The sequence below is a fragment of the uncultured Roseovarius sp. genome, assembly GCF_947489715.1.
In the GTDB taxonomy this organism is placed as follows: Bacteria; Pseudomonadota; Alphaproteobacteria; order Rhodobacterales; family Rhodobacteraceae; genus Roseovarius.
In genome coordinates, this window is the sequence record NZ_CANLER010000001.1 from 453,862 (window position 1) to 561,723 (window position 107,862).

The window sequence follows — 107,862 nt, forward strand, 5'->3', positions numbered from 1 at the left end:
CAGTGGTTGTTTTCACCCCCTTGCAGCAGGAAATAGATGCAGGTGCCCGCCGGGCGGCCGGGTCCGTCGGCCACCCAGGTTTCGCGGTAATGCCCGCCTTCGGGATGCGGGGCGAGCGCGAGCTTGTCGATGATCTCTTGTGCGGTCATGACGAAAGGCTATCGTGCGCATAAGCGGAGGGGAAGGGCACATGATCAGAGAAAGAGTGATCGTTGTTGGCGCAGGGGTGATCGGGGCCTCGGTGGCGTACCGGGTCGCGCAGCAGGGGGCAAAGGTCACGGTGATCGACGCGGGGCAACCGGCCTGCGGGGCCTCGGGGCATTCCTTTGGATGGATCAACGCCAGCTTTTTTGCGGATGAGACGCATCATCACCTGCGTGTCGCGGGGATTGAGGCATATCACCGGTTGCTGGCGGATCTGCCGGGCCTGTCTGTCACCTGGCCCGGATGCCTGTGGTGGGAGGAACAGGGTGAAGGGTTGGCCCGGATGGAGGCGCAGTTGCGCGATCTGGGCTATCCTGTCGAACGGATCGGCGGCAAGGATTTCGCAGCCGCCGCCCCGGCGATTGGCCAGGCCCCGGATGAAGCGCTGGTATTTCCCGGCGAAGGGGTGGGCGCGGCCGAACGGATGGCAGCGCAATTGCTGGACGGCGCCCGCGAGGCCGGGGCGACCGTGATCCTTGGCTGCAGGGCGGAGAGGATCGAGGTGCAGGCGGGCAAGGTTACCGGTCTGCGCTGCACTCATGGTATGTTGCCGGCGGACCGGGTCTTGGTGGCCGCAGGTAATGGCTGTGCTGATCTGATGACCGCGGTCGATGTGCCGCTGCCGATGTTGCAGCGGCCTGGCGCATTGGTGCGCACGCGGCCCCTGCCGCCACTTCTGAAAAAGGTGATGGTCAGCCCCGAGCTGGAATTTCGTCAGGACGCTTTGGGCCGGATCATCGCGCCCAGTTCCGCCGCGCATCAGGCAGATGATCGCGAGGTGCTGCCTGATACGCCCGATGGTCTGGCCTTAGACACGTTGCGCCGCCTTCGGGCCTTGCTGCCGGGGGTGGATCTGGTGCTGGATCAGACCGCTGTAGCGATGCGCCCCGTGCCGGGCGATGGCCTGCCGGCGGTGGGGCATTGCGGACCCGAAGGGCTTTACCTGGCGGTGATGCATAGCGGGGTGACGCTGGCGGCGCTGATGGGTGAATTGATCGCGCAGGAATTGCTGGATGGGGCGAAATCGCACCTCCTTACCCCGTACCGGCCCGGACGTTTCGCGTTTCCCTGATCAAGCGTGAAGGCATAAACTTGCCGCTCTCTACCCCCGGAATACGCAGGATTTGGCCGGAAAATAAGCGGTTTGCTGCCGGTCGTTCCCTTTGCCGCCCACCGATCCTTTCTAGGGCGTCTGTATACCTGAAAGAGGATATGAGTGATGATGAACTGGAAATTTATGGTCGGTGGCGCCGCGATGCTGGCGCTGATCGGGTGCGAAAACATGACCCAGGAGGGCCGTGTCGTGGCCGGTGCCGCTGGCGGGGCCGCGGCCGGACTGATCGCTGCCGAAGCGTTCGATGCCGATGATGACTGGCGCCTGATTTCGGCGCTTGGCGGTGCGGCGGCCGGGACGGTTGTTGCCCAGAACCGGAACCGCAAGGTTTGTGCCTATGCGCGCGGAAACGGCACCTATTACGAAGCGCCGTGCCCGTAAGACATGTTGCCCCGGCAACACCCCGAATGACGTGAGGTTTGTGGGCTTTACATAAAATCAGGGCGCGCTTTGCTCGGCGCGCCCTTTGGATGTTTTTTGGGTGTTGTCACAACGTATCAGATGGCCGGTGTGCAGTTGGCCATCGAGGCATCGACATCAAGAACCGGATCCTCGGGGCCGCATTCCTCGCCCGAAATCGGATAGGTCTTGGGGTCTGTACAGGCCGAAAGCGCGAGGGCTGCGGCGAGTACCAAAATCAATTTTGAAACCGAAGACATACTGGTTTTCTCCTTTTGAATCGTGGGCGATGCGCCCTTTGCAAAAGGAGGAGTAGTGCCGTCAGTTCTACCGTGCGTTGATCGGGATCAAGTCCAATGATTTACGTCGGGGCATTCAGCGCAAGATTGAACGCCCTGCATATTCGGCGGTTTCGCCAAGGGCCTCTTCGATGCGGATCAACTGGTTGTATTTTGCCAGCCGGTCCGAGCGCGCGAGGCTGCCGGTTTTGATCTGGCCGCAATTGGTAGCAACCGCAAGGTCGGCGATGGTCGCGTCCTCGGTTTCGCCCGAGCGGTGCGACATCACGTTGGTCATGCGCGCACGGTGGGCCATATCCACGGCCTTGAGCGTTTCAGTCAAAGTGCCGATCTGGTTGACCTTGACCAGCATCGAGTTGGCGGCACCGCGTTCGATCCCTTCGGCCAGACGGGTCGGGTTGGTGACGAAAAGGTCGTCGCCCACAAGCTGCACCTTGTTGCCAAGTTCAGATGTCAGGTCGACCCAGCCGTCCCAGTCATCCTCGCTCATGCCGTCTTCGATCGAGATGATCGGATAGTCGTTGACCAGCGCGCTGAGATAGGCGACGTTTTCATCCGATGAAAGGGATTTCCCTTCTCCGGCAAAGACATATTTGCCGTCCTTGAAGTATTCGGTCGCAGCGCAATCAAGCGCCAGGTAGATATCCTCACCGGCCTTGTAGCCTGCCTTGTCGATGGATTTCAGGATGAAATCGAGCGCTTCGCGGGTCGAGGCAATGTTCGGAGCAAAACCGCCTTCGTCGCCGATACCGGTTGAGAGTCCTGCTGCAGAAAGCTCTTTCTTGAGTGTGTGGAACACCTCGGAGCCCATGCGCACCGCGTCGCGGATATTACCGGCGCTGACCGGCATGATCATGAATTCCTGAATGTCGATCGGGTTGTCGGCATGTTCGCCGCCATTGATGATGTTCATCATCGGCACCGGCAGAATCCGGGCCGAAGTGCCGCCGACATAGCGGAAAAGCGGTTGGCCGGAATAATCCGCCGCAGCCTTGGCGCAGGCCATGCTGACGCCCAGGACGGCGTTGGCACCCAGGCGGGCTTTGTTTGGGGTGCCGTCCAGTTCGATCATTGTCATGTCGATGGCGACCTGTTCGGTGGCGTCCATCTCGATCAACTCTTCGGCAATCTCGCCGTTCACGGCGGTCACCGCTTCCAGAACGCCCTTGCCCATGTAGCGGGACTTGTCGCCGTCACGCTTTTCCACCGCCTCGTGCGCGCCGGTGGAGGCACCCGATGGCACTGCGGCGCGCCCCATGGTGCCGTCTTCCAGAACCACATCCACCTCGACCGTCGGGTTGCCCCGGCTGTCCAGAATTTCGCGCGCGTGAATGTCGATAATGGTGCTCATGGTCGGTCCCTCGGATGGCAGTCAGTTTTGCGGCTGTCATAGCAGGTGTTTCGGGAATGTAAATGCGGTCTGATAGCGCTAACGTAAATCTGGAATCACGCGATGTCGCGCACCAGGCGACGTTCGCGCAGGATCGAGTATAGCCCGCTGCCAATGATCAGGGCCGCACCTGTATAGGTCAGCCAGTCGGGGCGTTCGCCAAAGATCGAAATCCCGATGATCAGCGAGAAAACCAGGCGCGAGTAGCGGAAGGGTGTAACCGAGGAAACGTCCCCGATCCGCATCGCCGCAACGATGGCATAATAGCCGACCACGCTGAAGAAAATCATGCAGCCAAGCTGTATCCAGTTCGTGGGCGAAGGTTGTACCGCGCCGCCATCGATGGCCAGCAAAGCCAGCCCGATAAAGGTGACCATCAGGAAGGCATAGCCTGATAATTGCATCGACGAAACGCTTGCCGGGATCGCTCGGGTCGACAGGTCGCGCAGGGCCAGCCCGGCAACGCCGATCACCGCGAAAAGCGATGCAGGCTGGAAACTTTCCATGCCCGGACGGATGATCAGCAGAACGCCTAGAAATCCCACGAAAATCGCACTCCACCGCCGCCAGCCGACCTGTTCGCCCATGAAAAGCGCGGCCCCGAGTGTCACGCAGAGCGGCGTGGCCTGAATGATGGCGGCGACTGATGACAGCGGGATAAGGGTCAGCGCGGTGATATAACCGAAGGCGGCGATCATTTCCCCCAGATTTCGCAGCAGCACCGGCGTTTTGAGGAAATCGCTTGAAAACAGCCGGTCGCGTTTCAGCAGGCTGATCGTGCCAAAGATCAGCGAGCCGCCGATGCCCATGAAAAGAAGGATTTGACCGACGGGCAGATCAGCGGACAGAAACTTGATAAATGTGTCTTCAAGCGCGAACCCGGCCATCGCCAGAACCATCAATGCGCTGCCGCGAATGTTTTCCATCACTGCCTCGGGGATAAAATCTGTGGTCAGACCTACGCGCCGGGCAGACGATTGGCAAGCTGCGGTCGCTCAGCCTTTTTTCAGCGGAATGCCGTAGAGTTCAAGCTTGTGATCCCTGAGCTGATACCCCAGTCGCTTGGCGATCTTTTCCTGTAGCGCCTCGATCTCGGGATCGACGAATTCGATCACCTCGCCTGTGTGCATGTCGATCAGGTGATCGTGATGCGCGCGCTCGGCATCCTCATAGCGAGCACGGCCATCGCCGAAATCCAGCCGGTCGAGGATACCTGCCTCTTCGAACAGCTTCACCGTGTGATAGACCGTGGCGACGGTGATCCCGGGATCGCGGGCGGCGGCGCGTTGGTGCAGTTCTTCGACATCGGGATGGTCAGCGGAGACCTGCATGACCTCGGCGATGATCTGGCGTTGCGCCGTCATCTGCAGGCCCTTGTTGTGGCAGCGGCTGGTGATGGTATCGCTCATAGCTTCTGTCGTCTCCCGTGTCGGCGGGAGGGATAGCGGTAATACGCAACGTTTTCCAGCCGATTTGAAACACTTGGTTGACTTTGCGGCGCGAACCCACCATGTAGCCTCCAACCGACATTTCCTGCCGCGTGAGCAGTGACGCCCCCGCAAGAGGTGGCCGCAGAGAAATAGAAATGTCGTCGATATGATCCCAAAATCACGCGTGGGGCCAGCCGTCTGACCGGCCATGGCGCAATGTTGCGTTTGGTGAGGGTCAAGGCGGAACCACGAAGATGACCCTGAATGTCGTTTGGGCATGGGGTCCATGAATATTGCCGTGACAGCATCTGGCTGGACGCGGCCCGAAAGGAACGAAGTGAATTTATTTGCAGAAATGGGGCTTCCGGCCCCGCTGGTCAAAAAACTTGTGGCCATGGGCATTGACGAGCCGACCCCAATCCAGACCCATGCGATCCCGTATGCGCTGGATGGCAATGATGTGATGGGTCTGGCGCAGACCGGTACCGGCAAGACGGCCGCCTTTGGTTTGCCGCTTCTGGCGCAGCTGATGGAGATGCACGGCAAGCCCGAACCGAAAACCGTGCGCAGCCTGATCCTCGCGCCGACCCGCGAATTGGCGGGCCAGATCCGCGATGCGCTGATGCCGCTGGTCAAGGACACGCCGATCAAGATCGGTGTGGTCGTGGGCGGTGCGTCGATCAATGCGCAGATCAAGCGGCTTGAACGGGGGACGGATGTGCTGGTGGCGACGCCGGGACGCCTGCTGGACCTGCTGGACCGCCGTGCGCTGCGTTTGGATGCGGCACGTTTTCTGGTGCTGGACGAGGCCGATCAGATGCTTGATCTGGGCTTTATCCACGCGCTGCGCAAAATCGCGGGCCTGCTGCCTGCTGAGCGGCAGACGATGCTGTTCTCGGCGACGATGCCAAAACAGATGGAAGAGATCGCCGCCAGCTACCTGACCCATCCAAAGCGGGTGCAGGTCAGCCCTCCGGGTAAAGCTGTCGACAAGATCGAACAATCGATCCATTTCATTGCCAAGGCCGAAAAGCCCAACCTGCTGATCGAGCTTCTGGGTAAACACCGCGATGAACTGGCACTGGTCTTTGGACGTACAAAACATGGTTCAGACAAGCTGGCGAAAAAGCTTGAAGCGGTTGGCTTCTCGGTTGCGGCGATTCACGGCAACAAGAGCCAGGGTCAGCGCGAACGGGCATTGAAAGCTTTCCGCGATGGTCAGGTCAAGGTGCTGGTGGCCACGGATGTGGCCGCGCGCGGCCTTGATATTCCGGACGTAAAGCACGTCTATAACTTTGATCTGCCCAACGTTCCCGAGAACTATGTTCACCGGATCGGTCGCACCGCGCGTGCCGGGCGTGACGGGATGGCCGTGGCCTTCTGTGCCCCCGATGAGATGGGTGAGTTGAAAGACATCCAGAAGGTGATGGGCATTTCGATCCCCGTCGCCTCGGGCCGCCCGTGGGAACGGATGGAAGAACCGAGCAAGCCCAAGGGTCGTGGCGGTCCGCGTCGTCGGTCCGGTGGCAAGCCGGGCAATCCCGCCAATGCAGAGAACAAGCCCGGTGGCGGACGTCCGAACCGGCGCCGCCGCAACAAATCACCGCGCAAGGCGGCATAAAAAAAGCCCGCGGCGGGAGGTTCCGACCGCGGGCAATTTTCAGCTTGGGCGTTCAGGAATAGATGCGCTGCGCCCCAAGCTGATCGTGAATCTGGTTGGCGGCTTCGGGGGACACACCCATTGCCGTGGCCAGTTGGTGGAGGTATTTCGCCTCGTTCTGGTTATCCAGATCAATACCCATGATCGACATGGCATAGACCTGCTGTTCCAACCCGCGCGGCACGTCGCGGGCCAGTTCATCAACGTCGATGCGGCGCTGCATTTCACCTTGCACAAACGTACGTTCCTCGGGCGAGACATCGCCCAGACGGTCCATCAGTTTTGCCTGTTCGGCCTGATCAATCTCACCATCGGATTTCATCGCCTGGATCATGGCGCGCAGCATCAGCGCGGCGGCGGCTTCCTGATCCTGCGACGGTTGGACCTCGGGCTCGTCCTGACGGGCAATCGCCTGATTGAGCAGATCGCCAAAGCCGCCTTGCGACGATCCCGCCTGCGATGCGCCGGCGCCCAGTAGTCCGCCAAGCAGGCCACCCAGGCCGCCCGAACCGCCTCCTTGTTGTGCAGCCCCGGCCAGTCCGCCCAGCAGGTCATTCAGCCCACCGCTGGATCCTGCGCTGCTGCGTGCCTGACCCGCACCGCCCAATTGTTCCAGAAGGCCGCCCAGACCACCCGCAGCGCCACCCCGGCTGGCACCACCGGATTGGCCGCCCAGGATCGAGCCAAGCATGTCCTCTAGCCCGCCACCGGTTTGCGCCTGTGCTTGTCGACCCGGCGAATGTGTGCCGCCGAAAAGGCCGCCGTCCCCAGAACTGCCGCGGGTCGATGCGCCGCGCTTCATCATGCTGCTGGCCCCTTTGGCCATAGCGATACCGATGGCCACCTTGGCCAGTGTTTTCATCATGCTCATGGATGTCCTCCCAGATTAATCCCGAGGACAGATTGGCACATTTTTTCCCTGCTGCGTGAGGGGAATAGTCCAACTTTCAACTCATCAATGGAAATAGACCGTAATTTTGCGGTCAAACCAGGTCGGGTTCGCGCCCCAATCGGTTGGCCAACTTGCCCACGGTCAGCCCCTGAACGACGATGGAAAAGATCACGATCAGGTAGGTGGCTGTCAGGATCAGCGGCTTCCATTCGCCATCGGGCAGTGACAGGGCGAGGGCGACGGATATGCCGCCCTTGAGGCCACCCCAGGTCATGATCGGGATCACGCCGGGCGAGAAACTTCGGAAGGGCCTGAGAAGCAGCACAGGGATGGCAACGGCGGCCAACCGTCCGAACAGCGCCAGCGCAAGGGACATTATGGCGGCACTGAGGAACGCCATCTCGAAGGCGATGGCGAAGACCTCGAACCCGATCAACAGGAAGAGGACCGCATTCAGGATTTCGTCGATCAGCTTCCAGAAGCCGTCGACATAGCGGCGGGTCTCCTCGCTCATCCCATATTTGGTGCCGACATCGCCGATCAGCAGCCCTGCGCAGACTGCCATGATCGGGGCCGAGACATGCAGATAAACCGCCAGTTCGTAACCGCCAAAGGCCAGCCCCAAGGTCAGCAGAACTTCGAGCGAATAGTCATCAATCCGGCGCATGACCCGGAAGGTGAGCCAGCCCAGAACAATCCCCAAGACAGCGCCGCCGACCGCCTCTTGCAGGAACAGTTTGGCGGCGTCTGCCATGCCGCTGCCGTGGCTGTCGCCGCTTGGAAAGGCCATGCCGACAAGAACCAGAAAAACGACATATCCGACCCCGTCATTAAAGAGGCTCTCGCCCGCGATCTTGGTTTCAAGAGATTTGGGCAGGTTGGCCTCGCGCAGCACACCCAGAACGGCTACCGGATCGGTTGGCGATATCAGCGCACCAAAGACCAGTGCGAGCAATAGCGGCATGCCCGTGATCCAGCTGAAGCCAAATCCGACAACCACGGTAGACAGGCCCACGCCGATGGTCGCCATCAGGAATACCAGCCGCCACTGTTCCCGCAGATCAGCGATTTTCACATGCAGCGCGCCGGCAAAGAGCAAAAGGCCCAGCATCCCCTCCAGCAAGGCATCCGAAAAGTCGATGCCTGTCACCACGCTGCGGACCTGATCTGCCATACCAAGACTGGGCAGCACCAGATCCAGGATCAATACACCGAAAGAGGCCAGTAGCGCGACCACCAGGATGCCGATGGACGATGGAAGCTTGAGAAACAGGTAGTTGATCGCGCCAAACACCCCGGCCAATACAATAAGCAACGAGGTGATCTGGAGAATATTCATTACGGTCCTGCCTGTTTCCGGGTTTCAGCGCGAACTATCACGCGGCATTGTGCGACACCAGTCTTGGGACGGCAGTGCGCCAAATAGACGGGGCCGGCGATCATTCTGATCTGGGGTAAAAGACCGATGCCAATCTGATCTGGCAGGTTAGAGGTTGCAATTCCGGGCGCTGATGCTCTCATGTCGCTTTGATTTTTGTTCGAAATGAAAGGAAAAACGCGCGGTGTTTTCGGATCAGGCATTGCTGGCGCGGATGATTTGGGGCGCGCTTGCGCTGACCGCTCTTGTGGCAATGGGGCAGGCCCGCTGGTCACTTGCTTTTGTGGCAATGGCGACGCTGAGCCTGTCTCTGGTGCCGGTGCTGATCGCTCGTTGGGCCGATGTCAAAGTGCCGCCCGGGTTCATTGCGGCGGTGGTGGTTTTCGTCGCAGCGACACTGTTTCTGGGCGAGGTTTTTGACTTTTACGAGAGGTTCTGGTGGTGGGACATCGTTCTGCACATAGGATCGGCGATCGGGTTTGGTCTGGTTGGTTTCGTGCTGGTTTTCATGATGTTTCAGGGCGACAGGTTTGCCGCACCCCATTTTGCCATCGCTTTTTTCGCCTTCTGTTTCGCGGTGACCATTGGCGTTGTCTGGGAAGTGTTTGAGTTCATGATGGATCAGCTTTTCGGCCTGAACATGCAGAAATCTGGTCTGCTCGACACGATGGGCGACCTGATCGTGGATATGGTCGGTGCGGCCTTGGGGGCGACGTCGGGTTATGCCTATCTCAAAGGGCTGCAATATGGTGGTTTGACCGGTATCATTGACGAGTTTGTTCGCCGTAACCCACGGTTTTTCAAACGTAAACGCAAATAGAGCGACGTGCTGTCAGGTGCCGCAAAAGGTTTCCTGAACAACCTCAGAGGGTTCCGGCGGACGTTGCAGATCAGCGGCGTCGGGCTGATCCTCATAAGGGGTGGCGAGCACGTCAAGCAGCCGGTTGAAAGGGGCAAAATCCCCCTCAACAGCCGCCTGAATCATCTGCTCGATCCGGTGGTTGCGAGGGATGAAAGCAGGATTGACCGCGCGCATCAGCGCGTCGGGCGCATCTTCGGCCTCCAAGCGCTTTCGCCATGTGCCTTCCCAGGTGTCAAAGCTGGTAGGGTCAGTGAATTGATCGCGCGCGTTGCTTTTCGATAAAGCCCTGAATGTATTGGTGAAATCGGCGCGTTCATTGGCCATTCGGGTCAGAAGGTCCGTGATCAGCGTCTCGTCTTCCGGGGTGGCTTGTGCAAGGCCGATCTTCTGCCCGAAGATCGCCAGCCAGTGCCGGTGGATAGTCTCGGGCATGGCATGCACGGCCTCGGTGAATTCCGCGATCGCCTTTTCGGTGTCGGGCATCAACGGGACCAGTGCGGTTGCCAGCTGCGCCATGTTCCAGACGATGATATTTGTTTGATTATCATAGGCATAGCGGCCATGCGCGTCGATCGAGCTGAACACGGTCTGCGGGTGAAAAACGTCGATGAAAGCACAGGGACCATAGTCGATCGTCTCGCCCGATATGGCGGTGTTGTCGGTGTTCATCACACCGTGGATGAAGCCCACGGACATCCATTGCGCGACCAGTTTGGCTTGTCGCTCGATGACCGCATTGAGCAGCTCCGTCGGGGTCTGCGCCTGTGGAAAATGTCTGTCGGTAACATGTCGGTATAACGTCTGTATCGCGTCGGTATCCTGGCGAGCGGCGAAATACTGAAATGTGCCGACGCGGATATGGCTGGCGGCCACGCGGGTCAGCACGGCACCGGGCAGGGCGCCGGATTCGCGGTAGATTTTTTCACCGGTTGCCACGGCGGCCAGGGCGCGGCTGGTAGGAATGCCAAGGGCGTGCATCGCCTCGGAGACCACGTATTCGCGCAGGACCGGGCCCAACCAGGCGCGACCGTCGCCCATGCGGGACCAAGGCGTCGGGCCGGAACCCTTGAGTTGGATATCACGTCGGGTGCCCTTGATGTCGATAACCTCGCCCAGAAGATTGGCGCGACCATCGCCTAGCTGAGGAGAGAAACCGCCAAACTGATGCCCGGCATAAGCCTGCGCCAAAGGTTCGGCCCCTTGGGGGACCAGATTGCCAGCAAAGATCTGGGCCTGTTCCTCGGGGGTGCCAGGGGTAAGGCCCAGTTCAGCGGCCAGTTCGGTGTTGAAACGAATGAGATGGGGTGCCTTGACAGGCATCGGGTCAAGGCGCGCGTAGAACTTGCTAGGCAGGCGCACATAACTGTTATCGAATGGAATATGCAGCGACATGTTTCCCTATATTTTACGGGACATTAGCATATAGTTCTCGCGCGGTTCAAACCGCAGGCGGGTGTAAAGGTTCTGGGCGCGATCATTGTCATGTGCGACCTCCAGATGCAGGGCCTTCAAGCCTGCCGCCCCAAGCGCTTTGGGCAACTGCCGGAGTACTTCTGACCCGATCCCGCGTCCTCGCACGCCAGGGCGAATGAAAAACTCGTCTATGAACCCGTCCATACCGGCAAATTCGATCGACCAGCCGAAACAGACGACGATGTAGCCGATGGGCGCGCGGCCCGGGCCGATCAGGTAGATGGCACCGTGGGGCGACCCTTCGAGCAGCGGCATAAGAGCGTTACGCCGGGTCTCGGCGTCCATGCTGATGCCTTCCTCGTTGTGGTAGGCGGCAACCAGCGGGATCAGCCGGTCGAAATCCTCGGGTTTGGCAAGATTGAGGGCGGTCACAGGCGGGCCAATCTTTCTGTCAGGAGGTCAAAAAACCCTTGGGAATCGACGCCTCCGATGAATGTGGCGTTCGCTTTGCGATCCGTCACGCCCCACCAGTCAGCCACGGTCATGCCCATGGTCAGCTCGGATGTGGTCTCGATCTCGACGTTGATATGCCGTCCAGAAAAGAGGTCGGGCTGGATCAGGTAGGCGATCACGCAGGGATCGTGCAATGGCGCGCCTTCGGAGCCGTATTTCTCGCGGTCGTATCTTTCAAAGAAATCGGTCATTTGCGCAACGGCGGTGCCAACGGGCGTGGCGAGGGCGCGCAAAGCTTTATTCCGGGGTTTGGTCACCAGCACCTGATGGGTCACGTCCAGCGGCATCGCCACGATAGGCACACCGGAGGTAAAGACGATATCAGCGGCCTGTGGGTCGACATAGATGTTGAATTCAGCCGTGGGCGTGACATTGCCAACCTCAAAATATGCACCGCCCATCAGGACGATTTCATGAACCTTTTCAACGATATCAGGTGCCTTGTTGAACGCTGTCGCGATGTTGGTAAGCGGGCCAATGGGGCAGAGCGTGACCGACCCCGCAGGCTGGGTGCGCAATGTGTCGATGATAAAGTCGACAGCGTGCCCGTCACTCAGCGGCATCTGCGGGTCTGGCAGGTCAGGACCATCAAGGCCAGTGCGCCCGTGAACATGCTCGGCCGTGACCAGTTCGCGGCCCATCGGACGATCGCACCCGGCATAGACGGGCACATCAGTTTTACCTGCCAACTCACAGATAATACGTGCATTTTTAGATGTCAGCTCCAGTGGAACATTGCCTGCAACGCAGGTGATGCCTAGCAGATCGATCTCTTGCGGGCTGGCCAGCGCCAGCAGGATGGCAACGGCGTCATCCTGACCGGGATCGGTGTCGATGATGATTTTGCGTGGGGACATTTGGAGCGCTTCTGGTTGTTTGATCGGACCATGACGGGGCGGCCCCGAAATGTCCACCACGCAGGTTTTGAGCGGCTGATTTCTGCGGGTTTTCCGGTGGCGAATATGTGCGCAGATCGTGTGAGATTAGCCCCAAATTTTTCGACGGTCACCCTTGGCGCTGCGTGCATAGGTTTACTTGGATGATCAAAACCAAAGAAACGCAGGATTAGCGCTGTTTCGTCAACAGACGCCGGGGATTTCCGTGATTTGTTTCGAGTGGCGCGACAAAGAAGGGCACGATGCCCATTTGTCAAAAATGTTAATCAAAATCTAAGAACGTTGCGTTTCGAAATCAGCGGCTTATCAGAGGCTGCTCGATGCTGTAGCCATGCCGGATGTATTTTTCCGAGTCCCACACCGCCATATCCGGGGCACGCACGCCGACTTGGCTGTTGCTGCTTCCCGCAATTTGCGCTGCAACGCTGATCCTGATTGCTGCCGTGCAGCCCTGGATCACGCTGACGCAGGCGTTCCGTGATGTGCAGGCCGTTGTCTACAAGATCGAGAACCGTGATCTGATCCCGCTGGCGGGGTTCCTGTCGAATTTCGGGATCATGGCCTGGGTTGCGACCTTTGCGATCTCTGGGTTTTCGGCGCTAATGATCCGGTCAAAACGGCAAACCGTCTTGTTGGGGTCGCTTTCGATTCTGACGCTGGTGCTGGCGCTGGATGATTTTTTCATCATTCACGAGCGGGTCGGACCGAAAAATCTGGGCATTCCTGAAAAGCTGTTTTTCCTGACCTATGGTCTGTCGGCGATTGCGATTGTCATCGCCTTCTTCAAAGATATTCGCGACATGGCAGGCGATCTGTTGCTGATTGCCTTCATTTGCTTTTTCACCAGTGTGACGGTTGACGCTTTCTATATTCTGGACGGTGTGCCGCATCGGTTGTTGGAAGATGGAGCCAAGCTGGTGGGTATCGCCTATTGGTGTGCCTTTTGCAGCCGTCTTGCCTGGTGCAGTCTTGAGGCTGACAGGCGCTGACGCGCTGCTTCTCTGGGCAAGCGGGTCAATGGCATTTCCTTAAGAGGCGTTTTACGGCACTCTGGAGGCGAAAGTCCGGAACTGTCGGAGGGGCGGGTGCATGACCAATATCTTTGACCAACTGGCGCAATTTCCGATTGCCCCGTTTCTGACGGGTCCGACCGCGCTGGAGCGTCTGGATCGCCTATCGGATCATCTGGGTGTCGATCTGTGGATCAAGCGGGATGATCTGACCGGTCTTGGCGGCGGCGGCAACAAGATCCGGCAATTGCAGTATTATCTGGGCGCGGCGCAGGCTGAAGGTGCCGATACGGTGCTGATCACAGGGGCGGTACAGTCGAACTATGTGCGTTCGGCTGCGGCGGCGGCGGCAAAATGCGGCATGAAAGCGGTCTTGCAGCTTGAAGATCGCGTGCCGGGCAAGGGAGCGATCTACCGAACTTCGGGCAATGTTTTGTTGGGGCAGCTTCTGGGGGCCGAGCATATCCACTATCCCGAGGGCGAAGACGAGGCGGGGGCCGATCAGGCTTTGCGCGATCACGCCGATGCGCTGCGGGCGCAGGGCAGGGTGCCTTATGTCATTCCGCTGGGGCTCAAGAACAAACCTTTGGGTGCGCTTGGGTACATGGATGCGGCGCGCGAGGCGCTGGTGCAGAAAGGCGATTTCGAGGTGGTCGTGATCCCATCGGGCAGCGGGGCCACGCATATGGGATTTCTAGCTGGTCTGCGGGCGCTTGGATCGCAGGTGCCGGTGCATGGCATCTGTGTGCGCCGCGACGCGGAGGCACAAACAGCGCGATTGCAGGAGGTTGCAGATCGGCTGGCAGCCTTGTTGGGGGCTGAGGGTTGGATCACGAGAGCGGACATTCAGGTCTATGATGGCGCGTTAGCCCCGGGATATGGCCGTGTTGGCCCCAAGACCCGTGACGCGATACGGCTGATGGCCGAGCAGGAGGGGTTGTTCCTGGATCCGGTCTATTCGGGCAAATGCTTCGCCGGGCTGGTTGACCTTGTGCAGAATGGCTCGATCGCCAGTGGTGCACGGGTTCTCTTTGTCCACACCGGTGGTTTCCCGGCACTTTTTGCCTATCAGGATGATGTGCTGAACCTGTGATTCATCTGGCCCTTATGAGCGGGGCGATGGATAAGGGTTTGTTTGCGGCCAAACCGTCAAGTCGCAGCGTTTTCTTCCTTTCTGAACCCTTTCTCATCCTATGCCGAAAGGGACCGCGCTTAGGGTGCAGGATGAACACCTTCTGCAAACTGGTCGCGCAGCCAGTTCTCAAAAAGTTCGACCTCTGGGCGCGGTGCGCGTTTGGATGGACGGCGCATCAGGTAGTGCGCATCGGGAAAGGGTATCGGCGCTCCCACTGATAAAACGCCCGGTGCGGTGCTGCTTTGCCCTTCGACTAGGCGGGCCATCACCATGGCATAGCCGCCACCATTGGCAACCAGTTGCATGGCTGAAATCGTGGTATCCACGAAATACTGCGGCACATCGGAAAGCATGGTGCAGTTGTTGGCACCAAAGTAGCGTTCCCAATTGCTTTCATGTCCCAGGATGTGGATTAGTGGACCTTGCAGAAAATCCGTGGCCTCTCTGACCGTTTCTTTCTTGTTTGCGGCGCATATAGGTACGATAAATTCATCTGACAGTTTTTCTGACTGCGCATCTGTCCAGTTTCCGCGACCAAGGCGCAGTTCGACATCAACCCCTTCCAAATTTGTCGTTTCTGACCAAGTATGCGTCAGCAGGCGCAGATCAATCTCCGGAAAATCCCGTTTGAAACGCGGTAGATGTGGCGCCAGCCAGTGTGTTGCGGTCGAAATCGGCGCTTTGACCGTGATCATCCTTGTCGTTATCGGTCCGAACAGGGTGGCCGAAGCCAGGTCGATATCCGCCATCGCCTGCCGCACGGTCGTCACATAGGCCTGTCCGATTTCCGTAAGGGTCAAGTGGCGGGCGCGCCGGATAAAAAGCTTGCTTCCAAGCCTTTCTTCAAGTGACCGGATATGGAGGCTTACCGCCGTCTGGGTCAGGCCCAGTTCGGTACTGGCTTCGGTGAAGTTGAGGTGCCGGGCTGCGGCCTCGAAACTGCGCAGCCAGGTCAGGTTTATTTGCTGTTTCGCCATGATCTATCACCAATTTATTTATGTGATAAACCAGTTTATTTATCATTTTTATTTTCCGCGCAAGTAAGTGATGCTGGCCGATAACGCAGTTCTTAGCTTTGGATGCAGGAGCATTTTTCATGCCAGCTCTCTCGCCCGACCGGATTGGTGATCGCGTCGCCAACTTGACAGAAAAACCCGCCGTACTAGGCGCCGGTTTCGTCGTCGATCTTGCAGATGAACCGGTGGAAGGCGGGTTTGATCCCACCTTTGGCAATGTCACATGGCAAACCCTGATTTCAGGCGACAAAACGGACTCGAATGGTCTGATCCTCGGGGTCGCCACTTTTCCGCCTGAGGGGCTTTTGCACCCGCACCGACACACAACGCCTGAGTTTTACTTCTGCACCGCCGGATCCGGTATCGTGGCGATGGATGGCGTTGATTACCCGATTGAACCCGGATCAGCCGTATTTATCCCCTCGGATGTCGAACACGGTGTTGTGGCAGGGCCGGAGGGTTTGAAATTTGTCTACGGCTTCGGTGAGGACGCTTTTTCGGCGATCGAGTACAGGTTTTGCGCCTGATCTGTGTTGCTGTTTGTGCTGCCGCCCAAAAACAGAAAAGGAAAGCAAAATGAAAGTTGGATTTATTGGTCTTGGTAATGTCGGGGGCAAACTGTCAGGCAGTCTGCTGCGCAATGGCATTGATCTGACGGTGCTTGATCTGAACCGCGATTTGGTCGATGCGGCGGTGGCCAAAGGCGCCAAGACCGTTGCGACCCCCGCCGAGTTGATGCGCACCTGCGATGCGGTGATCACCTGCCTGCCATCCCCTGCCGCCTCGGATGCAGTGATGCAGGAAATGCTGCCAGAAGTGAAAGAGGGCAAGATATGGCTTGAGATGTCGACCACCGATCAGGCCGAGGCCGAACGTCTTGGGAGTATCGTGATTGAGGCAGGCGGTGCGGCTGTGGATTGCCCCGTCTCGGGCGGGTGTCACCGCGCTGATACTGGCAATATCTCGATCTTTGCGGGCTGCGATCGCGCAACCTTTGAACGTATTCTGCCGCTGCTCAAGACAATGGGGCGGCGTATCCTGCATACCGGCGAACTTGGTTCGGCCTCGATGCTGAAGGTGCTGACGAATTACCTGGCGACGGTCCACCTTGCGGCCAATGCCGAGGCCCTGGTGACCGCGAAAGCCGCCGGTATGGACCTGAACACGGCCTATGAGGCGATCAAGATTTCCTCGGGCAACAGTTTCTCTCATGTCACCGAAAGCCAGGTCATTCTGAACGGTTCACGTGATATTTCCTTTACCATGGACCTGGTGAAAAAGGACGTAGGCCTGTTCCAGAGCATTGCCGAGCGGAACAATGTGCCGTTGGAAATCTCGCCTTTGATCTGTCAGATTTTCGAAGATGGCATCGCGCGCTATGGGGACAGGGAATTGTCGCCCAACATTATACGGCGGCTCGAAGATGCGACGGGTCTGTCGATCCTTGCCCCCGGCTTTCCGTCCCAGATGGCGGATGATGAGCCTGAAGAGGCCGGGTATGAAGTTATCCCACAAGGTTCGCCCCGTGCTCAGGCAGCAGAGTAACCAGTTGCACCAGAAAGGGTTTGGGGGATCGTGCGGTGCTTTGTCCGTCGCGGCCTGTGCTGGACCCTCGGTACCCGGTTACTGAGGTCAAGACTGTGTTTCTGGGTGCTATGCCATGACAAATCGAACGGAATGCTGCCATGCGAAACCTCACCAAATTCTATGTGGACGGCGCTTGGGTCACCCCAGAATCTGACCGATCCTTTCCGGTTCTCAACCCGGCAAACGAGGCGCAGATTGGCGAAATTATACTGGCCAATGAGGCGGATGTGGACCGCGCCGTGGCCGCCGCCAAGACGGCGTTCGAGGGATTTTCGCAGACCGGAAAGCAAGAGCGTATCGACCTGCTTGAACGGTTGCTTGACGTGTCAACAAGGCGTCTCGGCGATCTGGCCCGGGCCATGAGCGAAGAGATGGGTGCGCCCATGACAATGGCCCGCGAAGCTCAGGCGGCCTCGGGCCTCGGTCATCTGGAAGGGTTCATTGCTGTACTAAAAGCACAGGACGATCGCGAGGATCTGGGAAACGGTGACATCCTGGTGCGCGAGCCCGTTGGCGTTTGCGGGTTGATCACCCCCTGGAACTGGCCAATCAACCAGATCGCGCTCAAGGTCGTGCCCGCACTGGCAACCGGGTGCACCTGCGTGCTCAAGCCTTCGGAACATACTCCGGTTTCGGCAATGGTATATGCCGAGATTATTCACGAAGCCGGGTATCCGGCAGGGGTCTTCAACCTCATTCATGGCGACGGTACCGTGGCAGGGGCGGCGATGTCAGGCCACCCGGATATCCAGATGATGTCCTTTACCGGATCGACCCGCGCGGGCATCGCCATCACCAAGAATGCCGCCGACACGGTCAAGCGCGTGACACTGGAACTTGGCGGTAAATCTCCCAACATCGTTTTTGCCGATTGCGATCTTGATGCGCGGGTTGCGGGATCGGTTCTCGAATGCATGTTCAATACCGGTCAGTCTTGCGATGCCCCGACCCGTCTGCTGGTCGAGCGTGATGTCTATGACCGCGCGCTGGAGATCGCAAAGACCACGGCCGAAAGCATCAAGCTGGGCGACCCCGCCGAAGAGGGCGATCATCTGGGTCCGATGTTCGACCGGATGCAATATGACCGTGTTCAGACCATGATCGATGTCGGGTTAGACGAAGGTGCCCGGCTGTTGACGGGTGGCCTTGGCAAACCCAATGGTTTCGAGGTGGGCTGGTACGTCAAGCCCACGATCTTTGCCGATGTGCGCAACGAGATGCGTGTGGCACAGGAAGAAATCTTTGGCCCGGTCTTGGTCATCACGCCGTTTGACAATGAGGATGAGGCGGTCCGGATGGCGAATGACACGCCCTACGGATTGGCGGCCTATTTGCAGACCAAAGACATGGACCGTGCCGAACGTGTGGCCGCCCGTTTGCGGGCCGGTGCCATTCATATCAATGGCGGTGTGTTCAACTATGGCTCACCCTTCGGGGGATATAAACAATCAGGCAATGGTCGCGAGGGTGGCCTGCTGGGGTTGGAAGATTATCAGGAAATCAAAACTCTGCATTTCGGCTGAAGAAAGCTGGGTAGAAAAGGGTTTTTCGCGGAACCGTGGCCAAAATAGCGATGAGCCACGCACACTTGCTTTATATTCCGTGCAGCTTGATAGGGCGATGCCTCACCAGATTGCGATTGAGCGCCGTTGCAATCGCCTTTCAGGTTCGTCGCCGCCCTTTTAATGTTTCAGTTTCGCAAGGGGATCGGTTCCAATTCTCCTTGCTGTTGATGGGCGTGCTTGAACCGCCGAAGATTTACTCTGGCCGGGTGTGGATCTTGTCGGGGTTAAGCTTATAGCTCCACGGTAGCCCTGAGTTTTTCCAGCCGTTTTTCAGCCGCCATGGCCCGTTCGGATGATCCTTGACGGCGCTGCCCTCAAACCCATCGACGACCACATAAACCTGTTCCAGCCCGAGGGATTCCAGCGCAATGGCCGAGGGCGCACCGCGCGTGCCGCCGGATCGGCACATCAGGATCACCGGAGTCGTGGCATCAAGCCCCCGGTCCGCAAGCGCCTTGGCGATGCCGCTGGTGAAATCAGGGTTGGGTTCCATCGCAAAAACGGGCTTGTTGGCGTTCCATTTGGCAGGGTTGACCAGAAGGTAAGGCACGTTCACGTCGATCACGTCCGTATAGCCCGTGAACATGATCTCGACCGGTTCGCGTACATCAACGAAAAGCACGGCGTTGCCGCGCTCCTGTTTCATTTCATAGGCCTCGCTGGCGGTCAGGTAGAGCCCCCAGGCGGTCCGCTTGGCCGGATCTTTGGGTTCAGAGGCGGCATGGGCCGACGTTGCGGCCAAGCCGATGGCCAGCGCCATGAACGGTAAGAAGAGGTAGTGGCGTAACATGGGTTTCCTCCGGGATCAGAAGGACAGGATGCGGGTGTGTTCACCCAGAAGACGGCTCGCCATTGCCGGGGGCTTGGCAACGGTCACGCCGTCGATCAGGCTGCTGGCGTCGGTGCCTTTGTTGGGCAGGTAGATCGCGCAGACCTCAACCGTGCCACCGCTGGCGATAATCTTCTGCATCAAGCCTTGTGGACTCATCCCCTTGGATTTTTGCGGCGCTGTCGCGGCCTCGGGCGCATCTTTCAGCGCCAGATCACCTCCCGGGCCACATAACAGGACATAGGTGCTTGCGCCCTGTTTTAAGGCCTGCATGGTCAACACCATGCTCATCAGCTGGGTTTGCGGCTCTTCGCTGGTCAGGACGGTGACAAGGTCGGCCTGATCGCTTGCTTGTGCTGGCAGGCTGCATAGCGAGGCGGCGGCGATGGTGGCGGCTGACAGAAGTTTGCGCATGGGGTTCTCCGATTTAACCTGAATTTGTGGGTCACGTTTCAAGCGGAGATATGCGCCCACCCAGACGCAAAGACATTGATCTGCGTCAAACAAATTCAAAAAACAGAATATGATTTACTCTAGCGGCGCAGAACCAGCGTGCCATTGGTGATTTCGACGCTGGAATAACGTTGCAGATAACTCATTCCAAGAAGCGACTGATCCAGCTCACCGCCATTGACCACGGCCCTGATATCCGTGTCGCGGATCGGGCCGATTTCCACGGTCTCAAGGCGCACCGGGGCGGTTGCAACCACTCCGTTCGCGGTCAGGGCGGTGCCGGAATAGGCCAGGTCGTCGGGATTGAGACCCGCGTTGCGCGCATCTTCCCGGGTCAGGACGATATCGGTCGCACCGGTGTCGACGACAAATTCGATTGCTTCGCCATTTACCGTTGCGGTCAGGTAATAATGCCCGTCAGGGTGGCGGGGCAGTTCGATACGGCCCGCGCCCGATACGCTTTGACTGGGCAGGACCGTGCTGCGGATATCGTCCCAAAGGCCGATGGCCGCGATCACGCCGATAAAGATCAACCCCCAGATCAACGCTTGCTGCACAACAGTGCCGAGTTTGTCCCGGTTGGAGGCGACAAACCAGAATACGACGGCGCAGCCGAGCATGATCAGGTAGATCAGATGTGCGGTATCGAATTCGTCCATAAGCGCCTCGGGGTTGTCAGCGGGTCAGATATAGGGGCGCAACACCGGGCGTGCCAGATCAGCCGCCAAAGCCGAAGCCCTTTATGCCGTCCAACACGAATTGTACCGCCAATGCGGCCAGCAGCATGCCCAGGATACGGGTCAGGACGACGATGCCGGTCTTGCCCAGAAGACGCTCAAAGAACGATGCGGCCAGAAAGCAGAGATAGACCATCAGCAAAACGCTGAGCATGACGCCGACGACGGCGCCGAAACCGGCCCAGCCGGGCTGCTGTCCGGCCAGCAGAATGACCGAGGCTATGGCACCCGGTCCGGCGATCAACGGAATGGCGAGGGGGAAGATCGACGGGTCTTCGTGATCGTCCTCTTCCGCGCGATCCTCACGGCGCTTGCTGCGGCGTTCGAAGAGCATGTCGAGCGCTGTCAAGAACAACAGCAGGCCGCCAGCGATCCGGAAAGCGTGCATCGAGATGCCGATCACGCCCAGAAGCTTCTCGCCAAAGGCGGCAAAGGCAATCAACAGGCCTGCGCCAGTCAGGCACGCCCTGAGGGCGATGGCCCGGCGACGTTCCTGGCTCATACCCTGGGTGAGCGCCAGGAACATTGGCGTCAGGCCCGGCGGGTCGACGATCACGAAAAACGTGACAAAAGCAGTGATGAGAAAGGCGGTGTCCATTGAGGCCAATATTTTTGGGTACTGGTCCTCTTTCATCATGGATGGGGCAGATTGCCAAGTATGATCTTGGGATTTGCCGAACAGGTAGAGGTTGCTAGGGTGCGGATCATGAGGCGCAAGGAGTATTCTTGATGACGAAATTGATCTGGCTTTCCGATCTGCATTTTGTGGCGGAAGGCCTGGTGCAGGGCCATGATCCGCAGCAACGGCTGGATATGGCTGTTGCGCATGTAAATGCTCAGCATCTGGACGCGGCGTGTTGCGTGGTGTCCGGTGATCTGGTGGATCGGGCCACGGCTGCCGATTATCGCGCGGTTCGGGCCGGGCTGGACAAGCTGGCGATGCCTTGGTTGCCAATGGTGGGCAATCATGACGACCGTGCGCTGGTTCGAGCGTTGCTGCCGGTGCCAACGGGTGGAATGTCAGATTTCGTGCAATATGCGATGACCACTGATGTGGGTTTGATCGTCTGTCTGGATACACTTACGCCGGGGGCTGATGGCGGGTCTTTCTGTGCGGCGCGGCAGGCATGGCTGCATGATTGTCTGGCGCGGAATGTCGGGATGCCTGCGTTGATTTTCATGCACCATCCACCGATGGCGCTTGGGTTGCCGATGCAGGATTCCGACCGGCTGGCCGAAGGCGAAGCGCTGCTGGATTTGCTGGCAGAACATCCCAATGTGCGTCAGTTGTGCATTGGTCATGTGCACCGTCCGATTACCGGCAATATACGGGGAATGCCTTTTGCCACCATGCGTGCGGTGCTCTATCAAGCCCCGCCGCCGGTACCCGCCTGGGACTGGGACAGTTTCGCGCCCGCCCGAGAAGCCCCCGCTTTGGGGGTGATCCATATGAAGGATGGGGGTGTATTATTGCAATATGAGCAATTTTGCGACGCCGAGGAGGGGGTCAGATGACACTACAATGTTTCCCTCCTGTCAGCCGCCCGGGCCGGGGTAGAACTGCCATCGCCTGAAGAATATGGGTTAAAGTCAGTGTCAGGCAGCCCACACCTGTGACCCACACGCGATGCGTGCAGATGTCCGGCTGATGCGCGCCAGTGGCGTTATTGCAAGCGGTCGATCACCGTCTGGGTGATGTTGATCCGTTCACCGACCATCATGACCACGCCCGATTGCTGGTTCAGGATCAGGTCATAGTCAAACTCTTCCTGGATCGCAGCAAAGACCGGTTCGAACTGTTTTTCGATTTCCTGCAGCCCTTCCGACTGGATCTTCTGAGCCTCTCGGGCCTTGTCATCGCGGAAACGGCGCAATTGCAGGCTGGCGTCTTCAAACTGCTTTTGCAGGTTCAAAAGCTGCGCCTGATCTTCGCTGTTCACACCGTCCGAGACCTTCTGGCGCAATTCCTGAATGCGTTTTTGCTGCTCTTCGACCTGACCTTGGGCTTCTTGCTGAAACGCTTTCAGTTTTTCGTTCAGGGCAGAGCCGGCGGCGGATTGGGCGATCACCTGATCCATGTTTACCACGGCGATCTTGATCGGCTCTTCCTGGGCGAGGGCCGTTTGCGGGGCGACGGTACTGCCGAGCAAAGAGACGGCAAGCACGCTGGCAAGGGCGAGGGATCGGGGGGTCATGGAAAGCTCCAGTCAGATTTTGGGGCGCGCGAACGCGGGTTTCGGCCAACGTAGCGGCTTAAATCTTGGATTCAACCTGTTCCAGCTTTTCCAGCGCCTTCATCCACAGCGCTTCGGCACGATCCAGCGCATCCATGACCTCGCTGTATTTTTTCTGCCATTTCGTCGCCTCGACAACGTTGTCTTCATCATACATGCGCGGGTTGGCCAGTTTTTCGGCCACGCGGTCGCGCATTTCGTTCAGTTTCTCAACCCGCTCCTCGCATTTGCGGACCTCCTGTCGCCGGGCCATGACGGCCTCGCGCGTGGGGCGCTTGACGGGTTTGGCCTTGGCGTTGGGTTTGGCGGGTTTGTCGTTGCCCAGAAGCATGTTGCGATAGGTTTGCAGATCGCCGTCATAGGGATTGACCGCACCGTCCTTGACCAGCCACAGCCGGTCCGCGACAAGGCCCAGCAGATGCATATCGTGGCTAACCAGAATGACCGCGCCTGAATAGGCGGTCAGCGCCTCGACCAATGCCTCGCGGCTTTCGATATCAAGGTGGTTGGTGGGCTCGTCGAGAATGAGCATATGCGGCGCGTCGATGGTGGCGATCATCAGCGACAGCCGCGCCTTCTGCCCGCCCGACAGTTTGCCGACCAGCGTTTCGGCCTGTTCTGATCCGATGCCAAAGCCGCCAAGCCGGGCGCGCAGCCTTGCCGGGGCCTCATCTGGGCGCAGGCGGCGGATATGGTCGATCGGGGTTTCGTCCACATGCAATTCGTCGACCTGATGCTGGGCGAAATAGCCGACCCGCAGTTTCGTGGCCTGCGTCTTGCGGCCCTGCATCAGCGGCAGCCGGTCCGACAGTAGTTTCGACAGCGTCGATTTGCCCTCGCCGTTGCGGCCCAGAAGGGCGATCCTGTCATCCTGATCAATCCGCAGATCAAGCCGCGACAGCACCGGTTTGTCATCATAGCCGATCACGCCGCCTTCGACATGAATGATCGGCGGCGAAAGTTCCTCGGGCTCGGGGAAGGTGAAACGCTTGAGCGCTGCCTCTTTCGGCGAGGTGATCGGTTTCAGCTTGGCGATCATCTTGAGCCGCGACTGCGCCTGCACCGCCTTGCTGGCCTTGGCGCGGAACCGGTCGACAAAGCTTTGCAGGTGGGCGCGGCGGGCCTCTTGCTTGCGGGCCTCGGATTCGGCGGCCAGCAGACGGGCGGCACGGGTTTCGGCGAACGTCTCGTAATTGCCCTGATACAGCGTCAGCTTGCGGTCTTCGAGATGCAGGATCGACCCGACGGCGCGGTTCAGAAGCTCGCGGTCATGGCTGACGATCAGGACGGTATGGGGATAGCGCGCCAGGTAGCTTTCCAGCCACAGCGCCCCTTCGAGGTCGAGGTAGTTGGTGGGTTCGTCCAGCAGCAGCAGATCGGGTTGCGCGAACAGAACCGCGGCCAGGGCCACGCGCATCCGCCAGCCGCCCGAGAAGGCTGAGCAGGGCATACGCTGTTCGTCGCTGGTAAAGCCCAGGCCGCGCAGGATCGAGGAGGCGCGCGCCTCGGCGGACCAGGCGTCGATATCCGCCAGCCGGGTCTGGATGTCAGCGATGCGCGCCGCGTCCTCGGCAGTTTCGGATTCTGCCAAAAGCTGCGCGCGTTCGGTATCGGCGGCCAGCACCGTGTCGATCAGCGACACCTCGTTGCCCGGCACCTCCTGCGCAACGCCGCCGATGCGGGCGCGGGTGGGCAGGGTGATCTCGCCGGTTTCCAGCGCCAGTTCCCCCCGGATCAGGCGAAAGAGCGTGGTCTTACCGGTGCCGTTGCGGCCGACGATGCCGACCTTGTGGCCCTCGGGGATCGAGGCACTGGCATGCTCGATCAGCGGGCGGCCCGCGACGGCATAGGAGATGTCATTGATGCGTAACATGGGCGCGGTGTGCCGTATTGCAGAGGCGCCGTCAATCGCGGCTTTTCAACTGCGTTTACCCGTGTTAGGGGGGCCGCAATCCTGAAGGGGCGGGCATTGGGCCCGACCAGAACTTAACTGAGAAGAGGCTGACATGGCTGTCGAACGCACGCTGAGCATCATCAAACCCGATGCAACCAAACGTAACCTGACCGGCAAGATCAATGCCAAGTTTGAAGACGCGGGTCTGCGGATCGTGGCACAGAAGCGCATTCACCTGACCCCGGCGCAGGCGGGCGTTTTCTATGCCGTGCATGCCGAACGTCCGTTCTACGGCGAACTGTGCGAGTTCATGGCCTCGGAGCCGGTTGTGGTGCAGGTGCTGGAAGGCGAGGGCGCGATCGCCAAAAACCGTGAAGTCATGGGCGCCACCAATCCTGCGGACGCGGCCCCCGGCACGATCCGCGCCGAATTTGCTGAATCCGTCGGCGAAAACTCGGTCCACGGATCGGACGCGCCTGAGACGGCAGCGGTTGAAATCGCTTACTTTTTCTCGGGTCTGGAACTGGTTGGCTAAGCCGGGTTCCATCTAAACGATCGGGGGCGGCGTATGCGGATGCGACCGCCCTTTTTCATGGCGTCAGTTCGGTGCGCATGATCGACTGCGCGCGGCTGGTGCGCTTGGCTAGGTTGGCTTCGAGCAGGCGGACGTTACGGATATTGGCGTTATAGGCGATATCGAACAGGTCACCGATCAGGGGGACGGAGCCGATGATAGTGTCGATGGCCAGATTCCCTAGCATGACGATCTGCGCCCCGGGCGTTGCCCCCAACTGCCGCGCCTTCCAGACCAGCCATAGGGCCGGGGCCAGCGCGGCGGCGTCGCCGATCACGGGCAGAAACCCCAGCAGGTTGTCGATGCCGACGGTCAGCCGCGTGCCGGGGATACGGAAGAGAGCATCAAGCCGCCGCGCAATTTTCCTGAGCCGGGCAAGCTCGGTATCCAGGTCTTGCTGAAAAGTTTCCCTCATACAGTATACATATGTATGCTGTAGCGGAATTTTAAGTTATGACCGCCCGAAATTGAGAGGTTTTCGCGTATGTATCTGGAGAGTTAACGTTTAAAAGCAGTAAATTAAGGTATTTAGTTAACGTATCCCTGCCAAACTTCTTTCGGCAGGATCGACGCTGAAAAAAGCGTCGTTACTCGTCCAAAACAACAGATACCAGCGGTTCAGATACTGGCGAAATCGGTGAAAACCATCGGTGTCGGTTTGGGTCTGTATGTGCCCGGACGGGGTTGAATACCCATGCTCGCGGGTTTGTTCTCGTCCTTGGTGGGCGGGGTTTGAGGATTGGCTGATGCCATTGGTCTGCTCCTTTTTCCTGGGGGCAGCCATCCAGCCTGGTGTGGGCTGAACGAGCCCGGTTACAATGTACACTTGCAGACAGTGACCCAAGTCTGAGCCAAAATTGGGGCCAAAACCAGACAAGTTTTGTTGCATCACTGCAATGTGAGGCACATTTGTAACGAAGTTTAACCAGTAGGCGTGAGGCAAGGATTAACGCCGTGCACTTTGCGTGGGCAAGAAATTAACTTGCGTCAGCTTGGGCGTTTGCGCAATTTTCGGCAATCATCGAGATCATTTCGAACATTACGGCAGCGGCGGTTAAGGCTGTGATATTATTGGGAGAATCCTTGGTTGGCATCATGCAAACGACATCGCCGCCAATGATATTGAGGCCACGGGCGGCGCGCAGGATGCCGACGGCTTCGTCGATGTCGAAACCCTTTTCGCCGGGTTCGAGATTTGACACGGCGGGGGCGATTGTGGGGTCGAGACAGTCGAGATCAAATGTGATGTAGACGGGCCTGTCGCCGAGCACTTTTTTTGTTTGCGCTACCACATCCGCAAGGCCGCGTTCGCGAAATTCTCTCATAGTTACAATGTTGTAGCCGTAATCATAGGAGGGTTGCAGCCAATCGAGGCTACGGGGGTGGCCGCGCAATCCGATCTGCATGGAACGCGACGGATCGACCTTGCCCTGATCGGCGAGGTAGGCGCCCCAATGGGCGGCGGATTTCTTGGCGCCGAGGAAGTGATCGACCTTGGTGAACACATCTGTATGGGCATCCAGGTGCAGAAAGCTAACCGGTTGATTTTGCGCAAGGGTTCCGCATCCCAGGGCCTGCACAATGCCGCCGGTGATCGAGTGATCTCCACCCACGGAGACGGGTCGGGCACCGGTCTGGTCGATCTCGGTATAGAAGTCGGTGATCTGCTGAATGCAGTCTTCGTTGTCGTTAGCGCGGGGGAACGGCACGTCACCCACATCCGAAATTTTGCAACTATTCCAAGGGTCTACGCCAAAGATCGAATGTACCCGGCGCTGCACAGCAGAGACATGGCGCAGGGCGCGGGGGCCCAGATGCTGATCCCGCTCGGTGGTGCCGTTGCCGGTGGAATGAGGCACGCCGACAAGGGCTATGTCCTTGTTTTCAGGGCCTTCGTTGGGGCAACGGAACATCGTCGGGATGCCCCACCAGTAAAGGTTGTCCATCATGGATTTCTGATAGGGATCGGTCATGGCGGGCCTCGGTCAGTGGCAGGGGTGAAACGTACAAAGCGGACGGAATGTACGCCCGAAACGTACGGAAATCGCGCGGTTTGGCAATGGTGGCGGACGGGACGTACGGAAATCCTGCCCCGGCGCGTTTTGGAACGCGCCGGGACGGGGCATCGTCAGTCTTTCTGATCTTCGCGGCGGAACGCACCCTGTACGATGCGGTCCATCACCATGGCGAGGAAGAGGATGGCGAAACCGCCCAGCAGCCCCGGACCCTTGGCGGCGTATTGCAGTGCCTCGAGGATTTCCTTGCCCAGTCCACCACCGCCGATGAGTGAGATGATGACGACCATCGACAGGCACATCAGGATGGTCTGGTTGACCCCGGTCATGATCGACGGGAGCGCCAGCGGAATTTCCACATCCTTGAGCAATTGCCAGCGGGATGCGCCGAAGGCCACGGCGGCCTCCTTGATGCTTTCGGGCACGCCGCGCATGCCAAGGGCGGTCAGGCGAATGACCGGCGGCATGCCGAAGATGATCGTGGCCAGAATGCCCGGCGGGTTGCCGGTGCCAAAAAACGCGATGATCGGAATGAGGTAGACGAAGGCGGGCAGGGTCTGCATCAGATCAAGCACCGGTTCGGCGGCCTTGTAGGCACGGCGGGATTTGCCGAACCAGATGCCCAGCGGAATGCCGATCACCACGCAGAGGATCACCGACGCGCCCACAAGCGCCACGGTTTCCATCGCCACCTCCCAATACCCCAGCAGGGAGGTATAGGCCAAGGCGGCGGCGGTGAAGATCGCCACGCGGGGGCCAGCGGCGCGCCAGGCGGTGACACAGATCACCAGCATGACCACCGGCCACGGAGAGCCGTTGAGCGCCAATGTCAGCGCGTCGAGCACGGTGCGCACGCCCGTCACGATGCCGTCAAACACATCGCCCCCGGCGGCGGCGGCACCGTCGATACGCGCCTCCATCCAGCTGGCGAGCCGTGAAAAGAGCGTGCCATTGCCTTCGCCCAGAAACAGGGCCGAGGCGCTTTCCTCGGGGAATTTGTCGAGCAGGGCGAGTGACTGGTTGACGGTGAACTTGTAGACGATGAGCGGCCCGATGGCGGCGGTCAGGATCGCCCCCATGACGGTATTGCGCTGCAACCGTCCGCTTTCGGTATTGTCGGGGTCGATCCGCCAGTTGGAATATTGTTTTTCATAGGCGCGGTCGGCATAGAAGCCCTGCACCAGCTTGAAGAACAACAGCAGCAGGAAGCCGGTCATCATGATGCCGAACGCCTCGGACTGGGCGGCGTTGGCCTGTTCCATGCTTTTGTCGGCGGCGGCCTGAATGTTGCTGGCCAGCTTGTTGAACCGGTCGATGTCGGATTGTTCGGTTGCAGCGGCGGCCTTGTCCAGCAGTTCCTGCGCGCGAGCGCCCTGACGGGCGGCGCGATCGGCCATGTCGGCGCCGGGATTGCCCCACCAGCCCCGGCCAATCTGGACCCAGGCGATCACCTCGAGGATGAGGAAGGTCCAGAACATGCCCCAGATGGCCCGGCTTGCGGCCCAGAGCGGACCCAGCACGGCGGCCCAGAGGTTGAACGTGTTAGGCAGCACGCCGGTGGCGTCGTGGATCTTGTGGAAGGCGCCGATATAATAGTCGCCATTGACCTCGGCAAACTCTCTGATCGAATTATCGAGCGCGTCGCGATCGACCTCGATATCCGAGGCGGCGGTGACTTTGAGTTCAGATGTCGTATCAGTCATCTTTACCCCCCTGAATGCCGCGCAGCAGGCGCGGTTTGGTGACGATGCCCACATCATTGCCGCCATCGGTGATGACGACGGGCTGTTCGGTGGTGACGGCGAGGTCGATCAACTGGTCCAGATCGGCCCCGTGATCGGCGCGCGGGGCACCGTCAAGCGATCCGGTGGCCTTGTCCAGCGGTTCCATGATCGAATGGGCCTTGACCAGTTTGAGCTTGGAAATGCCCTGCACGAATTCGCGGACATATTCATCGGCGGGGTTCATCACGATATCCTCGGGCGTGCCGATCTGGACGATCACACCGTCCTTCATGATGGCGATGCGGTGGCCGATGCGGATCGCCTCGTCAAGGTCATGGGTGATGAAGAGCGTGGTTTTCTGAAGCTGCGCCACCAGCGCCTTGAACTGGTCCTGCAATTGCAGGCGGATGAGCGGATCGAGCGCGGAAAACGGCTCGTCCATCAGCAGGATCTCGGGGTCCGAGGCGAGTGCGCGGGCGATGCCGACGCGTTGCTGCATGCCACCGGAAAGCTCTTTGGGCAGCCGATCCTCATAGCCGGTGAGGTCGACAAGCCCGAGGGCATGATCCGAGATCGCCCAGCGTTTCGATTTGGGAACCTTACGGATTTCAAGGGGATAGGCCACATTATCCCGCACCGAGCGGTGCGGCATCAGCGCCATGTGCTGGAACACCATGCCGATCTGCTGGGCGCGGATGCGGCGCAGTTCCGCCTCGCCCAGCGACTGGACATCCTTGCCGAGGATTTCGATCTTGCCCGCGGTGGGTTCGATCAGCCGGTTGATGTGGCGCACCAGCGTGGATTTGCCCGAGCCGCTGAGGCCCATGATGCAGAAGATCTCTCCGCGCGGGACATCGAAACTGGCCCCCTGGACGCCGACGACGCAGCCAAAACGGTCCAGCACTTCGGGCTTGCCGATGCCTTCCTTCTGGACGGCGGCCATGGCTTCGTCGGCGCGCTGGCCGAAAATCTTCCACACATCCGTCAGTTTGACGACAGTTTCGCTCATATCTCTCCCCCTGAGAGCGATGCCGGGAAAACCGTCTCCGGTCTTGCTCTCGGACATCGCGCATACTCTGATATGATTCAGGCCGCCGGTCCCCCAGCGGCCTGTCTTGTTATCCTGGCTGTTGGGCGAGGATCACTCGGACATCCAGCCCAGAACGGCGTCTTCGTTCGCGGCAACCCATTCTTCGGCGTAGGCAAGCGGTTCCTGCTTGTCGATCACCAGCGCGTAGGTCATGGCCGAGACGGTGTCGGTGTCAAATTTGACGTTCGACAGCATCTTGGCGACGTCGGGATGCGATTCCTCAAGGCCCTTGGCGTAGTGGACGTGAAGATAGGCCAGATCCCAGGCGACGCCGGCATCGGAAATCTCAAGCCAGTTGGGGTCGTCGGTGGGCTGGGTCACGTTCCACTTGGCCGCGTCATAGGCGGGTTCTTCGAGGATCTGCATGTCATGCAGGGCAAAGACGTAGTGCGGCGTGTAGCAGAAGCCAGCCCAGGGATCACCCGCCTTGATGGCGTTGTCGAGATTGGCATAGGCCACGGTCTCGTCGATCTCGGTCAGTTCCATGGTTTCAGCATAGCCATAGGATTTGGCGCGGATTTTTTCCACGTTGGTCGAGGCCCAGCCCGGGGCGCCGATCCAAAGCTCGCCCTGGCCGTCGCCATTGCTGTCAAAAAGGGCAGCAATGTCGGGGTTGGTCAGCTGGTCGATCGAGGTGATGCCGTGCTTGTCGGCCGTGGCCTGATCCACGCACATGCCTTGGAATGCCTCGACCCCGTTGGGGTTCATCGCGACCGAGCCTTTGTCCTTCACATAGGTGTCGTGCAGGTTCTGCTGGTTCGGCATCCAGACCTCGGGGTGGACATGCATCGCACCGCTGTCCATCGCTTCGAACACGATCGGGTTGGTGCCGTTCTGCAATTCGACCTCAAGGCCCATATTCTGTTCGATGGCGACCTTCAGAATATGCGCAGTGGCGTTGACCGAGGGCCAGTTGGGCACGCCGATGACAATGTCGGCGGCCATTGCAGGGGCGGCCAGTGCCATCATGGTAGACCCCATCAGGGCGGTAAGTTTCTTCATTACGTATCTCCTCTTACGTTGGATGCCCGCGCGACGCGGACGTTTTCTGATCCGCTGAAGGCGGATTTCACATGTTGGTTTTGTGAGCGTTATTTTGTTTTTTCTCCCTGGTGCCGCGTCAGCGGCGAGCAGATGTATCCCTGCCTGGCGAGATAGGATCACAAGGCGGGCGCCCGTGGCAAGTGTTTCAGGGGCAGAAAACTTTGTATAGTGAAATTTTCTGTATCATTCGTGCGGCATTTTCGAATTTTCAAATCGGAGTTTCAGGCGATCCGAAGGAATGCGCGCAGAGGTGGTTCCGGGCGGGTCGTTTAAAACTTTACGCAAATTCAAGTCTGGATTTTGGCGAGTTTTAACATTCCCGGCCGAAGGTGCATCAGCATATCGCGATGGAGCAGTTTGATGGCAGGGTATATTTCCGAGTTTCAGGCCTATGGCAACAGTTCACAGGAGTTTGTCGAGGTCGCCTTGCCGGGGGGCACCGATCCCGCCGGATACATGGTCTATATCTATAATGGCGACGGAAGTGTCGCATCCTCGTTTCCACTGGGGTCGTCGACCGGCACCATGAGCGGCCATGACATCTATGTCGTGGATGACAGCACGTTCGGATTTCCCAGCGGGAGCAGCGCGGGCAATTTTCATGCTGACAGTGCCGTTGCATTGGTTGATGGCGACGGTACGGTGGTTCAGTTTCTGTCCTATTTCGGCAATACGGTCACCGCGACCGAAGGCCCTGCCGATGGCATGACAAGCACCAATCTTGGGTCCACCGGGCCGAATGAATCGTTTCAGTCGGATAATGGCGGATCAAGCTATTACCGGCAGAGCTCGGCCAATTCCGGGTCGATCCCGGCCTGCTATGCGCCCGGCACGCTGATCGCCACCGAGACCGGTCCCAAACCGGTTGAAAGCCTGCGCATGGGCGATCTGGTGCGCAGCGATGACGGGCAGGTTCATCCGGTTCGCTGGGTCTGGTCCGGCGCGCAATCGCTTGAGGAGGTCGGGTTGGACCGCAAGCCGGTGCAGATCCGGGCAGGGGCGTTGGGGCCAGACCTGCCGGACCGGGATCTGATCGTTTCAGGGCAGCACCGTATCGTGGTGGGCGCAAACGGGCAGCTGGAAAACGCCTTTGCCGAGCCGATGATGGTGCCCGCTAAAGCGCTGACCGATCTGCCGGGTATCCGTTTCATGGCCGGCAAGCGCACGATCACCTGGCATCATTTCCTGTGCGATGCGCACCGCGTTGTCTATGCCAATAACCTGGCGTCGGAATCGCTGTTGCTGGGATCGGTCTTTACCCGTTTTCTGGGATGCGTGGCCCTGAAACAGATGTCACAGGCCCTGGGGCGCCGGGTTGTTCCGGGCGAAATGGAAATCCCGGCGCTGCCCTGTTTATCGGTGGGGGCCGCGCGCCTGGTCCTGGCGCGGCATCTGCGCGCGAATCCGTTGGACATGCCCGCCAGCGGCTTCCTGCCTGACCTGATCCGATATGCCGCGTCCGGTGCGACCGAACGGGATGCGCGCGACGCGTCCGACCATCCTCTGGTCAGACGCCGGGGCCTTTATGGCTATGCGCGCCGTCGGGGATGACCTGAGCGCGGGTCAAGGGCGGCGCCGGCTTTGACGCTCACCCTCTGACAGGAGAATGGTCGAGGCGCCGCCGGACGGGTTCAGGCGGCTTCGGTGATGATGGTCGAGCTTTGTTCAAGGGTGCGGTGAACCGGGCACTTATCCGCGATTTCAAGCAGCTTGGCGCGTTGATCATCGGAGAGATTACCGGTCAGCTTGATCACGCGTTTGAACGTGTCGGCCTGCGCCTGTCCACCGCCGCTTTTGGCGTCCTGCGCGTGCACCTTGTCATGGCTGACAGCGACCTGAACATGCTCCAGCGGCCACCCTTTGCGGCGGGCATACATGCGGATCGTCATCGAGGTACAGGCCCCCAGCCCGGAAGACAGGAACCCATAGGGTGACATGCCGCGATTGGTGCCGCCATAGGCCAGCGGCTCATCGGCGATGGCGTGATGATCGGGGCCGGAATTGATGTCTTGCAGGAAGCCATCGGGGTCCGCCTCGGAGACGCAGACGATGCCTTCGGGGGCGCCGGGGGGCGGCGCGGGCGGTTTGAGGTCGAGATATTTCATCGACCATGCTGCGATCACCTCGGCCGCGTATTCAGCATCCACCGGATCGGTGATCAGGTGATCGGCATTATCCAGCGTCACAAAGCTTTTGGGATGTTTGGCGGCGCCAAAAATCTCGGCGGCGTTTTCGATGCCCACGGTGGTGTCGCGCGGGGCGTGCAGGACCAGAAGGGCACGATGCAGCCCAGCAATCTTGTCGGTCAGATTTTCGGCTTTCACATCCTCGACAAAACCCTGACCGATGCGGATGCCACGCCCGCCCAGCATGACCTCGGCGGCCCCGTCGGCGGCGATCATATCAAGCGCGTCGCCGAAATTATGGGTCACATGGCCGGGATCATAGGGCGCACCGATGGTAACCACGGCCTTGACGCTGTCGATCTGGCCCGCCGCACCCAGCACTGCCGCACCGCCAAGCGAGTGACCAATCAGCAGGCGCGGGGCCATTTTCTTGTCGGTCAGCGCCTCGGCCGCCAGGATCAAGTCGCGCACATTGGAGGAAAACGAGGTGTTTTCGAACTCGCCCTCGGAATGACCAAGCCCGGTGAAATCGAACCTCAGCACGGCGATGCCCGCACCCGCCAGTCGCGCCGCGATCCGGCGGGCGGCAGGGATATCCTTGGAACAGGTAAAGCAATGGGCAAAAAGCGCTGTGGCCAGAAGCGGCCCTTCGGGCAGGTCAAGGCGGGCGGCAAGGGTGCTGCCATCATGGCCACGAAAGGTAAGACGTTCGGTCGGCATGGGGTGTCCTTTGAGTGTCGGGTTTCCGGTGAGGGTAATCAGCGGGTCGCCGCGGCACCAGTCTTGTGACAGCCTCGTCACGCTAAGGTGACAGGATGAAACTGGGTTTTGAGGGGCCGCGAGGTGGACCCGGGCGCGGGGCCTGTCGGCGCGGGGGGGCAATGGCGGCCCTCGTTAAAATTTTGCGTTTTTTCGAAGGTGATAAGGGGGCCTTGGGGCATCACCTGTTAACCAACTAATGCGATGTTGGCGCAGGTAATTATGTTGGCAAGATGCAGTTAAAGATCAGAAATATAAACGATGTCCGGGTTTTTTCGGTCGCGATCTCAGTTATTGCGATGGCAGGCAATTATGTGCTGCAATATCTGATGCTGCCGGCGGATGTATTTGAAAGGGTTCTCTTTTCCAGCGAAATCATCACGGTGATGCTGGCCGCCCCCTTAAGCTACTATATCGGCACCAAGCTGCTGGATGTGAATGATCTGACAGTGCAGCTGGAACATGCGGTTAACCACGATAACCTGACGGGCACCTGCACAAGGCTTAGTTTTTATCATCGTCTGGCGCAGATGGAAGATGTGCAGCTGGTGACGATCGTGACCGATATTGATCATTTCAAACAGGTCAATGACAAATATGGTCACCAGGCGGGCGACAGCGTGCTGAAGCAATTTGCCAACACGCTGCTGCGCAATTGCCGGGAAGAGGATGTCGTGGCGCGCTTTGGCGGTGAGGAATTTATCGTATTGCTTCAGGATGTTTCCCTAGAAGACGGGGTTCTGGCCGCGCAGCGCCTGTGCGACCGGGTGCGTGAGAAGAAATTCATGGCCAATGGTCAACGCCTGCACATCACGGCAAGTTTCGGCGTGGCCGAGGTGGAGACCGTCTCGGAGGTCGACGATGCGATCCACAAGGCCGACCTTGCGGCGTTCCGGGCAAAACGCAACGGGCGTGACAAAGTCTATAGCTATGATCCCGAACTGGATAGCGACGCCCCGCACAGCCAGGCGGCCGAGTAGCGGAAAGCGTTTTACTGGTTACCTTTTCCGGCATTGCTGAGCGGCTTGGCCGTGTTTCGGGTATTCAGGGTAGTGCGTTTTTAAATCATCAACAAGTGTGATGGTGGATACAACATTAATTCGTTTTCATTATATGAAGGCCAGGACTACATCTGCTTCATCGAAACATGAAGGAGAGCGAAATGGCACATGATATCCATATCGATTCAACCCGCCCTGTCGTGCAGGCAGGCAGCGTGAAAATCACCCTGATCGCCGCCCTTGCGGTGGCGGTGGCGGTGTTCAGCCTGGTTGACGTGAGCGCCCCGTCGCGGTCTCAGACTGACGGTGTGACCCAATCGGACGAAGACTGGCACGGCAATGTGCGGCGGTCAAACTGGCCGAACTGAATGACATAGGATCAGAGGATGGGGCGGGTCAGGCCTGCCCCATCAACCGCGGATCAAAGGGGTATTTCGTCAGGTTTTCATAGCCATCTTCGGTGATCAGCACCTGATCTTCGAGCTTGATCGAGAAATCCCCTCCTTCGGCCCCGACGGCGGCTTCGACACAAAGCACCATGCCCGGCTCCAGCGCATAATCATACGCACCGGCAACCGCCAGATCGGGATAGGCCACCAGTGGCCATTCATCACAAAGCCCGACGCCATGCATCAGGCAGCCGTATTTCTGTGCCTGGAACTGATCATCCAGCCGGTGACAATTGGCGGTCAGATCGGGGATCATCACGCCGGGTTTCAGCATCTCCATATTGGTCATGATATGCTCATGCGCGTGCTGCATGGCATAGACCATGTCATCGTGGGGCTTTTCATCGCCGACCCACCAGGTGCGCGAAATGTCCACGCAGATGCCGTAGCTGCCGATGAGGTCGGTATCAAAGGCGACGATCTCGTTATTCTGGACGATGCGCGGTCCGCATTCCTGAAACCACGGATTTGTGCGCGGCCCCGAGGATAGCAGCCGGGTTTCGATCCATTCGCCCCCCCGGCGGATGTTTTCGGCATGCAGCACCGCCCAGATGTCATCCTCTGACATGTTGCCCTGGGGCACGCCGGCACGGGCGGCATCCTCCATTGTCTGCACGGCGGTCTCGCAGGCGTGGCTGGCGCAGCGCATGGCCAGAATCTCATCCGGGCCTTTGACGGCGCGGGCCTTTTCGGTGACCTCTTCACCCTCCATGATTTCGAACCCCTGCGCCTCAAGCGCGCGGAGGCCATGCAGCATGATCTTGTCCACGGCGAGGCGCTTGTTGCCGGGCGCATGTTCGGCCAGCAGCGCGCGCACCTCGTTCGAGAAGACATCGGCGGCCACATCGACCTTGTCACCGCGATCGAAGTAAAACAGATCCGCACCCGAGCGTTGTTCGCGCACCAGCGGATTGAAAGTGCTGAGGAAGGGCGAGTTCTTGTAATCCCAGATCACCATGTAACCATCGGCACATAGCAAAACGGCGCGGAACGGGTTGTGGGTGTTCCAGAGCTGCATGTTGGTTGAATCGGTGGCGTAGCGGATGTTGAGCGGGTCGAACATCAAAAGGCCCGCATAATCACGATCGACGATATGCTGGGTCAGCCGCTCCCAGCGGTAACGGCGCATCGCCTGCAAATCTGGGAGGTGCAGCCCCGCCGCCGCCCATTCGGCAAAGGCCAGCTGCGTCGGCCCGATTTCGATCCGGTCGGCATTGTTGGGGGTGTTGTCCCCCAGCGTAGCCCCTTTCATCGGGTCGATTTTGCGGGTGTCGCGGTAATGGGTGTTCATGGCGGGCCTCTTGCGTTGCTGAGATGGATGGTGGCGAGGGCGCGTGAAGGGCGCTTGCCGGATTGCGACATTTTCAAGCGCCTTTGGCCCGCTGACCTGCGGCGCAGAGGCAGATGACAGGTCTGCGCGCCGGGACCGCTCGACTTGACGGATGCGGCATCGATGCGTAGCAACACCGCACGGCCTATGTGTATCCGGAGGTGCGGTATGAGGGTTCTGGCGGGCGTTCTGGCGCTGTTTTTCTTTTCTGTATCAATGGCCTCGGCACAAGAGGTGCTAGGTGTCTTTGTGACCTACTCGCTGGATATGGAGGGCTCCAAGGTGCGAGGCACGGTGATGACCGCCAGGCTGGAGAAGGGTAAAGAAGTGCCGCAGGGATATTCGCTGAAGCGCGTGGCGGAATTTATCGCCGAGGATTGTGCCAGCGGCAAGGTCGGCAAGATCAAGATGGGTGGCAAGAAAGTGAACCAGCGCCTTGGCTATGTCGGGCAGCGGTTTCGGATGACTTGTCTGGGCGGGCCACACCGCCGCTTTGGGGCGACCGCGGTGAAAGTTGTCATTGCCCGTCAGGCAGATGGGCGCGACCTGGCCGAGTACAGCGTCAGCGAAGACGGTGAAACGACGACAACGCAGCGCTATCGCTGATGCGCCGGGGATCGCGCGCCCCTGTGACAGGGCGCGCGAATTGGGTCAGGTCAGATCAAGCACCAGATGCGGTTGCCCGTCCGAGGTTTTCTGATGCGTGACGCCCCGGGCGTTGACCGTGGCGCGGACTTGCCGGCGCAGCGCGCTGAACCGGTCTGACGTGACCACGTCAATCGGCTGATCAAAGACCAGCGTGAGGTGCCAGTGACCGCCCGCGGCCTCGCGTACGGATTTCAGGCGGGCGGTAAAGGCATGGCCCAGATAATGCCCGGTGACCGTTTGGCCCACTTGCCAGGTGGGGCCGGTGCCAGCGGTCGCCGACAGGGTGTTCCAGTCGCGAAAACCCCATTGACGGGCAATGGTTTCCAGCGCGGCGGCATGGGTGACGGGCGTGCCCTGATCGCCCAGCGTAGCGCGCAGCCGTTTTGCCTGCGCCTTGAGCGCATCACGGGTGGGGAGATTTTGCAGTGTCATGTTTCCAGATCCTTGACGGGTCATCCGGGCGTGTCGATGGGTGTTCGCGTTGCCATCCTGTCCCTTGACCCAAGGTCAGAAACTGGAAGGGAAATAATCAGGGCTTCACCGTGGGCGCGTTGCCCTGCGAACGGCGGGGGCCTGACCCCGTGCAGCGCAAATAGGAAGTGCGGCCCGCGCCGTCAAGGGGCAGGGGCCTTCTGCGCGCTGGCCCATGCGTGGGGCGCTAGTTCTTCTTTTTCTTCTTCTGGACCTTGCGGGTCAGTGGCTGATCCGGGTTGATCAGGGGCTGGACAGCAAAGGGAAAGCTGTCATCCGGGGTGACATGCACCCGTACCGCGTGCATGTGTTTATCGCCAAAGGTTTCCAGAGCCATGATGTTGGGGGCGGTCCTGGGGAAGGGCCGGAACATACGGAATTTGTGGCTGTCGCCAAAGGCCAGCAGCACCGGACGATCAAAAAGCCCGGCCTGCCAGACCAGCGTTTCGGCAAAGAGGCGAAAGCCGGAATGCCGGACAAAGCCCTCGGGATCCCAAGGAGGCGAAAAGCCGAATTCGAACATGTCGGCATGGATCGACAGGACCATTGCTTTGGCATCTTTGGCGGCAGCAAAGCTGTCTTGCAGCCATTGCCGGTTGGCGGCGTCGCGCGCGGCGTATTCCACGGCGGTCTCGGGTCGTGTGGCCTCGAAACTGTTGTTGGAGCCGACGACATGGGCGGTCACGAACATCACGTCATCCAGCATCACGCGGGTATTTTCCGGAAATCCATCCGCGCCCTGATGGGTCACCGCGATCGGGTTCTGGCCAAAACTGGTGTCGGGGTCGGTGTAATAGGTGGCGCGGATGAAATCCAACCGTTCGTTCGGGTCATAGGCGCCGGCCACCAGGCGGTGGCAATCGGTCCATTCATTGTCGCCGGGTGCATAGAGCGTGGGCGCGGTGAAATCGTTCAGGAAATCAAGCTGTTGGCGTAGCTTGTCATCGGTGCATAATGTGCCGCCGGATTTGGTGTCGCCCACATGGATGACCAGCGCCGGATCGGTCGCGTTGATTGCGCCAATCAGGCTGCGGTAGAGATCGGTTGTCCGGGCATTGTTGCCATAGGGCTGATCGCCGACAACGACAAAGCTGAACGGATCGGCGCTGACCTGTGGTGGCACCAATGTGAGGCAGGCAAGAAGCAGCCAGAAAGAAGGGCGCATCGGGTTACCCGTCGATTTTCGACGCCATGATGGCGATGGCTTTCTGGTACACACTGGCGGCATTCCATTGTTTGATGACGGCGAAATTTGGTTGCCCTTCGAGGTAGCCCTGGCCGGGTTTCCATCCCTTCTGGCGCAGGAAATTTGCGGTTGAGGCCATGGCATCGGCCTGGCTGTAGAAATCGACACGGCCGTCGCCATTGGCATCGACACCGTATTTCAGGGCGTTGCCGGGCAGGAACTGCGTATGGCCCAGCTCGCCATGTTTGGCACCCTTGGTGGCGGCGGTGATTGCACCCTTGTCCACCAGTTTCAGTGCACCCAAGGCGTGCGGTACGAAGAAATCCGAACGCCGGCAATCATAGGCCAGTGTGGTGATGGCCGAGACGACAGCGCTGTCGCCCATGAAACCGCCAAACCCGGTTTCCATGCCGTGAATGGCGATCAGAACGCCTGCGGGGACACCGTACTGCTGTTCAAGTGCAGCATAAAAGCCGGGATTGCGGGCCTTGCGTTTGCGGCCCTGCGAGATGATGGCATTGGCACCACGCACCTTCATGAACTTCTCGAGGCTGTATTTGAAGCTTTTCTGATTGCGATCAGCCGCGATGGTGCGGGTGGCATAGCGTGCCTGCGCCAGGGCTTGCAGGCCGCGTTTGCCGACGCCCGCGCGCTTGGCCTCTTTCGCGAAGGCGGCTTTCCAGGTGTCGAACCCGTTTGCGGTGTTGCCGCATTGGGCGGCCTCGGCGCGGGGAGTGGCAGCAAGCATCAGAACCGCGGCGCAGGTCGCCAGAAAGCTGGGATGTGGGAAGGCCATAAATCACTCCTAAAGAGGGTCACAAGGGCGAGTGTAGCGGAGCGGCCAGAGCCCATAAAGTGAATTCTGACAAGTGGTTGGAGACCGGTCGGGTCTAGCCGATCAACGCCTGAAGCAGTGCCAGCGTTTCGGCGGTGGCCTCATTGGCGTCAAGAGCGAGAAACGTGCCGGTCAGGGCAGCGGCCTGTGCGGTCAGGCGCAGGTTTTCGCCCTTGAGGGCGTTGAAGACCAGAAGTGCCGCGCCCACCGGCAGGGCAAAAAGCGCGATAGTGAAAGACACCATCCACACCGATAGGCGCAAGGGGGCCGTTTGCTCGCGGATGTCATCGTCGTCGGCCACGCCGATCCGGTCCGGGTCTGCCAGAAAGGCCGAATAGAGCGTGCTTTGCTTTTCCGCCTCGACCGACAGGACCGCCTTTTGCGACAATTGCGCGTTCAGCATTTCGCTGGTCTCGTCGACATTGGGGAAGATATAGCGCCGCTCAATGATGCCAGCCGGGGTGCGGCTGACGGTCATCTGCGGCTTCGTCGCCGGGTCGGGAGCATCGGGCTGCGTGGTGGCCATGACGAAATCGGCACTGCTGAGGATGGCCCCGGGGGTCACCCATTTGACCTGATCCGCCGAAAGCGACCAATGGAGGGACTTGAGCGCGTGGGCCAGGATCGTGTCTTTGTGGGGGATTTCATCCGCCGGCTGAGCATCGCCGTCGATCGCGACCTCCAGCACCATAGGGGCGGGTTTGGACAGGCCGTCGATCAGGTGATCCTCGAACACGGTGACGGTTACATTGTGATGGCGCGACGAGATGCAGGCCCGGTCACTGGACAGAATGCGCACACCGGTCACGTTCTGCTCCAGCGTTTCGAACGCATTGCTTACGCGGTTCCCGATCTTGACAATGTCAAGGTCACGCAGACCCTGAAAAATCAATCCGGCAGATACCATCGTCGTCTCTGTGGTCATTATCCAGCCCGTTATCGTCTTTTTCTCGGTGTTTTGTCTGACAGGAAATGATGCGAACAATTTGTTTCAAATGCGGAACCATTTGGGCAATCAGGGAAATTTTTGCCCTTTGCGCTGGATTTGGCAACAATGAGCCTATCCATTCGGGTAGGTTTGAAACGAAAAAGGGTGCCGCAATGGGCACCCTTTTCCTGATCATCAAGCTGCGTTGATCAGCAGCTATAATACATGCCGAATTCGACGGGGTGAGGGGTGTGTTCGAACAATTCCACCTCTTCCATCTTCAGCGCGATGTAGCCGTCGATCTGATCTTTGGTAAAGACGTCCCCGGCCAGCAGGAAGTCGTGATCGGCAGTCAGGGCCTCCAGCGCTTCGCGCAACGAGCCGCAGACGGTCGGGATGCCTTCCAGCTCTTCCGCGGGCAGGTCATAGAGGTTCTTGTCCATCGCCTCACCGGGGTCGATTTTCGACTTGATCCCGTCCAGACCAGCCATCAGCAGGGCCGCGAAAGCCAGGTAGGGGTTGGCCGCCGGATCGGGGAAACGCGCCTCGACGCGCTTAGCCTTGGGGCTTTCGGTCCACGGAATACGCACACAGCCCGAACGGTTGCGGGCCGAATAGGCGCGCAGCACGGGGGCCTCGAAACCGGGGATCAGCCGCTTGTAGCTGTTGGTTGCCGGATTGGTGAAGGCATTGAGCGTCTTGGCGTGCTTGAGGATACCGCCGATGAAATACAACGCCTCCTGGCTGAGATCGGCGTATTTGTCACCAGCAAAGAGCGGCTTGCCGTCTTTCCAGATCGACATGTTCACATGCATCCCGGTGCCGTTGTCGCCATAGATCGGCTTGGGCATGAAAGTCGCCGATTTGCCATAGGCCTGCGCCACGTTGTGAATGACGTATTTGTACTTCTGCAGTTCGTCGGCCTGTTTTGTCAGGCTGTCGAAGATCAGGCCCAGCTCGTGCTGGCAGCTGGCCACCTCGTGGTGGTGCTTGTCGACCTTCATGCCAAGGCGTTTCATCGTGCTCAGCATTTCGCTGCGGATGTCCTGCGCGTCGTCGGTGGGGTTGACCGGAAAGTAACCGCCCTTGAGGCCGGGACGATGGCCGGTATTGCCCATCTCATACTGCGTGTCGGTGTTCCACGAGGCATCGACCGCATCAACTTCGTAAGATACCTTGTTGATCGAATTCGAGAAACGCACGTCGTCGAACAGAAAGAATTCGGCCTCGGGGCCCATATAGGCCACATCGCCGATACCCGACGACTTCAGATAGGCCTCGGCCTTTTCCGCGGTGCCACGGGGGTCGCGGTTATAGGGCTCGCCGGTGTCGGGTTCGACCACCGAGCAATGCACGCAGAGGGTCTTTTCGGCATAGAACGGATCGACATAGGCGCTGGAGCAATCGACCATCAGTTTCATGTCGGAAGCTTCGATTGATTTCCAACCTGCGATCGAGGAGCCATCGAACATGAACCCTTCTTCGAGGAAATCCTCGTCAACCAGATCGGCCACGATGGTCACGTGCTGCAGCTTGCCGCGCGGGTCAGTGAAGCGGATGTCGACATATTCGATGCCGTCTTCCGCGATTTGGCTAAGAACTGCGTCTTTGCTCATAACTCAGATCCTTCTTGTGCTGAGAGTGTTTGGAATTACAGCGCGTCCGAACCGGTTTCACCGGTACGAATGCGGATGGCTTGTTCAACAGGGCTGACGAATATCTTGCCGTCGCCGATCTTGTCGGTCTTGGCGGCCTCGGAAATCGCCTGGATGGCGTCATCGACCTGATCGTCGTCCAGCACCACGTCGATTTTGACCTTGGGCAGGAAATCGACCACGTATTCGGCGCCACGATACAGCTCGGTATGGCCTTTCTGACGGCCAAAGCCCTTGACCTCGATGACGCTGAGGCCCTGAATGCCCGCGTCCTGCAAGGCCTCTTTCACCTCGTCAAGCTTGAACGGCTTGATGATCGCTTCGATCTTTTTCATGGCGCTGACTCCTGCGTTTTGATTTCGACCCCTCAGACCACTTCTGTTTCCCGGCCTCAATCGGATAGGGTGGTCGCGCGCGTGTGCGCGGATGCCCGAATGTGTGTTTGCACAAAATTTAGGCATGTTGCGCGAAAAGTGACCGAAACTGAATCGACAGAGGTTAACGAATGACCGAATTGCTGACCGCCGCGCAGATGCGGGCCATCGAACAGGCCGCAATTGAGTCGGGAGAGGTGACGGGGCTGGAGCTGATGGAACGCGCCGGGCGGGGCGTGGTGGAGGCCATTTTCGAGGAATGGCCGGAGCTTGCAAAGACCTCGCACCGCGCCGTGGTTCTATGCGGGCCGGGGAACAATGGCGGCGACGGATTCGTGGTCGCGCGGCTGCTGAAGGAGTGGGGCTGGGAGGTGGAGGTCTTCCTCTACGGTGACCCGAAAAAGCTACCGCCGGATGCGAAGGTGAATTATGAGCGGTGGGGAGAGTTGGGGCTGGTTTCCGCTTGGCAAAAACAAACTGTGGCCGATTTGGAGGCAGATCTTTTTGTTGATGCGGTATTTGGCGCAGGTCTTACGCGCGCTTTGCCTGCTGAAGTAGGAGAAGCCCATTCAGAGTTTTATGCAAAGGGTGCCAGCTTTGGGCGACTGGTTTCGATAGATGCACCATCCGGACTTTGCATGGATAGTGGCCGGTACCTAGGGCGATATCACGGGGCAGTTTATTCATGGCTGAACGTGAGTTTTCACCGGGCAGGTGTCGGTCAGTATTTGGACCGAGGGCCGGCTCATTGCACAAAAAATGTTGTGAAAGATATCGGGCTTGCGGAGGTGGGGCCGGAAACGCCGGTTGTGCTGAATAGCGAACGTTATGCAGAGTTCAGAGGGATTTGGGAACTTTTTAAATCAGACCATGAGCATAAATACTCTCACGGCCACGCGCTGATCCTCTCGGGCGGGTCCGGCAAGACCGGCGCGGCGCGGTTGGCGGCGAGGGGGGCGTTGCGCATAGGCGCGGGGTTGGTGACGATCGGGGTGCCGCCGAGTGCCCAGATGGAGGTGGCGGCGCAGGTGACGGCGGTGATGCTCAGGCGGGTTGAGGATGGCGACGGGCTGGCGGCGGTGCTGGAGGATGCGCGGTTCAATGCGCTCTGCCTTGGGCCGGGGCTGGGGGGTGAGTGGGCGCAGGCGTTGGTGCCGGTTGCGTTGACGGAAGGTGGGATGAAACCCCACCCTACGGTGCGCCGATCAGTGGTGCTGGATGCGGACGCGTTGACGGCATTTGAAGACGCGCCGGAAACACTGTTTGAGATGCTGCATGAAAATTGTGTGCTGACACCCCATGCGGGCGAATTTGCGCGGCTTTTCCCGGATATCGCGGAAAAGCTGAACGCGCCCACCACCAAAGGCCCGGCATATTCCAAGGTAGATGCCACGCGCGAGGCGGCGCAGCGGGCAGGGTGCGTGGTGTTGTTCAAAGGGCCCGATACGGTGATTGCGGCCCCGGACGGGCGGTGCTGCATCAATTCAGCCCAGTATGAGCGTGCTGCCCCCTGGCTGGCGACAGCCGGGTCGGGTGATGTGCTGGCGGGGTTCATCACTGGGCTTTTAGCGCGGGGGTTCGACCCGATGCAGGCGACGGAGATGGCCGCGTGGTTGCATGTGGAATGTGCGCGGTCATTCGGCCCCGGTCTGATCGCCGAAGATCTGCCAGAGGAATTGCCGAAGGTCTTTCGCTCACTGGGGCTGTGATCAATAGAGAGCCTCGGCATCGCCGGGGGATCGTGGCTTTATGCCAGGAGGGGCAATCCTTCAGGCAGCGAGGGCTGCGGACGTGGCCGCGAGGTGGCCTGCCACTTCGAGACCATCGACATAAAGGATATGCGGGTGGTCGAATTCAATTTCGACAATGGTCATGCTGGTCGGACCGAGCGGGGTGATGAATTCCCCATCAATCAGTTGCGAGACCGGAACCATCGCCTGCGCCGTTCCGAAAATCGCCTGCGCACGCCAGTCACGCACCAGAATGCCCTGACCGGCGGGCAGGGTCACATCACGGTCGGGGCGCGTGTGGCCCAGCGATCCGGCTTTGATCCGAACAGCCTTGTCGACGATTTTGTGCTGGCGGACGGCCTTGATCTGCGCGGTGCCGCTGTCGCGGGTAATCACGCGCTGACCGTCACAAAGATCGCCCACGCGCACTTCGCCATCCAATGTCAGAATGATGCTGTCGGCCATCAGGCCTGACGATTCTGTAGGGGGCGTCACGGAACGGAACCCGTTTTCCCGCCCGACCGTTTTCGGTTTCATGGCGTTTCTCGCTTTGTTACTGCCTCAGTTTTTCCAACAGAATATGGCAAGATTGGGTAAATGTCGCGCTTTTTGTTGGGTTGCAGGCAGGGCGAAATGCATACAATTTTATCCTCGCAAACGGCGCAAAGCTTTGTTAGAGAGCGCGCCAGCGGCATGGTTGTGCTGCGAAATGTGCGGGTGTGGCGGAATTGGTAGACGCACCAGATTTAGGTTCTGGCGCCTTTGGCGTGGGGGTTCGAGTCCCTTCACCCGCACCAAATCGAAGATAAGCAGAGAATTGGTTTTAAGCGCGCGACGTGGGCAACCTGCCTGATCCTGCGATCCTGCGCCGCATCACGTCGACCATCTGAAGGTCGTGCAGGGTTGAATCAATCGTGCTGCAGGGCCAGATTTTTCAAAATTGATAAATTTTTCGCAAAAAACGATCTGTTTCCAGACTGGAAAAGCATCAAATATCGGGGCGATTTTGCCCGGATTGGCAGCGCGGCATTGACCAAATGGAAACAAACCCATGGTGAATGAGGCCAGCATTCGCAGGTTGGTCCTGTATTTATGTAAAATCCGTTGGAATACGAAACAGCGTAAAATTGGCTCGGAGAGGCGAACGTAATTCTGACCGATCCGCGCCATATTTCAGCCAATATCGTGCCTTTTTCCTGCCACAATTCGATGGCGATAAGACCCTTGTGCTGTAACGAGTATCTGTCTGTCGGGTTCGTAATATCCTCCCGAAAACCAGATCCCGGATTGTAAAGTGAGCGCGACCGTCATCGCCTCATCCTCGGGAATATTTTGCGCCTGGCAGACAGGGTTTCGAAGGGGTGGAAAATGAATTCTCTGGTTGGTGCCAGGCGAGCGCATGCGCTGTCTGGTGATGTTTTGACGCCGTTGTCGGCAGAAGTTATTTCAGAACGTCAGGTCCGGCGCATGCTGCTTTTTGCCGGATCAGCGGTGTATCTTGTCATCGCATTTACAGGGTTGGGTCTGCTTGGCTGAATTTTGATCATGCATTTCCTGGGTCGGGCGTGGAGAAATCCACGTCCGATCGGGAAAATTGCGCGTGAAATAATGCCTCTTTGCCCTTGCGTGCGGGCAGGGGGGTCAATAGAAGAGCGACTGATTTTGACCGCTGCGGACGCCTCCGCGGCCCGATGCAATGGATGAGGACGAACATGCAGGTCACCGAAACCCTGAATGAAGGCCTGAAACGAGGCTACAAGATGATCCTGTCGGCCAAGGAACTGGACGACAAGGTAATGGACAAGCTGAAAGAAGCGCAGCCGGATGTGGAGCTGAAAGGCTTTCGCAAGGGCAAGGTGCCTCTGGCGCTGATGAAAAAGAATTTTGGTCAGCGTGTGCTGGGTGAAGCCATGCAGGAAGCCGTTGACGGCGCCATGAGCAAGCATTTCGAGGACAAGGGCGAACGCCCCGCCGCCGAGCCTGACGTCAAGATGACGAACGAGGACTGGAAAGAGGGCGACGACGTCGAGATCGAAATGAACTACGAGGCGCTGCCGGAAATCCCGGAAGTCGATCTTAAATCGATCAAGCTGGAGCGTCTGGTTGCGAAGGCCGACGACAAGGCCGTGGACGAGGCCTTGGGCAACCTGGCCGAAAGCGCGCAGGATTTCAAAGACCGCAAGAAGGGCTCCAAGGCCAAGGACGGCGATCAGGTCGTGATGGATTTTGTCGGCAAGGTTGACGGCGAAGCGTTCGAAGGCGGTAGCGCCGAAGATTATCCGCTGGTGCTGGGGTCGAACAGCTTTATCCCCGGTTTCGAGGAACAGCTGGTCGGTGCGAAAGCCGGTGAGGAAAAGGCCGTGACGGTCAGCTTCCCCGCCGATTACCAGGCCGAGCATCTGGCTGGAAAGGAAGCGGTGTTTGATTGCACCATCAAGGCAGTCAAGGAACCCACTGCGGCCGAGATCAACGACGAACTGGCGCAGAAATTCGGCGCCGAAGACCTGGCCGGTCTGAAGGCTCAGATCAGTGAGCGTCTGAACGAGGAGTATGCCGGGGCCGCCCGCGCTGTACTCAAGCGCAAGCTGCTGGACGAGTTGGACAAGAAAGTCAGCTTTGATTTGCCCCCCAGCATGGTTGAGATCGAAGCCAAGCAGATCGCGCATCAGCTATGGCACGATGAAAACCCCGATGTTCAGGGCCATGATCACCCCGAGATCGAACCGACCGACGAGCATAAGTCGCTGGCCGAGCGCCGCGTGCGTCTGGGCCTGTTGCTGGCCGAACTGGGCCAGAAGGCCGAGATCGAAATCAGCGATGCCGAGATGACCCAGGCGGTGATGACGCAAGCGCGGCAATATCCGGGACAAGAGCGTGAGTTCTTTGAATTCGTGCAGCAGAACCCGCAGATGCGCCAACAGCTGCGTGCCCCGATCTTTGAAGACAAGGTTGTGGACTACGTGGTCGAGCTGGCCAAGGTGACCGAGAAGGAAACCACAAAGGCCAAGCTGGAAAAAGAGATTGAGGCGCTGGAAGAGGTCTGATCCTCGGGTGCCAACGCTGAAAATTGAGAAGGGCCGCCCGGGAGAGCGGCCCTTCGTTCATTCTGGCGCGGGGTATTGGTAAAACTGCAATCACCCCCCGGCCTGCACTCGCCCCTGGGGGGTTAGGCGTTGCAGGCTCGCGTCGAATGAAACTTGTCGAACAGAACGCGTTGCAATGCCAGTGCGGCACCACGTTCCTTTTCCGTGAGCGCGGCGTCGATCTGTTCGGTGCAGTAGCCGGCAAGATCAATAATCTTGGCCGAGCTACGTGCAGGTTGTGCCGCAGGTTGATAGTTTTGTGCGGCCAGTATTTCGTCTTCGGCAATGAAGACGTCGTGGTGGATTTCGGCGAACGCGCGGATCCGCGCAATACGTTCTTCTGTGCAATCAAGCAGGGCTGCCAGCGCGGGCACCTTGCCCATGTCGGCCTGCTTGCCGACATAACCATAGGGCGTGTTGCCCGAGCGTTTCAGGATGCGATCCATCAGCGGGTCGATGACGGTAACGATATCGGTCACACCCGCCTCTTTCGCGGCTTCCAGCGAGGCGATCATCAATTCGCATGTCGCATAGGATACCGAGCTGCGTCCCTTGCCGCGCCCCAAACGCTTGGTGTCGACGCAAAAGCGGGTCGATTCCCAGATGGTCGCGCTGCGCAGCGGAGGTTCGCCATTCAGAATGGCCGAGAACACATCCGCCAGCATATGCGGACCGGTGGTTTGAAGTGCCCGGACACAGGAAACGACCCGGCCCTCATCATCAAGGCCGACGGCGTAGGACGGATCCATGTCATCGAACTTATCGCGTTCCATGCCATTCTTGATGGTGACATCCCAGCCCATACGATCGCCAAAGACGCGCGCCCGAAGCCTGAACATTTCGTCCATAATATGTGGGAATTTATGTTTGTTTAGCGCATCTATAACCAAGATCATTGTAAGTACCTCGTGAGTGGTGAGTTGATGTTCACGAGTTTAAAATGATTGTTAATTTTAGCTATTGGGGGAATCCCGTAGGCGATTTTCAGGGTGCCGTAGGGTCAAGTTTCGGGGTCAGCCTGGGCCCACAATACCCAAAGCAATAGCGCGCCCGACTGCCTGCGCCGTGGTCAGGGCATGCAGTTTTTGCCGCGAGGATCGCAGGTGCACCTCGACGGTGCGGTGCGAAATGGACAGGATATCGCCGATATCCTGTTGTGATTTCCCAGCCGCCGTCCATTGCAGGATCTCGACCTCGCGGGTGGAAAGCTGCGGCGATGTCAGGGCCTGCATCAGTGGGTTGGCCTGCATCACCAGATCGTGCACGTTGGCCGCAGCCTGTTGCAGGTCCGAAATTATATGCCGTTTCAGCTTGCCCCATTCGGTCTGCGACAGCTCGCTGGTCACGCTGAGCCCGCCGATATCGCCGTAAGGACCGCGCACCGGGATCGTCAGTCCGGTATCGGTAATGCCGAAATCATGGGCATCGCGAAACACCGCCTTGAAATTCGCAGTATGTTCCAGCCGCGACCAATCCACTGGCGCCACGCTGCGGCGCGCCTCGATCAGGGTCGGGTCGATCCGAAAGAAACCCTGACTGGCATAATGCTGTGTCCAGCGATCATCATAGGTCACATGGCCGTGGGTCGTTCCGCTGATGGGATTGAAGCCGGCATAGGCCACATGATCGAGGCCGAATTTGTCACGTGTCTTCAGAAGGAGCTCTTTGAAGGGATCCTTGCGTTCCGGGACAAAACTGAGATCGAGATGATCCATCAGGTCCGTAATTGCCAATGTGGCCGCGCCCCCTCTAATTGTGCTCTGGTTCGTTGATATTATCCAAAGATTGAAGGAATGAACTCATCGCCAATTTTTGCGCTGGGGGAAGCCGGTTGAATATCTTAATCATTTCAGATGTTTCTGGCAGTGACGGGTCGTTGCTTTCGCCTGCCTTGTCGGCAAAGCCCGGCACTTCCAGGTCTTCGAAAAAATACGTGATCGGAACTCTAAGTGTCTCAGCTATTTTCCACAAGCGCGAGGCAGCAACACGGTTAACGCCGGTTTCGTATTTTTGCACTTGCTGAAATTTAACGCCGACCCGCACAGCCAGCTCAGTTTGCGACAGGCCAAGCAGCTTGCGGCGCTGTCGGATTCGCTGCCCGACGGCAGAGTCAATTCCGTTCATATCCCCAATTTCCTTCCGTTTTTCAACGGTAACGCGTTCCGCTATGAAGCAGATTTTCGCGTCCAGAGTACCGTTATGGTAGAAATTTAGCATGATCGCGCCAAAGTTGTCGACCCGGAGTTGCATGGGAATTCGTACAAATGTGTGATCGTTCGTATAGGGGCTTGTCAGAACAGACAAAAAAACCGCGCGAAAGAAGGCTTCGCGCGGTTCTTAAATTTTACAGCATATGCCCCGAGGCGATCAGCTGTCGTCGTCGTTGTCTTCTGCCTCGGGCAGGACGTCTTCGACTGTTTCTGCCAAGTCGTCATCATCGGACGCAGCAGCACCGATATCGTCGAACAGTTCCGCGATTTCGTAATCTGCGGCTTCTTCTTCTTCGGCAGCGGCTTCCTGGATGGTTTTACCCGACGCTTGCAGCTCGGCCTCTTCGGGCGAGCGGGCGACGTTGAGGGTAATGATGGCGTCAACTTCGGGGTGCAGGTGCACTTCGACCTCGTGCAGGCCAAGCTCCTTGATCGGCTGACGGATCAGAACCTGTTTCCGGTCCAGCGAGAAGCCTTCTTCCGAAGCGACGTTCGCCGCGTCGCGGGTGCTGACGGAACCATAGAGGCTGCCGCCGTCAGACGCCTGACGAATCACGATGAACTGCTGACCGTCGAGGCGCGATGCCAGATCTTCGGCTTCTGTCTTGGTTTCAAGGTTGCGGGCTTCAAGCTGGGCTTTCTGCCCCTCGAAATTGGCGATGTTTTCCTTCGACGCCGTCAGCGCCTTGCCTTGCAGCAGCAGGTAGTTGCGGGCGTAGCCGGGTTTGACATCGACCACATCGCCCATCTGGCCCAATTTGGCCACGCGTTCCAGTAGGATAACTTGCATGTCGCTCTCTCCTTACTTCACAGCATAGGGCAGCAGCGCAAGAAAGCGGGCGCGTTTGATGGCGCGGGCCAGTTCACGTTGCTTCTTGGCCGATACGGCGGTGATGCGCGAGGGCACGATCTTGCCGCGTTCGCTGATATAGCGTTGCAGCAGACGTGTGTCCTTGTAGTCGATCTTGGGTGCGTTGTCGCCCGAGAAGGGGCAGACTTTGCGACGGCGGAAAAATGGTTTTGCAGCCATGACTTATCGTCCTTTCTTCAAGCGTTGATCAGCGACGTTCGCGGCGTTCGCCACGTTCTTCGCGTTTCTGCATCTGGACCGAGGGACCTTCCTCGTGCTCGTCGACCTTGATGGTCAGGACGCGCATTACGTCGTCATGCAGGCGCATCAGGCGTTCCATTTCCTGAATGGCCTCGGCAGGCGCGTCGGTCTTCAGAAAGGCATAGTGGCCCTTGCGGTTCTTGTTGATCTTGTACGCCATTGTCTTGACACCCCAATACTCGTTCTCGACGAGTTTGCCGCCATTGTCGGACAGGACGGTGCCAAAATGTTCGATCAGCCCTTCGGCCTGCGCGTTGGACAGATCCTGACGCGCGATCATTACATGCTCATATAGCGGCATGTTCACTCCACTTCTATCAAGGCGCATTTCAAAGGCGGGTCCTTAACCTTTCGCGACCCGTCCACGAGAGACTGCGCGGTTCAGCATTTCCTGCGAAAGGATGGGCGCGTATACGACGCTTTGCCCTTATGCGCAAGGCCGAAGCGCCCGCAGCGAAACATGGCAGAAAATCGTCTTTCTCGCGCCCCATTCTTGTCGTTTTTCACGCGGAAAATAGGGTTAACCCAGAGCCGAGGACAAGATCATGGTAGCACTTCCCGACACACATATGCCCGATACCCCGATCAAACGCCTGGAGGCGGCGGAAGTGATTGCAGAATCCAGCAGTGCCAGCCCGTTGAAACGCGCCTTGCTGGCCGGGTTCGGGGTTGCCACGCTGCTGGCAGCCTTGGGTGTCTGGATCGTCCCTGTCGACGAGGGTGATACGGCCATGCAACTGGTCAAGCTGGTTTTTTCTGTCTCAATGCTGGTGTTGGGCATGCTTTTTGTCAGTGCGCTGGACAGCCGCCATGCGGAGCCTGAAATTCATCTGGACCCCACGGCACGCCGGTTGCGGATTGTCGAGGTCGACACCCGGGGCAAGGCCCATGTGGCAGGTGATTTTTCCCTTGATGAGCTGTCGGATATCACCCTGCGGGACCGTCATCTGACGGCGCGGGATGCGACGGGTGAAGAGGTGGTCTCGGTCCCGGTCCGCAACGCTGCTGCCGAGCAGGCGATCCGTGAGGCGCTGAGCCAGGCGGCCTGATCCCATTTTGGCGAGTGTTCGCTGATCCACACTAGTTGTTGAGTAACCGCCAATTGCCTTGCGCGCAGGGCACTCTATCTTCTCTGCATTGATATTTCCCACGACCCTCAATGGAGAAGATGATGAAATCGACCTTGTTTGCCGCGGCCTTGGCCCTGAGCGCGACCGCCGCAATTGCGGCCCCGGAAAAATATGTTCTGGACCCCAGTCACAGCCAAGTCATATTCAATTACAATCACTTAGGCTATTCCACCACCTATGGCATGTTCTCGGGTTTCGAAGGTGAGATCATGTTTGACCAGGAAGATCCGGCCAATTCCAGCGTGAGCGTTTCGATGCCCGTCATGTCGATGTTCACCGGCTGGGAAAAACGCGAAGCGCATTTCATGTCCGAAGATTTCTTTGGTGCCGCGGAAGGCGATATGGTAACTTTCACCTCGACCAGCATCGAAGTGACAGGGGACGATACCGCGAAAATCACCGGTGACCTGTCGATGAATGACATCACCAAATCGGTGGTGTTGGATGCAAAACTGAACCAAGTACAGGCGCACCCGATGAAAGACGGTCAGCCCTGGGCCGGGTTTGATGCGACGACCACGCTGAAGCGGTCGGATTTTGGGGTCGACAAATTCGCTCCCTTCGTAAGCGACGAGATTCAGGTAATGATCTCGATCGAAGCAGGCAAGGCTGAGTAAAGTTCCACCACTCACAGCTTGCCGAGGCCGCCTGCGGGGATGCAGGCGGCCTTTGTTATCAAATGGTTAGAGAACGTAGTGCAACTGCGTGAACTGCTGCCGGAAAGCGGATGTTTCCGCCAGCAGGCTGGCCGGATCATCCGCGTTCAATGCGCGGGCGATCAGGGAAGCGAGCTGCTTTGAATGCGCGGCGGTCAGGCCCCAGCGGACAAGTTCGGGCGTGCCGATGCGCAACCCGTTCATATCCCCCGGCACCTCGGCGATGGGCAGGCCGATGCCACAGGCCAGGAAACCGGCCTTGCGCAAGGTTTTTGACGCGACCTGTCCACCCCCGAATGAGGCGGCTTCGATCGCAAATTGATGCGAGTTGGTGAAGCCATGTGCCGCGGCAAAGACGGGCAAGCCTTCGGTATGAAGATCGGCGGCTAGTGATTTGGAAAGGTTAACCATTTCGCGGGCATAGGTTTGCCCGAATTGGCGCCAGTCAAGCATGGTCACGGCCAGTGCTGCGGATTTGGCGGCGTCGAAATTGGCAGTCATGCCGGGAAAGGCGATGGCGTCGAGCTTTTGCGCGATCTCGGCATCGTCGGTCACGATCAGCCCGCCCGCCGGACCGCCGAGGCTTTTGTAAGTGCTCATGTTCATGAAATGAGCGCCTTCTTTCAGCGGGTTACGCCAGGCGCGCCCGGCGATGATGCCGCATTGATGGGCAGCGTCGAACATCACCTTGGCACCAACTTGATCGGCGATCTGGCGGATTTCGCGCACGGGGTGTTCAAAGAGGTTGAGGCTACCGCCGACGGTGATCAGTTTTGGCTTTTCCTTTTTGGCAAGATCGGACAAGCCGTTGATATCAATGGTATATCCATCAGCATGTACCGGCGCATTCATGATCCGTAACCCATAGAGACCAGCGCAGCCCGCGACATGGTGCGTGACATGTCCGCCGATGGAGGCGGGCGGGGCGATGATGGTATCGCCGGGTTTGCAGGTGGCCATGAAGCCGTAAAGATTGGCCAGCGCGCCCGACGGCACGCGGATCTCGGCATAGGATGCATCGAAGATTTCGGCGCTGAGCTCAGCAGCGATAACTTCAATGTTTTCAATTGCTTCAAGACCCATTTCATACTTGTCGCCGGGATACCCGAGTGAGGGGCGAGAGCCGATGCCAGAGGCCAGAAGTGCCTCGGCCTTGGGGTTCATGACGTTCGTCGCGGGGTTGAGGTTGAAACATTCGCGTTCGTGTATGTCACGGTTTCGATCCGCCAAGTTGTTGATTTCACGCAGGATATCAGACGCGTTTTGGCCAGCGGTACGGGTGGCGATGGTCTGGACATGGGCCTCGCAAGGGGCGGGCACCCAGGGGCGGGCGGCAAGGGGCATAATCGTGTCTCCTGATCACGGATTTGCAGCATTTTGCGGCTCATGGCTTGCGGGTGCAAATCAGATTTTATAAATCTTGGCATAGGAAAACTAAGGCTGAAAAATGAGCGTCTCTCCACCCCGTCCCAAAGGCCCGCCGCTGAATGCGTTGCGCGCCTTTGAAGCCGCCGCCCGTCTGGGCGGATTTGCCAATGCTTCCGAGGAGTTAGGGGTGACGCCCGGCGCGATTTCACAACATATCAAAGCCCTGGAGGACTGGGTTGGTGTGGCACTGTTCGAGCGGCGTTCTCAGGGGGTGAAATTGACGGAAACCGGGGCCGATCTGGCGCCGGAATTCGGCCATGCCTTCGATGCGATGGGCGCGGCGGTGCGGCATTTGCGGTCACGGGCAAAGAACCGGACGCTGCATATCGCGGCGCTGCCCAGCATCGCGCAGTTGTGGCTCAGCCCGCGTTTGCCGCAGGTACGCAAGGCCCTGCCCAATCTGGGTCTGTCCGTGTCGGCGACGGAATTACCCCCCAATCTGAGCCGCGAAATGTTTGATCTGAGCCTCTTTTTCAAGGCGCCGGAAGGTCATGGCCGCGAGGTGGTTCTGGCGCCGGATGTGATCACGCCGGTCTGTGCGCCCGAGCTGGCCAAGCAGTTGAAAACGCCAGAAGATCTGGTAGGGCAAACCTTGCTGCACGATGCGCTTTGGCCCGGTGACTGGGCGCTGTGGGCCAGGTCCGTTGGGGTGGATTTGCCGGGTCTGAACCGGGGGCCGAGTTTCAGCCTTTACGCGGTGGCGCTGGAAGAGGCGAAACATGGCGCGGGGGTGTTGATCGGGCACAAGGCGCTGGTGGCCGGGGCACTGGCCCGAGGCGAGCTGGTAGCGCCCTTCACGGCGCAGATCACCACGCCGAAATCGCTGGTGTTGGAAACCGCTGTCCGGCCCAAACCCGGGGACGATCTGGCCCGGATCACGGCATTGCTGGCCGGGTGAGCGGGTTTGTGTGAACTGTGTAAACAATGTACGCGGATTGTGTAAACTCGACCCCTGACGCCGCACGGTTGACCTGACAATCCGTCAACGCGCTCCCCGCTTTCAGATCTTAACAGAAGGTTAATTCGCGGGGCGGGTCCAAAACCATTCCCTAGCACCTCTGGTCAATATTGAACGGGCTTTCCTGAAAACGGAAAAAACTTGTTGGCAGCGACGAATGCCGGTTTCGGGAGGTCCCGAAATCCGGCCTGCATCGCTGAAATGCGGAGGGGCAAACATCGCAATCCTATGGGGCAACGAGCAAACATGACTTTGATTACCCTCGATGAGGCACCAACAGGGCTCAGTACCTCAATCACGTCACTTGAGCGACAGCTTAACGACATGAGAGCCGATCTGGAGCTGCTCCAGGAAAAAATACGCGCCGGGGATCTGGATGAGTTGAAGAACTCGACCAGAGCCATATCCGACATCCGGCAGTGGTTGAAAATTGCAATTGAAGCGGAGGTTAACCTCAATGAACGAAACAAGCGCGACAAGGGTATCGTCCACGACTACGCACTCGACTTCGACACGGCCCGAACTTCAATCGGGTGCCGCCTGGATCGTCTCAGAAGGGCCCGATGCACAGGAAGAGTTTCTAGATGCACTGGATGATGGCGAGCTGCTGGCGCTGCCGTACCTCTTCGAGTTCTGGGCGCTAGAACATCAGCTGCCCCCCGGTGGTGATTGGCGCAGCTGGGTCATCATGGGCGGGCGCGGGGCGGGCAAGACGCGCGCCGGTGCCGAATGGGTGCGCAGCCAGATGGAAGGCGCGAAGCCGCTGGATCCGGGGCCGTGCCGGCGCATGGCGCTGGTGGGTGAGACCATCGACCAGGTGCGCGAGGTGATGATTTTCGGCGAAAGCGGCATTCTGGCCTGTTCGCCGCCTGATCGCCGGCCCGAGTGGCAGGCGACGCGCAAGCGGCTGATCTGGCCCAATGGCGCGACCGCACAGGCGTTTTCGGCGCATGACCCTGAAGGGTTGCGCGGACCGCAGTTCGACAGCGCCTGGGTCGATGAGATGGCCAAGTGGAAAAAGGCGCGCGAGACCTGGGATATGCTGCAATTCGCGCTGCGCCTGGGCGATGACCCGCGGGTTTGCGTTACCACCACGCCGCGCAATGTGGGCGTCCTGAAAGAGTTGCTGGAAAGCCCGACCACGGTGGTGACAAGTGCGCCGACCGAGGCCAACCGGGCGTTCCTGGCCGAAAGCTTCTTGGACGAGGTGCGGGCGCGCTATTCCGGTACGCGGCTGGGGCGGCAGGAGCTGGATGGCATCCTGCTGGACGAGGCCGAGGGCGCGCTATGGTCGTCGAACCTGATCGAGAAGATCCAGATCGACACCCCACCCGAGATGGACCGGATCGTGGTGGCGGTGGACCCGCCGGTGACGGGCCGATCGACATCGGATGAATGCGGGATCGTCGTCGTTGGGGCCCGTATGCAGGGGCCGGTGCAGGATTGGCGTGCTTACGTGCTGGCCGATTGCAGCATTGGTGCTGCCAGCCCCAACACCTGGGCCAACCGGGCGATCAACGCGATGGTCGAACATGGGGCGGACCGGCTGGTGGCCGAGGTCAACCAGGGGGGCGATCTGGTATCGTCCGTCATTCGCCAGGTCGATCCGATGGTGCCGATCAAGGCGGTGCATGCCAGCCGGGGCAAGGTGGCCCGGGCTGAGCCGGTGGCGGCGCTTTATGAGCAGGGGCGTATCCTTCACCTGAAGGGGCTTGGAGAGCTGGAGGACCAGATGTGTGCAATGACCGCACAGGGGTTCGAGGGCAAGGGCAGCCCCGATCGTGTCGATGCGCTGGTCTGGGCCCTGACCGAGCTGATGATCGAACCGGCGGCCAAATGGCGACGCCCTCAGGTCCGCGCTGTCTGATACGGCTGCTAAAGGCATAGGAAAAAGGGCTCTTCGGGGCCCTTTTTTGTGTTGCGAGGCCGGGCTTGGCGGCGGAGCGCTTTGCGGCAAAAACCCCATAGGGTGGGTGAAACCCAGGCAGGACAACGCAGGAAAGAAGACGCTTGCCACGAAAATCCGCTTGAGAGCCTGACAGATTGCAACGGACGTCTTTTCAGCAATACTTTATCGGCATAGGTCGCCAAAAGGGCAACTTTGTCTGCTGTGAGCCCATTGAGTTCGTTTGATTGATAGATAAACTTGAGTAGGATGGTATCCATGACTGCGCGCCCTAAATATATTCTTCATAGCCCACTGTCAGATGTAACCCGCCTCGATACATTCATCGAAAACTGCCTCACTGAAGGCGTCTCTTTGATCGCAGTCTTTGGCTCGGGTAGCGCCGAACTCGAAGATATGATTGACGAAATCATCGTTGGGGATGGTAAGGACGATAGTCGATTCATATGTACTACTTCGCATCCAAATGAGACCTTTGATGATGTTCTGTCATTCGTAGAGGCTTGGGAACTCAACGATGGCGGAGCGATAATTGAGGCTCGCCTTTAATGGTAATGGATAGTCGTACAAACGGCAGCTCCGTCCGCGTTCTTGCATACAGCGGTCCAAGCTTCGTACCCGAATGATTTATTGAAGGCGTCAATTCATCAGGGCAATTTTATTGCTGCTCAACAAATGGATATTGATGACATTCGATCCCTATTTGGAAAGAAATATGATAGCGCGATTGAACAAATGCTAAACGATACACAAGGGCTATTCCGTTGATCTGGAGAAGAGTGAATAACGTGCCTTATGACATTCAACCATTTATCGGTGCTGGTGATATTTGTTTCGGTATGACGCCTGAACAGGTCAGGAGTTGTTTAAGGGGCCGATATAGCACCTTCAAGAGAGGAGGTAGTACAGATGAACCTTCCGACCATTTTGAATCAATTGGCGTGATTGTTTCTTATAAGCTGCCTGGTTTGGTGAACACCATTGAGTTTTACACGCCCTCCAAGCCAGTGTTTGAAGGAGTAAATCTACTAGCCGTATCGTTTCGTGAGATGGTCGATTTTCTGCGAACAAAGGATATGAAATTGAGGGTAGAATTTGATGGGGTCTATTCGGATGAAAATGGTATAGCTGCGTATGCGCCTCTTGCGAAGGATGATCCTGACTCGCCCGTTGAGAGCGTAATTGCTTTCGAAAAAGGTTACTATGACTAGTGATATGGCAAGCGTAGAGAGGGTGCTAACCCACCATTTAGTTTTCATCCGTTAGCTCACCACTGCGATCACCCAAGCCGCTATGCATAGAAACGGCCAAATGCATAACAGTGTTTGAAAGCTCCTCACCATCGGCCACACAGACAATCTTTCGAAACCCCACGCGCCGCCGCCCCCAAAAACCACCATACCCGCTATCGCCGCTCCCAGCACGGCAAACACCGTCGACGAAAACCCACACAGCAATCCAATCAACGGCAGCAAAGTCCGCTCAGCGGACCTTAAGGGGCAATCCTCTGGGTCTTATTTTGATCGACACCATAAGGTGAACGGTTCGCGCCTGAAGCTGCACCATTGGTCTTGTATCACATTGTTGCGGGCACCAAGATGTAGCCATGCAACAAATGAATGAGATCACCACTTACTTCGAGTTTGTACGTCCGTCTTACAACAACCGAGATGCAGGCCATGATTTGCGCCATATTGCTCGGATAATTGAGCGGCTGGATGACCTTTCGGTGGGTTGTCATCCCGCACCAACGCGTCACCTCTTGTTCTTCCTTGCCGCGTTTCACGGGCTCGGAGAAAAGCTGCAAGAAGACTCTGATTTCCGTCAGTTGACCGAGGATTTCTTGAGGCAACTTGGGTGGAAAAGCGATGAAATTCCAGGGGCTTTTGTTGCGCTACAAAGGCATCTTTCAGCGCCGGAAACAACCGAAGAGATGATAGTTCACGATGCAAATTTCTTTGAGGTGACTGGACCATTTGGAATTGCAAAAGCGTTTACCGTTGGCGGGCACTTCAACCAAACATACGAACGCACGTTGGAGATTTTCGAGGAGAATGTTGAAAAGTTGGTTTTTCGAACACCGGTTGGACGCAGCGCTTATCACAATCGAAAAGACTACGCGCGTGCCTTTATCGTGGAGCTTCGCGAAGAACTGAAGCTAAAGCGCTTCGATGAGAACCTTTCACTGGCTGAATGACGACGTCACCCCTTGCTGCGGTCTCCCAATCTCTCAGCCGTGCAGAACGTTCATGGTCTTCTCCATCAACGCCTTATCTCCGGCGGCCAGAACATTGCCGTTCATATCGAAAGACAGGGCATCCCCGTTCCAATCGGTGACAAGGCCGCCAGCCCCGGTAATGACCGCTGCCGGGGCGTAAATATCAAAGGCATCCAGCCCCCCATCCAGCGCCAGATCGACCCGTCCCGAGGCCAGAACCCCGTAGGAATAACAGGACCCGCCATATTGCACGTATTGAACCTGCTCGCGGACGCGGTCGAACTTTGCCTGTTCGGACGCGCTCATGAAATCGCGGTTGCTGCAGGTCGCATAGGCGGTTGCCATCGATGCGCAGGACCGGACCCGGATGGGATTGCCGTTGAACCGGGCAAATGACCCTGCAACCCCGACCCAGCGGTCCGAGGTCATCGGGTGTTCGATCACCCCCACAAAGGGCGCGCCGTTCCAGGCCAGCCCGATCAGGGAGCCGTAAACCGGTATCCCGGCGACAAGGGCCGCCGTGCCGTCGATCGGGTCCAGCACCCAGACAAATTCAGCGTCGGTGTTGGTGTTCTCAAATTCCTCCCCCAGAATGCCATGATCGGGATAGGTGTCCTGGATCATCTCGCGCAGCGCCACCTCGACCGCCTTGTCGGTCGCGGTGACGAATGAGGCATCCTGCTTGATCTCCACATCCGGCGCGCGCTGGCTGGCATCAAGCAGCATCGACCGGCTGCGATCCGCCAGCTTTTCGGCAAAGGACAGGAATTCCGCGTGGGGGGGAAGGTCGGACATCATGCGAGTTACCCTTAGTGTTTGAGGATCTGACTGAGGAAGAGCTTGGTGCGTTCGTTCCTGGGCGCGTTGAAGAAAGTTTCCGGTTCCGCCTCTTCGACGATCTCTCCCGTATCCATGAAGATCACCCGATCCGCGACCGAGCGGGCAAAACCCATTTCATGGGTGACACAGATCATCGTCATGCCGTCGCGCGCCAGATCAACCATCACTTCCAGCACTTCGTTGATCATCTCGGGATCAAGCGCCGAGGTGGGTTCATCAAACAGCATGACCTCGGGCTTCATGCAGAGCGCGCGGGCAATGGCGACGCGCTGTTGCTGTCCACCCGATAGCTGGATTGGATATTTCCCGGCCTGTTCGGGGATTTTTACCCGTTCAAGGTAATGCATCGCCACATCGCGGGCCTCAGCTTTGGGCGTCTTGCGTACCAGTTTCTGGGCCAGCATCAGGTTGTTGAGGATGGTCATGTGCGGAAAGAGGTTGAAGCTTTGAAACACCATGCCAACCTCGCGGCGCACGGCGTTGAGATCCTTGAGATCATCGGTCAGCTCGATCCCGTCGATGATGATCCTGCCCTGATCATGTTTTTCCAGCCGGTTTATACAGCGGATCATGGTGGATTTTCCCGATCCGGACGGGCCGCATACCACGATACGTTCACCCTTGGAGACGTTCAGATTGATGCCCTTGAGCGCCTGAAACGTGCCGAAATGCTTGCCCACCTCCAGCATTTGAATAAGCGGTTCCGGGGATGTCATGTCAGCCCTCTCTTTCGGCATAGCGGCCAAGGTAACGTTCGATACGGGCCAGCAGTTTCTGGATAAAGAATGTGAGGATCATGTAGATGATCGCCAGGGAGATGAAAATTTCATAGGGGGCGTATGTCTGTGCCACAATCGTGCGGGCGATACCGGTCATGTCCATCAATGTGATCGTGCTGGCCAGCGCCGTGGATTTCAACAGGCTGATGATATCGTTACCATAGGCGGGCAGGGCCAGTCGCGTCGCAATCGGCGTGGTCAGGTAGATGAACCGCTGCGGCTTGGAGAGGCCCAGCGCCTCGCCTGCTTCGAGCACGCCGCGATCCACGCCCAGCACGCCGCCGCGCAGGATTTCCGAGACATAGGCCCCGGTGTTCAGGGTCAGCGCCACGATGGCACAGCCGAACGGGTCGCGGAAGATCGGCCAGAGAAAGCTATCGCGGATGAAATCCAGCTGCGGAAAGCCGTAATAGACGATGAAGATCTGCACCAGTATCGGCGTGCCGCGAAATACGTAGATATAGACCTGCGCGGGCCACGACAGGTACCATTTGCCGCTGATCCGCATCAGCATGAGGCCAATCGCCAATATCAACCCCAGAATGGCCGACAGGATCAACAGCTGAAAGGTCAGCCCGATGCCCACCAGCATTTTTGGCAGTGCTTCGGCGATCAGGGACAGATCAAAGCTCATGTCCCGGTCCTCAGCGTGCGCTGGCCATAGCGTTCCAGCGCCATGACCGTCAGCGTGATCACCGTGGAAAATCCCAGATAGATCAGCCCGACCACGATGTACATGGTGAAGGGTTTGCCGGTGGACCCAATCGCCTGTTTGGCGACAAACAATGTCTCGTTCAGACCGATGATGGAAATCAGCGCCGTATCCTTGATCAGCGAAAGCATGTGATTGCCGAACGCCGGTAGCGCCAGCCGCCACATCTCGGGGATGCGCACGTAGATAAAGGTCTGCAGGTTCGACATGCCCAGCGCCCGCGCGGCCTCGATACTGCCGGGTTTCACGCCCAGAAACGCGCCGCGAAAGGTTTCGGTCGCATATGAGCCGACGATCAGCGCAATCGCGATTGTCCCGGCCCAGAAGGGTGGCACATCGAGAAACTTGACTTCGGGGTCAAAGATCTGGGCAATCGCGGTTAGCGTGATGGCTGAGCCGAAATAGAGCAGCAGGATCACAAGGATTTCGGGCGTGCCGCGAAATATCACGGTATAGGCGCCGGCTATTTTCTGGGCGATGCGGTTGTTGGAAAGTTTTGCCGCGGCGCCGACCAGGCCGAATAGGACCATCAGCACCAGCGACGCCAGAAACACTTTCAGAACAACGACCGACCCCCAAAAGAAGTCATCCCACCACCCGGTCAAGACTTCCACAGCATGTCCCTTCGATTAACTGAATTCGGCAGAGCCGGTAGCGCGCCGGGAAGCACGCTACCGCAGGAGACGTTCAGCTGTCGCCCCATTCCTCGTTGTGGATCGGGAAGGGGAAGTACTTAAGTGCGTATTCGGTCAGCTTGCCATCGTTGATCAGCTGCTTGATCGCACCGTTCAGGCGCTCTTTCAGCTCGGGCTGACCCTGCCGCAGGCCGATGCCGACACCGATGCCGAAAAATTCAACTTCGCTGATCGCCGGGCTTATGAATTCGAACCCGCTGCCCTCTTCCTGCGTCAGGAACCGCAAATGCGCCTTCATCGGGTTGGTCATGATCGCATCGACGCGGCCATTGACCAGGTCCAGATACATCGGCTCGGACCCGTCATAAAGCACGATATCCGCATCCGGCAGCTTGGCGTTGAACCAGCTTTCATAAGTTGAGGCGCGCTCCAGCCCGATCCGCAGACCGGCGAAATTTTCCGCAACCGGATTGCCGGATGGATCAAAGAGATTCAGATCCTGCCCCGATTTGCCCACGATCCGACCGACGCTGTCCCGGTAAGGGCCAGAGAAATCTATCTTTTCCAGTCGGCTTTCGGTGATCGACATCGACGCCACGATCAGGTCGAACTTGTTGGCCAGAAGTGCTGGGATCATCCCGTCCCATTGCTGACAGACAAATTCTAGCTCGGCCCCGATGATCTCGGCGACACCCCGGGCGACATCGACGTCATAGCCCGCCAGTTCGCCTGATTCCGTGCGGTAGTTGAACGGCGCATAGGTGCATTCCATGCCCACGCGCAGTTTCTCGGCCGAGGCAGGCGCGCCCAGTGCCAGCACCGCCAATGCGGTTGCCAATAGTCTGGTTCCAAAGTTCATTTTTGTCTCCTCCTTGTCAGAATATGTCGGCCGGTTTCTATCCGGCTTCTGTGACAGTTTGTGATATCTTCTCCAGCGTCCGATCAATTTCGTCCGCAGTATTGTAATGCGCCAGTCCGACCCGCACGACGCCCTCGTCCAGCGGCAGCCCCAGGGCACGGGTCGGTTCATAGGCATAGTTATGGCCGTGCCAGACATGGATGCCAGCCCGGCCCAGGGCAGATGCGATCGTGTCGGGCGACTGGCCGTCATGCCGGAATGACACCGTGGGCACGCGCGCACCGATGCGGTTGGGGTTGACGATACCATAGATCGAAATCCCCGGAATATCCTGCAACCCTGCGATAAAGCGGTTGGTCAGCGGCTCCTCATAGGCGCGAGACGCCTCATAGGCGCGCTCGATCAGCGCGCGGCCTTCGCCGCTGCCGCCACAGGCCTGACCCAGTGCTTCGAAATAGCGCATCGTCGCCGACAGCCCGGCCAGCAATTCATATTGCGGCGTGCCCATCTCGTACCGGTCGGGGCTGGCGTCGGACACGCAGCGACCCTTGTAGGGATAAAGCGCATTCAGCAGCGCCTCGCGCCCCCAGGCGATGCCCATATGCGGCCCGAAAAACTTGTATGAAGAACAGGCCAGGAAATCGCAGCCCAGCGCTTGCACATCGACCAGGTGATGTGGCGCTAGCTGCACCGCATCGACATAGACCCATGCACCCGCCTCCTGCGCGAGGCGCGTCAGGCGCTTCACGTCATTGATCGACCCGGTGAGGTTGCTGGCATAGTTCAGCGCCACCAGCCGCGTCCTGTTGGTCAGCTGCGCCGCCAGATCCTCGGGTTCGACCTGCCAGCTGTCGCGGTTGAAATCGACCCAGCGAATTTCCAGCCCCTTGTCCTTGGCAATCTCCAGCCAGGGCCCGACATTGCCCTCATGCTCCATCCGGCTGATCACGATCTGATCGCCGGGCTGGAACCCGTGGCAGATGCTGCGCGACATGTGAAAGGTCAGACAGGTCATGCTTTGGCCGATCACGATCTCGGCGGCAGACCCTGCGCCCAGAAACGTCGCCATATCCGCATGCGCCTGTTCCCAGACACGATCCGTTGCAACACTGGTGCAGAACCTTCCCCCGGCATTGCTGGAATCATGCAAAAGGTAATGGCTGATCGCGTCGACCACGGTTTTTGGCACCTGGGTGCCCGCCGGATTGTCCAGATAGGTCCGCGCCGCGCCATCATCCGTCACCGAAAGCGATGGGAAGCGGTCACGGATCTCTGAGATCGGAAATTCCATAGCGGTCAACATCCCCGGTGGCGGCCAGATTTCCCGCCGTTTTGCCCAAGTGTCGGTCAAAAACCGCATTGGCCCTATCATCCCAAAGGATGAGGCGCGCCAGAGGTGACTTGATCGAAGAGGGATTGTGTTTGTTAATGGCAGCGCAGAATTGTCTGGACGATGCGCCCCATGAAACATGAAACGCCCGATGCCGCTTACCCGGCGCTGACCGACGCGATGATAATTTCACTTATTGATCTGCTGGGCCGCGACAGCTTTGCCCCCGATCTTGCCGCCACGCTCGAGGCGCAGTTCGGCTACAGCCATTTTCACATCTTTCTCTATAGCGAGAAACTGGCCCCGGCGGCCCTGGCTAGCTGCCCCGATCCCACGACCTATGAGCGCGGGCTGCAAAACTATATTAACTATACTTACGTCATCAATCCCGCCTACCGGGCCTACCGGATGGGCAAACGGGCCGGGGTCTACATGATCTCGGATTTCATCCAGAATGACAGCCAGACATTCATCGACACACATGATGTCGAGGTGCATATCGACGATTCCGAGCCGATCGGCTACCGCACCCCTGGCTGGCCCAAGAACATGGCCGAGGTCATCATCCTGATCAACCTGCCGAACAAGACGACCCTCGATTTCAGCTTTCTGACACCGCTTGGCAGCCAGCAGACCGGGGAATGCAAAGTGTCGCTTGAACGTCTGTTTCCGTTTCTCAACAGCGTGCTGCTGCGCCAGTTCGCGATCAATCCTGGCAGCCTTGACGCGGAACACAGCGTCGTCGGGCAGGAAGACCGGTTTCACGACTTCGGCGGCGATGTCCTGACCATCCGTGAACGCGAGATCGTGCAGTTGATCCTGGTCGGGCACAGCAGCAATTCGATCTCGCTCAATCTTGGAATCTCCATGCCAACGGTCAAAACACATCGCCGCAACATCTACAGCAAGTTGCAAATCTCCTCGCAGGCCGAATTGTTCAGCCTGTTTTTGCTGCACCTCAAATAGGGGAAACGCGGAACGGCAAGCCAAATCTACCGATCCCGTAGTATTTTTGGCTTTCTCGACCCATCTGAAAGCTTTGGCGTTCAGTCAACATACAGTTGTCAGATCAGCCAAGGCGCTCCTTCTGTTGGCGATAGCGGTCATTGGTTCGAATGCAGCGACTGAAATGTACGCCTTACAATCAATTGGTCTTTGTATTTGCGGCGCAGTGAACGAACGGCGACGCGACTACCTTGGGTATTGATCGAATGTGCCTGGTGGATTTTGCGGGGCAATCTTGAAGATTACGGAGCAAAGTGAAAGCTGGTTTTCAGATTTCCCGAATTATTCGGAAATGAATGTTATTATGAGATTGCATTTTTTTAGGAGACTTAACGATGGTTCAGAATAATTTTTCGATTAGTCGGCGGCAACTGGCAAGTGTCGGCATGCTGGCCGGACTGGGAACTTTAGCATGCGCGCCACTTTCAAGCCCGGCTTCTGCACATAGCGGAGGCTTGACGACACTGATTGCTCTGATGACAAGTTCTTTGAAATCAACATCAGAAACGGCAACCAGCACGGTCGAGAACCAGAGAAGCCTTGTAGAACAGTTGTCGAACCAAGGTGAACTTTCGCAAGAGGTTGAGCGTTTGATCGACGTGCAGTTTCAGACACTTGGTGAGCTAAGCCAAGCATTGGTGAACATGGATTCCCTCCTTAAAGAGATCGCAAAAACGGTCAATCAGGACTGCGGATAATTAAGCACACAGACTTCTGAATTAGGTGCTGCAAACAGGAAGGGATTGGTTTCCCAACTGGTGTTTGCACTCTGCGTTACGTGTATTTCACAAGACTTTTCGGCACGATATGTTCGGCGTGGCGCGACTTTCCCTGAACCGGTCATTCGACCGAGCAACCAGTTCGCCGGAACGCATTTTTTTCGATAACCAGCTGGAAAACCAGACAAAACCCTGTTTGAGGGTTGTTTCTTTGCTATGCAGAAATTGGGAGGCGCGACCGGGAACTTCATTACGCGGGTGGGTTTTGAGGTAGTGATCGCTGGGCGCGTCAGGGCGGTCTCTGGCAGGTCGAATTCATTGCGCGCGGTCTGGTTCACTTTCTTTAAACGTTTGGGGGTCTGATGCACGCCAAGCGGGGAATGGCCCGGGTGAGGCATGACGAAGGAGCATCAGCGGATGATAATGGATTTCTTCCGGCAGAAAGGCGCGGCGCAGGATGCGCCCGAGCAGAAAGCCAGCGCCAGCGGACCGGTGATGGCCTGGCAGGGCGCCGGGCGTGTGGCCTGGAGTCCGCGGGATGTGGTGACGCTGACGCGCACCGGTTTCAGCGGCAACCCTGTCGGCTTTCGTTGCGTCAAAATGATCGCCGAGGCGGCGGCGAGCCTGCCGCTGGTTTTGCAGGACGCCACTCAGCGCTATGCCGAACACCCGGTGCTGGGGCTGATCAAGAACCCAAACCCGGTACAAGGCCGGGCAGAGCTGTTCGAGGCGCTTTATGGTCAATTGCTGCTGACCGGGAACGCCTATGTCGAGGCCGTTGGCGGTGACGCCAGTGTGCCGCTGGAGCTTCATGTGCTGCGTTCGGACCGGATGAGCGTTGTGCCGGGGCAGGATGGCTGGCCCGTGGCGTTTGAATATGCGGTGGGCGGGCGCAAGCACCGGTTCAACGTGGCCGAGGGGCATCCCGCAATCTGTCACCTGAAAAGCTTTCACCCGCAGGATGATCATTACGGTCTGTCACCCTTGCAAGCGGCGGCGCAGGCGGTCGATGTACATAATTCAGCCTCGCGCTGGTCGAAGGCGCTGCTTGATAATGCCGCGCGGCCCAGTGGTGCGATCGTCTATCGCGGCGCCGAGGGGCAGGGGTCGCTTAGCACCGATCAGTATGACCGGCTGGTGAGTGAGATGGAAAGCCACCATCAGGGTGCACGCAATGCGGGTCGCCCGATGCTGCTGGAAGGCGGGCTGGACTGGAAACCGATGGGCTTCTCGCCCTCGGACATGGAGTTTCAGAAGACCAAGGAAAGTGCCGCGCGCGAGATTGCGCTGGCTTTTGGAGTGCCACCGATGCTGTTGGGGATCCCCGGCGATGCGACCTATTCGAACTATCAGGAGGCGAACCGCGCGTTTTATCGGCTGACGGTGTTGCCACTGGCGACGCGGGTGTCTGCCGCTGTGGCGGATTGGCTGTCGGGTTTCCAGAGTGATGCGTTGGAACTGAAACCCGATCTGGACCAGGTGCCGGCATTGTCGGCAGAGCGGGATGCGCATTGGAGCAGGATCTCAAAAGCAGATTTCCTGTCGGATGCGGAAAAGCGCAGCCTATTGGGGCTGCCTGCGTTGACGCCTGAGGACCAGGCGGATGGGTGACGCGCCTGAGCGCTACGGGTTTGAATCGTTCGATTGTGCCCCGGCCTTGCGGCTGGAGGCCTCGGAAAAGCTATCGGAGTTGCAATTCAAGGTGCAACGCGAGCGGATCACCCGGTTGGAAGAGATGATCGAGCGGTTGGAAAAACGCCTATGGCTGGCGGTTTATGGTGTCGTTGCGACGATCCTGGCACAGGCCTTTCAGCCTTTGCTTTCGGCGCTGCCGTGACGTGGGTGGTGGGGTGAATTCTAACCCTGCGGCTTGCATGATGTGGATGGATAAGGATGAGAGAGATGGATCTGGATACGGGCCTGGAATGCAAATTCGCGCGATTTGATGACGCCGCGCTGAGCGTGAGCGGCGACAGCCTGATCGAGGGGTATGCCAGTTTTTTTGGCGATGCCGATCAGGGCGGTGATATCGTGACCAAGGGCGCTTACGCGGCCTCATTGACGCGGCTGGCAACTGAGGGACGGCAGGTCAAGATGCTGTGGCAGCACGATCCGGCGCAGCCGATCGGCATCTGGGATGAAGTGCGCGAGGATGAGCGCGGTCTTTTTGTCAAAGGCCGTTTACTGGACAGCGTGGCGCGTGCCCGCGAGGCGGCAGCGCTGATCGAGGCGGGGGCGATTGACGGGCTTTCCATCGGCTACCGCACGGTGAAAGCGACGAAGAATGACAAGGGCCAGCGGCTCTTGACGGAACTGGAGCTGTGGGAGGTGTCACTGGTGACATTTCCGATGTTGCCCAGTGCGCGGGTGGGGGTCAAGGGTGACAGCCTGGACGGCCGCATGCTGCGTGAATTGGCGGCGGCCTTTGAGGACGCGCGTCAGGAGATGGCGCAATGAGATAGCGCCGGGACCGTAACCTCAGAAAACAACAGGAATGAACGATGAGCAAAACCGAGGAATTTTCTCGGCCCGGGGAAGATGTGTCTCCGGTGGCCGAGGTGAAATCTGCCGTGGCGGGTTTCATGAACGACTTCAAGGGCTTTCGGGCCGACATCACACAACGACTGCAACAACAAGAAGAGAAACTGACCATGTATGAACGCAAGTCCTTGGCGCCGCAGCGCCCGCAATTGTCCGCCGCAAACGAGGCCGAGGCGCCGCATCAGAAGGCGTTCAATGCCTATCTGCGCAGCGGTGACGATGATGGGCTGCGCGGTCTGGAACTGGAAGGCAAATCGCTGAACACGGCAGTTGCGGGTGAAGGCGGATATCTGGTCGATCCGCAAACCTCTGAGACGATCAAATCGACGCTGAGTTCAACCGCTTCGGTCCGGGCGATCGCCAATGTGGTGGGTGTCGAGGCCACAAGCTATGACGTGCTGGTTGACCATACCGACGTCGGCCATGGCTGGGCCACCGAGGCCGATCCGACCGCCGAGACCGGCACGCCAGTGATCGACCGCATTACCATCCCGCTGCACGAGCTGAGCGCGTTGCCCAAGGCCAGCCAGCGGCTGCTGGACGACAGCGCCTTTGACATCGAGGGCTGGCTGGCGGGCCGGATCGCCGACAAGTTTGCCCGCGCCGAGGCTGCCGCCTTTGTCGGCGGTGACGGCGTGGACAAGCCCAAGGGTTTCCTGACCCATACCAGCGTCGACAATGATGTCTGGACCTGGGGCAATCTAGGTTATGTGCCGACCGGTGTGGACGGTGATATCGGCGGGCCCGATCCGATCATTGATCTGGTCTATGCGCTGGGCGCTGAATACCGCGCCAATGCGACGTTCGTGATGAACTCAAAAACCGCAGGTGTGGTACGCAAGCTGAAGGATGCCGATGGCCGCTTCCTGTGGTCTGATGGTCTGGCCGCTGGGGAACCCGCGCGCTTGATGGGATATCCGGTGCTGATCGCCGAGGACATGCCCGATGTGGCAACGGATGCCACACCGATCGCGTTTGGTGATTTCGGCGCGGGCTACACTGTCGCAGAGCGCCCTGATCTGCGCGTCCTGCGCGACCCGTTTAGCGCCAAGCCGCATGTTCTGTTTTATGCCACCAAGCGTGTGGGCGGTGACGTGAGCGACTTTGCCGCGATCAAACTGCTGAAATTCGGCACCTCCTAAGCGGTGACGAAAGGACCGGCGGCCACGTGCCGCCGGTCCGGGGCGTGTGTTGTCGTGTTTTAAGCGTTGTCCAACTGCTCCCCTCCGTCCGAGCAACGCTGACAGCACGCGCCTGAAAAACCCAGAGGGTGCGAAAATTCCTGGAGGTTTTCCATGATGTTAATCGAAGAAACCGCGGTACTCCCGGCCGCGCTGCCATTAGCCGAATTCAAGACGCATCTGCGGCTGGGAACCGGGTTTACGGATGATGATATTCAGGACGCCCTTATGGAAAGTTTTCTGCGGGCCGGGATTTCGGCGATCGAGGCGCGGACAGGTAAGATCCTGATCGAGCGGTCTTTTTCACTGACCCTGTCGCAGTGGCGTGATGTCAGTGGGCATCCGTTTCCGCTGGCGCCGGTGTCGGCAATCACCAGCCTTCGGCTCAGGGATCGCGCTGACGAGGAAGAGGTGGTCGACCCTGCCCATTACCGACTGGAGGCAGATGCGCATCGACCAATGATCCGGCCTGCGGGGGCGGTTCTGCCGGTGATCCCGCTGGGCGGCACCGTCGAGATTGGACTGGTTGCCGGGCTGGCCGTTGATTGGGCCGGATTGCCCGCTGATCTGGGTCAGGCGGTCTTGTTGCTGGCGGCACACTATTACGAAAATCGCAATGAAACAGCGCTAGGCGGCGGCTGCATGCCCTTCGGTGTCACCAGCCTGATCGAGCGGTATCGCACAATCCGCCTGTTTGGTGGGGGTGCGTCCTGATGGCGGCAGTGAACCTAAATCGCCGGATGGTGCTGGAAGCGCCCAACCAAGTGCCGGACGGTGCTGGCGGTTTCACCGAGACCTGGGCCGAGTTGGGTTCGCTCTGGGTGGAACTGCGCGCACGCGGTGGGCGAGAAACCAGTGGTGAGGAGACCAGCCTGTCGCAAACGGGTTTCAAAATTTTAGTGCGTGCCGCCCCTTACGGCGCACCGTCACGCCCATCGCCGGGACAACGGTTTCGCGATGGCACCCGGAATTTCAGGATCAGATCGGTCGCCGAATTTGATCAGCGGGGCAGATATCTGTCCTGCTTCTCGGACGAGGAGGTTGTAACATGAGCTATGCAGCCGCAGCGGCTTTGCAGGAGGCGGTTTTCCAAAAACTGAGCGGCGACAGTTCACTGGCTGCTCTGGTGGGAAATGCGGTCTATGACACGCTGCCGGTGGGCAATCTGCCTACCACCTATGTAACACTTGGCCCTGAAGATGTGCGCGACCGGTCGGACAAATCCGGTGGTGGCGCGTGGCATCGTTTTACCATCTCGGTGATTACCGAAAGCGGTGGATTTTACGTGGCCAAGCAGGTTGCCGGTACGATCAATGACGCCCTCGTGGGGGCCGATCTGAACCTGACGCGCGGTCGCCTTGCGGGGCTGCATTTCTTTCGGGCGCGGGCAAAGCGTGAAGGCACCGGCAATCTGCGCCGGATCGACCTGACATTTCGCGCCCGCGTGGATGACACAGCTTAACCTCTCAACATTTCGGAGACGACAACATGGCAGTTCAAAATGGCAAGGATCTGTTGGTCAAGATCGACCTGACCGGCAGCGGAGACTTTCAAACGGTGGCAGGGTTGCGGGCGACGCGGATCAGTTTCAACGCCGAAAGCATCGACGTCACCAGCCTTGAAAGCGCAGGCGGCTGGCGTGAGCTTTTGGGCGGCGCGGGCGTGAAATCGGCCTCGATCAGCGGGTCGGGTATTTTTCGCGACGAAGCCAGTGACGAGCGTGCGCGTCAGATCTTTTTCGACGGGGAAACGCCGCCGTTTCAGGTGGTGATCCCGGATTTCGGCACTGTCGAGGGGCCGTTTCAGGTGACCGCGATCGAATATGCCGGCAGCCACGACGGCGAGGCCACGTATGAGTTGTCCATGGCCTCGGCGGGGCAGCTGAGCTTTACGGCGCTTTAAGGTCATGGCGAACCCCTGGGCAGGAGAGGTGGCGCTGGTCATCGACGGTGAACGGCATGTGCTGAAGCTGACGCTGGGGGCGCTGGCGGAACTGGAGGCGGGGCTGGAGACTGGCACGCTGATCGAGCTGGTCGAGCGGTTCGAGGGCGGGGCGTTTTCCACCCGTGACGTGCTGGCGCTGATTGTGGCCGGCCTGCGTGGTGGCGGCTGGCAGGGACAACCGGCTGATCTGCTTGCCGCCGAGATCGAGGGCGGGCCCCTGGGCGCGGCCCGGGCGGCGGCGGAATTGCTGGCGCGGGCCTTTGCGATGCCCGAGCGCGCATGAACGGTTTCGACTGGCCCGCGTTGATGCAGGCGGGCGTGCGCGGACTGGGGTTGAGGCCCGCTGAATTCTGGGCGCTGACACCCGCCGAGCTGAATCTGATGCTGGGACGAGAAGGGGGCGCGGCCCCCCTGGCGCGGGCGCGGCTGGACGAGTTGCTGAGCGCGTATCCGGACAAAAAAGGAGTGAGTGAGGATGGACCACACTGAACGAATGGACGAGCTGGATCTGCAGATTGATCAGCTGGATCAGTCTCTGGGGCAGGCGACCACGATGGCCGCCGCTTTCAATACCGAACTTGAGCGGGTCAAGACCACGTTTTCCGGCGCCGGTCAGGATGTAAAGGCGTTGGATACCGGCATCAGCCGCGGTCTGCGCAGCGCGATCAAGGGCGCGGTTCTGGATGGAGACAGCCTGTCAGACAGTCTGCACACTTTGGCAAATTCGATGGTCAACAGCGCATTCAATTCCGCCGTCCGGCCCGTTGCCGATCATGTCGGTGGCCTGGTCTCGCAGGGGATCGGCAACCTGATGGGGGGGCTATTTCCTTTTGCCAACGGCGCCAGCTTTTCCCAAGGCCGGGTGCAGCCCTTTGCCAGCGGCGGTGTCGTCGACGGACCAGTCACCTTTCCAATGCGGGGCGGCACCGGACTGATGGGCGAAGCCGGACCCGAAGCGATTATGCCGCTGAGCCGCGGGGCTGACGGCAAGCTGGGCGTCCGGGGTGCGGGTGGCGGCGGCAATGTCAGCGTGGTGATGAACATCAAAACGCCCGACGTGCAGGGCTTTCGCCGGTCGCAGGCGCAGATCGCGGACCAAATGGGCCGCGTGATCGGGCGCGGCGGGCGAAATCGTTAGGAAAAAGGGGAAAAGCGGATGGGTTTTCATGAGGTACGTTTCCCGGCAAGCCTGAGCTTTGGTTCGGTCGGGGGTCCCGTGCGGCACACTGATATCGTGGCGCTGGCCAATGGGTATGAAGAACGCAACACGCCCTGGGCGCATTCGCGGCGGCGCTATGATGCGGGTATGGCGATGCGCGGTCTGGATGATATCGAGGCGCTGATCGCGTTTTTCGAGGCGCGGCGGGGACAGATGTATGGCTTTCGCTGGAAGGACTGGGCAGATTACAAATCCTGTAATGCCTCGGCTGGGCCGCATTTCGATGATCTGGTGATCGCCACGGGTGACGGCACCGAAACCGGGTTCCAGTTGTCGCGGCTCTATTATTCGGGGGGGCATTCCTACACCCGTCCGATCACCAAGCCGGTGGCGGGCAGCGTCCTGGTGGGGCTTGACAATGTCGAGCAGCAGGAGGGCCCGGATTTCACCGTCGATACCACCACCGGTCGCGTCATCTTTGCGACACCGCCAGCCGCGGGCCAGGCGATTACTGCCGGGTTCGAATTTGATGTGCCGGTGCGTTTCGACACCGACCGGATCAATATCAGCATGGCCAGTTTCCAGGCCGGAGAAGTGCCCGACGTTCCGGTGATCGAGGTGCGCGTATGAGCGATTTCAATGCAGCGCTGAAGGCGCATCTTGAAACCGGGGTCACCACCACCTGCAATTGCTGGGCGCTGAGCCGGCGCGACGGCGTTGTCCTGGGGTTCACCGATCATGACGGCCCGCTGAGTTTTGCTGGCATCAACTTCAAGGCCGATGCGGGTATGAATGCCCTGGCCCTGCAGCAGACCACCGGCTTGTCGATCGATAACACCGAGGCGCTGGGGGCGCTGAGCAGCACCGCGATCCGGGAGGAAGACATCGAGGCGGGCCGCTACGATGGTGCCGAGATCCGTTCCTGGCTGGTCAACTGGCAGGATGTCAGCCAGCGGCAAATGCAGTTTCGCGGTACGATCGGAGAGCTGCGGCGCCGGGATGGTAGTTTCGAGGCAGAACTGCGCGGTCTTACTGAGGCGCTGAACAAACCGATCGGGCGGGTCTATCAGCGGCCTTGCGGGGCCGTTTTGGGCGACAAGGCTTGCGGGTTTGATCTGAACACCACAGGGTTTTTCGAACTGCGCGTGGTAGAAGCCGTCGAAAATCGTCAGGTTTTTCGCTTTTCCACCCTGAGCGGCACCCCCAGGGGCTGGTTCAATCATGGCCGGCTGGTGATGCTGGACGGGGATGCGCAGGGGTTGATCGGGCTGATCAAGCGCGACGTGATCGACGGCAGCGAGAGGGTGATCGAACTTTGGCAGTCGATGCGCGCGAATGTGGTACCCGGCAACCAGTTGCGGCTTGAGGCCGGTTGCAGCAAGCGGATGCAGACCTGCAAGAAAAAATTCGACAATCTGGTGAATTTCCGCGGCTTTCCTGACCTTCCCGGCGATGACTGGTCCATCGCGGCACCGCGCCAGTCCGGCGTTCTGTCGGGCGGGAGCCGCCGCTGATGGCTGGAATCGGTGATAAGGTCGTGACCTCGGCCCGGGGGTGGATCGGGACGCCCTATCGGCATCAGGCGTCGCGCAAGAATGCAGGCACGGATTGTCTGGGCCTGCTGCGAGGGGTCTGGCGCGAGGTTCTGGGCGTTGAGCCCGAGCGCCCGCCTGCCTATTCGAAAGACTGGTCCGAGCCGGCAAATGTCGAGACGCTTTGGACCGCGGCGGCGCGCCATCTGATCCCAAAAGAGCTTGATGATGAAGCGCCGGGTGACGTGCTGTTGTTTCGGATGCGCGAAGGATCGGTTGCCAAGCATCTGGGCATTGCGGGACGGGTTGGTGACGACGCCAGTTTCGTACACGCATATTCGGGTCATGCAGTGGTCGAAAGCCCGCTGAGCGCCCCCTGGCGACGCCGCATCGCGGCGCGTTTCAAATTCCCCGAGGAGAAAAGATAATGGCGACAATTCTTCTTTCGGCCGCAGGCGCGGCGGTGGGCGGCTCGATCGGCGGGTCAATTCTGGGTCTGTCGACGGCAGCGATCGGGCGGTTCGCCGGTGCCTTGATCGGACGGTCGATTGACCAGCGATTGCTGGGCGAGGGATCAGAGGCGGTCGAAACCGGTCGGGTGAACCGGATGCGCCTGACCGGCGCGGGCGAGGGCGATCCGATTGCGCAGATTTACGGGCGGATGCGGGTATCCGGACAGGTGATCTGGGCGACCGAGTTCCGCGAGGATGTGACCGTGACGCCGGGAAGCAGCGGCGGCAAAGGCGGCTCACCCAAACCGCCGACACCGGAACAGCGCGAGTACAGCTATTCGGTCAGTCTGGCGATTGCGCTCTGCGAGGGAAAGATTTCCAATGTGAACCGGATCTGGGCCGATGGCCGCGAGATCTGGCGCAACAGTCTGAACATGCGCGTCTACAAGGGTGGACCCGCGCAACTGCCCGACCCTAAGATGGAGGCGATCGAGGGCGCAGGCAATGTGCCCGCCTATCGCGGCGTTGCATATGTGGTGATCGAAGATCTCAACCTGGGGCCTTTTGGCAACCGGGTACCGCAGTTCAATTTCGAAGTCAGCCGCCCGTCCCCGGTAAATCAGCCCGGTGCCGATGTGGACCCGCCGCATGCGCTGAAAGGTGTGGCGCTGCTGCCGGGAAGCGGTGAATACGCTTTGGCAAGCACCGCCGTCAGGATGAATTACGGCCCTGGAGCGGGCCAGATCAACAACATCAATTCCAAGGCCGGAGTTCCCAATTTCACCGCGTCCCTGAGGGATTTGCAGTCGGAATTGCCCAATTGCCGGTCCTCATCCTTGATCGTGACCTGGTTCGGCAGCGATCTGCGGTGCAAGCATTGCAACATTCGGCCGAAATGCGAGCAATCTGCTGTGGATTCGGTGAATATGCCCTGGCAGGTCTCCAGCCTGGATCGATCCAATTCGCTGCAGGTACGACGTGATCCGGATGGCAAGAAGCTGTTTGGGGGCACCCCGGCGGATGCCTCGGTGGTCGAAGCGATCAAGGCATTGAAACAGGCCGGCCAGGATGTGATGTATTATCCGTTCATCCTGATGGATCAGATCGAGGGGAATGGCCGCCCCGATCCCTATAGCGGCGCCGCGCATCAGGCGCCGGTGCCATGGCGCGGGCGCATCACCACAACGAAAGCGCCGGGTCAGCCGGGCAGCCCGGATGGCACTGCCACCGCCGAAGCCGAGGTGGCAACCTTCTTTGGCAATGCCAAGGCCAGCGATTTTGAAATCACCCCCAACAATTTCACCCTGTCCCTGGGCACAAGCGTGCCGGGTATGCTGGGCCATGTCGGGCCGGTTCATCACAGCCCGGTCAGCTATACCGGCCCCGAAGATTGGGGCTATCGCCGGTTCATCCTGCATCAGGCGGCGCTTTGTGCCGCGGCGGGTGGCGTTGAAAGCTTCTGCATCGGCTCCGAGATGCGCGGCCTGACCCAGATCAGGGGGGCCAATAACAGCTTCCCTGCCGTGGCCGAGCTAAAGAGCCTGGCCGCGCAAGTGCGCAGCCTTTTGGGGCCAGGCGTCAAGATCAGCTATGCTGCCGACTGGTCGGAATATTTCGGCTATCAGCCCGATGACGGAAGCGGCGACCGTTTCTTTCATCTGGATCCGCTTTGGGCCGACCCGAACATCGATTTCATCGGAATCGACAATTACATGCCCCTGTCTGACTGGCGCGATGGCCACGACCATGCCGATGCGGCGTGGGAAACCATCTACGACATGGGGTATCTGCAGTCCAATATCGAAGGCGGCGAAGGCTATGACTGGTACTATGCCTCGCCCGAGGATGAAAAAGCCCAGATCCGCACGCCGATCACCGACAATGCGCATGGCGAACCCTGGGTCTGGCGCTACAAGGATATTCGCAACTGGTGGCTGCATTCGCATCATGACCGAGTGGGTGGCGTGCGCTCTGCCACAAAGACGCCCTGGATACCGCAATCGAAACCCATTCGCTTTACTGAATTCGGGTGTGCCGCGATTGACAAGGGGACCAACCAGCCCAACAAGTTTCTTGATCCGAAATCGTCAGAATCAAAATTCCCAAAGTTTTCATTGGGTTACCGTGACGAGTTAATCCAGTTACAATATCTGCGCTCGATGCTCGGCTACTGGACGAACCCGGCCAATAATCCGATTTCTTCCAGATATGGCAAACGCATGCTGGATATGGAACACGCCTATGCCTGGGCTTGGGATACGCGGCCGTTCCCGTATTTTCCCAACAATCGCGGACTTTGGTCGGATGGTGCGAATTTCCCGCGCGGTCACTGGCTGAACGGGAGGATGTCGTCCCGCACGCTGGCGTCGGTCGTCGAGGAAATCTGTACCGACAGTGATATGAAACATCTGGACACGAAAAAACTGCATGGGCTTGTGCGCGGCTATTCGGTCGATCAGACCGGCAAGGCACGTTCTACCTTGCAGCCCCTGATGCTGTGCGCTGGCTTCGATGCGGTAGAACGCGGCGGAAAACTGGTCTGCCGCAACCGTGACGGGCATGCGAATGCGGTGATCGCCGGCGGTGGCATGGTCCGCGATCCGGAAAACGATTCCGTCATTGAGACCACCCGTGGCAGCGTGGCCGAGTTGCCGGGCCGGGTCAGGTTGCGCTTTATCAACGCCGATAGCGAATTCGAAGTCCTGGCCGAAGAGGCGGTCTTGCCCGATGAAGATAAGCAAGGCATCTCGAATTCCGAGATGCCCATCTGCCTGACCCGGGGAGAAGGGCGTCAGACCGTTGAACGCTGGCTGGCCGAGGCGCGGGTGTCGACCGATACGGTGCGTCTGACCCTGCCGCCGTCGCGCATGGATATCGGTGCCGGCGACGTGGTCGAACTGGAAGAGGCCGGTGGCGTCGGCTTGTTCCGTGTCGACCGTGTCGAGATGATGGGAAATGCTCAACGCGTTGAAGGGGTCCGGATCGAAGCAGAAAGCTATCTGCCGCTCGAGGTGGACGAAGAAGACCCGAAACTGTTGCGCTTCACGCCACCCACCCCGGTGACACCGCTGTTTCTTGATCTGCCGCTCCTGACCGGCGAAGAGGTGCCTCATGCCCCCCATGTCGCGGTGATGGCAGACCCTTGGCCCGGATCGGGTGCGCTTTATGCGTCGGACACTGATGCGAACTATCAGCTGAACAAGATCATCCCGGCGCGTGCGCCCGTCGGCATAACAGAAAACGCGCTTGCGCCCTGCCGGTCGGGTCTGATCGACCGGGGCGAGGGGTTGATCGTGAAAATGCGTTTTGGAACCATGGAAAGCGTGGTGAATGACGAGTTTCTTGCCGGTGCGAATATATGCGCGATCGGTGACGGGGCTCCCGACGGTTGGGAATTGTTTCAGTTTCGCGATGCAGAGCTGATCGACACCGATACCTATCTGTTGCGGCACCGCCTGCGCGGCCAGTTCGGCACCGAGGCGTTGGGCAAAGATGCCTGGCCCGCCGGATCGTTCTTGGTGCGGCTGGATGGAACTGCCATTCAGATCAACATGGCCGAGGGTAAGCGCGGGCTGGTCCGGCATTACCGCGCGGGTCCGGCAAACCGGCCTCTGGATGATCCATCCTATCAGCATGGCGAACTGTCATTCGATGGGATCGGCCTGAAACCCTATAGCCCGGTGCATCTATGCGCGGTCCGGCAAAACGGTGGTGATATCCGGTACAACTGGATCAGGCGCACTCGAACCGGCGGTGACCGCTGGGACACGCCCGAGATACCATTGAATGAGGAAAGCGAACAGTACCTGCTGCGGGTCAAGCAGGGCACAAATGTGCTGCGCGAGGAAATGTTGAGCACTCCGGAATGGATCTACTCGGCGGTCGCACAATCCGAAGATGGTCTGACTGGCGCGTTCGAGCTGGAGGTGGCGCAGGTTTCAGCCAGTTTCGGTCCAGGCACCTTTGCCGTGTTGGCACAGACGGCCTAGCCTTTCGCGCATGAAATGCATTTTGCGGCGGCGGGATCAAGCTCAAGTCTTTTGAGCGAGATCTCGTCGCCGCAATCATCGCAATAGCCAAATTCACCCTCTTCAAGGCGTCCAAGCGCCGCTTTGAGCCGGGTTTTCTCGGATCGGCGGCGGGTGGCCTGGGCCTTGGCCATCGCCTGATATTGCAGGGCATCCATCCGGCTGAGACGGCCAACCGACTGCTGATCCAGCTCGACCGTGGCTTGACCGGCCTCTCCCAAGGCGTCCTCCTGCGCGATCTCGGCAAGGCGCGCCTGGATAAGATCGCGGAATTTCACTTCGTCAGTTGCATTCAATTTGCTTATCCCCGCAATCACAGCTTTGCATTTTACCATCCGTGCCTATCTGTTATAGTCAAGGCCTGCCAAAGGAGCCTGCATATGGTTGAAACACGTGCAAAACTTGCCCAGCTTGATCCCGTCTGGGCGCAGATCATCAGCGAGGCACAGGATGCCATTGAATCTGAGCCGCTTTTGGGTGGCCTGGTGCATTCCAGCATCCTGCACCACAAAAGCATCGAATCGGCGCTGTCCTACCGGATTTCACTGAAGCTGGCCTCGACTGAGATGTCCGAGCAGATTCTGCGTGAAATCTGCGATGAGGCGATGGCGATGGACCCGGAAATAGCGCTGTCGGCACGTGCTGATATCGTTGCGGTGAACGACCGTGACCCCGCCTGCGACCGGTTCATCCTGCCCATGCTCTATTTCAAGGGCTTCCAGGCAGTGCAGGCGCATCGTGTCGCGCATTGGCTGTGGGATCAGGGCCGCAAGGATCTGGCGCGTTTCGTGCAGATGCGCTGCTCCGAAGCGTTCGGCGTTGATATCCATCCTGCCGCGAGGATCGGCAAGGGCATCATGATCGACCACGCCCATTCCATCGTGATCGGCGAAACCGCCGTGGTGGGTGACAATGTGTCGATGCTGCACTCGGTCACGCTGGGCGGCACCGGCAAGGAAGAAGAGGACCGCCACCCCAAGATCGGCAATGGCGTACTGATCGGGGCAGGGGCCAAGGTGCTGGGGAATATCCGTGTTGGCAATTGCAGCCGCGTGGCCGCAGGTTCCGTCGTGCTGCAGGAAGTGCCCCCCTGCAAGACTGTCGCAGGCATTCCAGCCAAGATCGTCGGTGAGGCCGGTTGCGATCAGCCGTCGCTGACCATGGATCAGTTACTGCAGACGGCTCCCTGTCCTGAAGATCTGTCCTAGCTCCGCCTCATTGAACTCAAGAAAGCCCCGGGTGCATCTTGCGCGACCGGGGCTTTTCTTTTGCTTCGACAGGGCGCGTTGCAGACTTTCTTGTAACGGCTATATCTAGACGGATCAGATTTGCCCTACTGCAAGTGCGGGCGACTGGCTGGTTCCCGGAAACACAACGCTTTGCGCCTATTTGTCGAGGATCTGGATCGCGATCTGCGGCGCGGCCGAAAACGGCTGGGTTTGGTCCTCAACATCGCTGGCAAAAAGAAGCGGCCACTGAGCAAGGGCGCTTAAGGCTATGGCGCTGGACAGAAAAACGGTTTTCATGACGAAGCTCTCAATTGCTGATGCGTTGTTCTCAGCCGGATATGGGGCATTTGTGACGTGTCATTCAAAAGCAACCGGTTTGCGATAGTTTGTTATCAGATATCAAATCACGGCAAGAAGTTGGTATTTAATGGTTTTATCAAATCTTATCCAAAACGGTTAATTGGGACCGTAGCCCATCCGATGAATGAACGGATCCGTTCATTACCATTCCAATGAAAACGGCGCCGGGAGGTTGCCCGACGCCGATCTGTCGTGTTCTTGCCCTTATACTTAGTGGGAACGCTGCCTGTGTCAGGCCAGCATCACCATTGGGTTTTCGAGGTTTTGCAGGATCTGTTCCAGCAATTCCGCGCCAAGGGCACCGTCGATGACCCGGTGATCGACGCTGAGCGTAACAGACATGACTGTTGCGACGGTCAATTCGCCATCATCGCCAACAACCGGTTTTTTCTTGCCGCCGCCCACCGCCAGGATCGCGCCGTGGGGTGGGTTGATGACCGCGTCGAAATTGTCGATGCCGAACATGCCCAGGTTCGAGATGGCAAAACTGCCGCCTTGGTATTCCTCGGGCGCAAGCTTGCGGTCACGGGCGCGGGCGGCCAGGTCTTTCATCTCGGCGGAAAGCGCCGAGAGAGATTTCATCTCGGCATCTTTCAGCACCGGCGTGAACAGACCGCCTTCGATGGCCACGGCCACGGCGACGTCCGAGGGTCGGAGGCGCAGCACCTTGTCGCCGGCCCAGACCGCATTGGCATCGGGGCAGGCCTGAAGCGCCAATGCGCAGGCTTTGATGATGAAGTCGTTGACGCTGAGCTTGACGCCGCGCCCTTCGAGTTGCTTGTTGAGTTGGCTGCGGAATTTCAGCAGCGCATCCAGCTTGATGTCGCGACGCAGGTAGAAATGCGGCACGGTCTGCTTGGCCTCGGTCAGGCGCGCGGCGATGGTCTTGCGCATGCCGTCGAGCTTGACCTCTTCGTAATCGCGGCCCTGATACATCGCGGCGATGGCATCGCCGGATGGCCCTGATGGGGTCGGGGTGGCAGCGGGTGACGCAACCTTTTCCGCGGGGGCGGGTTTGTCTGACGGTTTGGCACTTTCGACATCTGCCTTGACGATCCGGCCATGGGGCCCAGAGCCCTTGATCTGGCTGAGATCGAGTCCCTTGTCCGCAGCAATCCGGCGCGCCAGAGGGGACGCGAAAATCCGATCTCCGCTGGCGGCTTTCGGGGCAGGGGGAGCGGCCTTCTCGGTGGCAGCAGGTGCCGCCTCCTCGGTGGCCGCGTCGGCCTTGGCAGCCTCCGGCGCGGGTTCTGACGGCGCCGATGTGTCGCCGATGTCGTCCGCGCTTTCACCGTCTTCCAACAACACCGCGATCGGGGTGTTGACCTTGACCCCTTCGGAGCCTTCATCGACGAGAATCTTGCCGATGGTGCCTTCGTCGACGGCTTCGAATTCCATCGTCGCCTTGTCGGTTTCGATCTCGGCCAGCAGGTCACCGGAACTGACGGTATCGCCTTCCTTGACCAGCCACTTGGCAAGCGTGCCCTCTTCCATCGTGGGGGACAGAGCGGGCATGAGTATTTCAGTAGGCATATCCCGTGTCTCCTTATCTGTATGTGACTTGTTTGACGGCCTCGATCACCTCGGCGGTCGAAGTTAACGCCAGTCTTTCAAGATTGGCTGCATAGGGCATTGGTACATCTTTGCCAGTGCAATTGATGACCGGCGCGTCGAGATAGTCAAAGGCGCGTTCCATCAGTGTTGCCGTAATGTGATTGCCGATAGACGCGACGGGCCAGCCTTCTTCGACGGTGACGCAGCGGTTGGTTTTCATCACCGATGCGACGACCGTGTCGTAATCCAGCGGGCGCAGGGTGCGCAGGTCGATCACCTCGGCGCTGATGCCGTCTTCAGCCAGCTTTTCCGCCGCCTCGAGCGCGTAGGTCATGCCAATGCCGAAGCTGACGATGGTGACGTCCGTGCCCTCGCGGTGAATGCGCGCCTTGCCGAAGGGAATGGTGAAATCATCCAGCTTGGGAACCTCGAAGGACTTGCCGTAGAGTATCTCGTTTTCCAGGAACACGACCGGGTTAGGATCGCGAATGGCGGATTTCAGCAATCCCTTGGCGTCGGCGGCCGAATAGGGCTGCACCACCTTGAGACCGGGCACCTGCGCATACCAGGCAGCATAGTCCTGGGAATGCTGCGCGCCCACCCGGGCGGCAGCGCCGTTGGGGCCACGGAAGACGATCGGGCTACCCATCTGGCCGCCGGACATGTAAAGCGTCTTGGCGGCCGAGTTGATGATCTGGTCGATCGCCTGCATGGCGAAGTTCCAGGTCATGAATTCGACAATTGGCCGCAGACCGCCCCAGGAGGCGCCGACGCCGATCCCGGCGAATCCGTGCTCGGTGATCGGGGTGTCGATCACGCGTTTGGCGCCGAATTCATCTAGTAGGTTCTGGGTGATCTTGTAGGCGCCCTGATATTCAGCCACCTCTTCGCCCATGACGAACACCGACTCGTCCCGGCGCATTTCCTCGGCCATGGCCGAATTCAGCGCCTCGCGCACGGTCATCTTGACCATTTCGGTGCCCTCGGGCCAGTCGGGGCTGGTGTCGGGGGCCGGAGCGGCGGCAGGGGTTGCGCCTGCAGAGGCAGTCGCCGCAGGGGCCTCGGCCGCTGGCGCAGCTTCAGTCGGGACAGACGCGCTGACATCGCCAATGTCATCGGCGCTTTCGCCTTCTTCCAGCAGGACCGCGATGGGGGTGTTGACCTTAACTCCTTCGGTTCCTTCGTCGATCAGGATCTTGCCGATGGTGCCTTCATCGACGGCTTCGAATTCCATCGTTGCCTTGTCGGTTTCGATCTCGGCCATGATATCGCCCGAGTTAACGGTATCGCCCTCTTTCACAAGCCATTTGGCCAGAGTACCTTCTTCCATCGTCGGAGAGAGGGCGGGCATAAGAATTTCGGTAGCCATTGTCTCGTCTCCTCTTCAGGCGTTCTGCGGTGCAATGTCGGTGATGATGTCGGTCCACAGCTCTTCGACTGCGGGCTCCGGGCTGTCCTTGGCGAAGTCGGCGGATTTGTTGACGACGCTTTTGATCTCTTTGTCGATGGCCTTGAGGTCTTCTTCGCTGGCGTGTTTGCCGGACATCAACAATTCGCGCACATGTTCGATGGCGTCTTTCTCTTCGCGCATCTTCTGCACTTCCTCGCGGGTCCGGTATTTGGCCGGGTCTGACATCGAGTGGCCGCGGTACCGATATGTCTTGACCTCAAGAATATAGGGGCCTTTGCCCGCTCGGCAGTGCGCCACGGCTTTTTCGCCCGCCTCTTTAACAGCCAGCACATCCATGCCGTCAACCGCTTCGCCAGGAATGCCAAACGCCGCGCCGCGTGTGTAGATATCGGGGGTAGAGGTTGAGCGTTTCTGAGAAGTCCCCATCGCGTATTGATTGTTCTCAATCACAAAGATCACCGGCAATTCCCAGAGCGCTGCCATGTTGAAGGTCTCATAGACCTGCCCTTGGTTGGCTGCGCCATCGCCGAAATAAGTGAAGGTGACATTGTCATTGCCCTTGTACTTATCGGAAAATGCCAGGCCGGCACCTAGTGGTACATTGGCCCCGACGATACCGTGCCCGCCATAGAAATGCTTGTCGGTCGAGAACATATGCATCGAGCCGCCCTTGCCGCGTGAGTATCCGCCCTCGCGGCCCGTCAGCTCGGCCATCACGCCATTCGGGTCCATGCCGCAGGCCAACATATGGCCATGATCGCGGTAGGTGGTAACTCGCTTATCGCCTTCTTTTGTTGCAGCCTCGAGACCGACAACAACCGCTTCCTGACCGATATAGAGATGGCAAAATCCGCCTATCAGGCCCATTCCGTACAATTGACCGGCCTTTTCTTCGAATCGCCGGATCAACAGCATATCGCGATAAAATTGTTTTAGTTCATCCGCGGAAACGTTTGGTTTTTTTGAGGTTTTTCTGGCGGCCATGGGCATGCAACTCCTTGTCCGGATTAATAGTTTAGCATTAAACTATTTCATATACCATCTGATCGCCCCTGACGAGAGCGAAAATGCCAGGCCTTTCCAGCTTTGCAGAATAGGTCAGAAAAAGGTGTCAGCGGATGACGATTTCGTCGCCGCGCAACAATCCCAGAACGTCGCGGGCCTGCTGATCCAATAGGTCAATATCAAGGTAATCGTCCGACAGGCGACGTGTCAGGTTTTCCATCCGGGTCACGTGGGCGCTCAGCGCTTGAAGTTGGGTTTGTAAAGTACGGCTTTCGGCATCAATTTCAGCTCGGCGGAAAAGGCCGTAATCGCCCTGTACGGCAGCAAAGGTGAAATAGATACTCAGACCAAACGCGATCAGAAAAAAGATCAGCGCGCCCATTGCCGGTTTGGTGCGGGTGGTCATTCTTGCTTTGCCTCATGCGTCGCCTCTGATGGGCGATCTGGGGGCACCATGCCACATCCGAATCGCTTTGTGAATCCCCTTTCTTTCATTGGATGGCGCCTGGCAATGCGACAGCTTTCGGCTCGCTCTTAGCGTATTGATCAGTTTCTTCTCTGGTTCCTTGCTCTGCCTTGAAAACCGGTTCCCACTTTCCGGAATGCACTCTAGAAATATCGCTAGAGGAGAGTCGCCCATGAAAAATTCATCTCCGCGTAGTCATTTGGCAACGCATGAGGTTTTCAATCAGCCTGGCCAACGAGGTGAACGGGATTTTTGGGCACAAGATCCGGCACTTATCTGTCATGCAGGGGCGGCAGGCGCGGATATCGCACATCTGGCAGGGTATGGGGCCAAACTGGGTAACGTGGCCTTGCGCGATGCTGCACGTGATGCAAATCGTCACACGCCAGAGCTTATAAGTTTCGATACGGGGGGGCGGCGACTGGATGAGGTGAGGTTTCACCCCGGTTATCACCAGCTAATGCAAATCGGGATTGGAGCAGGGTATGCCTCGATTGCCTGGGAGGGGCGACTGGGCGGTCATGCCAGCCATGCGGCGATGGTCTATCTGACCTCTCAGGTTGAACCGGGCGTGTGTTGTCCAATGACGATGACCTATGCCGCCATTCCAGCGCTCAAAGCAGATAAATCGCTTTTTGATGCCTGGGCACCCAAACTCATTTCTCGCGTTTATGACGGTGCGCCCAAGCCGCTTGCCCGAAAACCGGGCGTCACGATGGGAATGGCGATGACTGAAAAACAAGGCGGTTCCGACATACGCGCCAACACCACGCGGGCGGAACGTGATGGGCCCCATTATCGACTGACCGGGCATAAATGGTTCTGCTCCGCACCAATGTCCGACGGTTTCCTGACCCTGGCGCAAGCGCCAGAGGGGTTGACCTGTTTTCTTGTGCCGCGCTGGCTTGAAGATACCCGTAATGCGATCCACATCCAGCGCCTCAAGGAAAAGCTGGGTAATCGTGCCAACGCCTCGGCCGAAATCGAATATCACAACGCGCGGGCACATCGGTTGGGCGACGAAGGCGCCGGGGTGCGCACAATCATCGAGATGGTGCATCACACGCGGCTGGATACAGCGATGGCCCCTGCGGGGCTGATGCGGGCCGCCCTTGATCATGCACATCATTGGGCGCAGCATCGAACAGCGTTCCAGAAACAGCTGATCGACCAGCCCCTGATGCGAAATGTATTGGCAGACCTGACACTGGATTGGGAGGGCACGTTGGCGCTTGGCTGTCATGTTGCAAGTGCCTTTGACGGCAAGACTGACCGCGACCGCGCCTTTGCCCGTCTGGCTGTAGCGCTGGCGAAATATCTGGGCAACAAGCTGTGCCCCGGCCTTGTCTACGAGGCGATGGAAGCGATCGGCGGCGCGGGGTATGTCGAGGAAAGCGGCCTGCCGCTGCTTTATCGCGAAGCACCGCTGAATTCGATCTGGGAGGGGTCCGGTAACGTGATCTGTCTTGATGTCTTGCGCACACTAAAGCGCGAACCGCTGGCGGGCGAGGTGCTGAGCGAAGAATTGGGCAAAGCTGCCGGACAAGTCCGTCGCTTCGATGTCGCGATGAAAGCGCATATGGAACGCTTCCCCAAACTGCCAGACGAAGGTCAAGCGCGCTGGTATGTCGAAAGCCTGGCGACTTTGTTAACGGCCTCGGTATTGATTCGACATGCGCCGCCGGCCGTTTCCGAGGCTTATGTGGCCACGCGCCTTTCGGGAGAACGCGGACGGACGGCGGGGGCGATTGGCGCAGTTGATCTGGGCGGTGTTTTGTCACGCCTCGGGGACTGAACGGCGCGGCTATTCCGTCAGCAGTCCGTATTTGCGAATTTCCGCTTCGCTCATCATGTGAATGTCATCGGCGGTCGCGGCGTATATCGTGAACCAATAGAACGCATCGTCGCCCAGCATGTTCTCGATATAACGCCGGTTTTGTTCGTGTACGGAATCATCGCGACGATACTCCCAGGCATCACGAGACCCGTCCGACCACGAATGTACGCCGATCCGGGCGCCGGGTTCCATCGTTCGGCGTATTCCGGCCAGAAACAGATCGACACCACCAGATTGGATGACGCTATTTGCGGTTAGATGTGTATTCAAGCCCAACTCTCGTACCCGATAAGCGAGCGCGATCATGGTATCGTCATCCACCGAACCCGGCACATCCAGTTCGACCAGCGTCTTGATGCGGGGATTGGCGGCAATGACGGCCTTGAACTGCTCCAGCGTCTTGGAATTGATTTCACCGCTCAGGTAAAGCCTTTCTCCGTCAACACGAAATTCGCTTGTCGTGATCGAATTCAAGGCGAGCACGGCGACCTGCGTACAGGCCGCCAACCCCGACAACAGCACACCCACCAGTGCCGAGGCCAATTTCAGTGTCATGCCGGTGCTGCCGAATCTAACCAACAACATTGTGGCCACGACCGCGCATGCAGTTGGAGACGATCCGCTCTTGATCGTCGCGAACATCGGATTTTTCTTCAGCCGATCCGATCAACCCACCCAAAGCCGCACCAACAACTGCGCCACCAACGGATTCGTCTTCGACACCACCAATCAGGCCGCCAACCACGGCCCCGGTTGTGGCACCCTTGCCGGTGGATTGCTTTTGCGTCGATACCTGTCGGCAGGCGTCCAGATCGCTGTGGTAGTTGCGTGTTACCTGACCATCGACAATGGGCTCATAAGGTCCATCCGCACAGGCCGCCAAAGACAGGCCCAGGCCCAGAAACACAGTCATTTTTACAAATTTACGCATCTTGTCCTCTTTCATGAACTCCCCGGGTTTTCCCCCGGATGAAGAGGCATATAGGAGACACCATTTCGATTCGCAATAATAATTTTAAATAAAACATAAAATAAACAATATTAGGCTATAAACATATTATGAGATAAACTAAGTATCCGGTAACGCCGCGAGGCAAGCAGAGGTACCCGCATGAATTTTCTGGCAAAAACAGCGATGTTGATTAGCCTGATCTATTATGTCGTGCTTATTGGCATAGCCTGGATCGGGCAAATCTTGGGGCTGCATAACGAAATCTGGGATCTGTACGATTTCCCGGTGCAGCCTGGTTCACCGCCGCTCTGGACGTTGCTTGTCGGGCTTTTGGTGTCTGCGGGCGCGCTTGCCTGCCTTGGCATGGCCTATGCCGCGATCTGGCGTATCCTCAAGGGCGGGCGCGGGCAGGATTTCCGCGATCTCGCACGTCGGCTAAAGCGCGTCGGCATCGGGCTGATCGGCTTCTGGCTGGGGTACAACCTTCTATCCGGGGCAGTGCAGCATCTGATTGTGATCGGGCTGGAAGACATCCGCGATTTCGATTTCGGCTGGGATCCGCTGGACCTTGATATCGTCTTCTTCATTCTGGGCATCGCGATGATGGCGATATCGCAGACGCTGGAACGTGCCTGGCTGGCCGAAGAAGAAAACCAGCAGTTTCTATAGGACAGGGCAGATGGCAATCACAGTTTCCCTCGACCTGATGCTGGTCAAACGCAAGGTCTCATCCCGCGAACTGGCGGCAGCGATCGACCTATCTGAAACCAACCTGTCGCTGATCAAATCGGGCAAGATCAAGGGTATGCGTTTCAGCACTTTGAACGCGATCTGCGCCTATCTGAATTGTCAGCCGGGCGATATTCTGAGCTATGAACCGGACTGAACGTCGGGGATCTATCCGATCACGTTATGGCCGCGCCCGCGCAGACATCTGAACACCAACCGGTCACGGATGCCTTTGACCTGGGCGCTTTCGTCGGCTGCACCAATCGCACTGCCCACCACGACGCTGGCAACGATATCGCTTGTGGATCCGCCGAATATACCCGCCCAAAGGCCACCAGAGACACCGCTGGTCGCTGCATTCGCCCCGGTCGTCTGTTTCTGTTCCGAGATCTCGCGGCATTCCGCCAAGTCTTGTTCATACGTCTCCGAGACCGGACCGTCGATGATGGGCTCGTATTCTTTCTGGGCGCAGGCGGTCAGCATCATAGCAAGGCATAGCGGCACACAGGTTTTGACAAATTTACTCATTAAAATCCCCCGTTTTCAGGCATTTTTAGCGCGGAATTTCCGCGTGTGGCAATAGAATTATAACTACGCGCAGCCCTTCCCGCTATCACATTGGGGCGGGGCAAGGCCCGGATGCAGGTTCAAAATTTGTCGTTTACGGATGTCAACCTGCCACCGACGCGCGGTAGATGCTGTCGATGGTGTCTGCGATCATCGCGTTGAACGCCTCGTCCGATTGCTGGGCCGACAGCCCTTCAGTCAGCGCGCGCGAAAAGCTGGCGATCATGCCACTGTTCTGGCTGAGGCGCATATTGGCCTCATCACGCGAATATCCGCCAGACAGGGCCACAACCCGCATCACACGCGGATGATCAACCAACGGCTTATAAAGATTTGCATTCTCTGGCAGAGTCAGTTTCAGCATGACCTCCTGATCGCCGGGCAGGGCATCCAGGTTGGACTTCAGTTCGGTCAGCAGCATCTCTTCGGCCTCTGCCTTATCGGCAATTGAAATCGTTACTTCGGGTTCGATGATTGGTACTAACCCGTGTCCCAGGATCTGCCGACCCACTTCGAATTGCTGTGAGACGTTGGCGGCGATCCCGCGCGGCGAGGCCGCATCGATGGCCGAGCGCATCTTGGTACCGAAAATCCCAGCTGCGTTGGCGCGTTCCAGCAGGTTGTCCAGATTGGGCATTGGTTTCATCAGGCGCACGCCGTTGACCTCATCGGCGAGACCCTTGTCGACCTTGAGAAAAGGGACGACGCCACGCTCTTCCCAAAGATATGTGGCCGATGGCTTGCCACTCATCTGCCGGTCCATCGTCATTTCGAAAAGGATGGCACCAACCACCTTGTCGCCGGTAAAGGCCGGGGCACTTGCGATGCGCGACCGCATACCGTGGATCAGGTCGAACATCTCAGTTTCGGAGCTGTAAGCGTCATTATTCACACCATAGAGTGCGAGTGCCTTTGGGGTCGAGCCACCGGACTGATCCAACGCCGCCACAAAACCATTCCCTGAACTCATCTGCTTGCGCTGTGCTTCTTTCGACATGACGATCCCGTCTCCAACCCTGAAAAATCCTATCTGCGGCTCATAGGCGAGAGTACCGCGCGTTGCAATTCTGGTGGCGCTAACAAAATTACCGAATGCGACGGATGGTCTTATTTTCCCATGATCTTGCCCGCGACGAATGTCGTCAGCCAGCGCGGAGAGAAGCGTGGCGAAAGTGCAAAGAGCTTGTTCATCAATCCGGTCACCACCACGCGCCTGCTTTTCAGCGTCGCGGCCCAGCCGGTTTCGGCCACACCGCGGGCGGTCATCGGCTTGCGCAGTTTCAGCAATCCGATCCCATGCATGTCGGCTGCGTCGAAAAACGCGGTAGCGGTGGCGCCGGGGCAGACCGCGGTGACGGTGACCGCGCCGCCGCGCAGCTCTTCGGCCACGGCCTCGGACAGTGAAAGTACATAGGCCTTGGTGGCATGATAAACCGCCATGTTGGGGCCCGGCGTAAACCCCGCGACCGAGGCCACATTCATGATCCGCCCGCCACCATGCCCCTGCATATGCGGGATCGCGCGTTTCATCAGCAAGCTAAGCGCGGTGATGTTGACGTTGATCGAGGTCAGCTCCCGCGTCCAGTTCTGACCGTCGGCGAAATCGCCATGTGAACCCAACCCGGCATTATTGACCAGAATGTCGATATCCCTGGCTTCGCTGGCCGCCTGCCAAAGCCGATCAGCCTCTGACAGCTGATTCAGGTCAGCCGGAATAACAACGACCTCACCGGCGCTATCGCGTAATTCATCTGCCAGCGCGTTCAGCTTGTCTTCGGACCGGGCAGTCAGGATCAGGTTGCGCCCCTCTCGCGCCGCGATGCGTGCGAATTCTACACCCAATCCTTCCGAGGCCCCGGTGATCAATGTCCAACCGTTCATATCCATCTCCGCCGAGTTGCCTCTTTGTCCAGAGTGTCCGGTAAATACGGCTTAATGGCAATATCGGCTTCGATTCCGGTAATAGATGCAATCAGGGCGTGTTATATGAAACAGCCAACGTTCAGGCGCTTACAAGTGTCAGCGTGTTACCGCTTGGATCATCGAAATGCGCCAGTTTGCCGCCCCAGCTCTGTTTTTCAGGAGGGCCTGAAAATGTCACCCCAAGAGAACGCAACCTATCGTATTCCTTGTGAATGTCGGTGCAGTCCAATGACAGGCCGGTGAAGCGACCCGCCAAAATGCGATGGTCCTGATCGACCAGCTCTATGATCAAAGAGATGCCCAGATCAAAGCCAATTGCATCGTCGCGTTCAAAGGCGACAGGCAGATCAAGTATGTCGGCGTAGAACGCACGTGCTGCGTTCATGTTGGTGACGAAGATGCGGGCGCTATGAATTTTCATCTACACTACTTTTTCTGGAGGCGATGTTCCGTGAACTCAAACGCCTTCCCAAAAGAGGCGCAAGCCTCAACCTTTTAGGGCTGCAACCCCCGGCAAATCCTTGCCTTCCATCCATTCCAGGAAAGCGCCACCCGCGGTCGAGATATAGGTGAAGTCATCGGCCGCTCCGGCCTTGTTGAACGCGGCGACCGTGTCGCCCCCTCCCGCGACCGAGATCAGTTTGCCCGCCCGGCTCAGCGCGGCGGCGTGGCGGGCGGCGGCGTTGGTAGCTGTATCGAAAGGTTCGATCTCGAACGCGCCCAGCGGGCCGTTCCAGATCAGCGTTTTGGCGTTGTCGAGTGCGGCAGCAACACGGGCAACCGATTGCGGCCCGGCATCCAGTATCATCGCGTCCGCCGGGCAGAGATGCACTGCGAAGGTCGCGTTTTCCGCACAGGCGGCAAATTCACGCGCCACGACGATATCTGCAGGCAGGATGATCTCGCAGCCCGTTGCGGCGGCCTTGGACATGATCGCGCGGGCGGTATCGGCCATGTCATGTTCGCACAGCGATTTGCCCACGTTCAGCCCCTGCGCCGCAATGAACGTATTGGCCATTCCACCGCCGATCACCAGCTGATCGACCTTGCTCGTCAGATTGCCCAGAAGGTCAATCTTGGTCGACACCTTGGCACCGCCAACCACGGCCACCACCGGACGTTTCGGCGTACCAAGGGCGGCCTCAAGCGCCTGTAGCTCAGCCTGCATCAATCGGCCGGCGCAGGAGGGCAGGTGATGCGCCACAGCTTCGGTGCTGGCATGCGCCCGGTGTGCGGCGGAAAACGCGTCGTTGCAGTAGACATCGCCCAGACCGGCAAGGCGTTTGGCGAACTCGGGATCGTTTGTCTCTTCGCCGGGATGAAAACGGATGTTTTCCAGCAGCAAGACATCGGCGGCCAGCGCTTCGCTGGTCAGCGCCTCGGCGCCCTCCAGCGTTTCGATCAGCGTGACCGAACGGCCAAGTGCGGCCTCAAGCGCGGGCAGGGCGACGCGCAGCGACATGTCCAGCACGACTTTGCCCTTGGGTCGTCCGAAATGGGCGAGCAGCATGGGTTTGCCGCCTTTGGCCAGAATGTCATGGATTGTCGGCACAATCCGGTCGATCCGCGTGGTATCGGTGACCATGCCGTTTTCGACTGGCACATTGATGTCAACCCGGGTCAGCACCCGCTTGCCGTCCAGATCCATATCATCCAGGGTTTTCCAGCTCATAGTCGGGTCTCCGTACCGTATTTCGCGCCCCTATTGGCGCGAAGCCTGCCAAGGGTCAAGCTCTGCGCTTGGCATTCTCAGACGAACCGCCTAGGTAACGTGGCAAACATTCTACGTAGGAGAGGCACATGGCCGAGATCAAAGACCCCGAAAACACCATCCTGATGGAGCTGAAAGACGGCACCGTCACCATCGAACTGCTGCCCGATGTGGCTCCCGGCCATTGCGCGCGGATCAAGGAACTGGCGCGTGCAGGATCCTATGATAACGTGGCCTTTCACCGGGTGATCGACGGCTTCATGGCGCAGACCGGCGATGTGGCCAATGGCAACATGGAAAATGACTTCAACTTGCGGATGGCAGGCACCGGCGGCAGCGATCTGCCCAACCTCAAGGCCGAATTCAGCGGTGTGCCACATGATCGCGGCACGATCGGTGCGGCGCGCAGCCAGAATCCGGATAGCGCCAACAGCCAGTTCTTCATAAACTTCAGCGACAACCACTTCCTGAACAAGCAATACACTGTCTATGGCCGTGTGATTTCCGGCATGGAACATGTCGATGCCGTCACCCGAGGCGAGCCGCCCGTGAACCCAGACCGCATGATCAGCGTTAAGGTCGCAGCCGATGTCGCGTAACGCGCTGGCTGCGGTCCTGCTGGCCCTAGGGGTGGCGGCGCTGGCGATTTTTTACGCCACCAGCCGACAGGGCCCCGAACCCGTGGCAGAGATGCCTAAGGTCGACACGGAAGAGGCGCCGGAGGAAGAGGCAATCGCCTCAACCGACCAGCCGGGCCCGTATCTCGATATCGTTATCGAGGGCGAGGCATCGGGAACCATCCGCATCGACCTGAACGAAGTGTCGGCACCGGGCCACACTGAGCGCATGGTTGCGCTTGCCGAAAGCGGTTCCTATGACGACGTTGTCTTTCACCGTGTGATCGAAGGATTCATGGCCCAGACCGGAGACGTGCAATTCGGCAAGCTTGGTGAGGACATGCGCCGCGCTGGTACCGGCGGCAGTGCGGAGCCTGATCTACAGGCCGAGTTCTCTGATCTGCCGTTTGATCGGGGTGTTGTCGGCATGGCACGGTCCCAGAACCCCGACAGTGCCAACAGCCAGTTCTTCATCATGTTCGCGCCGGGCCATTTCCTGAATGGTCAATATACGGTGGTGGGTCAGGTGACAGAAGGCATGGAAGTTGTTGATGCCATCAAGCGCGGCCAAGGTCAGAACGGCGCGGTTGTCGGCAACCCTGATGTAATGACCTCTGTGACGGTCGCTGCCGAATGACGGATGATCGCTGATGACAAAGGCGCAAAGATGACCACCTATCCCCCGCTCGGCACACTCAAACCTGTGGCCGAGCGGATTTGGGTTGTCGATGGCCCGGCAGTGATCTGCCGGCGCATGCCAATTTCGACACGCGCGACAGTGGTGCAACTATCCGAAGGTGACCTTTGGGTGCATTCGCCCACAGGGCTTTGCGATGAGTTAAGGAATGAACTCGCCACACTTGGACCGGTGACGCATCTGGTTGCGCCCAACTGGGATCATGTAGAATTCCTTACCGATTGGCGTGAGGCCTATCCGCAAGCGTGGGTCTGGGGCGTCCCGAGCGAGGGTGCACGGGGGCAGGGGATAGCATTCGATCACAGCTTGGGCGGCGAAACTCCGTGGATGACCGAGATATCGCATCTGATCGTGGGCGGTAGCAAGAAATACCGCGAGGCGGTCTTTTGTCACCGTCCCTCCGCGACATTGATCGTCGCCGATCTGATGCAGAATTTCGACACTGCCCGACTTCCTACATGGATGCGGCCACTGATATGGCTAGCAGGGACGGATGATAGCGATGGCAAGATGCCTTATCTGATGCGACGCCGCTATAATGGGGCCGAGTTGGGCAAGTCTATTGAAAACATGATAGATTGGAATCCGCGCACCCTGATCCTGTCACACGGGAATTGGTATGAAACCGGCGCTGTCCGGGAACTGGAGCGCGCCTTCAAAAAGCTCCTGCATGAACGCCAATGGAGCCGCGCGATGGATGATGTGGACAAGGGCGCCGATAGATAAGGCAGCAATAGCAAATGGGTATCCACGCTTAGGAATTCATTTACTTGTATTGCGAAATTTTAGCGTTTGGTTTCGCGTCCGGGAAAATATGCCGGTTTGCCGGAAATTTGATCCCGACCACCATCGTACTAGCTCCTTTCCCGGAGGTACCTAATGCGACATTTCATGATCACGCTTTGTGCAGCGATTTTGTTTTCGATGCCGGCACGGGCGGATGAGGCTGCGATACAGTCGGTTATTTCATCCCAGATCGAGGCATTTCAAGCGGACGATTTCGCCTCGGCCTTTACCTATGCCAGTCCGACAATCCATAATGTATTCAAAACGCCCGAGAATTTTGGTTCGATGGTGCGGCAGGGCTATCCGATGGTCTGGCGCCCAGCCGAAGTGGATTTCCTGTCAATCGACACGATCGACGGCGAGCTTTGGCAAAATGTCATGATCCGCGATCAGCAGGGTGGATTGCACATTCTGGAATATCAGATGATCGAGCAGGAAGGCGGATGGAAAATCAATGCTGTACGCAAGCGCAAGGCTGCGGATGGAACCGCTTGAGGTCAGACGCGTTTAGAATTCTTTCCAGATGCCGAACTTGACCCCGTAGGCGTCGTAATTCTGGATGCCAGTCACCACGCCCAGTTCAAAATACTTGCCGGGTTTTCGTTCGAACACGACCGAGGGAGCAAATTTGAGATATCTGTCGCCCTCTGACGGCATCCCGCCCTGAAGTTGTAGAATGGCCTTGAAACGCTTGCTGATGCTAAGGCCAAAGGTGAAATCCGCTTCCAGCCGTTGATTGGCTTCACCGCCAGGTAACACAAGGCGGGTGTCCAGTGTGATCCAACCGTGACGCCCCCGCATCGAGACACCGCGACCCACGGAAACGCCGGGTCTGAGTGCGTTTTCACCATCAACCAATCCGATGCCCAGCTCGGCAGAAAATCTGAGCTGGCGATCACCATTTGCAATGGGAATGCGTACGAAGGCGATGGCCTTGTCGGTTCCCAGTTCGCTACCGCTGTAATCCACGCCCAAGGTGATCGTATCGGTCAACCCATATTCGCCGTAGATCGTAGCATATTGGCGTATGTCCAGCAGATCCCTGGACGCTTCGGCGTTGCCGTGAAATGACAGAAAAACCTTGCCATCGCCGCGCGGCCAGGGGCCGGCTTGAGCCTGAAACCCAAGCACCAGTAACAGAAGCAATACGCGAAACATGGTTTCCTCCGCGTTAACCATCCTTAAAAAGGGTAAAGCGAGGGTTAAGGCAGGTTAAAATTTGCCCCGGCGGCGCAACCTGTTAGGCTGAAGGCATTGAGGAGAATAGCCATGCCTATAATCGCCAAATCCAATAGCCATCAAACCGTGATCACCACCTTCGAGATGACCCCCGGCACCTGCCAGGATCTGCTGGATCTGCTGACGGCGGCCTATGAGGAGTTCATTTCGAAACAGCCCGGTTTCGTCGCGGCGGGGCTGCATGTGAACGACGCCCAGACGCGGATCGCCAATTATTCGCAATGGCAACGGCGCGAGGACTTTCTGGCCATGCTTCGTACGGACGAGATGCGCCAGCGCAACCGGGCGATCAACGAACTCTGTAAGAGTTTTGAGCCAGTGATGTACGACGTGGCAGCCACGTTCGACTGACCTGCATCAAAGCGGCAGGTTAGCAGACGTGCCAATATCGGGGTGGACCGAGATGGAGAGCCCCGATGTATGACAAAATCCTAGTACCGATTTCATTTGATCAGGACCGAGATGCAGCAGGCGCTATTAACGTCGCCAAGGCACTTTTGAACGAGGGTGGCAGCATCATCCTGATGCATGTGATCGAACACATCCCCGACTATGCGGCCTCGTATTTGCCACCGAATTTCGTTGCGAACAAACGCTTGGCGATCGAAGAAGAGTTGGACAAGGTCGTCGAGAGCGTGCCGAATGCGGTAGGTGTCGTCGTGTCGGGTCATGCCGGGCGGACGATTTTGGATTGGGCCAAGGAACACGGCACCGATTGCATCATCATTGCCAGCCATCGCCCTGGCATGCAGGATTTATTGCTGGGCTCGACCGCGGCGAAAGTCGTGCGTCATGCGGGTTGCGCGGTGCATGTTCTACGCTGAAGTGAAAACGCTGGTGTGAAATCCCGGGGCTGTGCTAGCGATGGGGCCATGAACAAGCTGATTGTCCTTTGGTCCCACCCGCGTTCAATGTCCACTGCAACCGAGCGGGTGATGCGCGAGCGCGGTGATCTGTGGTGCGCGCATGAACCTTTCATGTATGATTATTACGTGCATCGCGGCGTGGCGCGGATGCCGCATTTCGATGTGCGGCCGGATCATCCGGTGCGATACGAGGATATTCGCGACATGCTGGTTGAAAAGGCGGCGTCGGAGCCGGTGTTTTTCAAGGATATGGCTTATTATGTGATGCCTAGTATCCTGTCAGATCCGGACTTCATTCACCGGCTGACCCATGTTTTCCTGATCCGCTACCCGGTGGCGTCGATCCTGTCCTATCACAAGCTGGATCCGGATTTGACACTTGAGGAGATCGGGATCGAGGCACAGTGGCGCCTTTACGAAGCACTGCGCGAAATGGGAGTCGACACGGCAGTGATCGAGGCCGAGGCGGTGCAGCACGACACCCGCGCCGTGATGGCGGCTTTGTGGCAGCGGATCGGGCTGCCGTTTCGCGCGCAGGCTTTCGACTGGCAGGACACAACACCGAAGGATTGGCAGCAGGTTGGCAGTTGGCACGACGCAGCTAGTAGCTCAAGCGGCATACGCCCGATTGATCCCAAAGAGATCGCCCGCAAGAAGCAGGAATTCGAGGTGCTGTGCCAGAAAGTTCCGCATCTGGCCGAGTATCTCGCGCATCACATGCCGTACTACCAACGGCTCAAAGAGGTCGCTCTGCCGACCTAATGCGTCAGGCCACGCGCACCATCAATACCATCGACAGCAGGGCGCAGCCGATGCCTGCGTATTCGCGCAGATAAAGTGGTTCGTCGAAATAGATAGCCCCGATGGCACAAAGCGCCAGCAGCGAAAACATCGAAAACGCCACACCGGCCTGTGATAGAGTCACATGGTGAAGCGCAAAGAACCACAAAATGGCCGAGGAAGCGTACAGCGCACAGCCCGAAAGGACCAGTGTCGACGTTACGGGTTGACCGCCATCAGCAGCAAGTTTGATCAGATAGTCGCCCAGAATAACGATGAGCGCGGTAAAAAGGGAAAAGGCAAATCCAAAAGTTAGTACAAGCATAAAAGGGCTCCAATAATCGGAGAGGAAAATGAAACAGTGAATACGTTTCTTTAGGAAGTGCGCCCCGAGACAACGGGCCCCCGGGGCGCTTGTACAAATAAACAAATCAATGGTTAATGACGTGCATTTTCAAGCAAAGGACAAACTCTCACAAGTCAGGAGAACCTTACTCCGTCACGCAGTTCCTCGAGGTATTTGGGTAGTTCACGGGCGGAAACCGCAGCCTCGCGCACCAGATGGTCGAAATGCGCGGTCAGGGCCTGTACCCTTTCGGTATCGCGAAAGGCCATGTAGTTCCGCCCGATGTAGATGACCGCCAGCAGGGGGCCGAAGATCGTGACCGGGGCGGAATAGACCCGGCGCGCGTCGTAAAGGTAAAGGCGCAAGCGCGGGTATAACTGTTGCGTGACCTCCAGCAAATTATCAAGCTGTGCCGTACGCAGGTCCGCATCAAGGCCACGGTAATACCCCTCGCCATGCGCAAAGCTGGTCAGTTCGTAGATTGGCAGGGCAATCTCATAATCTGATTGTGTGCCCCGCATCCACGACAGCCGGTCTTCGGAGGCACCGATAGCCTGATCTGTCGAGCGACCCAGATGCGGCGCATATTCCCATTGCAGCATGGCGCGGGTTTTCAGCATGTCGGGCAGACCTGCGGGCACATGGCGGATCTTGTAGCCCGCAGCCTCTTTGTGCCACTGGAAAATCTGTTCGTCGACCAGGGCGCGGGGGGCTTCGGTCAGTGACGGCGACGTGGCGAGGATATCGGCAGCGGTTTCGGGCCGGTCGGTCAGGCCCAGAAGCCAGTCTGCGGAAATGCCAAGAGCGGCGGCGCATTCGCCCACCACCTGCGCATTGGGCAGGCGCGCGCCCGATCCTTTCAGCAATTGCGAGATGGTCGAGCGGTCCACCCCAACGCGGCGGGCCAGCGCGCTTTGGTTGACTTTGCGCTCGCGCATCGCATCGCCCAGCCGGGTGCGAAACAGGTCGGCACGCTGTCGCTTGTCGGTTTTTTCTATCATATGGTGATATTTATCACCAATGCAGAAAAATGTTAACTAGAAACGAAATCCCCTCCTGTCATTTTTTGTCGTAACAGAGTTGTGAAGGGAACATTTGGGGAAAATATGGACACGAAACAGCGCACGCTGGTGAAGGCGGTTGTCTGGAACCTGATCGGATTGGCGATGATGAGCCTTGTGGGGTTTGTCATGACAGGGTCGATCGCTGTGGGCGGCACTATCGCGGTGATAAATTCGGCGATTGGCCTGAGCTGCTATGTGATCTACGAGCGGGTCTGGGCGCGGGTGCGATGGGGGCGGTCGCATGGCTGAGCCGCGCCCAATCGTCGAATGGCCCACGTTGGCGCTGCTGATAGCATGTTATGCAGGTTGGGGCCTGTCAGTCTTTTGGTTGTCGGCGCTCTGGCTGCCATTGGGGTTTGTCGCGACGGTCATTTTCATTGCCCTGCACTCGTCTCTCACCCATGAGATGATCCACGGGCACCCGTTTCGAATCTCGCTGCTGAATGAGATCGTCGGATTTCCCTGCCTGGGCCTGCTGATCCCCTATCGCCGGTTCAAGGATTTGCATCTGGCACATCACCGCGATGAAAACCTGACCGATCCCTATGACGATCCCGAAAGCAATTATCTCGACCCCGAGGCCTGGAACCGGCAACCGCACTGGCGGCAGCAGCTGTTGCGGTTCAACAATACACTTCTGGGTCGGATGCTGGTGGGGCCGGTGATTGGATTTCATGCTTTTGTGCGCACCGATTGGCGGTCAATCCGCGAAGGTGACCGGCGGGTGACGCTGGCGTGGCTTTTGCAGGTGCCGGCGGTCGCGGTGGTTCTGTGGCTGGTCTTGCTGTCGCAAATGCCGGTCTGGGCCTATCTGCCGGCGGCATATCTTGGCTACAGCATCATCAAGATCCGCACCTTTCTGGAACATCGCGCCCATGACCAGGCCCGCGGACGCACCGCCATTGTCGAAGATCGCGGAATTCTGTCATTTCTCTTTCTGAACAACAACCTGCACGTCGTTCATCATCTGCATCCAAGGGTGGCCTGGTACGATCTGCCGGCCCTGTACCGCGCCAACAGGGACAGCTACCTGCAACGCAATGACAGCTATGTCTACCGCTCCTACGCGCAGATCTTCCGGCAACATTTCTGGCGCGCCAAGGATCCGGTACCGCATCCGCTCTGGCCTAAGCGATAAATCCCGTGCATGACGGGCCGGATGGAGGCCTGGATTATCCTCTCAATGGCGGCTGCGGCGTTTCAAACGCTGCGGTTCATGCTGCAAAAGCACCTGAGCATGGGCACCCTCAGCACAGGTGGGGCCACTTTCGCGCGCTTTATCTATTCAATGCCATTCGTGGTGACGTTGGCATTGGGGTATCTGGTCTATAGCGGTGTGAACTGGCCGCGGTTCAGCGGGCTTTTCTGGGCTTACGCGTTGAGCGGTGGGTTGACTCAGATATTGGCGACATGGTGTGTCGTTGCCCTGTTCGCGCAACGCAATTTCGCGGTCGGCATCACCTTCAAGAAAACAGAGGTGATCCAGACCGCGCTGGTCGGGCTGATTGTGTTGGGCGACCGGATCAGCCTGCCGGGACTGGCGGCCATTATTATCGGCCTCGTGGGCGTGCTGATCCTGTCGGATAATCGTATTGCCGGGAGCACGCGGCTGCTGAACCGGGCGGCGGGGCTGGGGCTGCTGTCGGGCGCGTTTTTTGCTGTCTCGGCGGTGGGTTATCGCGGTGCCACGCTTGAGATTGCCAGCGCCGACCCTTTTCTGCGCGCCAGTGTGGCGCTGGCGATCGTCACCACATGCCAGGTGCTTGGCATGGCTGCCTGGCTGGCCTGGCGCGAAAAGGGAGAGATCACCCGCGTCATCGCAGCCCGACGCACGGCGGTCTGGATGGGGATCACCGGCATGGCTGGCAGCCTGTGCTGGTTCACCGCCTTTACGCTGCAAAACGCGGCATATGTCTTTGCGGTGGGGCAAATCGAGGTCATCTTTTCACTCATGGCGTCGGTGCTTTTCTTCCGCGAAAAAATTGCGTTGCGCGAATTGCTGGGCATCGGCCTGTTGAGTAGCAGCATCATTGGGCTGGTTATGTTGACCTGATCAGGGTCAGGCATACTCAATCGTCGTCGTTCGGATCAAAGCCCCGTAAGCGCAAAAATAGGCTCGCCTCATCATTATTCCGGAAAAACGGGACTGAGGCTGGCGGGGAAGGGTCATGAGCGCGCGCGGCAACCTCGGCCAGAACAACTTCGGTGATGAATGGCAAATCAAATTCTTCGCGCGCTTTGGACAGTGGCACCCATTGCAGGTGCGAAAGCTCGTCACAGGCGGCGGAAAAATCATCCAGATCGCTGACGATCTCTCCTGCGTCAACAACAAAGAAACGCGCATCAAAGCGGCGTGGGCGGCCCGGCGGAGTGATGGCGCGAAAGACGAATTGCAGCGCGTGGGCCGTGGGCACGTGGCCGCTGTCTGCGAAGCCTTTCCAGTCATCGGGTACGGCACCGGCCCATTTACCCGTCTGGCCCAAAACAAGCCCTGTTTCTTCCCACAACTCTCGTATGGCGGCAACGGCCAGGGCATGACCAAGATCGACCTCGCTATCTTCGCGCAGGCGATCAGCACAGATTGCAGGCAAGGGTCGCGCCAGCGATACCTCCGCGTCCGCGGCATCCACAGCCCCCCCCGGAAAGACAAATTTCGAAGGCATGAAGGCTGCATTGGCGCCGCGCTGACCCATCAGGACATGTGGGTCGGAGGCACGGTCACGCAGGGCGATTACAGTCGCCGCGTTGCGAATAGCGGTTTTGTCGAGTGTCATGTGAGCCCTTTCAACCAGGAAAGGGTCAGGCCTTGCTTCCAAACCCGTGCATATACCGCGCCCATTGAAACGCCACGATCGCCCCTTTCAGTCTTGGCAGAAGGTATAGCGACAGTCCGACACAGCCAAGCCCGAATATGGTGAAAAGCACCAGTGGTTCAGGCCGCCAGGTTGTGAACGCCACATGCAGAAGCGGGGCCATAAGGTGTCCGACGATCAGGATGGTCAGATAGGCAGGGCCATCATCCGCGCGGTGATGCGATAAATCCTCGCGACAAACCGTGCAGGTATCGCGTACTTTCAGATAGCTTTTTAGGATTGGACCGCTGCCGCAATTGGGGCATTTGCGTCGGAAACCTTTCCAGACGGCGGGCCAGAGTTCGCGTTCGTCAGATTTGATCGCTTCTTCCATCGGGGTACCTTCGATTCCTGTCGCACTCATATGGGCTAGCGCAGTCATACTATAAAGCGGTGAATCCACCCTTGCGTCCTGATGTCGCAAATCGGGCGATAGATACGCATGATGAAAAAAGTTTTCTCCCTGGCGACGGAAGTTTAATCGAGCGACGTAGAAACAGTATGATCCGGCGTGAAGATCGGATTGGGGCAGACAATGCTGACTGAAATACGGAGAAACCCGAATGAAAAATACAGTTCTGATAACCTCACTGGGCTTGGCCATCATCGCAGGCGGTGCGGTTGCGTCTGGTGACAAGGCCGGGGGGATGAAACATCGCCCTCAGCATTCTTTCGAAGAGCTGGATGCAAATGGCGACGGCAAGCTGATGCAGGAGGAGATGGCGGCGCATATGCAAGCTCGGTTTGAAGGCGCGGATGCCAACGGAGACGGTGTACTTTCAAAAGACGAACTGTTGGCGCGGATCAACGAGCGGATGGCCAAGCGAGCTGAGAAATACGCAGCCCATATGCTGGAGCGTCGTGATGCGAACGGCGATGGCGCGTTAGACATGGAAGAAATGAAATCGCGGCGGGATGGCAAGATGTTTGCCCGCATGGATGCGGATCAGGACGGCGCGGTGACCAAAGAAGAATTTGAAGCGATGCGCGCCAAACATAAGGGTCATAAACGTAATGGTCACGCTCACGGAAACAAAGGCCAGGACCCGGCTGAATAAGACGTGAATTCGGCGCGGATGCCGTTGGTTTCCGCCCCGAAGCGCAATCCGGAAGGGCTGGAACCGATTTCGGATTGCGCATCAAGATAAAAAGTCGGAGCGTTTAGGTCATAATTGAAGGCCGACGCCCTGATTTGGTTGACGGGCAGGGGAAATGCCGCTGGATGCCATGAGTGATGAAAGCGATGAGGCGTTGCTGATGCAATATGCAGCAGGGGATCAGGGTGCCGCGCGTGCCCTGACATTGCGACTGACGCCGCGTATCTATGCCCATGCCTGCCGGATGCTAGGTGTGGCCGCCGAGGCCGAGGATGTCACGCAGGAGGCGCTGTTGCGGCTGTGGCGGATCGCACCAGATTGGCGGCGCGGTGAGGCGCAGATCACCACCTGGCTTTACCGGGTCGTGGCGAACCTTTGCACCGACCGGTTGCGGCGTGCGCGGGGGGTCGCGCTGGACGCTGTGCCCGAGCCCGAGGATGAGACCGCCAGCGCGCTAGAGCGGCTGCAGCAGCAGGACAGAACGGTGGCCTTGCAGGCCGCATTGAACCGTTTGCCAGACCGTCAGCGGCAGGCGGTGATCCTGCGCCATATCGAAGGGCTGGCCAATCCCGAGATTGCCGAGATCATGGAGATCAGCACCGAGGCGGTGGAAAGTCTGACGGCACGGGGAAAATGGGCACTCAGCGCCGACCTGTCGGATCGACGCGAAGAACTGGGGTATCAAAATGACTGAAAATCACAGTAAAGACAAAATGGTAGAAGACCTTCTTGATCTTGTACAGCGGAAGGTTCCGGCGCCACCTGGCGACCTGATGGAGCGGATTTTGTCCGACGCGATGAACGTGCAGGCCGGGTTCTCTCAAGTGCCTGACCGCAGCGAACGTCCCGGTATTTTGAATGATCTTTTTCGGGTTCTGGGGGGATGGCCCGCGGTGGCCGGGCTGGCAACGGCGACGGTTGCCGGGGTCTGGCTGGGAGTATTTCCGCCCGGGTTCCTGTCGGACGCGACAGGTGTCTATCTGGGACAGGATGATGCCACCTTTATGATCGACACTGCCGCAGGTTCGGGCTTTGATCTAGGTGAGGAGGCGCTTTGATGGCAGACGAGACTCAGGCAACTGATCGCGGCACGAAACGCTGGGTGCGTGTTTTGCTGGTCTTTTCACTGGCCCTGAACCTGTTGGTTCTGGGCACTGTTGGCGGGGCGATGCTAACCTGGTCGAAATGGCGGTCGCACGATCCGCCGCGTCTTGATTTGGCAGGCGGGCCGCTGACCCAGGCGTTGACACGTGAGGACCGGCGCGCCATCGCGCGCCAGATGCGCAAGACCTATCGCGATAACGGCGGTGTACCTCGTGCCGATATGAAAGCGGAACTTGAAGCTTTGGTGCGTGATCTCAAGGCGGATCCTTTTGAACCAGCATTGGTCAAAAAACGCCTTGCGCGTCATCGTGGCGTGTTTCGCGAACGTTTTGCCCTGGGTCAGTCGTTGCTGTTGGAGCGTCTGACGCAAATGCAACCCAAGGAGCGTGTGGCTTATGCCGACCGTCTGTTGCGCGCTCTGGAAAAGCACAGCGACCGTGGCCGACAAAAAGAAGGTCGTGAATAATCCGTCAGGCGGCGGTGCGCGCGCAAAGCGTTACAGTGTTACGCCCGTCCGCCTTTGATCCGTAAAGAGCCCGGTCGGCGTGATCCAGCAGGCCCTCGACCGTCATGGCGGGCTTGCAAGACGCGCGTTGGCCCATTGCAACCCCGACGCTGACAGTGACTTCGATCGGTTCACGCTGCCCCGGAACGTTTATCGGTGTCTGCTGAATGATCCGGCAGAGTTTGCTGGCAGTCTGGCGTGCCTGGGTCTTGTTGGTATCTGGCGTGACGATCAGGAATTCCTCACCGCCTATACGGGCGATCAAATCGTCATCACCCAAATTGGCGCGCAGCGTATCGGCGACCCGCGAAAGAACCGCATCGCCCGCGGCATGCCCGTAGCGATCATTGACCTGTTTGAAGTGATCGAGATCGGCCACCATGACGGCAAAGCTGCGCCCATCGGCCTGAGAAGAACGGATCAAGCGATCCAGAAACGGCAGGGCGTAGCGGCGGTTATAAAGCCCGGTCAGCGGGTCGATGACCGCAGCCTGCAACCCAATATGCAACTGGTCGCGCATCAGATCGGCGCTTTGCTTGAAGTCCAACTGTGTTTTGACGCGCAAGGTTAGTTCATGCGGGTCGATTTCGCCGCAGATGACATCATTCGCGCCCATATCCAGCACCGTAGCGGCCAGTTTGGCGCTTTCGTTCGGCAGGAGCACAATGATCGGGCAATTGCGAGTTCCCGGTGCCGCACGGAGTTCAGCCATAAGGCGCAACCCGTCATCGCAGGCATCGGCGTCAAATTTCAGAACAAAGATATCCGGTTGTTTCGAACCATTTGGTGCGCCACCGGCGCAGTCCGAGGACATGGCCAGATATTCATGGTTGGCCCGGGCTGACAACGTCGCACGAAGCCGGGTCGCGTCGGGTTTTTTCTGGGCGACAACGGCAACGCGACCGGGGCGCACAAAGGTTTTCTGTGCTTCGGCGAAGCCAAGGGCGGTCGCAGTGCCCGAATGTAGCTTGAGGTCGTGATCCATGTGACGCTGCCGCAGCAGGCTGCGCAAGCGCGCCAATAGCAAGGTTTCATCAACAGGTTTGGACAAGACTTCGCTGGCACCGGCCTCAAGCGCCTTGATGCGTGCCTGGGGTGTGTCCTGGGCAAGGATCAGAATAACCGGTAAAGCGTCGATCGTCGCGCAGTTGTGAACCGCGCGCACAAATGCACTACTGTCGAAATCCGACAATTCAGTACTGGCGATGATCAGGTCTGGCTGAAACTTCTGGGCCATTTTTAGCGCCTCAGTCCCCGAGCGGGCCTGGAAAACGTCGTAATAGGCGGCTGAAAGTTTGACCTTCAGCACAATGCGATTTGTCGCCAGTTCATCAACGATCAGAATTTTACCTGACATAGGGAAATTTGCCTTTCAGACTTGACCCTTCCGTAAGCTGAATATCCGTGTCAGAAGTTAAAAAAACCTTTCTGGATTTTAAGACCGATGAGCCATGCGCGTGAATTCGCCGAGACCCTAGCTTTGCAATGTTTTACCTGGCTTGCGGGCAACGAGGAACTGCTGCCGATTTTCATGGGCGCGTCCGGTGTGAGTGAAGAAGATATGCGCAAGGGTGCGCAAGACCCTGTGTTTCTTGGCTCGGTCTTGGATTTCGTGATGATGGATGATGCTTGGGTGATCGAATTCTGTGCCACGCAGGGGATCGCAAATGATAGTCTGATGCGCGCCAGAATGGCATTGCCGGGCGGTGAACACGTGAACTGGACATAAACAAAGGGAAAACATTTTGGCAACAAAGGTTGACGGCCTCCTCTTTGACAAGGACGGCACATTGTTCGATTTCCACGCCACCTGGAGCGTCTGGGCGGCTTTTGTCATACGCGACTTGGCGGGGGGCGACGACGCCGTTACTGCGCGCCTGGCGACGGTGCTGCACTATGACCTCGTTGCCGAGCAATTTCTGCCATCCAGCCCGGTGATTGCGGGCACCAATCGTGAAGCTGCTGAATGCATCGCGCAGGAGTTGCCGAAACGGTCAGTAGAAGAAATCGAACACTATCTGATGATGACCGCCTCAGAAGTGCCGCAGACCCCGTCACTGCCTTTGGAACCCTACCTTTCGGGTCTTGCCGCGCAGGGTCTCGCGTTGGGCGTGATGACCAATGACAATGAATATTCCGCCCGGGCGCACCTGAAATCTGCCGGCATTGATGGGCATTTCGATTTTATCGCCGGGTTCGATTCAGGGTTTGGGGCAAAGCCGGCGCCGGGTCCGTTGCTGGCCTTCGCAAAATCCGCCGGGCTGGCGCCGGACCGTGTGGCCATGGTGGGCGACAGCACCCACGACCTCATTGCGGGTCGGGCAGCGGGCATGCAGACCATCGGCGTCCTGACCGGGTTGGCAGAAAGCCAAGAGCTTACCCCTTATGCTGACATCATCTTTCCCGACATCGGACATATCCCTGCCTGGCTGACGCAATGACGGGCCAGGCCCACTTCGGGATCTGGCTGGCCTTTTTCGGAACTCTGGTTCTGACCTTTGATGCGATGCTGATGCGGCTTTCCGAGATGAGCGGGCTGCAAATGACAGCGTGGCGAGGTCTTTGCATGGGAACGGTATTGATCCTGCTGTGGCTGACGCAAAGCCGCACCTATCGTCAGGACCTGCGTCATATGACAACAAGGGCAGGGGTGACGATCATCGCCTGTCAATTCTTCAATTCACTACTTTTTTGCTTCGCGATTGCCATCGCTCCGGTGGCGGTGGTGTTGTTCGGGCTGGCGGCAGTACCGGTTTTTGCGGCCATCTTCGCCTGGCTGATCATCGGAGAGCACACGCCTGCTGCCACCTGGGTCACGATCGTGCTGGTCATCGCGGGGATTGGCATTGCGGTTTCCGGCAAAGCAGAGGGCGCTGTCCAATTCGACCTGGCCGCGCTGG

At 58.6% G+C, this 107,862-nt stretch carries 127 protein-coding genes, 1 tRNA gene and 1 pseudogene (2 of these 129 cut by a window edge); 64 read left to right on the forward strand and 65 right to left on the reverse strand.

Annotated elements, in window-relative coordinates; genetic code table 11:
• On the reverse strand, positions 1-149 hold the start of the coding sequence (locus Q1B27_RS02180) for a cupin domain-containing protein (protein WP_299842945.1). It extends 283 nt beyond the left edge of the window; 149 of the gene's 432 nt are visible here — the first part of the coding sequence; it begins with the start codon at positions 147-149; the stop codon falls past the left edge of the window.
• 41 nt (positions 150-190) lie between these two features.
• Between Q1B27_RS02180 and Q1B27_RS02185 the strand changes: the two genes are divergently transcribed.
• Positions 191-1,276, forward strand: coding sequence for an FAD-binding oxidoreductase (locus Q1B27_RS02185; protein WP_299842948.1), 1,086 nt, complete (start codon positions 191-193; stop codon positions 1,274-1,276).
• A 150-nt stretch (positions 1,277-1,426) separates the two neighbouring features.
• On the forward strand, positions 1,427-1,699 hold the full coding sequence (locus tag Q1B27_RS02190; RefSeq protein ID WP_299844842.1) for a glycine zipper 2TM domain-containing protein: 273 nt from the start codon (positions 1,427-1,429) through the stop codon (positions 1,697-1,699).
• Positions 1,700-1,815: 116 nt separating this feature from the next.
• Here the strand turns inward: Q1B27_RS02190 and Q1B27_RS02195 are convergent, their stop codons facing one another.
• The 4 genes from Q1B27_RS02195 to Q1B27_RS02210 form a co-directional block, all read right to left on the reverse strand.
• Complete coding sequence (locus Q1B27_RS02195) at positions 1,816-1,977, reverse strand: hypothetical protein (protein WP_299842950.1); 162 nt, start codon at positions 1,975-1,977, stop codon at positions 1,816-1,818.
• A 115-nt stretch (positions 1,978-2,092) separates the two neighbouring features.
• Positions 2,093-3,367, reverse strand: a complete 1,275-nt coding sequence (gene eno / locus Q1B27_RS02200) for a phosphopyruvate hydratase (protein ID WP_299842953.1) — start codon at positions 3,365-3,367, stop codon at positions 2,093-2,095.
• 95 nt (positions 3,368-3,462) lie between these two features.
• Complete coding sequence (locus Q1B27_RS02205; protein WP_299842956.1) at positions 3,463-4,332, reverse strand: DMT family transporter; 870 nt, start codon at positions 4,330-4,332, stop codon at positions 3,463-3,465.
• A gap of 69 nt (positions 4,333-4,401) precedes the next feature.
• Positions 4,402-4,815 (reverse strand): Fur family transcriptional regulator, encoded by a 414-nt coding sequence (locus Q1B27_RS02210; protein WP_299842959.1) that lies wholly within the window; start codon positions 4,813-4,815, stop codon positions 4,402-4,404.
• Between the two features lie 358 nt (positions 4,816-5,173).
• Between Q1B27_RS02210 and Q1B27_RS02215 the strand changes: the two genes are divergently transcribed.
• The gene (locus Q1B27_RS02215; RefSeq protein WP_299844845.1) at positions 5,174-6,457 is read left to right on the forward strand and encodes a DEAD/DEAH box helicase; all 1,284 of its coding nucleotides are present in this window, start codon (positions 5,174-5,176) and stop codon (positions 6,455-6,457) included.
• Positions 6,458-6,509: 52 nt separating this feature from the next.
• Here Q1B27_RS02215 and Q1B27_RS02220 read toward each other — a convergent pair whose 3' ends face one another.
• Both Q1B27_RS02220 and Q1B27_RS02225 read right to left on the reverse strand, forming a co-directional pair.
• Positions 6,510-7,367, reverse strand: a complete 858-nt coding sequence (locus Q1B27_RS02220) for a DUF533 domain-containing protein (RefSeq protein ID WP_299842962.1) — start codon at positions 7,365-7,367, stop codon at positions 6,510-6,512.
• A 112-nt stretch (positions 7,368-7,479) separates the two neighbouring features.
• A complete protein-coding gene (locus tag Q1B27_RS02225; RefSeq protein WP_299842966.1) occupies positions 7,480-8,727 on the reverse strand; it encodes a sodium:proton antiporter in 1,248 nt (415 codons plus the stop codon).
• A gap of 223 nt (positions 8,728-8,950) precedes the next feature.
• On the opposite strand from Q1B27_RS02225, the gene Q1B27_RS02230 reads away from it, so the two are divergent.
• Positions 8,951-9,586, forward strand: coding sequence for a hypothetical protein (locus tag Q1B27_RS02230; protein WP_299842969.1), 636 nt, complete (start codon positions 8,951-8,953; stop codon positions 9,584-9,586).
• Positions 9,587-9,598: 12 nt separating this feature from the next.
• On the opposite strand, the gene Q1B27_RS02235 is transcribed toward Q1B27_RS02230, so the two are convergent.
• Genes Q1B27_RS02235 through Q1B27_RS02245 form a run of 3 tightly spaced genes read right to left on the reverse strand, consistent with a single transcriptional unit; the run spans position 9,599 to position 12,411 of the window.
• Entirely contained in the window at positions 9,599-11,020 is a 1,422-nt protein-coding gene (locus Q1B27_RS02235; protein WP_299842972.1) for a YdiU family protein, read from the reverse strand.
• Positions 11,021-11,026: 6 nt separating this feature from the next.
• Entirely contained in the window at positions 11,027-11,473 is a 447-nt protein-coding gene (locus tag Q1B27_RS02240; protein WP_299842975.1) for an N-acetyltransferase, read from the reverse strand.
• On the reverse strand, positions 11,470-12,411 hold the full coding sequence (locus Q1B27_RS02245; RefSeq protein WP_299842978.1) for a nucleoside hydrolase: 942 nt from the start codon (positions 12,409-12,411) through the stop codon (positions 11,470-11,472). The genes Q1B27_RS02240 and Q1B27_RS02245 overlap by 4 nt, the downstream gene beginning before the upstream one ends.
• A 434-nt stretch (positions 12,412-12,845) precedes the next feature.
• Here Q1B27_RS02245 and Q1B27_RS02250 point away from each other — a divergent pair, with 434 nt between their 5' ends.
• Positions 12,846-13,439, forward strand: a complete 594-nt coding sequence (locus Q1B27_RS02250; RefSeq protein WP_299842981.1) for a hypothetical protein — start codon at positions 12,846-12,848, stop codon at positions 13,437-13,439.
• 100 nt (positions 13,440-13,539) lie between these two features.
• The gene (locus Q1B27_RS02255; protein ID WP_299842984.1) at positions 13,540-14,553 is read left to right on the forward strand and encodes a D-cysteine desulfhydrase family protein; all 1,014 of its coding nucleotides are present in this window, start codon (positions 13,540-13,542) and stop codon (positions 14,551-14,553) included.
• Between the two features lie 119 nt (positions 14,554-14,672).
• On the opposite strand, the gene Q1B27_RS02260 is transcribed toward Q1B27_RS02255, so the two are convergent.
• The gene (locus Q1B27_RS02260; protein ID WP_299842986.1) at positions 14,673-15,572 is read right to left on the reverse strand and encodes a LysR substrate-binding domain-containing protein; all 900 of its coding nucleotides are present in this window, start codon (positions 15,570-15,572) and stop codon (positions 14,673-14,675) included.
• A 119-nt stretch (positions 15,573-15,691) separates the two neighbouring features.
• Here Q1B27_RS02260 and Q1B27_RS02265 point away from each other — a divergent pair, with 119 nt between their 5' ends.
• From Q1B27_RS02265 to Q1B27_RS02275, 3 genes are all read left to right on the forward strand, one after another.
• A complete protein-coding gene (locus tag Q1B27_RS02265; protein ID WP_299842988.1) occupies positions 15,692-16,138 on the forward strand; it encodes a cupin domain-containing protein in 447 nt (148 codons plus the stop codon).
• A 49-nt stretch (positions 16,139-16,187) separates the two neighbouring features.
• Positions 16,188-17,156 (forward strand): NAD(P)-dependent oxidoreductase, encoded by a 969-nt coding sequence (locus Q1B27_RS02270; protein WP_299842991.1) that lies wholly within the window; start codon positions 16,188-16,190, stop codon positions 17,154-17,156.
• Positions 17,157-17,296: 140 nt separating this feature from the next.
• Positions 17,297-18,721 carry an aldehyde dehydrogenase family protein gene (locus Q1B27_RS02275; RefSeq protein ID WP_299842994.1) on the forward strand — a complete coding sequence of 475 codons (1,425 nt, stop codon included), beginning with the start codon at positions 17,297-17,299 and terminating at the stop codon, positions 18,719-18,721.
• Between the two features lie 235 nt (positions 18,722-18,956).
• On the opposite strand, the gene Q1B27_RS02280 is transcribed toward Q1B27_RS02275, so the two are convergent.
• From Q1B27_RS02280 to Q1B27_RS02295, 4 genes are all read right to left on the reverse strand, one after another.
• Complete coding sequence (locus Q1B27_RS02280) at positions 18,957-19,553, reverse strand: rhodanese-like domain-containing protein (protein ID WP_299842996.1); 597 nt, start codon at positions 19,551-19,553, stop codon at positions 18,957-18,959.
• A 15-nt stretch (positions 19,554-19,568) separates the two neighbouring features.
• A complete protein-coding gene (locus Q1B27_RS02285) occupies positions 19,569-20,006 on the reverse strand; it encodes a hypothetical protein (RefSeq protein WP_299842999.1) in 438 nt (145 codons plus the stop codon).
• 119 nt (positions 20,007-20,125) lie between these two features.
• On the reverse strand, positions 20,126-20,704 hold the full coding sequence (locus Q1B27_RS02290; RefSeq protein ID WP_299843002.1) for a TIGR02281 family clan AA aspartic protease: 579 nt from the start codon (positions 20,702-20,704) through the stop codon (positions 20,126-20,128).
• Positions 20,705-20,762: 58 nt separating this feature from the next.
• A complete protein-coding gene (locus Q1B27_RS02295) occupies positions 20,763-21,380 on the reverse strand; it encodes a MarC family protein (protein WP_299843005.1) in 618 nt (205 codons plus the stop codon).
• Positions 21,381-21,511: 131 nt separating this feature from the next.
• On the opposite strand from Q1B27_RS02295, the gene Q1B27_RS02300 reads away from it, so the two are divergent.
• Positions 21,512-22,297, forward strand: coding sequence for a metallophosphoesterase (locus tag Q1B27_RS02300; RefSeq protein ID WP_299843008.1), 786 nt, complete (start codon positions 21,512-21,514; stop codon positions 22,295-22,297).
• 149 nt (positions 22,298-22,446) lie between these two features.
• Here Q1B27_RS02300 and Q1B27_RS02305 read toward each other — a convergent pair whose 3' ends face one another.
• The gene (locus Q1B27_RS02305) at positions 22,447-22,977 is read right to left on the reverse strand and encodes an OmpH family outer membrane protein (protein ID WP_299843010.1); all 531 of its coding nucleotides are present in this window, start codon (positions 22,975-22,977) and stop codon (positions 22,447-22,449) included.
• A 58-nt stretch (positions 22,978-23,035) separates the two neighbouring features.
• Positions 23,036-24,889, reverse strand: coding sequence for an ABC-F family ATP-binding cassette domain-containing protein (locus Q1B27_RS02310; protein WP_299843013.1), 1,854 nt, complete (start codon positions 24,887-24,889; stop codon positions 23,036-23,038).
• 133 nt (positions 24,890-25,022) lie between these two features.
• Between Q1B27_RS02310 and ndk the strand changes: the two genes are divergently transcribed.
• Complete coding sequence (ndk, locus tag Q1B27_RS02315) at positions 25,023-25,445, forward strand: nucleoside-diphosphate kinase (RefSeq protein ID WP_085800163.1); 423 nt, start codon at positions 25,023-25,025, stop codon at positions 25,443-25,445.
• A gap of 55 nt (positions 25,446-25,500) precedes the next feature.
• On the opposite strand, the gene Q1B27_RS02320 is transcribed toward ndk, so the two are convergent.
• The 6 genes from Q1B27_RS02320 to Q1B27_RS02345 form a co-directional block, all read right to left on the reverse strand.
• Positions 25,501-25,899 carry a DUF4112 domain-containing protein gene (locus tag Q1B27_RS02320; RefSeq protein ID WP_299843017.1) on the reverse strand — a complete coding sequence of 133 codons (399 nt, stop codon included), beginning with the start codon at positions 25,897-25,899 and terminating at the stop codon, positions 25,501-25,503.
• A gap of 203 nt (positions 25,900-26,102) precedes the next feature.
• Positions 26,103-26,237, reverse strand: a complete 135-nt coding sequence (locus Q1B27_RS02325; RefSeq protein WP_299843020.1) for a hypothetical protein — start codon at positions 26,235-26,237, stop codon at positions 26,103-26,105.
• A gap of 224 nt (positions 26,238-26,461) precedes the next feature.
• The gene (locus Q1B27_RS02330; RefSeq protein ID WP_299843024.1) at positions 26,462-27,457 is read right to left on the reverse strand and encodes an arginase family protein; all 996 of its coding nucleotides are present in this window, start codon (positions 27,455-27,457) and stop codon (positions 26,462-26,464) included.
• A gap of 155 nt (positions 27,458-27,612) precedes the next feature.
• Complete coding sequence (locus Q1B27_RS02335; RefSeq protein WP_299843027.1) at positions 27,613-29,202, reverse strand: proline/glycine betaine ABC transporter permease; 1,590 nt, start codon at positions 29,200-29,202, stop codon at positions 27,613-27,615.
• Positions 29,195-30,232 (reverse strand): glycine betaine/L-proline ABC transporter ATP-binding protein, encoded by a 1,038-nt coding sequence (locus Q1B27_RS02340; RefSeq protein ID WP_299843029.1) that lies wholly within the window; start codon positions 30,230-30,232, stop codon positions 29,195-29,197. Before Q1B27_RS02340 ends, Q1B27_RS02335 begins: the two co-directional genes overlap by 8 nt.
• A gap of 132 nt (positions 30,233-30,364) precedes the next feature.
• Positions 30,365-31,315: a glycine betaine ABC transporter substrate-binding protein gene (locus Q1B27_RS02345; protein ID WP_299843033.1), complete on the reverse strand. Its 951-nt coding sequence runs from the start codon at positions 31,313-31,315 to the stop codon at positions 30,365-30,367.
• 402 nt (positions 31,316-31,717) lie between these two features.
• Between Q1B27_RS02345 and Q1B27_RS02350 the strand changes: the two genes are divergently transcribed.
• Positions 31,718-32,908 (forward strand): Hint domain-containing protein, encoded by a 1,191-nt coding sequence (locus tag Q1B27_RS02350; RefSeq protein WP_299843036.1) that lies wholly within the window; start codon positions 31,718-31,720, stop codon positions 32,906-32,908.
• A gap of 80 nt (positions 32,909-32,988) precedes the next feature.
• Here the strand turns inward: Q1B27_RS02350 and Q1B27_RS02355 are convergent, their stop codons facing one another.
• The gene (locus Q1B27_RS02355) at positions 32,989-34,203 is read right to left on the reverse strand and encodes a bifunctional alpha/beta hydrolase/OsmC family protein (protein WP_299843039.1); all 1,215 of its coding nucleotides are present in this window, start codon (positions 34,201-34,203) and stop codon (positions 32,989-32,991) included.
• 338 nt (positions 34,204-34,541) lie between these two features.
• On the opposite strand from Q1B27_RS02355, the gene Q1B27_RS02360 reads away from it, so the two are divergent.
• Both Q1B27_RS02360 and Q1B27_RS02365 read left to right on the forward strand, forming a co-directional pair.
• Entirely contained in the window at positions 34,542-35,222 is a 681-nt protein-coding gene (locus Q1B27_RS02360; protein WP_299843042.1) for a GGDEF domain-containing protein, read from the forward strand.
• Between the two features lie 182 nt (positions 35,223-35,404).
• A complete protein-coding gene (locus tag Q1B27_RS02365) occupies positions 35,405-35,611 on the forward strand; it encodes a hypothetical protein (protein ID WP_299843045.1) in 207 nt (68 codons plus the stop codon).
• A gap of 28 nt (positions 35,612-35,639) precedes the next feature.
• Here the strand turns inward: Q1B27_RS02365 and dddP are convergent, their stop codons facing one another.
• Positions 35,640-36,983 carry a dimethylsulfonioproprionate lyase DddP gene (gene dddP / locus Q1B27_RS02370; RefSeq protein WP_299843048.1) on the reverse strand — a complete coding sequence of 448 codons (1,344 nt, stop codon included), beginning with the start codon at positions 36,981-36,983 and terminating at the stop codon, positions 35,640-35,642.
• Between the two features lie 207 nt (positions 36,984-37,190).
• Between dddP and Q1B27_RS02375 the strand changes: the two genes are divergently transcribed.
• Complete coding sequence (locus Q1B27_RS02375; RefSeq protein WP_299843051.1) at positions 37,191-37,628, forward strand: hypothetical protein; 438 nt, start codon at positions 37,191-37,193, stop codon at positions 37,626-37,628.
• A 45-nt stretch (positions 37,629-37,673) separates the two neighbouring features.
• On the opposite strand, the gene Q1B27_RS02380 is transcribed toward Q1B27_RS02375, so the two are convergent.
• From Q1B27_RS02380 to Q1B27_RS02405, 6 genes are all read right to left on the reverse strand, one after another.
• Positions 37,674-38,102 carry a glyoxalase superfamily protein gene (locus Q1B27_RS02380; protein ID WP_299843054.1) on the reverse strand — a complete coding sequence of 143 codons (429 nt, stop codon included), beginning with the start codon at positions 38,100-38,102 and terminating at the stop codon, positions 37,674-37,676.
• Between the two features lie 226 nt (positions 38,103-38,328).
• Positions 38,329-39,306, reverse strand: coding sequence for a metallophosphoesterase (locus tag Q1B27_RS02385; RefSeq protein WP_299843057.1), 978 nt, complete (start codon positions 39,304-39,306; stop codon positions 38,329-38,331).
• 4 nt (positions 39,307-39,310) lie between these two features.
• Entirely contained in the window at positions 39,311-40,075 is a 765-nt protein-coding gene (locus Q1B27_RS02390; protein ID WP_299844849.1) for a lytic transglycosylase domain-containing protein, read from the reverse strand.
• Positions 40,076-40,217: 142 nt separating this feature from the next.
• Positions 40,218-41,087, reverse strand: coding sequence for a hypothetical protein (locus Q1B27_RS02395; RefSeq protein WP_299843060.1), 870 nt, complete (start codon positions 41,085-41,087; stop codon positions 40,218-40,220).
• Between the two features lie 212 nt (positions 41,088-41,299).
• Positions 41,300-42,706 carry a type I glutamate--ammonia ligase gene (gene glnA, locus Q1B27_RS02400; RefSeq protein ID WP_299843063.1) on the reverse strand — a complete coding sequence of 469 codons (1,407 nt, stop codon included), beginning with the start codon at positions 42,704-42,706 and terminating at the stop codon, positions 41,300-41,302.
• 35 nt (positions 42,707-42,741) lie between these two features.
• On the reverse strand, positions 42,742-43,080 hold the full coding sequence (locus tag Q1B27_RS02405; RefSeq protein ID WP_299843066.1) for a P-II family nitrogen regulator: 339 nt from the start codon (positions 43,078-43,080) through the stop codon (positions 42,742-42,744).
• Positions 43,081-43,250: 170 nt separating this feature from the next.
• On the opposite strand from Q1B27_RS02405, the gene Q1B27_RS02410 reads away from it, so the two are divergent.
• Positions 43,251-44,828 carry an NAD(P)H-hydrate dehydratase gene (locus tag Q1B27_RS02410; RefSeq protein ID WP_299843069.1) on the forward strand — a complete coding sequence of 526 codons (1,578 nt, stop codon included), beginning with the start codon at positions 43,251-43,253 and terminating at the stop codon, positions 44,826-44,828.
• A 60-nt stretch (positions 44,829-44,888) separates the two neighbouring features.
• Here the strand turns inward: Q1B27_RS02410 and Q1B27_RS02415 are convergent, their stop codons facing one another.
• On the reverse strand, positions 44,889-45,386 hold the full coding sequence (locus tag Q1B27_RS02415; protein ID WP_299843072.1) for a Hint domain-containing protein: 498 nt from the start codon (positions 45,384-45,386) through the stop codon (positions 44,889-44,891).
• A 176-nt stretch (positions 45,387-45,562) separates the two neighbouring features.
• Here Q1B27_RS02415 and Q1B27_RS02420 point away from each other — a divergent pair.
• Positions 45,563-45,646: transfer RNA gene (locus Q1B27_RS02420), tRNA-Leu, on the forward strand.
• A gap of 76 nt (positions 45,647-45,722) precedes the next feature.
• On the opposite strand, the gene Q1B27_RS02425 is transcribed toward Q1B27_RS02420, so the two are convergent.
• Positions 45,723-45,920: a hypothetical protein gene (locus Q1B27_RS02425; protein ID WP_299843075.1), complete on the reverse strand. Its 198-nt coding sequence runs from the start codon at positions 45,918-45,920 to the stop codon at positions 45,723-45,725.
• A 297-nt stretch (positions 45,921-46,217) separates the two neighbouring features.
• Here Q1B27_RS02425 and Q1B27_RS02430 point away from each other — a divergent pair, with 297 nt between their 5' ends.
• Positions 46,218-46,385 carry a hypothetical protein gene (locus tag Q1B27_RS02430; RefSeq protein ID WP_299843078.1) on the forward strand — a complete coding sequence of 56 codons (168 nt, stop codon included), beginning with the start codon at positions 46,218-46,220 and terminating at the stop codon, positions 46,383-46,385.
• Positions 46,386-46,561: 176 nt separating this feature from the next.
• Positions 46,562-47,893 carry a trigger factor gene (tig, locus tag Q1B27_RS02435; RefSeq protein WP_299843081.1) on the forward strand — a complete coding sequence of 444 codons (1,332 nt, stop codon included), beginning with the start codon at positions 46,562-46,564 and terminating at the stop codon, positions 47,891-47,893.
• 122 nt (positions 47,894-48,015) lie between these two features.
• On the opposite strand, the gene Q1B27_RS02440 is transcribed toward tig, so the two are convergent.
• The 6 genes and pseudogenes from Q1B27_RS02440 to rpsF all read right to left on the reverse strand — a co-directional run bounded on the left by Q1B27_RS02440 (position 48,016) and on the right by rpsF (position 51,554).
• Positions 48,016-48,828, reverse strand: coding sequence for an acyl-homoserine-lactone synthase (locus tag Q1B27_RS02440; RefSeq protein ID WP_299843084.1), 813 nt, complete (start codon positions 48,826-48,828; stop codon positions 48,016-48,018).
• A gap of 117 nt (positions 48,829-48,945) precedes the next feature.
• Positions 48,946-49,647 carry a LuxR family transcriptional regulator gene (locus Q1B27_RS02445; protein ID WP_299844852.1) on the reverse strand — a complete coding sequence of 234 codons (702 nt, stop codon included), beginning with the start codon at positions 49,645-49,647 and terminating at the stop codon, positions 48,946-48,948.
• Positions 49,648-49,843: 196 nt separating this feature from the next.
• Positions 49,844-50,056, reverse strand: a pseudogene (locus Q1B27_RS24490) (helix-turn-helix domain-containing protein); the annotation flags it as partial.
• A gap of 243 nt (positions 50,057-50,299) precedes the next feature.
• Entirely contained in the window at positions 50,300-50,932 is a 633-nt protein-coding gene (rplI, locus tag Q1B27_RS02455; RefSeq protein ID WP_299843090.1) for a 50S ribosomal protein L9, read from the reverse strand.
• Positions 50,933-50,944: 12 nt separating this feature from the next.
• Positions 50,945-51,172 (reverse strand): 30S ribosomal protein S18, encoded by a 228-nt coding sequence (gene rpsR / locus Q1B27_RS02460; protein WP_005982441.1) that lies wholly within the window; start codon positions 51,170-51,172, stop codon positions 50,945-50,947.
• Between the two features lie 28 nt (positions 51,173-51,200).
• Complete coding sequence (gene rpsF / locus Q1B27_RS02465) at positions 51,201-51,554, reverse strand: 30S ribosomal protein S6 (RefSeq protein WP_299843093.1); 354 nt, start codon at positions 51,552-51,554, stop codon at positions 51,201-51,203.
• 244 nt (positions 51,555-51,798) lie between these two features.
• Between rpsF and Q1B27_RS02470 the strand changes: the two genes are divergently transcribed.
• Positions 51,799-52,302: a hypothetical protein gene (locus tag Q1B27_RS02470; RefSeq protein WP_299843096.1), complete on the forward strand. Its 504-nt coding sequence runs from the start codon at positions 51,799-51,801 to the stop codon at positions 52,300-52,302.
• A 122-nt stretch (positions 52,303-52,424) separates the two neighbouring features.
• Positions 52,425-53,000, forward strand: coding sequence for a YceI family protein (locus tag Q1B27_RS02475; RefSeq protein WP_299843099.1), 576 nt, complete (start codon positions 52,425-52,427; stop codon positions 52,998-53,000).
• Between the two features lie 66 nt (positions 53,001-53,066).
• Here Q1B27_RS02475 and glyA read toward each other — a convergent pair whose 3' ends face one another.
• The gene (gene glyA, locus Q1B27_RS02480) at positions 53,067-54,383 is read right to left on the reverse strand and encodes an aminotransferase class I/II-fold pyridoxal phosphate-dependent enzyme (RefSeq protein WP_299843101.1); all 1,317 of its coding nucleotides are present in this window, start codon (positions 54,381-54,383) and stop codon (positions 53,067-53,069) included.
• Between the two features lie 103 nt (positions 54,384-54,486).
• Between glyA and Q1B27_RS02485 the strand changes: the two genes are divergently transcribed.
• The 5 genes from Q1B27_RS02485 (at position 54,487) to Q1B27_RS02505 (ending at position 59,528) form a co-directional block, all read left to right on the forward strand.
• Positions 54,487-55,365, forward strand: coding sequence for a LysR family transcriptional regulator (locus tag Q1B27_RS02485; RefSeq protein WP_299843103.1), 879 nt, complete (start codon positions 54,487-54,489; stop codon positions 55,363-55,365).
• A 667-nt stretch (positions 55,366-56,032) separates the two neighbouring features.
• Complete coding sequence (locus Q1B27_RS02490; RefSeq protein ID WP_299844855.1) at positions 56,033-57,292, forward strand: terminase family protein; 1,260 nt, start codon at positions 56,033-56,035, stop codon at positions 57,290-57,292.
• A 297-nt stretch (positions 57,293-57,589) separates the two neighbouring features.
• Positions 57,590-57,880, forward strand: a complete 291-nt coding sequence (locus Q1B27_RS02495) for a hypothetical protein (protein ID WP_299843105.1) — start codon at positions 57,590-57,592, stop codon at positions 57,878-57,880.
• A 239-nt stretch (positions 57,881-58,119) separates the two neighbouring features.
• Complete coding sequence (locus Q1B27_RS02500; RefSeq protein ID WP_299843108.1) at positions 58,120-58,542, forward strand: hypothetical protein; 423 nt, start codon at positions 58,120-58,122, stop codon at positions 58,540-58,542.
• Positions 58,543-58,937: 395 nt separating this feature from the next.
• On the forward strand, positions 58,938-59,528 hold the full coding sequence (locus tag Q1B27_RS02505) for a hypothetical protein (protein ID WP_299843111.1): 591 nt from the start codon (positions 58,938-58,940) through the stop codon (positions 59,526-59,528).
• Positions 59,529-59,561: 33 nt separating this feature from the next.
• On the opposite strand, the gene Q1B27_RS02510 is transcribed toward Q1B27_RS02505, so the two are convergent.
• The 6 genes from Q1B27_RS02510 to Q1B27_RS02535 form a co-directional block, all read right to left on the reverse strand.
• The gene (locus Q1B27_RS02510) at positions 59,562-60,344 is read right to left on the reverse strand and encodes an inositol monophosphatase family protein (RefSeq protein WP_299843114.1); all 783 of its coding nucleotides are present in this window, start codon (positions 60,342-60,344) and stop codon (positions 59,562-59,564) included.
• 14 nt (positions 60,345-60,358) lie between these two features.
• Positions 60,359-61,105 carry an amino acid ABC transporter ATP-binding protein gene (locus tag Q1B27_RS02515; RefSeq protein WP_299843116.1) on the reverse strand — a complete coding sequence of 249 codons (747 nt, stop codon included), beginning with the start codon at positions 61,103-61,105 and terminating at the stop codon, positions 60,359-60,361.
• A gap of 1 nt (position 61,106) precedes the next feature.
• On the reverse strand, positions 61,107-61,802 hold the full coding sequence (locus Q1B27_RS02520) for an ABC transporter permease (protein ID WP_299843119.1): 696 nt from the start codon (positions 61,800-61,802) through the stop codon (positions 61,107-61,109).
• A complete protein-coding gene (locus tag Q1B27_RS02525; RefSeq protein WP_299843121.1) occupies positions 61,799-62,494 on the reverse strand; it encodes an ABC transporter permease in 696 nt (231 codons plus the stop codon). The genes Q1B27_RS02520 and Q1B27_RS02525 overlap by 4 nt, the downstream gene beginning before the upstream one ends.
• A gap of 73 nt (positions 62,495-62,567) precedes the next feature.
• Complete coding sequence (locus Q1B27_RS02530) at positions 62,568-63,374, reverse strand: transporter substrate-binding domain-containing protein (protein ID WP_299843124.1); 807 nt, start codon at positions 63,372-63,374, stop codon at positions 62,568-62,570.
• Positions 63,375-63,411: 37 nt separating this feature from the next.
• Entirely contained in the window at positions 63,412-64,734 is a 1,323-nt protein-coding gene (locus Q1B27_RS02535; RefSeq protein WP_299843126.1) for a cysteine desulfurase-like protein, read from the reverse strand.
• Positions 64,735-64,836: 102 nt separating this feature from the next.
• Here Q1B27_RS02535 and Q1B27_RS02540 point away from each other — a divergent pair, with 102 nt between their 5' ends.
• The 17 genes from Q1B27_RS02540 to Q1B27_RS02620 all read left to right on the forward strand — a co-directional run bounded on the left by Q1B27_RS02540 (position 64,837) and on the right by Q1B27_RS02620 (position 79,226).
• A complete protein-coding gene (locus tag Q1B27_RS02540; protein ID WP_299843129.1) occupies positions 64,837-65,670 on the forward strand; it encodes a helix-turn-helix transcriptional regulator in 834 nt (277 codons plus the stop codon).
• 374 nt (positions 65,671-66,044) lie between these two features.
• Positions 66,045-66,407, forward strand: a complete 363-nt coding sequence (locus Q1B27_RS02545; protein WP_299843132.1) for a hypothetical protein — start codon at positions 66,045-66,047, stop codon at positions 66,405-66,407.
• Between the two features lie 438 nt (positions 66,408-66,845).
• Positions 66,846-68,039 carry a phage portal protein gene (locus Q1B27_RS02550; protein ID WP_299843135.1) on the forward strand — a complete coding sequence of 398 codons (1,194 nt, stop codon included), beginning with the start codon at positions 66,846-66,848 and terminating at the stop codon, positions 68,037-68,039.
• On the forward strand, positions 68,032-68,265 hold the full coding sequence (locus Q1B27_RS02555) for a hypothetical protein (protein WP_299843137.1): 234 nt from the start codon (positions 68,032-68,034) through the stop codon (positions 68,263-68,265). The genes Q1B27_RS02550 and Q1B27_RS02555 overlap by 8 nt, the downstream gene beginning before the upstream one ends.
• A 65-nt stretch (positions 68,266-68,330) precedes the next feature.
• Positions 68,331-68,885: an HK97 family phage prohead protease gene (locus Q1B27_RS02560; RefSeq protein WP_299843139.1), complete on the forward strand. Its 555-nt coding sequence runs from the start codon at positions 68,331-68,333 to the stop codon at positions 68,883-68,885.
• A gap of 44 nt (positions 68,886-68,929) precedes the next feature.
• On the forward strand, positions 68,930-70,111 hold the full coding sequence (locus Q1B27_RS02565; RefSeq protein ID WP_299843142.1) for a phage major capsid protein: 1,182 nt from the start codon (positions 68,930-68,932) through the stop codon (positions 70,109-70,111).
• Positions 70,112-70,264: 153 nt separating this feature from the next.
• Positions 70,265-70,864: a head-tail connector protein gene (locus Q1B27_RS02570; RefSeq protein WP_299843145.1), complete on the forward strand. Its 600-nt coding sequence runs from the start codon at positions 70,265-70,267 to the stop codon at positions 70,862-70,864.
• Positions 70,864-71,202 (forward strand): head-tail adaptor protein, encoded by a 339-nt coding sequence (locus Q1B27_RS02575; protein WP_299843148.1) that lies wholly within the window; start codon positions 70,864-70,866, stop codon positions 71,200-71,202. The genes Q1B27_RS02570 and Q1B27_RS02575 overlap by 1 nt, the downstream gene beginning before the upstream one ends.
• Positions 71,199-71,612, forward strand: a complete 414-nt coding sequence (locus Q1B27_RS02580) for a DUF3168 domain-containing protein (RefSeq protein ID WP_299843150.1) — start codon at positions 71,199-71,201, stop codon at positions 71,610-71,612. The genes Q1B27_RS02575 and Q1B27_RS02580 overlap by 4 nt, the downstream gene beginning before the upstream one ends.
• Before the next feature lie 26 nt (positions 71,613-71,638).
• Positions 71,639-72,052 (forward strand): phage major tail protein, TP901-1 family, encoded by a 414-nt coding sequence (locus Q1B27_RS02585; RefSeq protein ID WP_299843153.1) that lies wholly within the window; start codon positions 71,639-71,641, stop codon positions 72,050-72,052.
• Positions 72,053-72,056: 4 nt separating this feature from the next.
• Positions 72,057-72,377, forward strand: a complete 321-nt coding sequence (locus Q1B27_RS02590) for a gene transfer agent family protein (RefSeq protein WP_299843157.1) — start codon at positions 72,057-72,059, stop codon at positions 72,375-72,377.
• Entirely contained in the window at positions 72,374-72,583 is a 210-nt protein-coding gene (locus tag Q1B27_RS02595; protein ID WP_299843159.1) for a rcc01693 family protein, read from the forward strand. The genes Q1B27_RS02590 and Q1B27_RS02595 overlap by 4 nt, the downstream gene beginning before the upstream one ends.
• Complete coding sequence (locus Q1B27_RS02600; RefSeq protein ID WP_299843161.1) at positions 72,570-73,232, forward strand: phage tail tape measure protein; 663 nt, start codon at positions 72,570-72,572, stop codon at positions 73,230-73,232. Before Q1B27_RS02595 ends, Q1B27_RS02600 begins: the two co-directional genes overlap by 14 nt.
• A gap of 18 nt (positions 73,233-73,250) precedes the next feature.
• Positions 73,251-73,883, forward strand: coding sequence for a DUF2460 domain-containing protein (locus Q1B27_RS02605; protein ID WP_299843163.1), 633 nt, complete (start codon positions 73,251-73,253; stop codon positions 73,881-73,883).
• Entirely contained in the window at positions 73,880-74,767 is an 888-nt protein-coding gene (locus Q1B27_RS02610; RefSeq protein ID WP_299843166.1) for a DUF2163 domain-containing protein, read from the forward strand. Before Q1B27_RS02605 ends, Q1B27_RS02610 begins: the two co-directional genes overlap by 4 nt.
• Positions 74,767-75,213, forward strand: a complete 447-nt coding sequence (locus Q1B27_RS02615) for an NlpC/P60 family protein (RefSeq protein WP_299843169.1) — start codon at positions 74,767-74,769, stop codon at positions 75,211-75,213. The genes Q1B27_RS02610 and Q1B27_RS02615 overlap by 1 nt, the downstream gene beginning before the upstream one ends.
• Entirely contained in the window at positions 75,213-79,226 is a 4,014-nt protein-coding gene (locus Q1B27_RS02620) for a glycoside hydrolase/phage tail family protein (protein WP_299843172.1), read from the forward strand. Before Q1B27_RS02615 ends, Q1B27_RS02620 begins: the two co-directional genes overlap by 1 nt.
• Here Q1B27_RS02620 and Q1B27_RS02625 read toward each other — a convergent pair.
• Positions 79,223-79,561 carry a TraR/DksA C4-type zinc finger protein gene (locus tag Q1B27_RS02625; RefSeq protein WP_299843175.1) on the reverse strand — a complete coding sequence of 113 codons (339 nt, stop codon included), beginning with the start codon at positions 79,559-79,561 and terminating at the stop codon, positions 79,223-79,225. The genes Q1B27_RS02620 and Q1B27_RS02625 overlap by 4 nt on opposite strands.
• Before the next feature lie 84 nt (positions 79,562-79,645).
• Here Q1B27_RS02625 and cysE point away from each other — a divergent pair, with 84 nt between their 5' ends.
• Positions 79,646-80,473, forward strand: coding sequence for a serine O-acetyltransferase (gene cysE / locus Q1B27_RS02630; RefSeq protein ID WP_299843178.1), 828 nt, complete (start codon positions 79,646-79,648; stop codon positions 80,471-80,473).
• 177 nt (positions 80,474-80,650) lie between these two features.
• Here the strand turns inward: cysE and Q1B27_RS02635 are convergent, their stop codons facing one another.
• The 5 genes from Q1B27_RS02635 to Q1B27_RS02655 all read right to left on the reverse strand — a co-directional run bounded on the left by Q1B27_RS02635 (position 80,651) and on the right by Q1B27_RS02655 (position 85,230).
• Positions 80,651-80,791 (reverse strand): hypothetical protein, encoded by a 141-nt coding sequence (locus tag Q1B27_RS02635; protein ID WP_299843181.1) that lies wholly within the window; start codon positions 80,789-80,791, stop codon positions 80,651-80,653.
• A 294-nt stretch (positions 80,792-81,085) separates the two neighbouring features.
• Entirely contained in the window at positions 81,086-82,387 is a 1,302-nt protein-coding gene (locus Q1B27_RS02640) for a pyruvate dehydrogenase complex dihydrolipoamide acetyltransferase (RefSeq protein ID WP_299843184.1), read from the reverse strand.
• 13 nt (positions 82,388-82,400) lie between these two features.
• Positions 82,401-83,777, reverse strand: a complete 1,377-nt coding sequence (locus Q1B27_RS02645; protein WP_299843187.1) for a pyruvate dehydrogenase complex E1 component subunit beta — start codon at positions 83,775-83,777, stop codon at positions 82,401-82,403.
• Positions 83,778-83,792: 15 nt separating this feature from the next.
• Entirely contained in the window at positions 83,793-84,803 is a 1,011-nt protein-coding gene (gene pdhA / locus Q1B27_RS02650; RefSeq protein ID WP_299843190.1) for a pyruvate dehydrogenase (acetyl-transferring) E1 component subunit alpha, read from the reverse strand.
• 127 nt (positions 84,804-84,930) lie between these two features.
• Entirely contained in the window at positions 84,931-85,230 is a 300-nt protein-coding gene (locus tag Q1B27_RS02655; RefSeq protein ID WP_299843193.1) for a septum formation initiator family protein, read from the reverse strand.
• A gap of 232 nt (positions 85,231-85,462) precedes the next feature.
• On the opposite strand from Q1B27_RS02655, the gene Q1B27_RS02660 reads away from it, so the two are divergent.
• The gene (locus tag Q1B27_RS02660) at positions 85,463-87,085 is read left to right on the forward strand and encodes an acyl-CoA dehydrogenase family protein (protein WP_299843196.1); all 1,623 of its coding nucleotides are present in this window, start codon (positions 85,463-85,465) and stop codon (positions 87,083-87,085) included.
• Positions 87,086-87,094: 9 nt separating this feature from the next.
• Here Q1B27_RS02660 and Q1B27_RS02665 read toward each other — a convergent pair whose 3' ends face one another.
• Positions 87,095-87,682, reverse strand: coding sequence for an alpha/beta hydrolase (locus tag Q1B27_RS02665; RefSeq protein WP_299843199.1), 588 nt, complete (start codon positions 87,680-87,682; stop codon positions 87,095-87,097).
• A gap of 16 nt (positions 87,683-87,698) precedes the next feature.
• The gene (locus tag Q1B27_RS02670; protein ID WP_299843202.1) at positions 87,699-88,058 is read right to left on the reverse strand and encodes a glycine zipper 2TM domain-containing protein; all 360 of its coding nucleotides are present in this window, start codon (positions 88,056-88,058) and stop codon (positions 87,699-87,701) included.
• Positions 88,059-88,238: 180 nt separating this feature from the next.
• Between Q1B27_RS02670 and Q1B27_RS02675 the strand changes: the two genes are divergently transcribed.
• Entirely contained in the window at positions 88,239-88,748 is a 510-nt protein-coding gene (locus Q1B27_RS02675) for a hypothetical protein (protein ID WP_299843205.1), read from the forward strand.
• A gap of 10 nt (positions 88,749-88,758) precedes the next feature.
• On the forward strand, positions 88,759-88,965 hold the full coding sequence (locus Q1B27_RS02680; protein WP_299843208.1) for a helix-turn-helix transcriptional regulator: 207 nt from the start codon (positions 88,759-88,761) through the stop codon (positions 88,963-88,965).
• An 11-nt stretch (positions 88,966-88,976) separates the two neighbouring features.
• Here Q1B27_RS02680 and Q1B27_RS02685 read toward each other — a convergent pair whose 3' ends face one another.
• The 5 genes from Q1B27_RS02685 to pgk form a co-directional block, all read right to left on the reverse strand.
• Positions 88,977-89,336, reverse strand: a complete 360-nt coding sequence (locus tag Q1B27_RS02685) for a hypothetical protein (protein ID WP_299843211.1) — start codon at positions 89,334-89,336, stop codon at positions 88,977-88,979.
• Positions 89,337-89,478: 142 nt separating this feature from the next.
• A complete protein-coding gene (locus Q1B27_RS02690) occupies positions 89,479-90,372 on the reverse strand; it encodes a fructose bisphosphate aldolase (protein ID WP_299843213.1) in 894 nt (297 codons plus the stop codon).
• A gap of 110 nt (positions 90,373-90,482) precedes the next feature.
• Positions 90,483-91,256 carry an SDR family oxidoreductase gene (locus tag Q1B27_RS02695; RefSeq protein WP_299843216.1) on the reverse strand — a complete coding sequence of 258 codons (774 nt, stop codon included), beginning with the start codon at positions 91,254-91,256 and terminating at the stop codon, positions 90,483-90,485.
• Positions 91,257-91,377: 121 nt separating this feature from the next.
• A complete protein-coding gene (locus Q1B27_RS02700; protein ID WP_299843219.1) occupies positions 91,378-91,719 on the reverse strand; it encodes a VOC family protein in 342 nt (113 codons plus the stop codon).
• A 66-nt stretch (positions 91,720-91,785) separates the two neighbouring features.
• Entirely contained in the window at positions 91,786-92,970 is a 1,185-nt protein-coding gene (gene pgk, locus Q1B27_RS02705) for a phosphoglycerate kinase (protein WP_299843222.1), read from the reverse strand.
• A gap of 128 nt (positions 92,971-93,098) precedes the next feature.
• Between pgk and Q1B27_RS02710 the strand changes: the two genes are divergently transcribed.
• The 4 genes from Q1B27_RS02710 (at position 93,099) to Q1B27_RS02725 (ending at position 95,604) form a co-directional block, all read left to right on the forward strand.
• Positions 93,099-93,608, forward strand: a complete 510-nt coding sequence (locus tag Q1B27_RS02710; protein WP_299843225.1) for a peptidylprolyl isomerase — start codon at positions 93,099-93,101, stop codon at positions 93,606-93,608.
• Complete coding sequence (locus Q1B27_RS02715) at positions 93,598-94,263, forward strand: peptidylprolyl isomerase (protein WP_299843228.1); 666 nt, start codon at positions 93,598-93,600, stop codon at positions 94,261-94,263. The genes Q1B27_RS02710 and Q1B27_RS02715 overlap by 11 nt, the downstream gene beginning before the upstream one ends.
• Before the next feature lie 30 nt (positions 94,264-94,293).
• On the forward strand, positions 94,294-95,049 hold the full coding sequence (locus tag Q1B27_RS02720) for a DUF4336 domain-containing protein (RefSeq protein ID WP_299843230.1): 756 nt from the start codon (positions 94,294-94,296) through the stop codon (positions 95,047-95,049).
• Between the two features lie 153 nt (positions 95,050-95,202).
• The gene (locus Q1B27_RS02725) at positions 95,203-95,604 is read left to right on the forward strand and encodes a DUF4864 domain-containing protein (protein WP_299843233.1); all 402 of its coding nucleotides are present in this window, start codon (positions 95,203-95,205) and stop codon (positions 95,602-95,604) included.
• A gap of 12 nt (positions 95,605-95,616) precedes the next feature.
• On the opposite strand, the gene Q1B27_RS02730 is transcribed toward Q1B27_RS02725, so the two are convergent.
• A complete protein-coding gene (locus tag Q1B27_RS02730; protein WP_299843236.1) occupies positions 95,617-96,267 on the reverse strand; it encodes a hypothetical protein in 651 nt (216 codons plus the stop codon).
• Positions 96,268-96,378: 111 nt separating this feature from the next.
• On the opposite strand from Q1B27_RS02730, the gene Q1B27_RS02735 reads away from it, so the two are divergent.
• From Q1B27_RS02735 to Q1B27_RS02745, 3 genes are all read left to right on the forward strand, one after another.
• Positions 96,379-96,699, forward strand: a complete 321-nt coding sequence (locus tag Q1B27_RS02735) for an antibiotic biosynthesis monooxygenase (RefSeq protein WP_299843239.1) — start codon at positions 96,379-96,381, stop codon at positions 96,697-96,699.
• A gap of 65 nt (positions 96,700-96,764) precedes the next feature.
• Positions 96,765-97,172, forward strand: coding sequence for a universal stress protein (locus tag Q1B27_RS02740; protein ID WP_299843242.1), 408 nt, complete (start codon positions 96,765-96,767; stop codon positions 97,170-97,172).
• Positions 97,173-97,220: 48 nt separating this feature from the next.
• The gene (locus Q1B27_RS02745; protein WP_299843245.1) at positions 97,221-97,976 is read left to right on the forward strand and encodes a hypothetical protein; all 756 of its coding nucleotides are present in this window, start codon (positions 97,221-97,223) and stop codon (positions 97,974-97,976) included.
• 4 nt (positions 97,977-97,980) lie between these two features.
• On the opposite strand, the gene Q1B27_RS02750 is transcribed toward Q1B27_RS02745, so the two are convergent.
• Positions 97,981-98,319, reverse strand: coding sequence for a hypothetical protein (locus Q1B27_RS02750; protein ID WP_299843248.1), 339 nt, complete (start codon positions 98,317-98,319; stop codon positions 97,981-97,983).
• A 155-nt stretch (positions 98,320-98,474) separates the two neighbouring features.
• Positions 98,475-99,341, reverse strand: coding sequence for a helix-turn-helix transcriptional regulator (locus Q1B27_RS02755; RefSeq protein ID WP_299843251.1), 867 nt, complete (start codon positions 99,339-99,341; stop codon positions 98,475-98,477).
• Between the two features lie 105 nt (positions 99,342-99,446).
• Between Q1B27_RS02755 and Q1B27_RS02760 the strand changes: the two genes are divergently transcribed.
• Genes Q1B27_RS02760 through Q1B27_RS02770 form a run of 3 tightly spaced genes read left to right on the forward strand, consistent with a single transcriptional unit; the run spans position 99,447 to position 101,457 of the window.
• The gene (locus tag Q1B27_RS02760; protein ID WP_299843254.1) at positions 99,447-99,653 is read left to right on the forward strand and encodes a DUF2061 domain-containing protein; all 207 of its coding nucleotides are present in this window, start codon (positions 99,447-99,449) and stop codon (positions 99,651-99,653) included.
• The gene (locus tag Q1B27_RS02765; RefSeq protein WP_299843256.1) at positions 99,646-100,542 is read left to right on the forward strand and encodes a fatty acid desaturase; all 897 of its coding nucleotides are present in this window, start codon (positions 99,646-99,648) and stop codon (positions 100,540-100,542) included. Before Q1B27_RS02760 ends, Q1B27_RS02765 begins: the two co-directional genes overlap by 8 nt.
• Before the next feature lie 21 nt (positions 100,543-100,563).
• Positions 100,564-101,457, forward strand: coding sequence for a DMT family transporter (locus tag Q1B27_RS02770; RefSeq protein WP_299843259.1), 894 nt, complete (start codon positions 100,564-100,566; stop codon positions 101,455-101,457).
• A 16-nt stretch (positions 101,458-101,473) separates the two neighbouring features.
• Here Q1B27_RS02770 and Q1B27_RS02775 read toward each other — a convergent pair whose 3' ends face one another.
• Together Q1B27_RS02775 and Q1B27_RS02780 are read right to left on the reverse strand one after the other, a co-directional pair.
• The gene (locus Q1B27_RS02775) at positions 101,474-102,178 is read right to left on the reverse strand and encodes an NUDIX domain-containing protein (RefSeq protein WP_299843263.1); all 705 of its coding nucleotides are present in this window, start codon (positions 102,176-102,178) and stop codon (positions 101,474-101,476) included.
• A gap of 25 nt (positions 102,179-102,203) precedes the next feature.
• Positions 102,204-102,620: a DUF983 domain-containing protein gene (locus Q1B27_RS02780; protein WP_299843266.1), complete on the reverse strand. Its 417-nt coding sequence runs from the start codon at positions 102,618-102,620 to the stop codon at positions 102,204-102,206.
• Positions 102,621-102,819: 199 nt separating this feature from the next.
• On the opposite strand from Q1B27_RS02780, the gene Q1B27_RS02785 reads away from it, so the two are divergent.
• From Q1B27_RS02785 to Q1B27_RS02800, 4 genes are all read left to right on the forward strand, one after another.
• A complete protein-coding gene (locus tag Q1B27_RS02785) occupies positions 102,820-103,314 on the forward strand; it encodes a calcium-binding protein (protein WP_299843269.1) in 495 nt (164 codons plus the stop codon).
• 154 nt (positions 103,315-103,468) lie between these two features.
• Positions 103,469-104,047 (forward strand): RNA polymerase sigma factor, encoded by a 579-nt coding sequence (locus Q1B27_RS02790; RefSeq protein WP_299843272.1) that lies wholly within the window; start codon positions 103,469-103,471, stop codon positions 104,045-104,047.
• On the forward strand, positions 104,040-104,411 hold the full coding sequence (locus tag Q1B27_RS02795) for a hypothetical protein (protein ID WP_299843275.1): 372 nt from the start codon (positions 104,040-104,042) through the stop codon (positions 104,409-104,411). The genes Q1B27_RS02790 and Q1B27_RS02795 overlap by 8 nt, the downstream gene beginning before the upstream one ends.
• Positions 104,411-104,923 carry a periplasmic heavy metal sensor gene (locus Q1B27_RS02800; protein WP_299843278.1) on the forward strand — a complete coding sequence of 171 codons (513 nt, stop codon included), beginning with the start codon at positions 104,411-104,413 and terminating at the stop codon, positions 104,921-104,923. The genes Q1B27_RS02795 and Q1B27_RS02800 overlap by 1 nt, the downstream gene beginning before the upstream one ends.
• A 4-nt stretch (positions 104,924-104,927) precedes the next feature.
• Here Q1B27_RS02800 and Q1B27_RS02805 read toward each other — a convergent pair whose 3' ends face one another.
• Positions 104,928-106,319 carry a diguanylate cyclase gene (locus Q1B27_RS02805; RefSeq protein ID WP_299843281.1) on the reverse strand — a complete coding sequence of 464 codons (1,392 nt, stop codon included), beginning with the start codon at positions 106,317-106,319 and terminating at the stop codon, positions 104,928-104,930.
• 87 nt (positions 106,320-106,406) lie between these two features.
• On the opposite strand from Q1B27_RS02805, the gene Q1B27_RS02810 reads away from it, so the two are divergent.
• The 3 genes in view from Q1B27_RS02810 to Q1B27_RS02820 are tightly spaced (at most 16 nt apart) and all read left to right on the forward strand, a layout consistent with a single transcriptional unit that may run on beyond the window.
• Entirely contained in the window at positions 106,407-106,691 is a 285-nt protein-coding gene (locus Q1B27_RS02810) for a DUF3572 domain-containing protein (protein WP_299843284.1), read from the forward strand.
• A 16-nt stretch (positions 106,692-106,707) separates the two neighbouring features.
• Entirely contained in the window at positions 106,708-107,403 is a 696-nt protein-coding gene (locus Q1B27_RS02815; protein ID WP_299843287.1) for an HAD family hydrolase, read from the forward strand.
• Positions 107,400-107,862 carry the 5' portion of a DMT family transporter gene (locus Q1B27_RS02820; protein WP_299843290.1) on the forward strand. Its footprint extends 422 nt past the window's final position, so only the first 463 of its 885 coding nucleotides appear in the window; its start codon is at positions 107,400-107,402; its stop codon lies off the right edge, out of view. The genes Q1B27_RS02815 and Q1B27_RS02820 overlap by 4 nt, the downstream gene beginning before the upstream one ends.

Excerpts from the sequence above, each read along its gene's own strand:
- Q1B27_RS02695 (WP_299843216.1), bottom strand. The coding sequence starts at position 91,256 with ATGAACGGTTGGACATTGATCACCGGGGCCTCGGAAGGATTGGGTGTA.
- Q1B27_RS02430 (WP_299843078.1), top strand. The coding sequence starts at position 46,218 with ATGAATTCTCTGGTTGGTGCCAGGCGAGCGCATGCGCTGTCTGGTGAT.
- Q1B27_RS02390 (WP_299844849.1), bottom strand. The coding sequence starts at position 40,075 with ATGCTTGCTGCCACTCCCCGCGCCGAGGCCGCCCAATGCGGCAACACC.
- pgk (WP_299843222.1), bottom strand. The coding sequence starts at position 92,970 with ATGAGCTGGAAAACCCTGGATGATATGGATCTGGACGGCAAGCGGGTG.
- Q1B27_RS02745 (WP_299843245.1), top strand. The coding sequence starts at position 97,221 with ATGAACAAGCTGATTGTCCTTTGGTCCCACCCGCGTTCAATGTCCACT.
- rplI (WP_299843090.1), bottom strand. The coding sequence starts at position 50,932 with ATGCAAGTTATCCTACTGGAACGCGTGGCCAAATTGGGCCAGATGGGC.
- Q1B27_RS02210 (WP_299842959.1), bottom strand. The coding sequence starts at position 4,815 with ATGAGCGATACCATCACCAGCCGCTGCCACAACAAGGGCCTGCAGATG.
- Q1B27_RS02470 (WP_299843096.1), top strand. The coding sequence starts at position 51,799 with ATGGTAGCACTTCCCGACACACATATGCCCGATACCCCGATCAAACGC.
- Q1B27_RS02795 (WP_299843275.1), top strand. The coding sequence starts at position 104,040 with ATGACTGAAAATCACAGTAAAGACAAAATGGTAGAAGACCTTCTTGAT.
- Q1B27_RS02235 (WP_299842972.1), bottom strand. The coding sequence starts at position 11,020 with ATGTCGCTGCATATTCCATTCGATAACAGTTATGTGCGCCTGCCTAGC.
- Q1B27_RS02425 (WP_299843075.1), bottom strand. The coding sequence starts at position 45,920 with ATGCTGGCCTCATTCACCATGGGTTTGTTTCCATTTGGTCAATGCCGC.
- Q1B27_RS02365 (WP_299843045.1), top strand. The coding sequence starts at position 35,405 with ATGGCACATGATATCCATATCGATTCAACCCGCCCTGTCGTGCAGGCA.
- Q1B27_RS02590 (WP_299843157.1), top strand. The coding sequence starts at position 72,057 with ATGGCGAACCCCTGGGCAGGAGAGGTGGCGCTGGTCATCGACGGTGAA.
- Q1B27_RS02760 (WP_299843254.1), top strand. The coding sequence starts at position 99,447 with ATGGACACGAAACAGCGCACGCTGGTGAAGGCGGTTGTCTGGAACCTG.
- Q1B27_RS02645 (WP_299843187.1), bottom strand. The coding sequence starts at position 83,777 with ATGGCTACCGAAATTCTTATGCCCGCCCTCTCTCCGACGATGGAAGAA.
- Q1B27_RS02290 (WP_299843002.1), bottom strand. The coding sequence starts at position 20,704 with ATGGACGAATTCGATACCGCACATCTGATCTACCTGATCATGCTCGGC.
- Q1B27_RS02600 (WP_299843161.1), top strand. The coding sequence starts at position 72,570 with ATGGACCACACTGAACGAATGGACGAGCTGGATCTGCAGATTGATCAG.
- Q1B27_RS02735 (WP_299843239.1), top strand. The coding sequence starts at position 96,379 with ATGCCTATAATCGCCAAATCCAATAGCCATCAAACCGTGATCACCACC.
- Q1B27_RS02690 (WP_299843213.1), bottom strand. The coding sequence starts at position 90,372 with ATGTCGAAAGAAGCACAGCGCAAGCAGATGAGTTCAGGGAATGGTTTT.
- Q1B27_RS02190 (WP_299844842.1), top strand. The coding sequence starts at position 1,427 with ATGAACTGGAAATTTATGGTCGGTGGCGCCGCGATGCTGGCGCTGATC.
- Q1B27_RS02575 (WP_299843148.1), top strand. The coding sequence starts at position 70,864 with ATGGCGGCAGTGAACCTAAATCGCCGGATGGTGCTGGAAGCGCCCAAC.
- Q1B27_RS02725 (WP_299843233.1), top strand. The coding sequence starts at position 95,203 with ATGCGACATTTCATGATCACGCTTTGTGCAGCGATTTTGTTTTCGATG.
- Q1B27_RS02635 (WP_299843181.1), bottom strand. The coding sequence starts at position 80,791 with ATGAAAACCGTTTTTCTGTCCAGCGCCATAGCCTTAAGCGCCCTTGCT.
- Q1B27_RS02675 (WP_299843205.1), top strand. The coding sequence starts at position 88,239 with ATGAATTTTCTGGCAAAAACAGCGATGTTGATTAGCCTGATCTATTAT.
- Q1B27_RS02550 (WP_299843135.1), top strand. The coding sequence starts at position 66,846 with ATGATAATGGATTTCTTCCGGCAGAAAGGCGCGGCGCAGGATGCGCCC.
- Q1B27_RS02620 (WP_299843172.1), top strand. The coding sequence starts at position 75,213 with ATGGCGACAATTCTTCTTTCGGCCGCAGGCGCGGCGGTGGGCGGCTCG.
- Q1B27_RS02755 (WP_299843251.1), bottom strand. The coding sequence starts at position 99,341 with ATGATAGAAAAAACCGACAAGCGACAGCGTGCCGACCTGTTTCGCACC.
- Q1B27_RS02510 (WP_299843114.1), bottom strand. The coding sequence starts at position 60,344 with ATGTCCGACCTTCCCCCCCACGCGGAATTCCTGTCCTTTGCCGAAAAG.
- Q1B27_RS02800 (WP_299843278.1), top strand. The coding sequence starts at position 104,411 with ATGGCAGACGAGACTCAGGCAACTGATCGCGGCACGAAACGCTGGGTG.
- Q1B27_RS02640 (WP_299843184.1), bottom strand. The coding sequence starts at position 82,387 with ATGCCTACTGAAATACTCATGCCCGCTCTGTCCCCCACGATGGAAGAG.
- Q1B27_RS02225 (WP_299842966.1), bottom strand. The coding sequence starts at position 8,727 with ATGAATATTCTCCAGATCACCTCGTTGCTTATTGTATTGGCCGGGGTG.
- Q1B27_RS02740 (WP_299843242.1), top strand. The coding sequence starts at position 96,765 with ATGTATGACAAAATCCTAGTACCGATTTCATTTGATCAGGACCGAGAT.
- Q1B27_RS02345 (WP_299843033.1), bottom strand. The coding sequence starts at position 31,315 with ATGAAGAAACTTACCGCCCTGATGGGGTCTACCATGATGGCACTGGCC.
- Q1B27_RS02615 (WP_299843169.1), top strand. The coding sequence starts at position 74,767 with ATGGCTGGAATCGGTGATAAGGTCGTGACCTCGGCCCGGGGGTGGATC.
- Q1B27_RS02475 (WP_299843099.1), top strand. The coding sequence starts at position 52,425 with ATGAAATCGACCTTGTTTGCCGCGGCCTTGGCCCTGAGCGCGACCGCC.
- pdhA (WP_299843190.1), bottom strand. The coding sequence starts at position 84,803 with ATGGCCGCCAGAAAAACCTCAAAAAAACCAAACGTTTCCGCGGATGAA.
- Q1B27_RS02660 (WP_299843196.1), top strand. The coding sequence starts at position 85,463 with ATGAAAAATTCATCTCCGCGTAGTCATTTGGCAACGCATGAGGTTTTC.
- Q1B27_RS02535 (WP_299843126.1), bottom strand. The coding sequence starts at position 64,734 with ATGCGGTTTTTGACCGACACTTGGGCAAAACGGCGGGAAATCTGGCCG.
- Q1B27_RS02605 (WP_299843163.1), top strand. The coding sequence starts at position 73,251 with ATGGGTTTTCATGAGGTACGTTTCCCGGCAAGCCTGAGCTTTGGTTCG.
- Q1B27_RS02485 (WP_299843103.1), top strand. The coding sequence starts at position 54,487 with ATGAGCGTCTCTCCACCCCGTCCCAAAGGCCCGCCGCTGAATGCGTTG.
- Q1B27_RS02495 (WP_299843105.1), top strand. The coding sequence starts at position 57,590 with ATGACTGCGCGCCCTAAATATATTCTTCATAGCCCACTGTCAGATGTA.
- Q1B27_RS02395 (WP_299843060.1), bottom strand. The coding sequence starts at position 41,087 with ATGACCACAGAGACGACGATGGTATCTGCCGGATTGATTTTTCAGGGT.
- Q1B27_RS02440 (WP_299843084.1), bottom strand. The coding sequence starts at position 48,828 with ATGATCTTGGTTATAGATGCGCTAAACAAACATAAATTCCCACATATT.
- Q1B27_RS02295 (WP_299843005.1), bottom strand. The coding sequence starts at position 21,380 with ATGGACACCGCCTTTCTCATCACTGCTTTTGTCACGTTTTTCGTGATC.
- Q1B27_RS02715 (WP_299843228.1), top strand. The coding sequence starts at position 93,598 with ATGTCGCGTAACGCGCTGGCTGCGGTCCTGCTGGCCCTAGGGGTGGCG.
- glyA (WP_299843101.1), bottom strand. The coding sequence starts at position 54,383 with ATGCCCCTTGCCGCCCGCCCCTGGGTGCCCGCCCCTTGCGAGGCCCAT.
- Q1B27_RS02680 (WP_299843208.1), top strand. The coding sequence starts at position 88,759 with ATGGCAATCACAGTTTCCCTCGACCTGATGCTGGTCAAACGCAAGGTC.
- glnA (WP_299843063.1), bottom strand. The coding sequence starts at position 42,706 with ATGAGCAAAGACGCAGTTCTTAGCCAAATCGCGGAAGACGGCATCGAA.
- Q1B27_RS02415 (WP_299843072.1), bottom strand. The coding sequence starts at position 45,386 with ATGAAACCGAAAACGGTCGGGCGGGAAAACGGGTTCCGTTCCGTGACG.
- Q1B27_RS02655 (WP_299843193.1), bottom strand. The coding sequence starts at position 85,230 with ATGACCACCCGCACCAAACCGGCAATGGGCGCGCTGATCTTTTTTCTG.
- Q1B27_RS02355 (WP_299843039.1), bottom strand. The coding sequence starts at position 34,203 with ATGCCGACCGAACGTCTTACCTTTCGTGGCCATGATGGCAGCACCCTT.
- Q1B27_RS02280 (WP_299842996.1), bottom strand. The coding sequence starts at position 19,553 with ATGTTACGCCACTACCTCTTCTTACCGTTCATGGCGCTGGCCATCGGC.
- Q1B27_RS02350 (WP_299843036.1), top strand. The coding sequence starts at position 31,718 with ATGGCAGGGTATATTTCCGAGTTTCAGGCCTATGGCAACAGTTCACAG.
- Q1B27_RS02750 (WP_299843248.1), bottom strand. The coding sequence starts at position 98,319 with ATGCTTGTACTAACTTTTGGATTTGCCTTTTCCCTTTTTACCGCGCTC.
- dddP (WP_299843048.1), bottom strand. The coding sequence starts at position 36,983 with ATGAACACCCATTACCGCGACACCCGCAAAATCGACCCGATGAAAGGG.
- Q1B27_RS02275 (WP_299842994.1), top strand. The coding sequence starts at position 17,297 with ATGCGAAACCTCACCAAATTCTATGTGGACGGCGCTTGGGTCACCCCA.
- Q1B27_RS02330 (WP_299843024.1), bottom strand. The coding sequence starts at position 27,457 with ATGACCGATCCCTATCAGAAATCCATGATGGACAACCTTTACTGGTGG.
- Q1B27_RS02405 (WP_299843066.1), bottom strand. The coding sequence starts at position 43,080 with ATGAAAAAGATCGAAGCGATCATCAAGCCGTTCAAGCTTGACGAGGTG.
- Q1B27_RS02665 (WP_299843199.1), bottom strand. The coding sequence starts at position 87,682 with ATGACACTGAAATTGGCCTCGGCACTGGTGGGTGTGCTGTTGTCGGGG.
- Q1B27_RS02805 (WP_299843281.1), bottom strand. The coding sequence starts at position 106,319 with ATGTCAGGTAAAATTCTGATCGTTGATGAACTGGCGACAAATCGCATT.
- Q1B27_RS02265 (WP_299842988.1), top strand. The coding sequence starts at position 15,692 with ATGCCAGCTCTCTCGCCCGACCGGATTGGTGATCGCGTCGCCAACTTG.
- Q1B27_RS02555 (WP_299843137.1), top strand. The coding sequence starts at position 68,032 with ATGGGTGACGCGCCTGAGCGCTACGGGTTTGAATCGTTCGATTGTGCC.
- Q1B27_RS02375 (WP_299843051.1), top strand. The coding sequence starts at position 37,191 with ATGAGGGTTCTGGCGGGCGTTCTGGCGCTGTTTTTCTTTTCTGTATCA.
- Q1B27_RS02670 (WP_299843202.1), bottom strand. The coding sequence starts at position 88,058 with ATGCGTAAATTTGTAAAAATGACTGTGTTTCTGGGCCTGGGCCTGTCT.
- Q1B27_RS02260 (WP_299842986.1), bottom strand. The coding sequence starts at position 15,572 with ATGGCGAAACAGCAAATAAACCTGACCTGGCTGCGCAGTTTCGAGGCC.
- Q1B27_RS02520 (WP_299843119.1), bottom strand. The coding sequence starts at position 61,802 with ATGAGCTTTGATCTGTCCCTGATCGCCGAAGCACTGCCAAAAATGCTG.
- rpsF (WP_299843093.1), bottom strand. The coding sequence starts at position 51,554 with ATGCCGCTATATGAGCATGTAATGATCGCGCGTCAGGATCTGTCCAAC.
- Q1B27_RS02730 (WP_299843236.1), bottom strand. The coding sequence starts at position 96,267 with ATGTTTCGCGTATTGCTTCTGTTACTGGTGCTTGGGTTTCAGGCTCAA.
- Q1B27_RS02285 (WP_299842999.1), bottom strand. The coding sequence starts at position 20,006 with ATGCGCAAACTTCTGTCAGCCGCCACCATCGCCGCCGCCTCGCTATGC.
- Q1B27_RS02360 (WP_299843042.1), top strand. The coding sequence starts at position 34,542 with ATGGCAGGCAATTATGTGCTGCAATATCTGATGCTGCCGGCGGATGTA.
- Q1B27_RS02270 (WP_299842991.1), top strand. The coding sequence starts at position 16,188 with ATGAAAGTTGGATTTATTGGTCTTGGTAATGTCGGGGGCAAACTGTCA.
- Q1B27_RS02445 (WP_299844852.1), bottom strand. The coding sequence starts at position 49,647 with ATGGATCATCTCGATCTCAGTTTTGTCCCGGAACGCAAGGATCCCTTC.
- Q1B27_RS02195 (WP_299842950.1), bottom strand. The coding sequence starts at position 1,977 with ATGTCTTCGGTTTCAAAATTGATTTTGGTACTCGCCGCAGCCCTCGCG.
- Q1B27_RS02780 (WP_299843266.1), bottom strand. The coding sequence starts at position 102,620 with ATGAGTGCGACAGGAATCGAAGGTACCCCGATGGAAGAAGCGATCAAA.
- Q1B27_RS02770 (WP_299843259.1), top strand. The coding sequence starts at position 100,564 with ATGGAGGCCTGGATTATCCTCTCAATGGCGGCTGCGGCGTTTCAAACG.
- Q1B27_RS02530 (WP_299843124.1), bottom strand. The coding sequence starts at position 63,374 with ATGAACTTTGGAACCAGACTATTGGCAACCGCATTGGCGGTGCTGGCA.
- Q1B27_RS02505 (WP_299843111.1), top strand. The coding sequence starts at position 58,938 with ATGCAACAAATGAATGAGATCACCACTTACTTCGAGTTTGTACGTCCG.
- Q1B27_RS02610 (WP_299843166.1), top strand. The coding sequence starts at position 73,880 with ATGAGCGATTTCAATGCAGCGCTGAAGGCGCATCTTGAAACCGGGGTC.
- Q1B27_RS02685 (WP_299843211.1), bottom strand. The coding sequence starts at position 89,336 with ATGAGTAAATTTGTCAAAACCTGTGTGCCGCTATGCCTTGCTATGATG.
- Q1B27_RS02790 (WP_299843272.1), top strand. The coding sequence starts at position 103,469 with ATGCCGCTGGATGCCATGAGTGATGAAAGCGATGAGGCGTTGCTGATG.
- Q1B27_RS02560 (WP_299843139.1), top strand. The coding sequence starts at position 68,331 with ATGGATCTGGATACGGGCCTGGAATGCAAATTCGCGCGATTTGATGAC.
- Q1B27_RS02775 (WP_299843263.1), bottom strand. The coding sequence starts at position 102,178 with ATGACACTCGACAAAACCGCTATTCGCAACGCGGCGACTGTAATCGCC.
- Q1B27_RS02545 (WP_299843132.1), top strand. The coding sequence starts at position 66,045 with ATGGTTCAGAATAATTTTTCGATTAGTCGGCGGCAACTGGCAAGTGTC.
- Q1B27_RS02255 (WP_299842984.1), top strand. The coding sequence starts at position 13,540 with ATGACCAATATCTTTGACCAACTGGCGCAATTTCCGATTGCCCCGTTT.
- Q1B27_RS02245 (WP_299842978.1), bottom strand. The coding sequence starts at position 12,411 with ATGTCCCCACGCAAAATCATCATCGACACCGATCCCGGTCAGGATGAC.
- Q1B27_RS02540 (WP_299843129.1), top strand. The coding sequence starts at position 64,837 with ATGAAACATGAAACGCCCGATGCCGCTTACCCGGCGCTGACCGACGCG.
- cysE (WP_299843178.1), top strand. The coding sequence starts at position 79,646 with ATGGTTGAAACACGTGCAAAACTTGCCCAGCTTGATCCCGTCTGGGCG.
- Q1B27_RS02580 (WP_299843150.1), top strand. The coding sequence starts at position 71,199 with ATGAGCTATGCAGCCGCAGCGGCTTTGCAGGAGGCGGTTTTCCAAAAA.
- ndk (WP_085800163.1), top strand. The coding sequence starts at position 25,023 with ATGGCTGTCGAACGCACGCTGAGCATCATCAAACCCGATGCAACCAAA.
- Q1B27_RS02325 (WP_299843020.1), bottom strand. The coding sequence starts at position 26,237 with ATGGCATCAGCCAATCCTCAAACCCCGCCCACCAAGGACGAGAACAAA.
- Q1B27_RS02305 (WP_299843010.1), bottom strand. The coding sequence starts at position 22,977 with ATGACCCCCCGATCCCTCGCCCTTGCCAGCGTGCTTGCCGTCTCTTTG.
- Q1B27_RS02765 (WP_299843256.1), top strand. The coding sequence starts at position 99,646 with ATGGCTGAGCCGCGCCCAATCGTCGAATGGCCCACGTTGGCGCTGCTG.
- Q1B27_RS02185 (WP_299842948.1), top strand. The coding sequence starts at position 191 with ATGATCAGAGAAAGAGTGATCGTTGTTGGCGCAGGGGTGATCGGGGCC.
- Q1B27_RS02380 (WP_299843054.1), bottom strand. The coding sequence starts at position 38,102 with ATGACACTGCAAAATCTCCCCACCCGTGATGCGCTCAAGGCGCAGGCA.
- Q1B27_RS02205 (WP_299842956.1), bottom strand. The coding sequence starts at position 4,332 with ATGGAAAACATTCGCGGCAGCGCATTGATGGTTCTGGCGATGGCCGGG.
- Q1B27_RS02335 (WP_299843027.1), bottom strand. The coding sequence starts at position 29,202 with ATGACTGATACGACATCTGAACTCAAAGTCACCGCCGCCTCGGATATC.
- Q1B27_RS02220 (WP_299842962.1), bottom strand. The coding sequence starts at position 7,367 with ATGAGCATGATGAAAACACTGGCCAAGGTGGCCATCGGTATCGCTATG.
- Q1B27_RS02310 (WP_299843013.1), bottom strand. The coding sequence starts at position 24,889 with ATGTTACGCATCAATGACATCTCCTATGCCGTCGCGGGCCGCCCGCTG.
- Q1B27_RS02410 (WP_299843069.1), top strand. The coding sequence starts at position 43,251 with ATGACCGAATTGCTGACCGCCGCGCAGATGCGGGCCATCGAACAGGCC.
- Q1B27_RS02570 (WP_299843145.1), top strand. The coding sequence starts at position 70,265 with ATGATGTTAATCGAAGAAACCGCGGTACTCCCGGCCGCGCTGCCATTA.
- Q1B27_RS02320 (WP_299843017.1), bottom strand. The coding sequence starts at position 25,899 with ATGAGGGAAACTTTTCAGCAAGACCTGGATACCGAGCTTGCCCGGCTC.
- Q1B27_RS02565 (WP_299843142.1), top strand. The coding sequence starts at position 68,930 with ATGAGCAAAACCGAGGAATTTTCTCGGCCCGGGGAAGATGTGTCTCCG.
- Q1B27_RS02710 (WP_299843225.1), top strand. The coding sequence starts at position 93,099 with ATGGCCGAGATCAAAGACCCCGAAAACACCATCCTGATGGAGCTGAAA.
- Q1B27_RS02595 (WP_299843159.1), top strand. The coding sequence starts at position 72,374 with ATGAACGGTTTCGACTGGCCCGCGTTGATGCAGGCGGGCGTGCGCGGA.
- Q1B27_RS02300 (WP_299843008.1), top strand. The coding sequence starts at position 21,512 with ATGACGAAATTGATCTGGCTTTCCGATCTGCATTTTGTGGCGGAAGGC.
- Q1B27_RS02585 (WP_299843153.1), top strand. The coding sequence starts at position 71,639 with ATGGCAGTTCAAAATGGCAAGGATCTGTTGGTCAAGATCGACCTGACC.
- Q1B27_RS02385 (WP_299843057.1), bottom strand. The coding sequence starts at position 39,306 with ATGCGCCCTTCTTTCTGGCTGCTTCTTGCCTGCCTCACATTGGTGCCA.
- Q1B27_RS02515 (WP_299843116.1), bottom strand. The coding sequence starts at position 61,105 with ATGACATCCCCGGAACCGCTTATTCAAATGCTGGAGGTGGGCAAGCAT.
- Q1B27_RS02700 (WP_299843219.1), bottom strand. The coding sequence starts at position 91,719 with ATGAAAATTCATAGCGCCCGCATCTTCGTCACCAACATGAACGCAGCA.
- Q1B27_RS02720 (WP_299843230.1), top strand. The coding sequence starts at position 94,294 with ATGACCACCTATCCCCCGCTCGGCACACTCAAACCTGTGGCCGAGCGG.
- Q1B27_RS02785 (WP_299843269.1), top strand. The coding sequence starts at position 102,820 with ATGAAAAATACAGTTCTGATAACCTCACTGGGCTTGGCCATCATCGCA.
- rpsR (WP_005982441.1), bottom strand. The coding sequence starts at position 51,172 with ATGGCTGCAAAACCATTTTTCCGCCGTCGCAAAGTCTGCCCCTTCTCG.
- Q1B27_RS02340 (WP_299843029.1), bottom strand. The coding sequence starts at position 30,232 with ATGAGCGAAACTGTCGTCAAACTGACGGATGTGTGGAAGATTTTCGGC.
- Q1B27_RS02810 (WP_299843284.1), top strand. The coding sequence starts at position 106,407 with ATGAGCCATGCGCGTGAATTCGCCGAGACCCTAGCTTTGCAATGTTTT.
- eno (WP_299842953.1), bottom strand. The coding sequence starts at position 3,367 with ATGAGCACCATTATCGACATTCACGCGCGCGAAATTCTGGACAGCCGG.
- tig (WP_299843081.1), top strand. The coding sequence starts at position 46,562 with ATGCAGGTCACCGAAACCCTGAATGAAGGCCTGAAACGAGGCTACAAG.